At 47.1% G+C, this 115,343-nt stretch carries 102 protein-coding genes, 1 tRNA gene and 1 other annotated feature (1 of these 104 running past the window's edge); of the genes, 18 read left to right on the top strand and 85 right to left on the bottom strand.

Features of this window, described 5'->3' with window-relative positions; all coding sequences use genetic code 11:
* The 5 genes in view from KNP91_RS11885 to KNP91_RS11865 are tightly spaced (at most 27 nt apart) and all read right to left on the bottom strand, a layout consistent with a single transcriptional unit that may run on beyond the window.
* Positions 1-903, bottom strand: the 5' portion of a protein-coding gene (locus tag KNP91_RS11885) for a type II secretion system F family protein (RefSeq protein ID WP_214850204.1). Its footprint begins 315 nt before the window's first position; only the first 903 of its 1,218 coding nucleotides appear in the window; its start codon is at positions 901-903; its stop codon lies off the left edge, out of view.
* Positions 904-907: 4 nt separating this feature from the next.
* Entirely contained in the window at positions 908-1,951 is a 1,044-nt protein-coding gene (locus KNP91_RS11880) for a type IV pilus twitching motility protein PilT (RefSeq protein WP_214763503.1), read from the bottom strand.
* Positions 1,948-3,612 carry a GspE/PulE family protein gene (locus KNP91_RS11875; protein ID WP_214763497.1) on the bottom strand — a complete coding sequence of 555 codons (1,665 nt, stop codon included), beginning with the start codon at positions 3,610-3,612 and terminating at the stop codon, positions 1,948-1,950. Before KNP91_RS11875 ends, KNP91_RS11880 begins: the two co-directional genes overlap by 4 nt.
* 8 nt (positions 3,613-3,620) lie before the next feature.
* Positions 3,621-3,935, bottom strand: a complete 315-nt coding sequence (locus KNP91_RS11870) for a hypothetical protein (protein WP_214763494.1) — start codon at positions 3,933-3,935, stop codon at positions 3,621-3,623.
* A gap of 27 nt (positions 3,936-3,962) precedes the next feature.
* Positions 3,963-5,324, bottom strand: a complete 1,362-nt coding sequence (locus KNP91_RS11865) for a G5 domain-containing protein (protein ID WP_214850202.1) — start codon at positions 5,322-5,324, stop codon at positions 3,963-3,965.
* 176 nt (positions 5,325-5,500) lie between these two features.
* Here KNP91_RS11865 and KNP91_RS11860 point away from each other — a divergent pair, with 176 nt between their 5' ends.
* The 3 genes from KNP91_RS11860 to KNP91_RS11850 are packed head-to-tail and all read left to right on the top strand — an operon-like array spanning position 5,501 to position 8,179.
* Positions 5,501-6,025 (top strand): prepilin-type N-terminal cleavage/methylation domain-containing protein, encoded by a 525-nt coding sequence (locus KNP91_RS11860; protein WP_214850200.1) that lies wholly within the window; start codon positions 5,501-5,503, stop codon positions 6,023-6,025.
* Positions 5,988-6,593 (top strand): PilW family protein, encoded by a 606-nt coding sequence (locus KNP91_RS11855; RefSeq protein WP_214763481.1) that lies wholly within the window; start codon positions 5,988-5,990, stop codon positions 6,591-6,593. The genes KNP91_RS11860 and KNP91_RS11855 overlap by 38 nt, the downstream gene beginning before the upstream one ends.
* Before the next feature lie 17 nt (positions 6,594-6,610).
* Positions 6,611-8,179, top strand: coding sequence for a type II secretion system protein (locus KNP91_RS11850; protein ID WP_214850199.1), 1,569 nt, complete (start codon positions 6,611-6,613; stop codon positions 8,177-8,179).
* Positions 8,180-8,226: 47 nt separating this feature from the next.
* On the opposite strand, the gene KNP91_RS11845 is transcribed toward KNP91_RS11850, so the two are convergent.
* From KNP91_RS11845 to KNP91_RS11700, 30 genes are all read right to left on the bottom strand, one after another.
* Positions 8,227-8,916: an ankyrin repeat domain-containing protein gene (locus tag KNP91_RS11845; RefSeq protein WP_214850197.1), complete on the bottom strand. Its 690-nt coding sequence runs from the start codon at positions 8,914-8,916 to the stop codon at positions 8,227-8,229.
* Positions 8,917-8,931: 15 nt separating this feature from the next.
* Positions 8,932-12,501 (bottom strand): GEVED domain-containing protein, encoded by a 3,570-nt coding sequence (locus KNP91_RS11840; protein WP_214850195.1) that lies wholly within the window; start codon positions 12,499-12,501, stop codon positions 8,932-8,934.
* A 72-nt stretch (positions 12,502-12,573) separates the two neighbouring features.
* Positions 12,574-13,824, bottom strand: coding sequence for a bifunctional folylpolyglutamate synthase/dihydrofolate synthase (locus KNP91_RS11835; protein WP_214850193.1), 1,251 nt, complete (start codon positions 13,822-13,824; stop codon positions 12,574-12,576).
* A 56-nt stretch (positions 13,825-13,880) separates the two neighbouring features.
* Positions 13,881-16,523, bottom strand: a complete 2,643-nt coding sequence (locus KNP91_RS11830) for a valine--tRNA ligase (RefSeq protein ID WP_214764728.1) — start codon at positions 16,521-16,523, stop codon at positions 13,881-13,883.
* Between the two features lie 42 nt (positions 16,524-16,565).
* Positions 16,566-16,795 (bottom strand) — a binding site (T-box leader).
* 55 nt (positions 16,796-16,850) lie between these two features.
* Positions 16,851-18,161, bottom strand: a complete 1,311-nt coding sequence (gene hemL, locus KNP91_RS11825) for a glutamate-1-semialdehyde 2,1-aminomutase (RefSeq protein ID WP_214850191.1) — start codon at positions 18,159-18,161, stop codon at positions 16,851-16,853.
* Positions 18,158-19,147 (bottom strand): porphobilinogen synthase, encoded by a 990-nt coding sequence (gene hemB / locus KNP91_RS11820; RefSeq protein ID WP_012371004.1) that lies wholly within the window; start codon positions 19,145-19,147, stop codon positions 18,158-18,160. Before hemB ends, hemL begins: the two co-directional genes overlap by 4 nt.
* Positions 19,144-19,854 (bottom strand): uroporphyrinogen-III synthase, encoded by a 711-nt coding sequence (locus KNP91_RS11815; RefSeq protein WP_353048618.1) that lies wholly within the window; start codon positions 19,852-19,854, stop codon positions 19,144-19,146. Before KNP91_RS11815 ends, hemB begins: the two co-directional genes overlap by 4 nt.
* Positions 19,820-20,746 (bottom strand): hydroxymethylbilane synthase, encoded by a 927-nt coding sequence (gene hemC, locus KNP91_RS11810; protein ID WP_214763459.1) that lies wholly within the window; start codon positions 20,744-20,746, stop codon positions 19,820-19,822. Before hemC ends, KNP91_RS11815 begins: the two co-directional genes overlap by 35 nt.
* A gap of 82 nt (positions 20,747-20,828) precedes the next feature.
* Positions 20,829-22,169 (bottom strand): glutamyl-tRNA reductase, encoded by a 1,341-nt coding sequence (gene hemA / locus KNP91_RS11805; RefSeq protein ID WP_214850188.1) that lies wholly within the window; start codon positions 22,167-22,169, stop codon positions 20,829-20,831.
* A 202-nt stretch (positions 22,170-22,371) separates the two neighbouring features.
* A complete protein-coding gene (locus KNP91_RS11800; RefSeq protein WP_214850186.1) occupies positions 22,372-23,520 on the bottom strand; it encodes an AI-2E family transporter in 1,149 nt (382 codons plus the stop codon).
* A gap of 25 nt (positions 23,521-23,545) precedes the next feature.
* Complete coding sequence (locus tag KNP91_RS11795; protein ID WP_214763446.1) at positions 23,546-24,994, bottom strand: glycosyltransferase family 2 protein; 1,449 nt, start codon at positions 24,992-24,994, stop codon at positions 23,546-23,548.
* Entirely contained in the window at positions 24,981-26,003 is a 1,023-nt protein-coding gene (locus tag KNP91_RS11790) for a HEAT repeat domain-containing protein (RefSeq protein ID WP_214763441.1), read from the bottom strand. Before KNP91_RS11790 ends, KNP91_RS11795 begins: the two co-directional genes overlap by 14 nt.
* Positions 26,000-26,752 carry a response regulator gene (locus KNP91_RS11785; RefSeq protein ID WP_214763437.1) on the bottom strand — a complete coding sequence of 251 codons (753 nt, stop codon included), beginning with the start codon at positions 26,750-26,752 and terminating at the stop codon, positions 26,000-26,002. The genes KNP91_RS11790 and KNP91_RS11785 overlap by 4 nt, the downstream gene beginning before the upstream one ends.
* Positions 26,753-29,800: a hypothetical protein gene (locus KNP91_RS11780; protein WP_214850184.1), complete on the bottom strand. Its 3,048-nt coding sequence runs from the start codon at positions 29,798-29,800 to the stop codon at positions 26,753-26,755. It abuts the gene before it with no gap.
* A gap of 150 nt (positions 29,801-29,950) precedes the next feature.
* Positions 29,951-30,532 carry a ribosome biogenesis GTP-binding protein YihA/YsxC gene (gene yihA, locus KNP91_RS11775; RefSeq protein WP_214850179.1) on the bottom strand — a complete coding sequence of 194 codons (582 nt, stop codon included), beginning with the start codon at positions 30,530-30,532 and terminating at the stop codon, positions 29,951-29,953.
* 1 nt (position 30,533) lies between these two features.
* Positions 30,534-32,843: an endopeptidase La gene (gene lon, locus KNP91_RS11770; RefSeq protein WP_214850178.1), complete on the bottom strand. Its 2,310-nt coding sequence runs from the start codon at positions 32,841-32,843 to the stop codon at positions 30,534-30,536.
* Positions 32,844-32,914: 71 nt separating this feature from the next.
* Positions 32,915-34,180, bottom strand: a complete 1,266-nt coding sequence (gene clpX, locus KNP91_RS11765; protein WP_012371015.1) for an ATP-dependent protease ATP-binding subunit ClpX — start codon at positions 34,178-34,180, stop codon at positions 32,915-32,917.
* A 233-nt stretch (positions 34,181-34,413) separates the two neighbouring features.
* Complete coding sequence (tig, locus tag KNP91_RS11760) at positions 34,414-35,706, bottom strand: trigger factor (RefSeq protein WP_012371016.1); 1,293 nt, start codon at positions 35,704-35,706, stop codon at positions 34,414-34,416.
* Positions 35,707-35,814: 108 nt separating this feature from the next.
* On the bottom strand, positions 35,815-36,837 hold the full coding sequence (locus KNP91_RS11755; protein ID WP_214850177.1) for a hypothetical protein: 1,023 nt from the start codon (positions 36,835-36,837) through the stop codon (positions 35,815-35,817).
* 29 nt (positions 36,838-36,866) lie between these two features.
* Positions 36,867-37,379 (bottom strand): hypothetical protein, encoded by a 513-nt coding sequence (locus KNP91_RS11750; protein WP_234944532.1) that lies wholly within the window; start codon positions 37,377-37,379, stop codon positions 36,867-36,869.
* Positions 37,380-37,493: 114 nt separating this feature from the next.
* Positions 37,494-37,567: transfer RNA gene (locus tag KNP91_RS11745), tRNA-Arg, on the bottom strand.
* 66 nt (positions 37,568-37,633) lie between these two features.
* Positions 37,634-38,140 (bottom strand): metallophosphoesterase family protein, encoded by a 507-nt coding sequence (locus KNP91_RS11740; protein ID WP_012371019.1) that lies wholly within the window; start codon positions 38,138-38,140, stop codon positions 37,634-37,636.
* 6 nt (positions 38,141-38,146) lie between these two features.
* Positions 38,147-38,743: an XTP/dITP diphosphatase gene (locus tag KNP91_RS11735; RefSeq protein WP_012371020.1), complete on the bottom strand. Its 597-nt coding sequence runs from the start codon at positions 38,741-38,743 to the stop codon at positions 38,147-38,149.
* Complete coding sequence (gene rph / locus KNP91_RS11730; protein ID WP_012371021.1) at positions 38,740-39,492, bottom strand: ribonuclease PH; 753 nt, start codon at positions 39,490-39,492, stop codon at positions 38,740-38,742. Before rph ends, KNP91_RS11735 begins: the two co-directional genes overlap by 4 nt.
* Entirely contained in the window at positions 39,483-40,298 is an 816-nt protein-coding gene (gene racE / locus KNP91_RS11725; RefSeq protein WP_214763419.1) for a glutamate racemase, read from the bottom strand. The genes rph and racE overlap by 10 nt, the downstream gene beginning before the upstream one ends.
* An 87-nt stretch (positions 40,299-40,385) precedes the next feature.
* A complete protein-coding gene (locus KNP91_RS11720; RefSeq protein WP_012371023.1) occupies positions 40,386-40,649 on the bottom strand; it encodes a phosphocarrier protein HPr in 264 nt (87 codons plus the stop codon).
* 65 nt (positions 40,650-40,714) lie between these two features.
* Entirely contained in the window at positions 40,715-41,176 is a 462-nt protein-coding gene (locus tag KNP91_RS11715; RefSeq protein WP_051525124.1) for an acyl-CoA thioesterase, read from the bottom strand.
* 60 nt (positions 41,177-41,236) lie between these two features.
* On the bottom strand, positions 41,237-42,043 hold the full coding sequence (sdhB, locus tag KNP91_RS11710) for a succinate dehydrogenase iron-sulfur subunit (RefSeq protein ID WP_012371025.1): 807 nt from the start codon (positions 42,041-42,043) through the stop codon (positions 41,237-41,239).
* Positions 42,043-43,806 (bottom strand): succinate dehydrogenase flavoprotein subunit, encoded by a 1,764-nt coding sequence (sdhA, locus tag KNP91_RS11705; RefSeq protein WP_012371026.1) that lies wholly within the window; start codon positions 43,804-43,806, stop codon positions 42,043-42,045. Before sdhA ends, sdhB begins: the two co-directional genes overlap by 1 nt.
* Positions 43,807-43,825: 19 nt before the next feature.
* Entirely contained in the window at positions 43,826-44,443 is a 618-nt protein-coding gene (locus KNP91_RS11700; RefSeq protein WP_012371027.1) for a succinate dehydrogenase cytochrome b558 subunit, read from the bottom strand.
* A 224-nt stretch (positions 44,444-44,667) separates the two neighbouring features.
* Between KNP91_RS11700 and KNP91_RS11695 the strand changes: the two genes are divergently transcribed.
* Positions 44,668-45,087: a YslB family protein gene (locus KNP91_RS11695; RefSeq protein WP_214763416.1), complete on the top strand. Its 420-nt coding sequence runs from the start codon at positions 44,668-44,670 to the stop codon at positions 45,085-45,087.
* Positions 45,088-45,196: 109 nt separating this feature from the next.
* Positions 45,197-45,811 (top strand): PH domain-containing protein, encoded by a 615-nt coding sequence (locus KNP91_RS11690; RefSeq protein WP_026832382.1) that lies wholly within the window; start codon positions 45,197-45,199, stop codon positions 45,809-45,811.
* 331 nt (positions 45,812-46,142) lie between these two features.
* On the opposite strand, the gene uvrC is transcribed toward KNP91_RS11690, so the two are convergent.
* A complete protein-coding gene (gene uvrC / locus KNP91_RS11685; RefSeq protein WP_214763412.1) occupies positions 46,143-47,927 on the bottom strand; it encodes an excinuclease ABC subunit UvrC in 1,785 nt (594 codons plus the stop codon).
* Between the two features lie 82 nt (positions 47,928-48,009).
* On the opposite strand from uvrC, the gene KNP91_RS11680 reads away from it, so the two are divergent.
* A complete protein-coding gene (locus KNP91_RS11680) occupies positions 48,010-49,332 on the top strand; it encodes a dihydrolipoyl dehydrogenase family protein (protein ID WP_214850176.1) in 1,323 nt (440 codons plus the stop codon).
* 22 nt (positions 49,333-49,354) lie between these two features.
* Positions 49,355-49,732 (top strand): VOC family protein, encoded by a 378-nt coding sequence (locus KNP91_RS11675; protein WP_214850175.1) that lies wholly within the window; start codon positions 49,355-49,357, stop codon positions 49,730-49,732.
* 59 nt (positions 49,733-49,791) lie between these two features.
* Here KNP91_RS11675 and trxA read toward each other — a convergent pair whose 3' ends face one another.
* From trxA to zapA, 11 genes are all read right to left on the bottom strand, one after another.
* Complete coding sequence (trxA, locus tag KNP91_RS11670; protein ID WP_012371033.1) at positions 49,792-50,103, bottom strand: thioredoxin; 312 nt, start codon at positions 50,101-50,103, stop codon at positions 49,792-49,794.
* A gap of 166 nt (positions 50,104-50,269) precedes the next feature.
* On the bottom strand, positions 50,270-51,232 hold the full coding sequence (locus KNP91_RS11665) for an electron transfer flavoprotein subunit alpha/FixB family protein (RefSeq protein ID WP_214850174.1): 963 nt from the start codon (positions 51,230-51,232) through the stop codon (positions 50,270-50,272).
* A 15-nt stretch (positions 51,233-51,247) separates the two neighbouring features.
* Positions 51,248-52,021, bottom strand: a complete 774-nt coding sequence (locus KNP91_RS11660) for an electron transfer flavoprotein subunit beta/FixA family protein (RefSeq protein ID WP_012371035.1) — start codon at positions 52,019-52,021, stop codon at positions 51,248-51,250.
* Between the two features lie 81 nt (positions 52,022-52,102).
* Complete coding sequence (locus KNP91_RS11655; protein ID WP_214763401.1) at positions 52,103-52,681, bottom strand: fatty acid metabolism transcriptional regulator FadR; 579 nt, start codon at positions 52,679-52,681, stop codon at positions 52,103-52,105.
* 71 nt (positions 52,682-52,752) lie between these two features.
* On the bottom strand, positions 52,753-54,426 hold the full coding sequence (locus tag KNP91_RS11650; RefSeq protein ID WP_214850170.1) for an AMP-binding protein: 1,674 nt from the start codon (positions 54,424-54,426) through the stop codon (positions 52,753-52,755).
* Between the two features lie 169 nt (positions 54,427-54,595).
* Positions 54,596-55,489 (bottom strand): YitT family protein, encoded by an 894-nt coding sequence (locus tag KNP91_RS11645; protein WP_114595280.1) that lies wholly within the window; start codon positions 55,487-55,489, stop codon positions 54,596-54,598.
* A gap of 184 nt (positions 55,490-55,673) precedes the next feature.
* Entirely contained in the window at positions 55,674-56,081 is a 408-nt protein-coding gene (locus KNP91_RS11640) for a DUF350 domain-containing protein (protein ID WP_012371039.1), read from the bottom strand.
* Positions 56,082-56,092: 11 nt separating this feature from the next.
* Complete coding sequence (locus tag KNP91_RS11635) at positions 56,093-58,459, bottom strand: endonuclease MutS2 (protein WP_214763397.1); 2,367 nt, start codon at positions 58,457-58,459, stop codon at positions 56,093-56,095.
* The gene (polX, locus tag KNP91_RS11630) at positions 58,460-60,175 is read right to left on the bottom strand and encodes a DNA polymerase/3'-5' exonuclease PolX (RefSeq protein WP_214850167.1); all 1,716 of its coding nucleotides are present in this window, start codon (positions 60,173-60,175) and stop codon (positions 58,460-58,462) included.
* Positions 60,176-60,220: 45 nt separating this feature from the next.
* Complete coding sequence (locus KNP91_RS11625) at positions 60,221-60,769, bottom strand: CvpA family protein (RefSeq protein WP_214763391.1); 549 nt, start codon at positions 60,767-60,769, stop codon at positions 60,221-60,223.
* A 2-nt stretch (positions 60,770-60,771) separates the two neighbouring features.
* A complete protein-coding gene (zapA, locus tag KNP91_RS11620) occupies positions 60,772-61,008 on the bottom strand; it encodes a cell division protein ZapA (RefSeq protein WP_012371043.1) in 237 nt (78 codons plus the stop codon).
* Positions 61,009-61,127: 119 nt separating this feature from the next.
* Here zapA and rnhC point away from each other — a divergent pair, with 119 nt between their 5' ends.
* Positions 61,128-62,048: a ribonuclease HIII gene (gene rnhC / locus KNP91_RS11615; RefSeq protein ID WP_214850165.1), complete on the top strand. Its 921-nt coding sequence runs from the start codon at positions 61,128-61,130 to the stop codon at positions 62,046-62,048.
* An 18-nt stretch (positions 62,049-62,066) separates the two neighbouring features.
* Here rnhC and KNP91_RS11610 read toward each other — a convergent pair whose 3' ends face one another.
* Positions 62,067-63,536, bottom strand: a complete 1,470-nt coding sequence (locus tag KNP91_RS11610; protein ID WP_214850164.1) for a UDP-N-acetylmuramoyl-L-alanyl-D-glutamate--2,6-diaminopimelate ligase — start codon at positions 63,534-63,536, stop codon at positions 62,067-62,069.
* A 276-nt stretch (positions 63,537-63,812) separates the two neighbouring features.
* Here KNP91_RS11610 and KNP91_RS11605 point away from each other — a divergent pair, with 276 nt between their 5' ends.
* The 4 genes from KNP91_RS11605 to KNP91_RS11590 all read left to right on the top strand — a co-directional run bounded on the left by KNP91_RS11605 (position 63,813) and on the right by KNP91_RS11590 (position 67,549).
* A complete protein-coding gene (locus KNP91_RS11605; RefSeq protein ID WP_012371046.1) occupies positions 63,813-64,475 on the top strand; it encodes a response regulator transcription factor in 663 nt (220 codons plus the stop codon).
* On the top strand, positions 64,459-65,862 hold the full coding sequence (locus KNP91_RS11600) for a HAMP domain-containing sensor histidine kinase (protein WP_214850163.1): 1,404 nt from the start codon (positions 64,459-64,461) through the stop codon (positions 65,860-65,862). Before KNP91_RS11605 ends, KNP91_RS11600 begins: the two co-directional genes overlap by 17 nt.
* 68 nt (positions 65,863-65,930) lie before the next feature.
* On the top strand, positions 65,931-66,368 hold the full coding sequence (locus tag KNP91_RS11595) for a MarR family winged helix-turn-helix transcriptional regulator (protein ID WP_012371048.1): 438 nt from the start codon (positions 65,931-65,933) through the stop codon (positions 66,366-66,368).
* Positions 66,365-67,549 (top strand): MFS transporter, encoded by a 1,185-nt coding sequence (locus KNP91_RS11590; RefSeq protein ID WP_214763386.1) that lies wholly within the window; start codon positions 66,365-66,367, stop codon positions 67,547-67,549. The genes KNP91_RS11595 and KNP91_RS11590 overlap by 4 nt, the downstream gene beginning before the upstream one ends.
* Before the next feature lie 171 nt (positions 67,550-67,720).
* Here the strand turns inward: KNP91_RS11590 and KNP91_RS11585 are convergent, their stop codons facing one another.
* The 10 genes from KNP91_RS11585 to infC form a co-directional block, all read right to left on the bottom strand.
* Positions 67,721-68,413, bottom strand: coding sequence for an ABC transporter ATP-binding protein (locus tag KNP91_RS11585; protein WP_012371050.1), 693 nt, complete (start codon positions 68,411-68,413; stop codon positions 67,721-67,723).
* 4 nt (positions 68,414-68,417) lie between these two features.
* Complete coding sequence (locus KNP91_RS11580) at positions 68,418-69,845, bottom strand: ABC transporter permease (protein WP_012371051.1); 1,428 nt, start codon at positions 69,843-69,845, stop codon at positions 68,418-68,420.
* A 183-nt stretch (positions 69,846-70,028) separates the two neighbouring features.
* Positions 70,029-72,425, bottom strand: a complete 2,397-nt coding sequence (pheT, locus tag KNP91_RS11575; protein WP_214850162.1) for a phenylalanine--tRNA ligase subunit beta — start codon at positions 72,423-72,425, stop codon at positions 70,029-70,031.
* Positions 72,426-72,437: 12 nt separating this feature from the next.
* Entirely contained in the window at positions 72,438-73,460 is a 1,023-nt protein-coding gene (pheS, locus tag KNP91_RS11570; RefSeq protein ID WP_012371053.1) for a phenylalanine--tRNA ligase subunit alpha, read from the bottom strand.
* A gap of 308 nt (positions 73,461-73,768) precedes the next feature.
* Positions 73,769-74,524, bottom strand: a complete 756-nt coding sequence (locus KNP91_RS11565) for a TrmH family RNA methyltransferase (RefSeq protein WP_012371054.1) — start codon at positions 74,522-74,524, stop codon at positions 73,769-73,771.
* Positions 74,525-74,527: 3 nt separating this feature from the next.
* Positions 74,528-75,610 carry a M42 family metallopeptidase gene (locus KNP91_RS11560; RefSeq protein ID WP_214850161.1) on the bottom strand — a complete coding sequence of 361 codons (1,083 nt, stop codon included), beginning with the start codon at positions 75,608-75,610 and terminating at the stop codon, positions 74,528-74,530.
* Between the two features lie 12 nt (positions 75,611-75,622).
* Positions 75,623-76,105, bottom strand: coding sequence for a dUTP diphosphatase (locus tag KNP91_RS11555; protein ID WP_012371056.1), 483 nt, complete (start codon positions 76,103-76,105; stop codon positions 75,623-75,625).
* Between the two features lie 117 nt (positions 76,106-76,222).
* Positions 76,223-76,582, bottom strand: coding sequence for a 50S ribosomal protein L20 (gene rplT / locus KNP91_RS11550; protein WP_012371057.1), 360 nt, complete (start codon positions 76,580-76,582; stop codon positions 76,223-76,225).
* A gap of 37 nt (positions 76,583-76,619) precedes the next feature.
* A complete protein-coding gene (rpmI, locus tag KNP91_RS11545; RefSeq protein WP_012371058.1) occupies positions 76,620-76,814 on the bottom strand; it encodes a 50S ribosomal protein L35 in 195 nt (64 codons plus the stop codon).
* Positions 76,815-76,841: 27 nt separating this feature from the next.
* A complete protein-coding gene (gene infC / locus KNP91_RS11540) occupies positions 76,842-77,372 on the bottom strand; it encodes a translation initiation factor IF-3 (protein ID WP_012371059.1) in 531 nt (176 codons plus the stop codon).
* A gap of 433 nt (positions 77,373-77,805) precedes the next feature.
* Between infC and KNP91_RS11535 the strand changes: the two genes are divergently transcribed.
* Positions 77,806-79,275, top strand: coding sequence for a catalase (locus KNP91_RS11535; RefSeq protein WP_214763377.1), 1,470 nt, complete (start codon positions 77,806-77,808; stop codon positions 79,273-79,275).
* 45 nt (positions 79,276-79,320) lie between these two features.
* Here KNP91_RS11535 and KNP91_RS11530 read toward each other — a convergent pair whose 3' ends face one another.
* From KNP91_RS11530 to KNP91_RS11470, 13 genes are all read right to left on the bottom strand, one after another.
* On the bottom strand, positions 79,321-80,517 hold the full coding sequence (locus KNP91_RS11530; protein ID WP_012371061.1) for a glycoside hydrolase family protein: 1,197 nt from the start codon (positions 80,515-80,517) through the stop codon (positions 79,321-79,323).
* A gap of 110 nt (positions 80,518-80,627) precedes the next feature.
* A complete protein-coding gene (thrS, locus tag KNP91_RS11525; RefSeq protein WP_012371062.1) occupies positions 80,628-82,568 on the bottom strand; it encodes a threonine--tRNA ligase in 1,941 nt (646 codons plus the stop codon).
* A 321-nt stretch (positions 82,569-82,889) separates the two neighbouring features.
* Positions 82,890-83,807 (bottom strand): primosomal protein DnaI, encoded by a 918-nt coding sequence (dnaI, locus tag KNP91_RS11520; protein WP_012371063.1) that lies wholly within the window; start codon positions 83,805-83,807, stop codon positions 82,890-82,892.
* A 12-nt stretch (positions 83,808-83,819) separates the two neighbouring features.
* Positions 83,820-85,175, bottom strand: coding sequence for a replication initiation and membrane attachment family protein (locus tag KNP91_RS11515; RefSeq protein WP_012371064.1), 1,356 nt, complete (start codon positions 85,173-85,175; stop codon positions 83,820-83,822).
* Between the two features lie 67 nt (positions 85,176-85,242).
* Positions 85,243-85,725: a transcriptional regulator NrdR gene (gene nrdR / locus KNP91_RS11510; RefSeq protein WP_114595266.1), complete on the bottom strand. Its 483-nt coding sequence runs from the start codon at positions 85,723-85,725 to the stop codon at positions 85,243-85,245.
* A gap of 13 nt (positions 85,726-85,738) precedes the next feature.
* On the bottom strand, positions 85,739-86,107 hold the full coding sequence (locus KNP91_RS11505; RefSeq protein ID WP_214763375.1) for a hypothetical protein: 369 nt from the start codon (positions 86,105-86,107) through the stop codon (positions 85,739-85,741).
* 106 nt (positions 86,108-86,213) lie between these two features.
* On the bottom strand, positions 86,214-86,600 hold the full coding sequence (gene speD, locus KNP91_RS11500; protein ID WP_012371067.1) for an adenosylmethionine decarboxylase: 387 nt from the start codon (positions 86,598-86,600) through the stop codon (positions 86,214-86,216).
* A gap of 258 nt (positions 86,601-86,858) precedes the next feature.
* Positions 86,859-87,902 carry a glyceraldehyde-3-phosphate dehydrogenase gene (locus KNP91_RS11495; RefSeq protein WP_012371068.1) on the bottom strand — a complete coding sequence of 348 codons (1,044 nt, stop codon included), beginning with the start codon at positions 87,900-87,902 and terminating at the stop codon, positions 86,859-86,861.
* A 175-nt stretch (positions 87,903-88,077) separates the two neighbouring features.
* Entirely contained in the window at positions 88,078-88,665 is a 588-nt protein-coding gene (coaE, locus tag KNP91_RS11490; RefSeq protein WP_214763332.1) for a dephospho-CoA kinase, read from the bottom strand.
* The gene (gene mutM, locus KNP91_RS11485) at positions 88,662-89,492 is read right to left on the bottom strand and encodes a DNA-formamidopyrimidine glycosylase (RefSeq protein ID WP_214850158.1); all 831 of its coding nucleotides are present in this window, start codon (positions 89,490-89,492) and stop codon (positions 88,662-88,664) included. The genes coaE and mutM overlap by 4 nt, the downstream gene beginning before the upstream one ends.
* Positions 89,493-89,516: 24 nt before the next feature.
* Positions 89,517-92,114 carry a DNA polymerase I gene (polA, locus tag KNP91_RS11480; RefSeq protein WP_214850155.1) on the bottom strand — a complete coding sequence of 866 codons (2,598 nt, stop codon included), beginning with the start codon at positions 92,112-92,114 and terminating at the stop codon, positions 89,517-89,519.
* A gap of 201 nt (positions 92,115-92,315) precedes the next feature.
* The gene (gene pnpS / locus KNP91_RS11475; RefSeq protein WP_012371072.1) at positions 92,316-94,049 is read right to left on the bottom strand and encodes a two-component system histidine kinase PnpS; all 1,734 of its coding nucleotides are present in this window, start codon (positions 94,047-94,049) and stop codon (positions 92,316-92,318) included.
* Positions 94,046-94,753, bottom strand: a complete 708-nt coding sequence (locus KNP91_RS11470; RefSeq protein ID WP_012371073.1) for a response regulator transcription factor — start codon at positions 94,751-94,753, stop codon at positions 94,046-94,048. Before KNP91_RS11470 ends, pnpS begins: the two co-directional genes overlap by 4 nt.
* Before the next feature lie 215 nt (positions 94,754-94,968).
* Here KNP91_RS11470 and KNP91_RS11465 point away from each other — a divergent pair, with 215 nt between their 5' ends.
* A complete protein-coding gene (locus KNP91_RS11465; RefSeq protein WP_369835016.1) occupies positions 94,969-95,400 on the top strand; it encodes a divergent PAP2 family protein in 432 nt (143 codons plus the stop codon).
* An 86-nt stretch (positions 95,401-95,486) separates the two neighbouring features.
* On the opposite strand, the gene KNP91_RS11460 is transcribed toward KNP91_RS11465, so the two are convergent.
* From KNP91_RS11460 to dnaE, 11 genes are all read right to left on the bottom strand, one after another.
* Positions 95,487-96,626, bottom strand: a complete 1,140-nt coding sequence (locus tag KNP91_RS11460; protein ID WP_012371075.1) for a zinc-dependent alcohol dehydrogenase — start codon at positions 96,624-96,626, stop codon at positions 95,487-95,489.
* Positions 96,627-96,789: 163 nt separating this feature from the next.
* Complete coding sequence (gene mdh / locus KNP91_RS11455; protein WP_114595258.1) at positions 96,790-97,722, bottom strand: malate dehydrogenase; 933 nt, start codon at positions 97,720-97,722, stop codon at positions 96,790-96,792.
* A gap of 22 nt (positions 97,723-97,744) precedes the next feature.
* A complete protein-coding gene (gene icd, locus KNP91_RS11450) occupies positions 97,745-99,019 on the bottom strand; it encodes an NADP-dependent isocitrate dehydrogenase (RefSeq protein WP_012371077.1) in 1,275 nt (424 codons plus the stop codon).
* 69 nt (positions 99,020-99,088) lie between these two features.
* Entirely contained in the window at positions 99,089-100,201 is a 1,113-nt protein-coding gene (gene citZ, locus KNP91_RS11445; RefSeq protein WP_214763320.1) for a citrate synthase, read from the bottom strand.
* Positions 100,202-100,418: 217 nt separating this feature from the next.
* Entirely contained in the window at positions 100,419-100,889 is a 471-nt protein-coding gene (locus KNP91_RS11440; RefSeq protein WP_012371079.1) for a DUF441 domain-containing protein, read from the bottom strand.
* Between the two features lie 57 nt (positions 100,890-100,946).
* Entirely contained in the window at positions 100,947-102,695 is a 1,749-nt protein-coding gene (gene pyk, locus KNP91_RS11435; protein ID WP_214763313.1) for a pyruvate kinase, read from the bottom strand.
* Positions 102,696-102,777: 82 nt separating this feature from the next.
* Complete coding sequence (pfkA, locus tag KNP91_RS11430) at positions 102,778-103,740, bottom strand: 6-phosphofructokinase (protein ID WP_285801107.1); 963 nt, start codon at positions 103,738-103,740, stop codon at positions 102,778-102,780.
* A gap of 153 nt (positions 103,741-103,893) precedes the next feature.
* Positions 103,894-104,829 carry an acetyl-CoA carboxylase carboxyltransferase subunit alpha gene (locus KNP91_RS11425; RefSeq protein WP_012371082.1) on the bottom strand — a complete coding sequence of 312 codons (936 nt, stop codon included), beginning with the start codon at positions 104,827-104,829 and terminating at the stop codon, positions 103,894-103,896.
* The gene (gene accD, locus KNP91_RS11420; RefSeq protein WP_012371083.1) at positions 104,816-105,676 is read right to left on the bottom strand and encodes an acetyl-CoA carboxylase, carboxyltransferase subunit beta; all 861 of its coding nucleotides are present in this window, start codon (positions 105,674-105,676) and stop codon (positions 104,816-104,818) included. Before accD ends, KNP91_RS11425 begins: the two co-directional genes overlap by 14 nt.
* Before the next feature lie 21 nt (positions 105,677-105,697).
* The gene (locus tag KNP91_RS11415) at positions 105,698-106,216 is read right to left on the bottom strand and encodes a FadR/GntR family transcriptional regulator (RefSeq protein WP_214763301.1); all 519 of its coding nucleotides are present in this window, start codon (positions 106,214-106,216) and stop codon (positions 105,698-105,700) included.
* A 102-nt stretch (positions 106,217-106,318) separates the two neighbouring features.
* Positions 106,319-109,486, bottom strand: a complete 3,168-nt coding sequence (gene dnaE, locus KNP91_RS11410) for a DNA polymerase III subunit alpha (RefSeq protein WP_214763299.1) — start codon at positions 109,484-109,486, stop codon at positions 106,319-106,321.
* Between the two features lie 154 nt (positions 109,487-109,640).
* On the opposite strand from dnaE, the gene KNP91_RS11405 reads away from it, so the two are divergent.
* Complete coding sequence (locus tag KNP91_RS11405) at positions 109,641-109,835, top strand: YtzJ family protein (protein WP_114595250.1); 195 nt, start codon at positions 109,641-109,643, stop codon at positions 109,833-109,835.
* A 57-nt stretch (positions 109,836-109,892) separates the two neighbouring features.
* Here KNP91_RS11405 and KNP91_RS11400 read toward each other — a convergent pair whose 3' ends face one another.
* Entirely contained in the window at positions 109,893-110,831 is a 939-nt protein-coding gene (locus KNP91_RS11400; RefSeq protein WP_214763297.1) for a DHH family phosphoesterase, read from the bottom strand.
* A 66-nt stretch (positions 110,832-110,897) separates the two neighbouring features.
* Between KNP91_RS11400 and KNP91_RS11395 the strand changes: the two genes are divergently transcribed.
* Positions 110,898-111,215 carry a YtpI family protein gene (locus KNP91_RS11395; protein ID WP_012371088.1) on the top strand — a complete coding sequence of 106 codons (318 nt, stop codon included), beginning with the start codon at positions 110,898-110,900 and terminating at the stop codon, positions 111,213-111,215.
* 40 nt (positions 111,216-111,255) lie between these two features.
* On the opposite strand, the gene KNP91_RS11390 is transcribed toward KNP91_RS11395, so the two are convergent.
* Entirely contained in the window at positions 111,256-112,566 is a 1,311-nt protein-coding gene (locus KNP91_RS11390; protein ID WP_012371089.1) for a DRTGG domain-containing protein, read from the bottom strand.
* A gap of 156 nt (positions 112,567-112,722) precedes the next feature.
* Between KNP91_RS11390 and KNP91_RS11385 the strand changes: the two genes are divergently transcribed.
* On the top strand, positions 112,723-113,826 hold the full coding sequence (locus tag KNP91_RS11385; RefSeq protein WP_214763295.1) for a M24 family metallopeptidase: 1,104 nt from the start codon (positions 112,723-112,725) through the stop codon (positions 113,824-113,826).
* 59 nt (positions 113,827-113,885) lie between these two features.
* On the opposite strand, the gene KNP91_RS11380 is transcribed toward KNP91_RS11385, so the two are convergent.
* Positions 113,886-114,611 (bottom strand): SDR family oxidoreductase, encoded by a 726-nt coding sequence (locus KNP91_RS11380; protein ID WP_214763293.1) that lies wholly within the window; start codon positions 114,609-114,611, stop codon positions 113,886-113,888.
* Positions 114,612-114,763: 152 nt separating this feature from the next.
* Here KNP91_RS11380 and KNP91_RS11375 point away from each other — a divergent pair, with 152 nt between their 5' ends.
* Positions 114,764-115,201: a universal stress protein gene (locus tag KNP91_RS11375; RefSeq protein WP_026827730.1), complete on the top strand. Its 438-nt coding sequence runs from the start codon at positions 114,764-114,766 to the stop codon at positions 115,199-115,201.
* Positions 115,202-115,343 lie beyond the last annotated feature (142 nt).

Here is a 115,343-nt window from a genome sequence, read left to right as displayed (position 1 = left end):
GACCCGGTTCGTGACAATCCGTTCCGTGATATCGAGTGACGCGAGAATTGGGACGGATGCATTCAGCAGGACAGCCAATCCCCGTGTCATCAACGCAATTTGTGACTTTTGTATCAATGGACCAAAAACCGGAATCATCAATAACAACCGGTCGAAGACAACCCGTTGCCGTTCGTTCTTCAAGTTAAAATACAATAATCCGAGTAAACCAAACACAATTAAGAGTAAGACCCACCAATAGGCAACAAAAAAGTCAGAGACCGCCACGACGATTTTGGTAATCAACGGCAGCTCACTGCCGAGCTGATCGAAAATCGAGGCGAATGTCGGGACGACGTTCAGCATTAAAAAAACGACAACACCAACTGCGACGATTGAAACGACCGCCGGATAAATCAGCGCCGAGATGACTTTGCGTTTGATTTCATATTGTTTCTGTAACTGGGTGACGATATTATCCAGTGCTTCTTCTAAATTTCCGCTGGCTTCCCCTGCCATCGCCATACTGACGAAAAACGTATCGAAGACACGAGGATGTTTTTCAATCGCTTGCGAGAATTGAATTCCGCTCCGTAAATCATCTTCGACCTCGACAAGTGCCCGCTCAAGCGGTTTTGAATCGGTCTGCTTCCGTAAGATTTCCGTTGCTTTGACAATTGAAACACCGGACCGGACGAGTGTCGCGAACTGCCGGGCGTACATGACCAAATGCTCGATTTTCGGTTTCGCGGTTAAAAATGTGATCTCCGTATTTAATCCTTTAGACTCTTGTTTCTCAAGTAACGTCACGGCAATTTGATCAGTCCGTAAACGTTCTGCTGCTTCCCGTTTCGTCAGTGCTGTAATCTTGCCTTTTTTCCGTTTACCGGTCATCGTGCGACCTTCATATTTGAAGACTGTCATTAATTCACCCCGATATGTAAGGTGTCGCGGCTGATGCTGGAATCAAACCTCGACTCACTAAGTCTTGTAATGCCATCTGCATCGTCTGCATCCCGTACTGTTTCCCTGTCTGCAGGACAGATTGAATCTGATATTCCTTTCCGGTCCGGATCAAGTTTGAGACGGCCGGTGTCTCAACCATGATTTCCAGCGCCGCCACCCGACCGGTCCCATCCGTTCGTGGCATCAGTCGTTGCGAAACGACTCCGGCCAGGACGTTTGCGAGTTGCGCCCGAATTTGATCTTGTTGCTCCGACGGAAAAACATCGATAATCCGGCTAACCGTCGAGGCCGCCGTCGACGTATGGACGGTTGCAAAAACTAAATGACCGGTTTCTGCAGCTGTCACGGCCGTCGAAATTGTTTCAAGATCCCGCATCTCCCCTAACAAAATAACATCAGGATCCTGCCGGAGAGCAGACCGTAAGCCGGTCGCAAACCGCGGGGCATCAATCCCGATTTCCCGCTGGTCAATTAGACTTTTCTGATGACTATGCAAATATTCAATCGGATCTTCGAGGGTGATGATCCGCTTATACATCGTCTGATTGATTTCATTGATCATCGCAGCTAAGGTTGTCGATTTCCCGGAACCGGTCGGACCGGTCACGAGAATCAAACCGTGCGGCTTCGTCAGGAAACGTTTTAAGACCGGCGGCAATGACAATTGGTCGAGCGTCGGAACTTCAGTCGGAATCGTCCGAAAGGCCATCGACAATGCGCCGCGTTGATAAAAACAATTGACGCGGTAACGCGCCACTCCCGTCACACCAAACGAAAAATCGATGTCCCGGTCTTGTTTTAGCTGTAAAAACATTTCCTCGGTAATCAGCGAGCGAACGAATCCTTCGATGACAATCGGTTTCATTTTTTCTGTCCCGAACGGGGTTAACATCCCGTTGATTCGAAAGACCGGCGGTGAGCCGGCCGTCAGATGGACATCGGATGCTTCTTTTTCTTTCGACGATCGTAAAATATCTTCAATTTGGGCGCGCTCCATCGTACTCATTCGGAAATCACCGTCCGGAGAATTTCTTCGGTCGTCGTGATGCCTTGTGCGACTTTGGACAGTCCATCGGCCAACAGTAACCGTTGTCCTTGTGATTTTACATACATCGTGATTTCACTCTCCGTTGATTGATTCATGATCATCCGTCGTAAGCTTTCATCGACCATGACCACTTCTTGGATTGCCAGACGTCCGCGATAACCGGTCATGTTACACGATGAACAGCCGCGTCCCCGCATGACGGTCGTCGCTGTGATGCCTTCTTGCGCAAATAATTCTTCTTCCCGCTTCGACAACGGCTGGACTTCACCACAGTCACGGCAAACGCGCCGGACGAGACGCTGCGCAATCAATCCGGTAACCGAAGCTGCAACAAGGAACGGTTCAACGCCCATGTCAATCAATCGGGTGATCGAACTGACAGCGGAATTCGTGTGCAACGTCGAGAGGACGAGGTGACCGGTCAATGAAGCCCGGATTGAAATCTCGGCTGTCTCGATATCCCGAATTTCCCCGACCATGACGACGTTCGGATCCTGTCGTAAAATCGAACGGAGTCCGCTCGCAAACGTCAAGCCGATTTTTGAGTTGACCTGGACCTGATTGATGCCGTCGACTTGATACTCGACCGGATCTTCAACTGTAATGATATTCCGTGTCTCATCGTTCAATTCATTTAAAGCGGCGTATAAGGTCGAGGATTTTCCGGATCCGGTTGGTCCGGTGATCAAAATGATACCGTTCGGTCGTTTCAACATGTCACGGAATTGTTGCTCGTTTCGTTCGCTGAATCCGATTTTTGCAATCGAGATGTTGGAGTTCGAGCTGTCGAGAATCCGAATGACGACTTTTTCACCGTAAACGGTTGGTAACGTCGAAACACGGAAATCATAGGCCACTCCGTTATGGAGATACTTAATTCGCCCGTCCTGCGGCAGACGGGATTCCGTAATGTCCAGTTCGCTCATGACTTTGATCCGGGTCGTCAAAATATTTTGAATCTGTTTCGGGTAATTATTTTCAGTCCGTAATTCACCGTCAATCCGAATCCGGATCGACAGGGACGTTTCCTGAGGATCCATGTGAATATCGGACGCCCGTTGGGAAATTCCGTTCTCGAGGATTTGATTGACCAGACGGATGATCGGCGCATCTTCACGTGTCACCGTATCACGTGATGTATCGGAAATCGTCATCTCGTCCGACTCGAGTAATTCGCGTAAGGATGAATCGATATCGTAATACTTTAGGATCGTCCGCCGGATTTCGTCGCGTGTCGCAAGTCCCACCTCAATCATCAATCCGGTCTGCAACCGTAAATCATCAATCGCAATCAAATCCATCGGATCGGCCATCGCGATGAACAACCGGTTCCCTTCTCGATAGACCGGTACAAGCGTATGCCGCTGCGCCAGTTCTTTGGAGATCAATTTCGTTACCGCGACATCGACCGGATAGTTATACAGTTGAATGACAGGGATTTTTAATTGATGATGCAATGCTTCAATCAGCTGTTGTTCCGTTAAGTGACCGAGCCGCAACAACGTATCCCCGAGTTTTTCCGATGTTCGTTTGACGGATAAGGCTTCTTCGATCTGTGCTTCCGTCACCACGCTTTCTTCTAACAGCATTTCACCTAATCGTTTTCGTTTCATCGCCATTTACATTGTCATCCTTCCGCGTGCCATGTTTCTTCCTCATCCAGTGGTGTCAGTTTTTGTTTTTTTTCATCAATGACACTCGTAATCGCCGTCACAACAAGAATTGATACGATGTAACCGGCAATGATCAAAGGATTGGAAATCCAGTCAAACTTAACGAGTAAGTAGAGCGAAGTAACCAAGACAAGTGCCGTCAATGAAAGAATCACTTTTGCTGCGGTAGTCGTGATGAAAGGAATTTGAATTGCAAACATCAATCCACAAATGATGGTCGCAAGACCGATAATGATACCGAGTTCAATTGCTAAGTCCGTCCAGTTCATATTCATCCTCTTTTCTTTTTAGCAGAATCAGCCGACAGCGCCTTCTGTCGAATCGTCCTCGACCGGAGAGGCCGGGTCTCCTGTCGTCGGTGTGTCCGGAGTATTTGGTGTCGTCGGTTGGTCCGGTGTCACAGGTTCTTCCGGTGTTGTCGTTCCGTCTGTTGTTCCATCCGTTGAGTCAGTTGTTGAGTTATCCGTCGAATCATTGGTTGTTTCATCATTCGTCGTATCGTCCGTCGAGTCCGTTGTCGGTTCGTCAGCCGGCGGTGTCACGACAGGCGGTAACTCCTCTTGACTGCTTTTCGTTACAACGGCTGGAGTCGCCGCATAAAAATCAAGGGCCAGCAATCGTTTAACTTCTCCTTGATTGGACTTTGTCACACGATACAATTCGATTGATTTCCCTTCGACTCCGGACTGTGTATCACTGCTCGTTCCGGCAGACAGTGTTGCCGAATACCGTGTGATTGTCCGGTACGGAATCGTTTTTTCCGCTTCAAGGACGGCCGTGACGGTTTCTTTGAATGGTTTCCCGCGTAGTTCCAACGTGACATCGCTTCCATTCTTCGTCGCGACGACCTGATAATTGACAGCTTGTGTGTTGCGAACGGCAAAATCTGTTTTTTCATCAATTTTGACGTCATAACCAAGCGTGATATCATCCGGTAACTGTGCATGCGGCATCCGTTCGACGATCTCAAATGGCGTTTTCGCAAATAATTCATATAGTTTACTGCCGATAAAAGAAGCAGCCATCGGATCCATTCCGTACGTTTTCACATTCATCAATTGACCGGCCTTAATATCGACTTGTGCCATTGCGTCAATCATCTGTTCCTCTGCTGCTGAACGTGTCGTAAACGTGACACTCGAGACGACTTCTCCTGCCGGATCAATGGCCGCTGCCGTTTCCGACGGATCAAAGTTTCCTTCTTCCAGCTTTTTGCTAGTTTTCATCAACCAGGCATTAAATGTCTTGACCTGTTCTTCCGTATATGTAATCGGTTGTGAGGCAAGGTAGGCTTCCATCGCTTCTTGATCGACGGTCACTTGTAAAGCCCCGCCCTTTTTTAAAGAAGCCTGTTTGATGGATTCTTCAATCTTAAATGTTACGAGTTCAGTCGGGATCGGTAACGTTTCTTCTCCTGTCCCGACCGTCAGTGGTGTTTTTTTAGACCAGGACGTGACAGCTTCCTGCACTTTCGGCTTTGCTTCTTTTCGTGTCAATCCGCTGACCGGAACGGAGCCGATTCGGGCAGTATCGGAAAAATTTTCAATAACAGTTGCTTTGCCCGTAAAGGAAATCAAGGCAAACGAAGGAACATAGATAAGTGCGATCAAGGCGACCAATAACAGCGTATGCACAGCAAAACGTTTTAAATTTATCATTATCTGTTTCCTTTCCGTATGAAATAACCATTTCAGGTGTCTAGTATTTCCATTATAATGAATATTATGATGAAACATAAGTCCTACCTGACAAATACTTTCTCTATGTGTGAATACATACCTTTTTTCAATTTTCAGGTCCAAATATCCTATTGATTTAACCATGAGGTGAGTCTATGTCAAACCAGCAAGATGGGTTCTCGTTAATCGAGGTACTCGTCAGTATTACGATCCTATCCATCATATCTGTATCATTGATCAGTATTTTTTCACAGTCTCTGTCCGCTTCGAGAGATAGTACAAAACTAACTTTTGCGAATTACTTAGCCAAAAATGCCGCCTCCTACATCGGGCGGGAAGCACTGGAAACTGAATCCGGTCCATTTGTTTTCAGTGACCTGAAAGACAAAGCGCAACAAACAACTTATCAAAACGGAGCTTTTGCAATCCCGACGCCGAGCACGCCGTCATGTGGTGTATCGGCTATTTGTGACTCAATCTTCAATGATGCGGAAATAAATAATTTACCGTTTGATGTGAAGTTCAGCGTCACCCCCCATAAGATAAACGGTACAAACGATCCGAATCTACTCGATCTTTATATTTATGTCTATCCGGATGGACAACCGGAGCCGATTACGTCTTTGAAAGGATCGATCACCAATGCGACGCTTAATCAAAGTTTTTCCTCAACGAAATGATGGATTTTCGCTCGTCGAGCTGCTCGTCGCCATCGTCATTGCCGCCATTTTCAGTGCTGTCATCTTGACCGTATTTATTTCGGGAACTAAAAGTTTTCAAGCAACCGGTATCATTAGTGAATTGCGAAGCGAAGCCGACAGTTCAGTCGGTTTAATATTAAACGAAATCACCGGATTTGATGCTATCCGGATCGACCAAACGAATACATTATCATTTTATAAAAAAACATTGCCGAATATCAGTCGGACAACCGGTTTATTGGAGCGGTCCGAAGGTTTCATCCCCTACAATGCAAATCAGAACGATGTCATTGATCCGGTTGCCTATTCTTTTGTCGAAAAACGAATGGAAAATACGACGATGATTTATTCGGGGGCACCGGAGATTATTGATGAACAGACCAGCCTCAAAAAAACCTTTACCTTATCCAGTCCAGAAACGGTCACAATCAAGACCGGTGAGTTCCCTGGAGTTTATGTCATCCATGGAATTTTGACAATCACCTTGACCATTCAGTCCACCAATCAAGAAGAAACACAAACACTCACAAGTACGATTGGTTTTTAAGACAGAAAGGAGGACTCATGCGAAAATCCGAAGAAGGTTATACTTTATTATTTGTATTAGTAACTCTGACGGTGCTATCCGTCTTAGCGGTTGCAACGATTGGTATCAGTCTTCAATCTACGCGGCTGACAGAAATTCGCGGAACAAATATTGAAGTGGAGTCAGCAACACAAAGTGAGTTGAATCAAGCGATTGCTGCTTTACAGCAAATCGTCGCAACGACAGCAGGAACCAGCCCGACCAGTTCTTCGAAGGAATTATTCAGTGATCCGACCAATCAAATCATTGCAAAACTTGCGACTGCTGCGCCTAATGTCGAAGTCAAGTTGAATGAAGGTGCTTCAAATGTCCGGGTCAAGGCATTTGATTTAACAGCACAAGTGGCAGAAACGAAAGGCGATCAGCCGACCGTCCAAAAAACATATTCGCAACGCGTTTATCTGTCTGCGATTCCAAGCTTTTTATATTACATTCTCGGCTCCGACAATCAGGTTATTTTAAACGGTGCTCCTCGAATTCAAGGCAATGTCTTTTCCCGGCAAGCACTGAAGGTTTCCGCATCACCGAACTTCATCTATAATGGCGCGACCGGCGCCTACACGGATAAAACAGCCCGTTCTTACATCGATGGTCAGGTTAAAATTTTTCAGCCAAAGGATCAACCTTTACTGAGCTGTCGTGACTTCATTACTTGTGATACGAGTGTATTTGACCCAACTGTAAAGACGGATCTGGTCGCAACAAAGGAAGCTTTGGTTCCGTTCGATTTCGAGTTTGCTTTAAACGATTTTTTAAATATTCCAAGTACGACTTCCCTTTCGGCATTACCGGGCTATTTGCGTGCCCAACCAATCAAACAAGCGATTTTAACAGGTCCTTTCCTAAACGAACTCAGTACAGAAAAACAGTTGATTCGACCCGCACCTGCGGAAAATAACACTGTGACAATCACTGACGATATCGTCAAGGAATCAAAGGAACCGCTCATTATCGACGGCAATTTAACCATTTCCTCTTTAAATCCTGTGAATCAACCGCTTGAAATTAAACGTCCGATGATTGTCTTAGGTAATCTATTGATTCGAGGAAATGTCAGCTTTGCGACGACGATATTTTCAACGGGTTCGAGTCGACTGGATGATGCAAACATTCAAGGAATCGCCAGTTCATCAAGTCAAAATACGTTGATTCTTCTCAGTAAAGGAAGCCTGACGATTAACCGTGTCAACAAGTTTTCAACTCCACAGACATCAAAACCGGACATGAGTGCCTTTTTATACAGTGATGATTCTGCCTTGAACCGAATCTATTCCGTCGGTTCTACGATGAATCTTCACGGAGGTATTTTCACGAAAGGTCAGCTTGAAATCAACGCCTACCGTGGAACGCTGGATTTACCGGAAAACAGCTTCCCGCAAGATGTGCTCGCCCTTCAAACATTGATGACAGCCAAACAATCGACGGATGCTGAAAAATCACGCCTTCGTTTAACCTATGACGCCAGTGTTCTCGAAAACCCGACGGCAATGCTTCCGCTCAGCCGAGCCGTTCAACTTTATGTTGAGACACCGAAACGCCTTCCATAATATACAAAAACACGACATCCTTCAGCTGAAGGATGTCGTGTTTTCAGTTACTTAAAAGATGCTGCACCATAAGTTTTAGCCAATCGTTTGACTTGTTTACGTGTCGGCGATGCCCCGTTTTTTTGTAATAATTGATACAGATCCTTCCGATTTTGTTTAACGGTCTCATAAATCGGTAGATCTGTTCCTTTATCCGGTGTAGCACCTGCTGCGAGCAACAATTCCATCGCTTCTTGATTTTGATCCACTGTCGCATAATACAGTGGGGTGTGACCAAATCGATCCAATTGATTCAACTGACTTTTTGAAGCTTGTTTAACGAGTAACGCATAGGCATCGACTGAACGATTAACGCTTGTTGAAACATGTAAGACGTTTTGTTTATTCGAATTCACTTGTTTAATTGAAGCTCCAGCTGCTAACCATTGTTTGACAACATCGGTCGAGGCAAATTGTGCGACATAGAACCAGTTTTGTTGATTTCCGGCACTTGCTCGATCAAGCAAAACAAGTGCTTTTTCATACTCAAGTGTTTCTTGAAATTTCCGGATGTACCGGTTTCGTTCTTTTGTTGATAAATCAACTGCTTCTACTGCCTGTTGCAACTCAGTTACATCACTCGCCTTGAGACTCGCTTCAAACGTTTGTTGGTTTCGATAATCGATTAACAGATAGGTCGTTCCTCCGATTCCAATCAAGAACAGAAGAAAGACGATCATGATTTTTTTTCGTGTCACGTTGCTTGCTCCTCTTTAATACACATCCGTATCGCTTGCTCCTGCCGATCCCTCAGATGAAATCGTGACTTTAAACGTCGTCGTCAACGGCTGCTTCTCTTTTTCCCCGTCTTTTAATACTTCAAAAACACTCTTGTCTTCTTTTAAAGCAGTCACCTTGATTCGTGCGACACCCGGTCGAAGTGCTTTCAGCGTTTGGGCAGTCGCATCCGTCTTGACGTATTCTTTACCTTGCAGGACTTCGAGGCGATAAAAACGTTCCGTTGTCGTAACCGGGTACCAATTCAGAATTGGACGTTTTTGATCGTCTTCTACCGTCATCGTCAAGTCATTCGCCGTTAATTTCACTGGGTTTTCACGGACATTAATTTTAGTTAGAGCGCGGGTATCCGGGAAGTCACTTAGTTGTAATACCGCATCAACCGAACCGCTTGGTGTTCCGGTCAATCCTTTGACGGTGTAACCGGTACTGGTCGCTGTCAGCTGAATTGCATCACTGACTTTTGAAAGAACAAACGGTAGGCGGATATCCGGTGAGAACGTTGCGGTTACATCTTGTGTTGTCCCAGCCCATAGTTCCAAGTTACTCGGATTGACGGTCAATTCCGGCACTTTGACTTCTATCGTATAAATCTGTGATTGTGCCAAGTAAGTCGTTGTTCCGATTGCCGCCGGTACAACAGCTTGCACGGTCAGCGTTCCGGGTTTAACGCCCGTTAAGCTCAACGTATCAGTGTCTTTTCCTTTTGATTCAACAGACCCTGGATTCGTCACAATCCATTTGATCGGGGCGTCCGTTCCGGAGAGCATGATGGCATCTCCGGTCATTGCCTTCGTTTGCCCGACATACAATACACTCGGAACATCACGGACAATCAGCCCGCCAAATACATCATTAATAGTCAATTTGGAAGTTGCAACCAGTTCTTTTCCATTTGCAACAGGGACAATCAAATTAATCTCCGTCGTGCCGATTTTTTTCGGTACAATGATCCCTTCTTGATTGATGGTTGCAATGTCCGTGTCTGCAATCGACCATTTCAACGTCCCGTATTGACTACCTGCCGGACTGATCTCTGGCAAAACTTTATAAGACGGTGTATTGAGATCGATACGAACCGAAGGAATTTTAGCTTCTGTTGCATACGATTTTGATAACGCATATCCTAGGACCTGGAAAGACTGTGTGTCATTCGCAACACTTGTGAATCGATCTCCGGTTGAATTGGAGCGATAGACGTTTTTATTTGATGTTAAAGTATTATCTTTTTTATCAAGTACATACGTTCCAGCATCTTCCTTTGCCCGAACAGTTACTTTAAACGTAATCTCCGATTGGCTCGAAATCCACTTACCTGAACCTATGTCTTCCCGGTATTCTATTCCTTTAAATGCTCCCACTACTGTTTGATTGGTCACAACTGCATCTTCTATACCGGTTGTCGATAAAATTTCAAGATTATTAGGAAGCAATTCTTTGAACTTAATGTCCTCCATTTTAACGACGTACGCTTCGTTATTTGAAACATTATCTCCGATTGCATATGTTCGTGAAATCGGCTCTGGTTTAATAGTATATGTGATGGTTGCCATTTCGCCCTGAGGAATTGTTGTAGGATTAATTGACCGCTGTAACGTAAAGGGCGAAGAAGATGACGGCTTAACCACTTGAACCGTTCGGGTTTCAATAGTTTTTGCGCCACGTTCATCTTCTGCCTCAATTCGAATAATCGCAGAAGTTTTCCCAACCAATTTAGCATCAAATGTTTGACTGACAAATGAGTTATTCTGAAGTTTATTGTTTTCGTATACTTTTTCGTTATCAATATAGATTCGTGTTTTTAGTACCCGATCGCGTAAGTCATAATCATTTACTTTATACGAAATCGTGAGTGGTTCATTGTTCAAATAACTTGCTTGATTGTTAGGCAAGATGTTTTTAATCAATGGTTTATGGTTTGCGCCAATGAATGCCCGGTACATCGTGTTCGAAAACAATTCTTTTTCCTGCTGTTGACTGAATGTCGAGGTATGTCCCGCACCTGAATAGGTAATGTTCCCTTTCGTATACATATAATAATGATTTCGGGCATCACCAATCGTTCGACCGGCATCCTGGTTCGAGGCGGCAACACTATTTTCGCGAATGTTATACCATGGAATTAAATCTGGTTGCTCCAAGTCCAGTCCAAAGTACTGGTTATGTGTCGTTGCAATTAAGACACTGCTTCCTAACGTGAAGGGATAGGATGTCATGACACCATCATTTTGCTTGACCGCTTGTCCTGAAGTACGCGGCGCCGCGTATCCCATGTTCGTAAAATTCTTTTGCCCTGCTAAATCAGCAAATTTCTTTTCCCAAAACAGCTCGGGAACCGTCGATTGATTTGGGCGGAAAATCGTGTCATGAGACAACATCAGTCCTTGCCCCGTGTTTGTAAATCCAAGGATCGCGTTTGATGCAGCATCACTCAAAGAAGCCGCTCCATAAGAATCCTGAAAGCCAAAAATCAACATATCGTAAGCTGTGTTTAAATTCTTAGTCGAATAGGTTTGATTAAATGTGTCTGCAGTGATCACTTCGACATTAAAATCATAAAATCCATCCTGCTTCAGTAAAGTTCCAGTATTCATGAAACCGTTAATCGATCCAGTCGTTCCACTCCGAGTCACTTGAAGAATTTTTGCTTCCGCGATCTGATCTTTCATCAAAAAACTACCGGTTTTATAATCTGTCAACCCGTCACTACTAGAAACGCGTATCATCCAGTTTCGTGGACCGGTATAGCTCGGAGCATCAAAATTATAGCTCAGCGTACCTGTTTTTCCAGCAGGCTTTTCATCCACTTTTTCCGACTCGTCAAATTGATCATTGCTGTCAAAATCAATGTAGAGTTGCGCTAGTTGGTTCGTATTTTTAACACTGGTCGTATAGGTAAAATCAATCGGTACGTTTGGAGCAGCCGTCGTACTTTTATCAACGCCTGCCAAGGCTGTACCCTGTTGTTGCGCAGAGGCGCTCTCAAGACGAGGACGAACGATTTTCTGTACTTTTAATTTTGTAATTATCGTCGCCATGTCGGTATAAACAGGTACATCTTTAAAAATCAAATTAAAATTGCTAGATGTTTGTGCTAAAACATCTTGATGCAAAAAGACTGGTAATCCTTTTTTAATGTATGCATTGTTGATTTCATTTGCTTTCAGCTTTGTAATATCGTTTTCGATTTTATTTGTATTATGATTTTTTTTCGTATCTGACACAGTCATCGAATAGCGATCTGTACCCGAAAATGCAGACGAATCAAAGACAATCGCATCAAATGCTCCGTCAAGTGGAAAACGAGAGGCATTCAGTTCCTTAACGGTCATCATCTTAATCTCATATTTAGTCGTATCCAGTCCCGGCAACATCGATGTGATGGTGGTATTCGGATCAATTCGATTTGTTGCTGACCAAGCATCACGGATTTCTAAAATCTTAAGCTTCTCTCCAGTTGCGGCCTTTGTATGTGGTGGTTGTATATACGTAATACTGGTAAAAATCAACAGACTAACTAAAAACAGACGTACCCAACGTTGCATCTCCATCGTCTCCTCGTCGTAAGATCATAAAATCTAGGACTATATTACCCCAATCTTAGTATACAAGGACTTTTACTGTTTTCCCTTTTTTGTAAAAGACTGCGCCTTTAGTAATGTGCGGACTGTGCTGATGAAGTAGAGGGATCCGGTGACAATAAGCGTCTCTCCTGCCGTATCCACTTCTTTGAAAAAACGATTGAGTTCCACCGCGTTTGCTCCGTCCGTCTTCAATTCTTCAAGCGTCCGTGCCCGCGGAAAATCAAACGTCGTCTCATAAATCTCTGACGTTACTTCCCGTAACTGCGTAAGCATCGCTTCCCGGTCCTTGTCGCGTAAGATCGAACACAGGACGACGACCGGTTTTGACTCTTCCTTCAAGCGTTCGACAAGTGCCGTCACCCCTTCCGGATTATGGGCACCGTCTAAAATGATCCGCGGTTTGCGGGAAATGATTTCAAAGCGTCCCGGATGTGTGGCGTTACGCAATCCACGCCGGATCGCGGTCTTTGACCACCCGAGCTGTTTCGCACAGACGACAGCATTGGCCGCATTATGGACTTGATGGATGCCTTCGAGTCCAAGACGTGTCTCGGGAATGCCTTCGTACGTCGCCCACGTCCCGGTCTCACTCAGCCGGTAATGGCGGATCACTTCCTGACTCCAAGACAGACTCGCCTGCCGATCGCCACAATAGGCCATCAGCGGTACCGTCAATTCTTCCTGCAGTTTCCCGGCAATGACTCGTGTACCCTGTTTGATGATCCCGAACTTCTGTAAGGCAATCTCTTGGAGCGTATCTCCGAGAATCGCTTGATGATCGTGACCAATCGATGTAATAATCGCGGCTTTCGGCTGCTTCAGGATATTTGTTGAATCATATAAACCACCGAGTCCGACTTCGTAAATGACAAAGTCAGGACGGATTTGATTGAAGTGATAAAAGGCAAGTGCCGTCAACGCTTCGAATTCCGTTACGGTACCGATTGCCGATTCTATGTTCATAATTGCTTTCTGTACATTATTTGCCGCCTCAACCAGGTCCGGTTCACTGATCGGCACACTGTTCAGCATGATACGTTCCTCAAACTGAATGATGTACGGTGAGGTGAACGTTCCGATTTGCAGCCCTTGCGCCATCCCCATCTCCCGTAAAAAAGCAACCGTCGAGCCTTTCCCATTTGTTCCCGCAACATGAATCGTCGGAATCGTATCCGGATCAATCATAAGTTCCGCCAGTAACGCTTCCATCCGGCTCAGTCCCGGTTTGATGCCAAAGGCCAGTAACGCCGATAACCATTCGAGTACATCTTCTCGTGTTCTCACGCTTGCTTCACTCCTTCAAAAAAAGTGACTCAAGAAAACTTGAGCCACTGTTAAGATTATTTTGCGAGTTCGCTGATCCGGACTTCGACTGCTGCCCGTTTCTCTTTGTAGTCTTGTGCTTTTGCTTGTTCTTCTTCAATGACATGTGCCGGTGCTTTCCCGACGAAGCCCGGGTTGTTGAGTTTTTTCTCGACCCGTTCGACTTCTTTTGTATACTTGACGAGTTCTTTGTTCAGACGGGCGATCTCTTCTTCGATGTTGATCAAGTCAGCGAGCGGAATGAACAATTCTGCTCCCGTCACGATGGCACTCATCGCCTTTTCCGGTGCTGTCATATTGCGTTCAACGAGCAATTCTGACGCATTCGTGAACTTTTTCAAGTACGACAGATTTGTTTCTAAATCATGCTGGACTTGATCGTCACTCGTTGAAATCATCAACTGAATTTGTTTCGACATCGGTGCGTTGACTTCAGCCCGGATGTTTCGAACTGAACGGATGACGTTCTGAACGGCTTCAAATGCCGGAACAGATTTTGGGAAATCCAGTGAATCGTTCCGTGTCGGCCAAGCGGCACGTGTAACTGTTTCGCCTTCGTGCGGTAAGTGCTGCCAGATTTCTTCCGTGATGAACGGCATGAACGGATGCATCAGACGCATGATTTGATCAAGCGTATAGGCAAGAATCGAACGTGTCGTCAATTTCGCTGCTTCGTCCTCACCGTTTAACGGCAACTTCGCCATCTCGATGTACCAGTTACAGAAGTCTTCCCAGATGAAGTGATACAGAACGCGACCGGCTTCACCAAACTCATATTTGTCTGACAGACGCGTCACATCATCAATCGTCGTGTTCAGACGTGTCAGAATCCATTGATCGGCAAGTGATTTCTCACCGGACAGATCAATTTGCTCATGCGTCAGTCCATCCATGTTCATCAAGGCAAAGCGGCTCGCGTTCCACAATTTGTTCGAGAAGTTCCATGTCGCTTCGATTTTCTCCCAGTAGAAACGTAAATCGTTTCCTGGTGTTGAACCGGTCGTTAAGAACCAGCGCAGCGAATCCGCACCGTATTTCTCGATGACATCCATCGGATCAATCCCGTTACCAAGTGATTTCGACATTTTCCGTCCCTCGGAGTCACGGATCAAGCCGTGAATCAAGACATCGTTGAATGGACGTTCGCCTGTGAATTCATACGATTGGAAGATCATCCGTGAGACCCAGAAAGCGATGATATCGTAACCCGTTACGAGTGTTGACGTCGGGAAGTACTTCTGATAATCAGCTGCACCTTCGTTTGGCCAGCCCATCGTCGAGAACGGCCAAAGGGCGGATGAGAACCATGTATCCAGCACATCATTGTCCTGTTCCCAGTTTTCGAGATCAGCCGGAGCTTCTTTGCCGACGTAGACTTCGCCCGTTTCTTTGTGGTACCAGGCCGGAATCCGGTGACCCCACCAAAGCTGACGGCTGACACACCAGTCACGGATGTTTTCCATCCAGCGGACATATGTGTTTTCGAAACGTTGCGGAATAAAGTTGATTTTGTCTTCCCCTTGTTGCTCTTGTAATGCTTTTTCAGCGAGCGGTTCCATTTTAACAAACCATTGGAGCGACAAGTACGGCTCGACAATCGCGTCCGACCGTTCCGAGTGACCAACGGAATGCAGATGCGGTTCGACTTTGATCAGGACACCTGATTCTTTCAGATCTTCGACAATCTGCTTACGGCATTCGAAACGATCCATACCTTCATATTTGCCGGCATTTTCGTTCATCGTGCCGTCTTCGTTCATGACGAGGACACGCGGTAAATCATGACGGTTTCCAACTTCAAAGTCGTTCGGGTCGTGGGCCGGCGTGATTTTAACGACACCTGTCCCAAACTCCATATCAACGTACTCATCGGCAACAATCGGGATTTCCCGGCCGACGATTGGTAAAGTGATTGTTTTTCCGACGAGGTGTGCATAACGCTCATCTTTCGGATTGACGGCAATCGCTGTATCGCCGAGCATCGTTTCCGGACGCGTCGTCGCCAGTTCGACGTGACCGCTTCCGTCCGTCAACGGATAACTGAAGTGATAGAAAGCACCTTCGATGTCTTTATAAATGACCTCGATATCCGAGATGGCTGTTTTCGTCGCCGGATCCCAGTTAACGATGTATTCACCACGGTAGATCAAGCCTTTTTCATACAATTTAACGAACACTTCTTGAACCGCTTCCGACAAACCTTCATCGAGTGTAAACCGTTCCCGTGAATAATCGAGTCCGAGTCCGAGTTTCGACCATTGCTCGCGGATTGTTGAAGCATATTCTTCTTTCCATGCCCATGATTGTTCAAGGAACTTCTCACGTCCCATTTCAAGACGTGACTTTCCTTCCGCCCGGAGCTTCTGTTCGACTTTGGCTTGCGTCGCGATTCCGGCGTGGTCCATTCCCGGCAGGTACAAGACGTCGAAACCTTGCATCCGTTTCATCCGTGTCAGCATATCCTGAAGTGTTGTATCCCAGGCATGACCGAGGTGTAATTTCCCGGTGACGTTCGGTGGCGGGATGACGATCGTATACGGTGCTTTTTCCGGATCCTGATCGGCTTTGAAGTATTCCCCTTTCATCCAAAAGTCGTACCATTTTTCTTCCGTTGCCTGCGGATCATATTTTGTTGGCATTGATAATTCCTGCATCTGAATCGCTCCTTTAATCCATAATAAAAACGGCTTCTCTCGTCCTCATCTAAGGACGAAAGAAGCCGTTGCTCTTCCGCGGTACCACCTTAGTTCACTCTTTGCAGAGTGCCCTCTAGCCCGCGTAACGTGCGGCAATCCGGATTCTGCTTGCTGTCGCTTACAGAACCAGCTCGTGGGGTGACCTTCGTCAGCACTTCCTGTCACATCTCTCAGCCAGTGGATGTGTTCTCTCATACAGTCCGGTTGTTGACTACTCTTCCCGTCATCGCTGTTTTCCAAATTATTCTTTCTTTATTTTATCCGAGACCTCTACGGCTCGTCAAGAACTGCTTAACGATTAAATTCGAGTTGTAATTCTTTGAATGTCAGCTCGACTGCTGCAATCGTCTGCTCGATATCGTCGTCCGTATGAACGGTCGACAGGAAGAGTCCTTCAAATTGTGACGGTGGTAAGAAGATACCACGTGCCGCCATTTTTTGATAATATGAGCGGAACATATCGAGGTTCGATGATTTTGCCTGTTCGAAGTTCGTCACCGGCTGATCCGTGAAGAAGACACCGAACATCGCACCGGCGCGGTTCGTCGTCAATGGAATATTGTATTTCGCAGCTGCTGCGAGATACCCTTCCGACAAACGGTTGGCTTTCCGGTCAAACTCTTCGTAGTGTTCCGGTTTCAGTTGCGTTAATGTCGCAAGTCCTGCCGCCATGGCAAGCGGATTACCTGATAATGTACCGGCTTGATAAATCGGACCTTGCGGCGCGATTTGTTCCATGATATCGCGACGTCCGCCGTAAGCACCGACCGGCATACCGCCACCGATGACCTTACCGAGACATGTGATATCCGGTGTGACACCGAAATGTCCTTGGGCACAATTGAAGCCGACGCGGAAACCGGTCATGACTTCATCAAAGATCAACAGTGTGCCGTGCTGTTCCGTGATTTCGCGCAGTCCTTCGAGGAAGCCCGGTTGTGGTGGCACGAAGCCCATGTTTCCGGCTGCAGGTTCGACGATGACACCGGCGATATCGTCGCCGTGTTTTTCAAATGCAATCCGAACCGCATCCATGTCATTATACGGCACTGTCAATGTCATACTGGCAATTTGTGCCGGTACACCCGGTGAATCCGGCAGTCCGAGTGTCGCAACGCCTGATCCGGCTTTAATCAACAGTGAATCGCCGTGACCGTGATAACAGCCTTCGAATTTCAGGATTTTTGTTTTTCCTGTATATCCGCGTGCGAGACGAAGCGCAGCCATCGTCGCTTCCGTTCCGGAGTTGACCATCCGGACGACTTCAACCGACGGGACACGGCTGATGACGACTTCCGCCATCGCCGACTCGATTTCGGTTGGTGTGCCGTAGCTCCATCCACGTGTCGCCTGCTCTTGAATGGCAGCCGTCACGATCGGATCAGCATGACCAAGAATCATCGGTCCCCATGATAAAACATAGTCGATGTATTCTTTTCCGTCGATATCGTACAGACGTGATCCTTGCGCACGTTCTGCAAAAATCGGTGTCATGCCGACTGATTTATACGCGCGAACCGGGCTGTTGACACCGCCCGGCATGAGCGGTAAGGCCCGCTCAAACGCGGCTTTTGATTTTGAGTTTTGATTCGTTAAGCTCATTTCGACCCCTCCAAGTAACGGCAAATGTCTTTCGCGAAATAGGTGATGATTAAATCGGCTCCGGCCCGTTTAAAGCCGAGCATCGTTTCCATGACAATACGTTCTTCGTCAATCCAGCCGTTTAACGCAGCAGCCTTGACCATCGCATATTCACCCGATACGTTATACGCGACGATTGGTAAGTCTACCCGTTCCCGGACATCCCGAATGATATCCATAAAGGCGAGAGCCGGTTTGACGATCATGAAGTCGGCACCCTGCTCGACATCTGCTGTCGCTTCACGGAATGCTTCCCGACGGTTAGCCGGATCCATTTGATACCCTTTGCGGTCCCCTTCACCAGGTGCCGAGTTTGCCGCATCACGGAACGGTCCGTAATAAGCGGAAGCATACTTGACGCCGTAACTCATGACCGGGATATGGCTGAATCCATTCTCATCGAGTCCTTGGCGGATCGCCGCGACAAATCCGTCCATCATGGAAGATGGTGCGATGATGTCGGCACCGGCACGCGCTTGAGACACTGCTGTTTGGACGTGCAACGGAAGTGACGCATCGTTATCGACCGTTCCGTCGGCGACGATGCCGCAGTGTCCGGTTGACGTATATTCGCATAGACATGTATCCGCGATGACCGTCAGTTGCGGTGCGACTTTTTTAACGAGTCGCGTCGCTTCTTGAACGATTCCGTGATCGTGAAACGCGCCGGTCCCTTGTTCATCTTTTAAGTGATCGTGCGGAACACCAAACAGGATGACCGATTCAATACCAAGTGAAACGACTTCCTTGATTTCTGCTTCAAGATGGTCGAGTGAAAGGTTGAATACGCCGGGCATCGAGCTGACTTCCCGTTTGATGTCTTCTCCTTCTGCGACAAACAACGGATAAATCAAATCCGTTTTGTGAAGATGATTTTCCCGGACGAGTGAGCGCAATGATGCTGTATTCCGCAAGCGGCGATGACGTGCGAATTCTAATGTATTCATAACAGTTCCTCCTCTAAAATACAGTCAATCAGTCCGTCGAGTGTATAAACGGCAGCGACCAAAAGTGGTGTCAAACCGAAACGTCGAGCGGCTTGCTCGGTAATCGGTCCGATGGTCACGTAAGTCGCCGTCGTCTCTTGACGCAATGGAGCAATCGCTTCGACAGCTGAAGGACTTTGTAAACCAATATACGCAGTCTGTTGCAACAGATCAGGTGGAATCACCCGCAACTTTGTTTCGTACGTGATGACTTCCAACACTTCAGCCGCAATGGCATTCTTTAATCGTTCGAGCGGTTCTTGACGTGACCGGTTCCCGCGGGCAAAACAGATGCGTTGTCCTGTCCGGAGAAGCGGCCGTAATTCTTCAACCAGTACATCCCCTGTAAAAGCGGACGGGATGAAATCAGGTGTTCGTCCCTGCTTGATTAACGCCGCCGCCGTTTTTGATCCGACGACTGCAATCTTCGTATATTGCAAGGACGGAAGCTCTGACTGGATGCGTTCGACGCCAGTCGGACTCGTCACAATCAGCCAATCGAGTTCCGTCGGCAATTGAAAATCGACCGGAATCGTTTCGATGACCGGATGATGGACGACTTCAATCCGCTGTGCTGTCAAACGCTCCACCTGCTCCGCAGTCGGTCGACGGCTTCCCGTCAAAACCAGTCGTTTACAGGTCATCCGGTAAAGATGCGAGAATTTCACGACCCCCTGCATCAAGAAGACGCGTCGCAACCGTTTGACCGAGTTGCATCGGATCAAGTGACGTTTCCCGTTCAAGCAGGATTTGCTGTCCGTCTACTGAACCGAGGAATCCGACGAGTGTCGTCGACAAATCTTCGTTGATGGTCGCAAATCCACCGACAGGTACATGACAGCTTCCTTCGATGGCTGCCAAAAACGCGCGCTCAGCGAAAGCGACTTTCTCTGTCATCTGGTCATGAATCAAATTCAACAAGTCGCGGACTTCCTGATCGTCTGCCCGGCATTCAATCGCTAAGATTCCTTGACCGACTGCAGGAATCATGTCATCCGTTGAAATGTATTCCGACACGATTTCATCCGACCAACCCATCCGTTGCAGACCGGCAGCCGCAAGCAGAATGCCGTCAAACGGACCAGTCTTCAGCTTTTCAAGGCGTGTATCGATGTTTCCGCGGATTGATTCGATTTTTAGATCCGGGCGTAATTTGAGTAATTGTGAGCCACGGCGTAAGCTGCTTGTCCCAACGACTGCGCCTTCCGGAAGCGAGTCCAGTCCACCGCCTGTTTTCGTAATCAAAGCATCACGCGCATCGACCCGTGCAGGTGTCGCCCCAATGATGAGTCCTGTCGGCAACTCAGACGGAAGATCTTTCATGCTATGCACTGCAAAATCAATATCTTCGTCAATCATCTGTTGTTCGATTTCTTTAACGAACAATCCTTTACCACCGACTTTAGATAGTGTCACGTCAAGGATGCGGTCACCCTTCGTGATGATATTCTTGATTTCGAATTCGTATGGTGCACCTGCCTGTTTCAATTGTTCGATGACCCACTTCGTTTGTGTCATCGCAAGTTTTGAACTTCGTGAACCTACTATGATTTTTCGCATGCTGAAATCCCCCTGTACAATAATAAAGGGGCGGCACAAGTCCGCCCCATGCTTTTCTATTGTAACACAATTCGGTCTATGTTCACCGATTCACAGCTTTACGTTCTGCTGCTGTTTCTTCTTGTAATACGATTTCTTCAGTCACACCATCAAACAGTTCTTCGTCTAATGCAAACGTATCCATGAACTGAGCAATTCGTTGCTCGGCATCCGGTTTTGCTGCCGCATCTTTGATGTACGACAACGGTTCGCGCAACAGCTGGTTGATGATCGATTTCATGTGTTTCCCGATCACGGTTTTTTCCCGATTTGTCATGTTCGGCAGTTTCCGTTCTAAGCTCTGCATCGTCTCTTGCTGGATTTTAAGCGACTGATCTCGGAGTTCCGTAATGATCGGAACGACACCAAGTGTCGTCATCCATCCTTCGAACTCGGCAATTGCAGCTTCAATCCGCTGTTCGATTTTTGCTGCTTCCTTCAATCGTTCTGCCATGTTTTGCTGAACGATTGACGTTAAATCATCAACATCATACAGATGGACACCCGGCAAGTCACCCGCTGTCGGCTCGATATCACGGGGAACCGCGATGTCGATCAACAGGAACGGACGGTCACTCCGGAACAGTTGGGCTGCAGCAATGTCTTCACGTTTGATGATTGCTCGTTTTGCTCCGGTCGAAGAAATAACGATGTCAGCCCGAAGCAGACCGCATTGCATTTCATTAATCGAATGTGCAGATCCTTCGAAACGATTCGCCACTTCTTCCGCTTTTGCCAGCGTCCGGTTGAAAACAGTGATATCACGGGCACCTGCTTCGTATAAGTTCAGGGTCGTCAATTCTCCTGTTTCGCCGGCACCGATGACAACAATCGATTTGTCTTCGAGTGATCCAAGTAATTGTTCCGCTAACGTGACGGCAGCTGCGCTGACTGAAACCGCATTTTCACCGATTCCTGTTTCCGCATGTGCCCGTTTTGCAAGCGTCACGGCTTCTTTAAATAATTTATTGAAAACTGTTCCTGTCGTCTCGAGTTTTTGTGCCGTAAAGAAACTCGTTTTCACTTGCCCGAGAATCTGTGTTTCACCGACAATCATCGAGTCGAGTCCGCTTGTCACCCGGAAAAGATGCTTCATTGCGTCAAATCCCTCGTGGATGAACAAATACGGCTCCAGTTCTTCCATCGTCAAACCAAACCAGTTCGCCAAAAAACGTTTTGTATAATAACGCCCTGTATGCGGCTGATCCGTAACGACATATAATTCCGTCCGGTTGCATGTCGAAACGATGACGCTCTCGAAAATACTTTTTTCGTCACGTAGCGCAACGACCGCTCCCTTCATCTCATGTTCCCCAAATGAGACTTGTTCGCGGATTGATACAGGCGCCGTCTTATTATTTAAACCGACAACTACGATATGCATGCGCTCTACCCCTTACGTCCAAAGATTTCATTCTCATCTATCTTTCGTTCTCTACTCTACATTATAACCATTATAAAAAAGATTCCAATCAATTTATAAACTAAAATGAGTCGAAGTTGTGAAACTTATCTTCTTACCATATCCCTCTCAGCGACAAAGTACAAACCCTCTGCTTTCATCGTCAGCAGAGGGTTTGTCTTTCTTATTTCGTCGAATCGGTAATGATCCGTGACTCATCGATCTGGACATCCAACTTTTGTTGGCGCAAACGATAAATCCGGGCAATGTTTTGAACAACAACTTTCGTTACGGCATAGGTCGGGACCGCTAGGATGACACCGATGATCCCGGCAATTTTTCCGGCAACGAGCAAGACGATGATGATCGTTAACGGATGGACTTTCAACGTCTTCCCTTGAACATACGGTGAAATCAGATTCGATTCAATCTGTTGGGCGACGACAATCGTAATGATGGCGTAGAGTGCTTTGATCGGATCGTCGATGAATCCGACGATGACGGCCGGAACAGCCCCGATGTATGGTCCAAGATACGGGATGATATTCGTGACCGTACAGAACAGTGCCAGCAGCAATGCATATTGAATATCCGAGATGAAGAATCCAATCAACGACATCAGACCGACACACAACGAGACGATGACTTGACCATTCACGTAATGTTTAACCGTCACATGCATATCGTGAAGAATTTTCCGGGTTTCCGTTTCATAGCTTTTCGGTAACAGTTTGACGACGGAGGTCGGAAACTTATAGCCGTCGAGTAACATGTAGACCAAAATGAACGGCACAAGCACGATGATCAAGACGGTCGAAGAGATGACCCCGAAGATCGTCCCGACAGAGGTCGACACCGACTTGAATAACGTGCCGATATAAGATGTCGCTTCATTTGTCCATGAATCAAACATGGCGGTATTTTCATGCACCCAGTTGGAGATGAACCGGTTGTTCATCAACTGGTCCCGGAGATTCAGCGTCTGGTCCCGCAGTTCGACGACCAGGTTCGGAATGCTTGTCACGAAATCCGACACTTGCTCGACCAAAATCGGACCGATCGAAGCGACGGCAATCGTGATGACACCGAGAAATCCGAGCAGGACGATCAGAACCGCGAGTCCCCGTTTCTTGACGCGCTTTTGCAGCGTGTCGACAATCCCGAGAGTGAAGTAATAAAAGATACCGGCGATAATCAACGGTGGGAAAATCAATGCTAACATCACTTTGATCGGTTGGAATAAAAATGAGATTTTTGTTCCGACCCAGATGACCAAGAAAATCGTCAAAATCCAAAGTAAGGCTTTAAACCATTTGTTTCGAAGTAAATCCACGAACAGTCCTCCTACGCGTTTACAATCAACTTGTTTTTTCTTTTGCGTCTTCCGTCACGACTTCATCCAGTCGTTGTCGTTCCATTTTACCCCATTGACCGCGGCCCGTCATGAACTGAATTAATCCACCCAGCTTAAAGAAGACCAGGATCGGGCGGTACCAAAACGATTCTGTCAGTGACCACAGGTACAATCGGATTAATTCCATGACGTTTTTAAATCGGTGCATCGTCCATTCCTCAAGCAGAACGGCTCCAGCGGATAACAAGGAACCGTAAAGCAAAGCCACCGTCAACAGGACAACACCGAACTCAAAATTAAGTGTTCCGACCAGCAGGTTAAGCGGAATGATGAAGTACCCGATCAATTCGACAATCGGTCCCAGCAATTCGATTAAAAAGAAGTATAGCATCGAGACGCTTCCGACGAAACCGTAGCGTGGATTCCCAATCATCCGTTTATGCGTCCATAACGTTTCTGCCAGTCCACGGTGCCAACGGCTCCGTTGCGAGCGTAAGACTTCCATCGTCTCCGGCGCCTGCGTCCAACAGACCGGTGACGGAACATATTCAATTCGTTTGTCGATGTCATTTTCTTTCATGTAACGATGCAGCCGGACGACTAGCTCCATGTCCTCACCGACAAGCCCCTCTTTGTATCCACCCGCCTGAACGACGATTGCTTTTTGGAATAATCCGAAGGCACCGGACACAATCAATAACATATTAAAACGGCTGAGTCCAAGACGTCCGAACAAGAAGGCACGGAAGTACTCAATCATCTGCATCAATACGATCCGTTGTTTCGGCGTTCGAATCTCAACGATTTCGCCACCTTCGATCGTACAACCGTTGACGAGGAAAATCGACCCGCATGTCGCAATGACGTCTTCATCGGACTCTACAATCGGTTTCATGACTTTCAGGAGAGCATCCCGTTCAAGAATCGAGTCGGCATCAAGCGAACAGAAATACGGATAACTGGAGTAGTCGATTCCGGCATTCAAGGCATCCGCCTTCCCGCCGTTCTCTTTATCAATGACAATCAAACGGGCATCGATTCGGGAACGGTAAACGTGTTTGACGGGTTGCGACCCAATCAGAATCCTGGGAAAACGTAACTCCTTTTCCAATTCGTACGTCTTAAACAGCTCATCCATCGTCCCGTCACTCGATCCATCATTGATGACAATGACTTCATGTTCCGGGTAGTCGAGTGCAAGCAGCGCCTGAACACTGGTGACGATTGTATACTCTTCATTGTAAGCCGGAACAAGAACACTGACCGGCCGCGTATAAAGAGAACGCATTAATGGCAAATAAGAACTTTCCTTTCGTCGGAACCGTTGTTTTCGGACCATTTGTGCCGAAATCAGATACAACGTTGAATAAAAAATGATGACGAGAATCATATAAATCAGAACAGTCCAGGATAAAACGTTAATGATATTTTGAATCGTTTCAGATGACAACATGTTGTTTCATCTCCTTTGCTAACCGTTCCGTCGCTTTTTGTTTGGCATAACGGTCAGGATGATCTTTTGCGACGAGCGCCAGCTGTTCGAGACCACCACAGGCAAGCAGGGCATCAAAGGCTGCGGTCCGTACCCACCAGGAACGGCTGCCGACGAACGGCAGGATGTAGTCGACGGAATCCTTTGGTGTCACATTTTCTAAAAAGCGCAACGCTAACATCTGCTCGACCCAACTCGTCTCATCCTCGAGATAAGGCGTATAGAGTTGCCAGTCTTCTTCGAGCCCGACACGCGTCAACGCGCGGAGTGCCCGTTTTCGGATTTCCGGGTTGGCATCTGCCGTCTTTGTTCGTGCCAAATCTGCATACCGCGTTTCGTCACGATCATAAATCAACTGGAGAATCGCCATCTGAAAGGGTTCTGTCAAATCCTCAAACGCCTGAATCCACAACGTTAAGTCTTTGCTGCGTCCGACTGCGAGAACAGCTCCAAAGAAACTGATGTCGCTTTTTAATTTCGCTTCTTCAATCGCCAGTTCCGGAGCAATCGAGACCAGCGTCCGGATGATGACATCTTCTTCTTCCGGCGATAAAGATTTATGCAGTTTTTGATGCAGTTCAGTCGCAACCGGCTTTAAGTGGAATTGCGCAATCGCTTCGTACGCATTCAAACGACGGTCAATCCGCCGGTGCCGGATCTGTTTATGATAGTATGGCAACAGCTTCGCCTCGACGTATTGGTAGATACGCTCTTGATGGGCAACCGTCGCTGTCAGATTCGTAAAGGCAAACAGCTCAAGCTCAACCAGATCTTCGTTTCCGGATACGATTTTTGGCATATCCTGTTGTTCTCCCGTCGCAAAATCATACAATTCGTCCCGGAAGTTCAATTGCCATGTCAAACGATTTTCTTCCTGTTTCGCGCGTTTGTTTTTTTGAAGGACCAGGTAAACGAGTGCTCCGATTTGCAGGACGACCAGAAGGAAGATGAAACCCAAAATCCACTTCATCCGCGGACCCCCTCTAGTCTGCTGACCCAGGCCCGAAACTCTTCGACTTTAAGCGGTAAAGTCATGATACCGTCGACTCCGCGCTCAATCGCGAGTACATGATCTCTTTCCCGGTTGTACATCGAAATCATGATGGCATGAAACGGAACGATGGTTTCCTGCTTCGCACGTAATAATAACTCCAGTCCGTCAGCTCGCGGGAGTGCGGATGAAAAGACCAACAGATACGGGCGTGTCGCCACATGCTGCTCTAAAAATACTTCTGCCCGTTCATACAGGGAGAGGGTTTCAAAGCTTTTCGTCAATTCGCGTTCCAGCAATCGTCTGAGATGCGGATCGTCTGTGACGATTACCGCATCGACGACACGCTGAACACGTTTATACCGGACAATTCGATCCAACAAGACATCCTTAGCCAGATCAGCTGGTACGATTTCCCGGGCATTCTCCAGTAAATAGAACGAGGCATCGTTCATATCCGGATTCAGGTAAACGACAGGAATCCGTTCCTCCTCTACCGGTCGACTGGCGAGAATGACATCCGCATAAGACAAATCCGTTCTTGCACAACGCCCTTCTTCAATCAAGTCATTGACCGTTTCCGGCATGACACCAATTGTATGAACAAAAATGACTCCCGATGTTGATTCGTTCACATCCTGTTCGGACAAGATATGTGATGAGCTTGTTTCTGTATCAATCGGTTCGATTGTTGCATTGATTAATTTCCACATCTCTTCCCGACGCATTTATCTCACTCCTTCTTTAAACGCCTGTTGCATCGTTTGATACACCGGCTTTAGCGCCTCGCGCTGTTGCGGATTCGTCCATTCCGACCAATTATAAAAACCGCGGTCTTTTTCCGGAATCCGCGTTGTTCCAATCTGGCCGGTCACTTCAATCCCTTCCGTGATCATCTTCGCCTCAAGCCCATCTTTCCAAAAATCTCCGATGATTTCATGTTTGCTCGGGTCCCGCATATTTAATAACATCCATGGAATCCGAAGTTCGATCTGCTTTTGCTTGATGTCAGAGATATCGGTCAAAATACTTTCCGGCGGTCCTTCATGCAGAATACCTGTGTCCCACTTCACGGCCGGCTTGATGATTTTTTTAGTGACCGGATCTCTTCTTGCATAATCGAGCATTTGGTAGATCGGGTTAAAGTTTCCACTGTTTTGTTTATCTGACGGCGGCTTGACCATCTCAAACGGTTTTTTCAACCCGTAATGGTAGCGGAAGATGTCATACCGTTCATCGACATCCAGGCGCGCTTGATCGCCGATTGTCAAACGATACTCGGCACCTTCGTCCAATTTTAACGGTCCGACTTGCAGATTACCGTCATTCGGCTTCGTCGACAAGGCGAGTGTCGTCGGTTCGGCTTTTTTCCGGTCGATCCGGACATACAGATAAGCTTCATCCGATGTCATGTAAATCGCTTGACCGTCCGTTTCCGCTACCGGTGCATAGCCTTTCCAGTCATCCATCTTACCGTCAATCGTAATATCGGCTCTTAAGAAACCAAGCATCCCGAAATGCTGCTCGCTCGTTTGGACATTTGACCAGCGCGGACGTGTGTTAGCGTCATCATAGTCCATCGTATTCCACGTCCGTTTGAACCATTCGTCCTGCCAGATAAAGACCAGTCCGCCGGCCATCTTCGTTTCGACGATGTCTTGATATAACTTGGCTACGAGTTTTCCTTGATTTTCTTCACTGACATGCCCTTGATCAAATCCATTCGGACCCAGATGGGTTTTCCCACGCGAACTCGGAATGCCGAATTCGGAAACGAGTAACGGCATATCATGATAGTCTTTCATCCGCTTCAGATAACGGCTGTACGACTCTGATCCGGTATCCGCTTTGCGTCCAAACTCTTCCTTGATGAACGATGGATAGTACGGGTAAATATGATACGAGGCAAAGACGCCGCCGGCAAAGTCTTTTGTGGCCTGGATATGGTTGAAATCAATCGATACCAGGTCCTGTTCTTCTTCCACTTCCTTCGGATGCGCAAGCGGATCCGTCGTCGGCCAGTTCGTCGCTGCGATGGGCCGGGTCGTTTTGTAGGTATCGAGCTCATGCTGTGTCGCACTGTCCATCCGGCCGGCTAACCATGATTCAAATGGCGAGGCGTCTTTTGTCGTCGTCACGTATTTGCCGTCGTACCGAAGCCCCTTGTTCTTCTTATTCGTTCCGATGACGGCGTCCGGTAACCATTCGATCCCGAACACAAATGCAGAGACGTACTGTGAAACGTCAGACGTATACGTACCGGAAGCATGACCGACAACTTCCTTGACGACAGCATTCCCGTGTATGACATCGACCATCCGTTTGGCTTCCGTATCCGTCATCTTTAAAAATTCCGGTTCGAAGGCATTTTTTAATTCTTCAAACGGTTTTTCTTCAACCCACATGCCTTGCATTAAGTAAATCGGTGTTTTTGCCGTTTCATTGTACGCTTTTAACGCATCATAAAAAGCGGGAGGATGAAGTGTATAAATCCGGATCGTATTGACGCCCATCTCACCCATCTGCTTCAGCCAGCGGTCGTATTCATTACGGCTGATGGCGTGTTCTCCCGGAAAAGCACCCGGGCGGCCCAGTCCGACGTTCACTCCTTTGACGAAATATGGTTTCCATTTCCCGTCTTGATACATCTCAAGCGTATCTTGACCCGAGCGCGCCCGCGTCCGGACCGTTTGGTTGTTGATTTTTGTTTGTGCCAGCGGTTTAACCTGCGCCGCCTGCTGTTTCACGACTTTCGTTTCCTTTAAGATACGGCTGATGGTCGGTGCATAAACCTTCCAAAAGAATGCCGTTTCGCTGTCTGCACTGTCGAGAATGAATTGTTTACGGAACCAATCGAGTCCGGCATAACGATAGTAGCGCGGAATATCAGCGACATCTGTGAAATCACCTGCAAAATAATGGCCGCTTCCTTGTGTAACATAGGCGGGGAATTCAAGAGGCAATTGCCGCTCGCGTAACATGGCTTGTGTTTTTTTGGAGGGTTTCCAGGAAAAATGGGCCTGTTGTTCGCCCCCGTCGAGTTCCAATACTTCAAACCAATAGTTGTACCGGACTTCGTCCTTTGCCGATCCCTGATTTTTATCCCATTTGTACAAAAGAGGTGTCTCATCATTGACGAAAAAGACTTCTTCCGTTGAGTCATTGATGAAAACATATCCGGGTCCGGATAATTTAAACGTTTTATCTTTTGCCTGAATCTTTAATTTATCAATGACGGTTTGATCGAGACCTTGTAATTTCGTCAAGTCCGGGAAAAAGCGTCCGATCCAACCCGTCCATGCCGTTCCGAATAATTGCCGAAACGCATTCGAACGGTCGGATGGCGTTGGACTGGCTGCTGTATTGAACTCTGCGACTACTGTCTTCCCTTTTGAAATCGCGTCTGTCGCAAGTGCCACATCCTCAGCTGTCAGTCCGCCACGGTGTTGCTGTTTCCCGTCGACCGTGTAGGATTTTCCATATGTATCCGTAAACAGCAATACATCGGCCTTGGAAGCTTGTTTCAACATCGCTTCACCTTGTGTCCCGTCATACCGGTTGATGTAATCCGTGTATGTATAATTCTTTCCTTCATCCTTCGTGATTTTCAAATGATTCAACAACCAGGTCGTTCCTGCATGTTCCCGTTGTTGTTTTCCCACCGTGTAATCAAACAGGATTACGTTTAATGTCCGTTCCTTTTGTATGAACCAAATCAATAGCGGTGTCAGCATCAGAAGGACTACGATCGCGGCAATCCATTTATATCGCTTCATCTTTACACGTCCCTTTCCGTCACTTTTGTTTTTACCATTGTAACGTGAAAACAATCTACCGCATATATGGGAAGCGTTTATTTCTGAAAGGGATATTTTGGATAAAAAAAGAAGCAACTGCCTTCCGGCGGTTGCTTCTTTTTATCTGAATCATAAATGACGATAGATGGCTTCCCATGCTGCGTCGACACCTTCACCTGTTTCCGAAGAAAACGGAATGAATGTGTCTTGGCCGTCAAACTGTAATTTCCGTTTAATCGCCGCAATCTGTTTATCGCGTTGACCACGCTTGATTTTATCCAGTTTCGTCGCTACGACGATGACCGATAAATCATAATACTTCAAGAAGTCATACATGATGACATCATCCGCTGAAGGTTCATGACGGATATCGACAAGCAGGACGACTCCTTTTAGTATTTCACGTGTCGTGAAATACTTTTCCATCATCTTGCCCCATACCTCACGCTCGGTTTTTGAAACTTTCGCATAACCATAACCCGGTACATCAACAAACATGACTTCATCATTGATGTTAAAGAAGTTTAACGTTTGTGTTTTACCCGGTTTTGAGGATGTGCGGGCGAGTGCTTTTCGCTGAACAAGTTTGTTGATGAACGACGACTTTCCGACGTTCGAACGTCCGGCGAGTGCCACCTCAGGAAGGAGCGGTTCCGGATAATGTTCCGGATTGACACCACTCGTAATAAAATCTGCTTTATAAATTTTCATGTTACTCTCCTTTTAATGCATGTTCGAGCACTTGATCCATTGTCGCGACCGGTATGAAGCGAATGCCATCCCGAACCGTTTCCGGAATGTCATCGATATCACGTGTATTGTCTTGCGGCATCAAAATCGTCGTCAAACCCGCACGATGGGCTGCCAATGACTTCTCTTTCAGACCGCCGATCGGCAAGACCCGTCCCCGTAACGTAATTTCTCCGGTCATACCGACATCTCGCCGTACCGGACGTTTCGTCAACGCGGAAATCAATGCTGTCGCGATCGTAATCCCCGCCGAAGGACCGTCTTTTGGCACGGCGCCTTCCGGAACGTGAATGTGGATATCTTGTGTCTCATAGAAATTCGGATCGATTTTAAACGCTTCTGCATTCGCCCGAACGAAGCTGTGTGCCGTTTGAGCGGATTCCTGCATGACGTCTCCTAATTTCCCCGTTAACTGCAGTTTTCCTTTACCTGGAGCGAGACTCACTTCAATCGTCAGTGTATCGCCCCCAAATGCAGTATACGCTAAACCAGTCACCGCGCCAATCATATCTTCAAGTTCACTTTGACCATAACGGTAAATCGGTTTACCTAAGAAGTCCGGTAAATTACGTTTCGTGACCGTAACCCGTTTCTTTTCACCCATAGCGATTTGTTTCGCCGCTTTCCGGCACAACGCACCGATGACGCGCTCGAGACTCCGGACACCCGCTTCCCGCGTATACCGGCGAACCACTTCTTGTAAGGCATCCGGTTTGACCGTCAGCTGACTTTTCTTCAGTCCGTGCTCTTTTAGTTGTTTCGACAATAAGTGCCGGATTGCAATTTCTGTTTTTTCCTGTTCTGTATAGCCGCCGATTTGAATCAGTTCCATCCGGTCAAGCAAGGGTCCCGGAATATTTGAGACATCGTTGGCCGTCGCAATGAATAAGACATTTGATAAATCAAACGGCTCTTCGATGTAGTGATCGGAAAAACTGTTGTTTTGTTCCGGATCAAGTACTTCAAGCATCGCGGAAGACGGATCGCCCCGGAAATCATTTGCCATCTTGTCGATTTCATCGAGCAGGAATACCGGGTTGTTTGTTCCGGCCTGTTTCAATCCGCGAATGATCCGGCCGGGCATCGCTCCGATATAAGTCCGACGGTGTCCTCGGATTTCTGCTTCGTCACGCACGCCACCGAGCGAAACACGAACGAATTTGCGTTCAAGCGCCGTCGCAATCGACCGGGCGAGTGACGTTTTCCCGACTCCCGGAGGACCTGCCAGGCATAAAATCGGACCGCGTAACGAGTCCGTCAGTTGTCTGACCGCTAAGTACTCAAGAATCCGTTCCTTTACTTTCTCGAGACCGTAATGATCTTCATCCAACTGTTCCGATGCGGCTTCGACGTTCAAGAAGTCGTCCGTCGCTTCGTTCCATGGAAGGGAAAAGAACCATTCGAGATAGTTCCGGATTACACCGTGTTCCGGACTCGTTGCCGGCACGACGGAAAGACGATTGATTTCTTTTTCGATATTGATGACTGCCGTTTCTGACAAATCAAGCAGTGCCAGTTTTTCTTTATACTTCACGGCGTCACTTTCTGCCGAGACTGCTTCTCCGCCAAGTTCCTGTTGAATCGTCTTCAGTTGTTCACGAAGATAGTATTCACGTTGCGACTGTTCAATCGTCTTTTTCGTCCGTTCGCGCATTTCGCGTTCGAGTTCGACGACTTCATATTCATGTTTCATGACATCAAGCAGCATGACCCCGCGTTCAACCGGATCATTTTCTTCGAGGAATTCCTGTTTTTTCGCGATGTCGATCGGCAATTTCGACGCGATGTAATCCGTCAATGAATCGAGTCGTTCGTATGTCTCAAAACGACGTCGTTCGTCGGTTCCAATCCCTTTGATGCGTGACACCAATTGTCCGAACTGTTCCTTGATCAAACGGACGAGCGCTTCCTGCTTCGCTCCCTTGATGTCTGCTTTTTCAATCGGTTCGATACTCGCTTGATAACCTTCATCTGTTTCCGTCACCTGATCAATCCGGACACGTTCTTTACCAATGACCCGGACACGAACCGTATCGTTGCCCAGTTCACTCATTTTCGCAATCTGGACGAGTGTCCCGATGGTATGCAGGCCATCCACGGACGGTTCCGCTTCCGGATCACGTTGCGTGACGACAACCAAATCAATTTCATGCTCTTTCGACGCCAGCAATGCTTTGAGCGAGACGGGACGCCCGACATCAATCGTCAGACCGATTAAAGGGTAGGCGACGACACCACGTAATGGCAATAATGGATATTGTTTTGTCTTCATCAAAAATCTCCTCCTAAACAAAAAGACTCGGAAAGGCGTACAAGTAGCCTCCGAGCCGATTTGTCACGGTGTTACGCCGTTTCTTTTTCTTTACCATGTTCAATTGTGCCATCCTTCAACTCAAGCGTTGGACCGCGTTTTCCAGTCAACGTTTCTGCTGTGATGATGACTTTCGCAATATCTTCACGTGATGGAATTTCAAACATGATATCGAGCATCGTTTCTTCGATGATTGAACGAAGACCACGTGCTCCTGTTTTCCGTTCGATCGCAAGTTTTGCAATCTCAACGAGTGCGTCTTCTGTGAAGTCGAGTTCGACATCATCCAGTTGAAGCATTTTTTTGTACTGTTTGACGAGTGCATTTTTCGGTTTTGTCAAGATTTGGACGAGTGCTTCTTCGTCAAGCGGCTCAAGTGTCGCCATGACTGGTAAACGTCCGATGAATTCCGGAATCAATCCGAACTTCTGTAAATCTTCCGGTAAAGCAGCCGCAAGGATTTCTTTTTGCGTCAGGTTGCGGTTCTCTGAATCATTTCCGAATCCGATGACCTTTTTACCAAGACGACGTTTGATCGATTGGTCGATCCCGTCAAAGGCACCACCGACGATGAACAAGATGTTCGTCGTATCGATCTGAATGAATTCTTGATGCGGATGTTTCCGACCGCCTTGTGGCGGAACGCTCGCAACAGTACCTTCTAAGATTTTCAGAAGTGCTTGTTGTACCCCTTCACCTGAAACGTCACGTGTAATCGACGGGTTCTCAGATTTACGGGCAATTTTATCGATTTCATCGATGTAGATGATACCTTTTTCTGCTTTTTCGACATCATAGTCAGCAGCTTGAATGAGTTTTAAGAGAATGTTCTCAACATCTTCCCCGACATATCCGGCTTCCGTCAGACTTGTTGCATCCGCGATTGCGAACGGAACATTCAGAATACGGGCCATCGTTTGTGCGAGGAGTGTTTTACCACTACCAGTCGGTCCAATCATGACGATGTTTGATTTAGACAATTCCACGTCGTCGGCACGTCCACCGGCATTGATCCGTTTATAATGATTGTACATCGCGACAGATAATGACTTCTTCGCTTTTTCCTGTCCGATGACGTAGTCATTTAAAGTCGCACGGATTTCATGCGGTTTCGGTACGTTTTTCAGTTCGACTTCTTCTTCTGTACCAAGCTCTTCTTCGACGATCTCATTACAGAGTTCGATACATTCATCGCAAATGTAAACGCCAGGTCCAGCAACAAGTTTGCGCACTTGCTCTTGTGTCTTTCCGCAGAAAGAACATTTTAGCTGACCTTTTTCTTCGTTAAATTTAAACATAAAGGTCCACCCCTTTAACGTGGAATTTGTATAGATCCGTTTCGCATCTATTCTCACGTTTTACTATTTATGATTGTAGCATGAACAAGGAAACTCTTTCAAATCTTGGATGAGCGTTTTACAGTTTGATTTGAAAAATATATTTTTGTTTGTCCTTGTTTGACCTATCGTACAAAAAAATCGACTCCAAGACCAGAAATTGGTCTTGAAGTCGATCCTGTTCGGTTGTTTGCTTATTTTGCTTTTGCGTTGTCAACGAGAACGTCGATCGCTTTACGGAACTGAAGATCACCTTTAAGTGTATCAAGTCCGCCTTGTGGTGCAAGCATCGTTTCAAGCTGATCTGCAGGAATGTTGTAGAGTTCAGACATCGATTGAAGTTCAGCTTGCGCTTCTTCTTCAGTAACTTCGATTTTTTCGTCTGCAACGATTTGTTTAAGAACGAGACGAGCTTTAACGCGCTCTTCTGCTTGTTCTTTCATTTCAGTACGCATTGCCTCTTCAGTCGTTCCAGTTAACTGGAAGTACATGTTAAGGTCAATTCCTTGTGACTGAATGCGTTGTGTGAATTCCTGGACCATACGTTCAACTTCGTTTTCAACCATAACTTCTGGAAGATCAACTGTTGCGTTTTTAGTCGCAGCTTCAACCAACTCATCACGCATTGAAGCATCAGCTTCTTGTTTACGTGTGTTTTCAAGACGTGTACGGATTTTTGTTTTCAACTCATCAAGAGAAGAAACTTCTTCGTCCATTTCTTTAGCGAACTCATCTGTCAATTCAGGAAGTTCTTGTGCTTTGATTTCGTGGATTGTTACTTTGAATACGACTGGTTTTCCAGCGAGTGATGCTTCATGGTACTCTTCTGGGAACGTGACGTCGATATCTTTTTGCTCGCCTGATTTAAGACCAACCATCTGCTCTTCAAATCCTGGAATGAAGTTTCCAGATCCGATGACGAGTGAGTAGTTTTCTGCAGTACCACCGTCGAATTGGTTTTCACCATCGAAACCTGCGAAGTCGAATACGACTGTATCGCCATTTTCGATCGCGCCGTCTTCTTTAACGACGAGCTCTGCACCGCGCTCTTGCATTGTTTTGAGTTCAGCATCGACATCTTCGTCTGTAACGTCTGTTTCGACTGCTGTGTACTCAAGACCTTTGTACTCACCGAGTGTTGCGTCCGGCTCAATCACGAATGTGATTTTGAACTCAACTGGTTTTCCTTTTTCGAGTGTTTCGACGTCGATGTTATCAAGCGCGATTGGCTCGATTCCTGATTCGACGACAGCACCTTCGATTGTGTCTTGATATAAGATATCAAGTGCATCTTGGTAAAGTGCTTCTTCGCCGTACATTTTGTTAAACATTGCGCGTGGCATTTTTCCTTTACGGAAACCTGGTGTGTTCAATGTCTTAACGACTTTTTTGAACGCTTGGTCTACCGCTTTATCAAATGCTTCAGCAGGCGCTTCATACGTGAGAACGCCGAGGCTACCTGATTGTTTTTCCCATTTTGCAGTCATGCTGAGTCCCTCCAAAAATGTCAATTAGCGTACGTGTGTGTACAACAAGTCACATTATAGCACAATCGTTCCGAGGATTACCACTGTTGAACGAGCCATTCCCTTGAATTAAAGAAGCAAGGCCTGCTCGTACTGTTTTCCTTCCGGTAACAGGAAATGGACAGCCTGATAAATCTTTTGCGCTTGTCCGCTCAAGTCAGGTGGCGGAGTTTCCGAGGCAAAGTCGGATTCCGCCAATTCTTCGACCGCATCCACCCATTCCTGCCATCTGTCTCCCTGTTCCAGCACTTCGGTCGGAAAGACGATTTGATACCAGTTCATGAACAACAGCGCCTTAAATGGATCCATGCGCTTCAGCCTGAAGGTTTCGTTATTGAAAGACTGCAGTTCAAGCGCCTGTCTCGTCACATGTCTCTCGAGTTGCTCCGGACTTTCAAATTCATGATCCACCCGGATCGATGGAATCCGGATCCGGACGGGGAAAAGTGCACGATCCGCCGGAAGTTGCGGAAGCAATGTCTGGATGACGAGAGCACTCTGTTTGTTAACATCTTCTCCCGTGAAATAATCCTCGATGAGATAACGGACGAATGAAGGATCTGCCTGTAAATCGAATTGCCCGATCAAACGAAACTGTTCGTCCATCGTCCCGAGCCGGTAACGATCGACCCGATCCCCTGGTACTAGCCGTAAATGGGATTGTTCCCGTACCTTCACATATGAGGAATCATCCGTCTGCCCGATGTTACCTTTCTTACGTGAAAGCGACTGGGTCATTTCGTCTAATTTCAAGGCGAGACCGTAAGGAAGATAGGGAGAGGCTGTCCGCAGGGCCAGATCAAAGGAATACCTCTCTCCCTTCTCGTACATGAAGAGTGCGATCAGTTGCTCGACACCGTCCACTTCAAGGAAAGGGTTCACCACTTGCAGATAGGCTTCCACCTCTTGATCGTTTGTCAAAAAAGCTTCCTGAATTGTATAGAGCACATAAAGAATATCCTCTTCTGTTTCTAAACTTTTCAGTCGTTCCAGCTCAGTTGCCAATTCGTCCTGACTCAATCTTGCGAGCCGCTTCCGCTCATCTGACAACGGTTGTTCCATCCAACGTGATTGCGACTGCTTCACGGTCATCCCACCTTCTTCATATCTGTCTTACTTCCTTACTTCGTGAACGGATCCAGTAAAGACGTCCAGTTCGTAATCGCTTCCTGTAACTGTCCTGCCTGTTCGATTCCCATTTTATTCAATGTGTCCAGGGAAACATCGGTTTCCAGCAACCGTGTGATATCTTCCGATTGATTCACGTACTGCTCCAATTTTTCACTCAAGTTCTTCAGTTCCGCCGGCGGAGTGTCTAAATTAGCAAGCCGTTCGTCAATTTTGTTTAATTCTTCGTTCAACTGTTGAACTGTTCCGTCAGTCTGGAGTTTTTCAATTTGCTGATCAAGAGCCTGTTCCGGATTTGCGGCATCCCGCGCTTCAGTCGCTGCTTGATCGAGTTTCGTCGACAATTCAGATGTCACCTTGGACGTGTCCTGGGCAATATCTTGCAACTGACCTGCATAATCAACGCTGTTTTTTACGTCCGTCACTTGCTGTTTCGCCTGATCGACTGTATCTGTAACCTCGCTGCATCCGGCTAAAGCCACGGTCAGTACGAGGATTCCACTCATTTTCTTTAACACCTTCATCATCCCTTTCAAGTTCATAATACCTTAAGTATACTCGAAAAAACGGATAAAAAAAAGAGACCTCCCTCATAAGGGAAGTCTCTATTTTAATTATAGTGTCCCAAGAGGGATTCGAACCCCCGACCGACGCCTTAGAAGGGCGTTGCTCTATCCAGCTGAGCTATTGAGACGTGTCAACACGAATAAACTATACTAAAACAATTCTTTCGTGTCAATCACATTTGGTAAAACTCTTTTTAAAGTGTACCGTCGAGGTACAAAGCATTGATTTTTTCACCTGTCAGATCATAAAAATCGACTGTGAATTGATCATTTTCAACCGTCAACAACGCATACGTCTTTTCCGGGCGATGGCGCGGCATCCGGATCGAGCCCGGATTGATGAACAGTTTCCCGTCCCGTTGCTCGGCTTTTGCAACATGCGAATGACCGTACAGAACGATTGCTGCCGCTTTTTGATCGGCATGGTGCACCAGCTGGTCGAGGCTGTACTTGACGTCTTGCCGGTGTCCATGGACACATAAGACACGAAACGATCCAAGTTCCTCGATGACTTCATCCGGGAAGTCATTCCCGTAATCACAGTTCCCTTTGACAACACGATAGGGATATAACGATTCAGTCGTTCCTGTCAGTTGGGAGTCCCCGCAATGAAAGGCGAAATCTGCTTCTTGGTGGCGGTTGAATATCGTCAATAGTTCCTGATCGAGACCATGGCTGTCACTTACGATTAACGCTTTCATCTAAAATCACTCTCCCAAAAAAGTAGTTAATGCCGCTTCAAGTTTTTTCAAAGCCTGCCCACGATGACTGATGGCTGCCTTTTCACTTTTTGTCAATTCAGCTGCCGTCTGATTCAACGATGGAATCAGGAATAACGGATCGTAACCGAAACCGTTTGTCCCTTTCTGCTCAAATCCGATTTGACCTTCCATTGTTCCCCGAACGGTCAATGTTTCCCCGGACGGTTTTGCCAGTGACAAGGCACAGACAAAACGGGCTGTCCGTCGATCAGCCGGTGTGTCCGCTAATTTTTCCAACAACAATGCGTTATTGGCAGCATCTGATTTATCCTCTCCGGCAAACCGGGCAGAGTAGACGCCCGGTGCGCCGTCCAGTGCATCGACTTCAAGTCCGGAGTCGTCCGACAAGACGGCGTGGCCAAAATAAGCTGCCGCTTCTTTCGATTTCAGTTCCGCATTTTCTTCAAAGGTTGATCCAGTCTCTTCCGTTTCCGGTGCCGTGTCGTAATCGAGTAACGATTCGACATCGTATCCGAGTCGTCCAAGCATCGCTTGAAACTCACCGACTTTACCAGCATTTCTTGTCGCTACGATGATTTTCATTTGTGCTCCACCTCTTCTCCGACATACCACCACGAAGCCCCTAACGATTGTTCAGCCGCGTGAAGGAGTTCTTCAATACCCTTTTCCCCAAGTTCAAGCATATCGAGCATCTCTTTGCGAGAAAAGGTTGCTTCTTCCCCTGTCGCTTGCAGTTCGACGATTTTTCCGGATGAGGTCATGACAAGATTTAAATCGACATCGGCTGCTGCGTCTTCTTCATAACAAAGATCAAGCAATAACTCCGTCCCGACTTTCCCGACCGATACTGCTGCAATTCCTTCTTTGATGGGGGTATCCGTCAGCTTACCGCTTTGAATCAATCCGTCGACTGCCAAGACAAGTGCCAGGAAACCGCCTGTAATAGCCGCTGTACGCGTCCCGCCATCTGCTTGCAGCACATCACAATCAATCCAAACCGTCCGTTCACCCAATTTTTCGAGATTGACGACGGACCGTAACGCCCGGCTGATCAATCGTTGAATTTCCATCGTTCGTCCCGTCTGCTTTCCCCGGACGGCTTCCCGTCCCGTCCGTTGTGCTGTCGCCCGCGGCAACATCGCATATTCGGCATTGATCCATCCGTGACGTTTCCCCCGTAAAAACGGCGGCACTTTTTCTTCCACCGTCGCGGTGCATAAGACACGTGTATCCCCGACCGATATCAGTACCGATCCTTCTGCATGCTTATTGACATCGGTCTCGAGCTGAATTTTCCGCATGTCCGATTGTGCCCGTTGATCTAAACGCATTTTTCTTCCTCCGTTCCTAACACTAACCGTTTCGCTTGGACCGGATGATGTAACCAGTCACTGGCGATTCGTTCAAAAGAGCGTGTATCGCCGGTCGCATGATAGACATGTTCCGGAATACGATCAAGATCTGCCGTGATGCCGTTATAATCAAGCAAGGCACTGACTTCAAGCGCCGTCTCGTCTCCTGAAGAAATCAGCTGGACGTTTGGTCCGATGACTCGTCCAATGACTTCTGCCAGTAACGGATAATGTGTACATCCTAAAATCAATGTATCCATATCATAGGAAAGCAACGGCTTTAACGTGTTGGCGACGACACGTTCAACATATGGTCCACTTGTCTGAGACGATTCAACGAGCGGAACAAACGGTGGACAGGCAAGCGACTCAACGACGACCTGCCCTTCGACGTGACGCAAGGCTTTCTCATACGAATTGCTTTCAATCGTCATTTTCGTACCAATGACGCCGATCCGTTTCGAGCGTGTAACCTTGACTGCCGCCCGTGCTCCAGGATCGATGACACCGATGACGGGAATCGACAGTTTTTGTCGGGCTTCTTTTAGGACAACTGCCGTCGCCGTATTACAGGCGATGACAATCAATTTCACACCTTGAGCGACCAGAAAATCAATCATCTCCCATGTAAATTGACGAATTTCTTCTTCCGGCCGGGGACCGTACGGACACCGTAACGTATCTCCGACATATATGATTTGTTCATGGGGCAGCTGACGCATCAATTCACGCGCGACAGTCAATCCACCAACCCCAGAATCTAATACTCCAATTGATCTATTCACGATTTCCCCTCACTTTCCTCTCATCTCATATGGTAACAAAAAAGGACGACGGTGCAAGACCGGCGTCCAAGAATGTACGATAAAGGATTACTGAGCAAGACCTTCGCTTGTCAGCATATCTGAAAGAGTCGTGATAGCTTCAGAAGCATCGTCACCGTTTGCAACGATTTTGATGTCTGAGTCTTTTGCGATTCCGAGTGAAAGAACACCCATGATCGACTTGAGGTTTACAGTCTTTCCGTTGTATTCCAAGTTGATGTCTGATTGGAATTTAGAAGCTGTGTTGACGAGTTGTGTTGCCGGACGAGCATGAATGCCTGAATCCGCGATGACTTTGAATGTTTTTTCCATGATTAAGAAATCTCCCTCCACTAATAACGTACTAGTGAGTCGTTTTCGAATATGTGAACTCATTATCAAATGATAACGGATTCGAATCGATTCTGCAAGGAATTTTTATAGGCTTCATTCCACGGAAACGCATTTCCGGAACGATCGATTTGGACCATCGAGGTCCGACCTGTAAACATCAATTCCTCTTGTTCGCTGAACGCCGCGTAATGGACATCACACGAAGCCGTTCCGACCTGAACCGGATACGCATAGACGGCAAGACGGGCCCGCGGATAGACTTGGCGGATGTAGTTACACTGCGCATCTGCTACGACGACGATTCCGTCGTCAGCAAGCGAATAACCTGTTTCTTCGAGCATCAGCGTCCGGACATCTTCAAAATAAACGAACGGAACTCGATTATTCATGTGACCGTAAGCATCGGTTTCAGCGAAGCGGACCGCGACATCCAGCCGCGTGCCGTGCTTCATCTGTTCCAACCACTGGTCTAAATCATTGATATAACTGGGTACACGCACAACCATTGCCTCCTTAAAATATAAAAAGAAGGAGCATCGCCCCTTCTTTAATTTTACGTTTTCGTCTTAACGACTGACTGCTTCTCCCGTACGTCCTTCGTCACTGCCGAAGAATTTCTTGAAGGAATGCAATGTCGTCTGACGGTTCATCGCTGCGATGGATGTTGTCAATGGAATGCCTTTCGGACATACTTCCACACAGTTTTGTGCGTTTCCGCACTGCATGATTCCACCGTCTTCCATCAAGGCTTCAAGACGCTCTTCCTTGTGGAACGCACCGGTCGGATGCGAATTGAAGAGACGGACTTGCGAAATCGATGCCGGTCCGATGAAGTTCGACCGGTCGTTGACGTTCGGACATGCTTCGAGACAGACACCGCATGTCATACATTTTGAAAGCTCGTATGCCCATTGGCGTTTGTTTTCCGGCATCCGCGGTCCCGGACCTAAGTCGTACGTACCATCGATCGGTACCCAGGCTTTGACTTTTTTCAAGGCGTCAAACATGCGTTGACGGTCCACTTGAAGGTCACGGACAATCGGGAACGTTTGCATCGGTTGCAGACGAATCGGTTGCTCGAGCTTGTCGACAAGTGCCGTACACGACTGACGGGGTGTTCCGTTGATGACCATTGAACACGCCCCGCAGACTTCCTCGAGACATCCCATGTCCCAGTTGATCGGCGTCGTTTTTTCTCCGGCTGCATTGACCGGGTTACGACGAATCTCCATCAAGGCCGAGATGACGTTCATATTCGGGCGGTAAGGGACTTCAAATGCTTCATCATAGGCTTTACCGTCCGGTCCATCCTGACGTTGCACGATGAACTGAACCGGTTTTTGATTCGTTTTCTGTTCGAGTGGTGTCGCCATTATGCCTTCACCTCTTTCTTCGACTTCTTGCTGTAGTCGCGCTTACGCGGTGGAATCAATGATGTATCGACTTCTTCGTAATAGATTTCCGGATGACCGTTCGTATAGCGGGCCATCGTTGTTTTCAAGAATCGTTCGTCATCACGTTCCGGGAAGTCCGGTTTGTAATGGGCGCCACGGCTCTCGTCGCGTTTCAAGGCTCCAAGTGTGATCGCTTCCGCAAGATCCAGCATATGATCGAGCTGACGGATGAATGATGCACCCTGGTTGCTCCAACGCGCTGTGTCCGTCGCTGAAATGCGTGTGAAGCGGTCGCGGAGTTCCTTGATTTTCTCAAGCGTCTGCTCGAGTTTATCGTTATAACGAACGACTGTGACGTTATCCGTCATGACTTCACCGAGTTCGCGGTGGATTTGATACGCATTTTCCGTACCTTCCATTGCGAGGATGTCGTTGAAACGGTTGATCTCAGCAATTTTGTGTGCTTCCACGACTTCTTCCGGCATCTCATGAACGGATTGATCGAGATCGTTCATGTAGGCGATTGCTGCCGGTCCTGCGACCATTCCGCCGTAGACGGCAGACAGCAACGAGTTCGCTCCCAGACGGTTCCCGCCGTGCATCGAGTAGTCACATTCGCCGGATGCAAATAATCCCGGGATATTCGTCATTTGATCATAATCAACCCATAGTCCACCCATTGAGTAATGAACTGCCGGGAAGATTTTCATCGGTACTTTTCGTGGATCGTCTCCGACGAATTTCTCGTAAATTTCAAGAATACCGCCAAGTTTGACGTCCAGTTCTTTCGCATCTTTGTGAGAAAGGTCAAGATAGACCATGTTTTCCCCGTTGACACCAAGCTTCTGATTGACACAAACATCAAAGATTTCGCGCGTCGCGATATCACGTGGCACAAGATTTCCGTAAGCCGGATATTTTTCTTCGAGGAAGTACCATGGTTTACCGTCTTTATACGTCCAGACACGTCCACCTTCACCGCGGGCCGATTCACTCATGAGACGGAGTTTATCGTCTCCCGGAATCGCTGTCGGGTGAATCTGAATGAACTCCCCGTTCGCGTAAATAGCACCTTGGCGGTAAACCGCTGCTGCTGCCTGTCCTGTGTTGATGACCGAGTTGGTTGATTTTCCGAAAATAACACCCGGACCGCCTGTTGCTAAAATGACTGAGTCAGCTGCAAACGCTTCGATTTCCATCGAACGTAAGTTTTGACATACCGCACCACGACAAATCCCTTCTTCATCAATGATCGCACGAAGGAATTCCCATCCTTCATATTTTTCTACCAAACCTTGCGCTTCAAATTTACGGACCTGTTCATCAAGTGCATACAACAATTGTTGTCCTGTCGTTGCACCGGCATAAGCCGTCCGGTGATGCAATGTTCCTCCGAAACGACGGAAATCAAGTAATCCTTCCGGTGTCCGGTTAAACATGACGCCCATCCGGTCGAACATGTGGATGATTTTCGGTGCCGCTTCCGTCATTTTTTGAACCGGTGGCTGGTTGGCTAAGAAATCACCGCCGTACACCGTATCGTCCAAATGCTGGTAAGGTGAGTCACCTTCTCCTTTTGTATTGACGGCCCCGTTGATTCCTCCTTGTGCACAAACGGAGTGTGAACGTTTGACTGGCACGAGAGAAAATAATTTGACGGGTACACCTTGTTCTGCTGCTTTTATCGTAGCCATCAAACCAGCAAGTCCTCCGCCGATGATGACAAGATTCTTATTCGCCATGTTGTTAGTTCCCCTTTCCTTACAACACGCCTGCAAACGTCAAGATCGAGCGTACGCCTACAAACGATAATCCGATGAATACGAGGGCTGCCACATAAGACATCGCTTTTTGAGAAGCGGGTGACTGTGTGATTCCCCATGTGATGCAGAACGTCCAAAGTCCGTTTGCCAAGTGGAACGTCGTCGCCAGGATCCCGACGATGTAGAAGGCAAGCATGAATCCGTTATCGACGATATTTTGCATCATGCTCGCATCAACTTCCGTACCCATTGCTGCGGCAATCCGTGTTTCCCAAACGTGCCATGTGATGAACACGACAAGGAAAATACCTGAGAAGCGTTGTAGCACATACATCCAGTTCCGGAAGTATGTATAACGACCTGTGTTCGCGGAACCTGTAAACGCGATGTAAACACCGTAGATACCGTGTAGGATGATTGGAATGAAGATGACAAACACTTCCAAGAACAACCGATACGGAACGCTCCCCACGACTTCCGCAGCCTTATTAAAGTCTTCCTCCCCACGAACGATGAAATAGTTCGTCGTAAAATGAGAAAGTAAAAATAACCCGATTGGAATGACGCCGAGCAGTGAGTGTATTTTACGCCCCACGAAATCACGATGATTCGCCATCCAAATCCCCCCTTTTGTTTGCCAATCAAACGTTGGCGCATTTTGGTAGAAAAGCGCTTTCATAAGGAAATTCGTCTTTTCATCACTTATTCTACTCCTGTCCTTTTTATAAGACAACCCGAGCTGTTGCATTTAACTGCAAATAACTGCAAATTTTTTTAGGAAAACAATGACCGAGGAGAATTACCCCGCTATAATAGTTTCAGAGATAGGAGTGATTGTTGATGGATTCAGTACCAACCCCCTCTTCCACATTCGGAATCGAACTGATTCGTGACTATGTGCTGATGGATTTATTAGGAACAGATTACCGCCATGTCATCTATTGGGCTGGAAAGCGACTGGCACGTGAATTTCCGGTCTTGAGTGCCGAAGAAGCACCTCCCTTTTTCCAAGAAGCTGGTTGGGGACATCTCGAACTAAAAAAACAAAAAGGGAACTCTTTGAGTTTTTTGTTAACCCCTCCTGAATCAACGCGTCTCGACCGACCGGCAGGCTACTTCCAGTTGGAAGCCGGGTTTTTGGCGGAACAATTCTCCCGACTGAACGGCTGCGTCGCTGAAGGATATGCTGAATTAAACAAAACTCACGTACATATCTTGATTGAGATCGATCCAAAAGACCCGATTGAACGCTCACTTTGAAATCCGGACAGGAGTTTGAAGTCGGACCGCGAATTCTTGAAACATGAAACCTTTTTCGTTTGATCGCCGTATCAATACTCAGTCGCATCTACCAAAGGAGGAATTTTTTATGTTCAAGAAACTCGCAGCCGATTTAACAGGATTCAGTGATATTGGGCAAGTGATTCACCCGGACGATTTTGACAAGGCCGCCGCGGACGACTACGTGTTACACGAAGACGGCGAAAAAATTTATTTTTTAATCAAATCGAAAACAGATGAGTACTGCTTTACGAATCTGGCGCTCGTTCACCTGGACGGCGAAAGTGCGGTCAGTTCAAAACGTGTTCTCTACCGTTATCCATATGCACATTATCCGATTCGTCATGTCATGTTTGAAACAGCCGGTACCGTCGATCTTGATGTCGAAATCAAGTTCGAAATCGGCGGAAAACATTATTCGATTGATGTCGATAAAAAACAGCTCGAACATGTGAAAGATCTCTACAAAGCGCTTCTCGCCATTGCCGAAAAGCAATACGAAGGACAAAAGATGCTTGAGTTCGCGAACAATTCCCTGAATCATTCCGTGACGATTCTCGGTGGTTTACGCCAAGGCGATATGAACGTACCGCAAACGTTCAAAGATTTGTCCCAGGAGTCATTCGACTGGTTACAAGGCCATTATTACAAGTGGAATCAAAAAGACTTTGGTTCGTTCTACGAAAAATATATCAATAACTGAACAATTTAAATCAGGTACACCGAATTTTCGGTGTACCTGATTGTGTATAGGGACTGGAGGTAAATAATGAGCTTTTGGACATGGTTCGCGATTGCCGTTGTTTTGATCACCAGCGTGTCAGTAGCAACTTCTCAGAAAAAGGCCACCAAAAAGCACTCTGCCTTTTTGATTGTCTTTGTAACCGCTGCTATATTATTTCTGATCTGGTGGTTCACAAAATAATTACATACGGCTTGGATTGTACAGCTTTCTTCCGGTTACAAAAAAGAGGCGAACCCGCTATTGAGTGATAGCCGGGTTCGCCTCTTTGTCTGCTTCTTCAATTCTAAGTTTATTCCTCATTCGTCTGACTGAGATATTCCGCTACGGTTTCTGCCAATTTGACCGGTAAACCGGCCTCCGTCAGCTGTTCGATGTTCGCTTTTTTTAAGCTCCGCATCGATCCGAAATGACGGATCAGTTGTTGACGACGTTTCGGTCCCACTCCAGGAATGTCGTCAAGCAACGAGCGGGTCATTCCTTTTGAGCGCAGTGAACGGTGGAACGTGATGGCAAACCGGTGGACCTCGTCCTGCATACGTTGCAGCAAATAAAATGCACTCGAACGCGGATGGAGCTCAATCAACTGCCCGCCTTCCCCGAATAAGAGTTGACTTGTCCGGTGTTTATCGTCTTTTTTCAGTGAACCGACCGGCAGGGATAACCCTAATTCATCTTGAATGACTTCAAGTGCCGCATTTAATTGACCGAGCCCGCCGTCAATCAGGACAAGATCCGGCAACCGTGCGCCTTCGAGCAATAAACGCCGGTAGCGCCGTCTGACGATTTCCCGCATCGATTCATAGTCGTCCGGCCCTTTGACGGTTTTGATTTTAAATTTCCGGTATTCTTTTTTGAGCGGTTTCCCGTCTTCAAACACGACAAGGGCCGAGACGGCATCCGCTCCTTGAATGTTCGCATTATCAATGATTTCGATCCGCGATAGCGGATGGACGTCAATCGCATCAGCGAGTTCCTGAACGGCTTGAACGGTTTTCTTTTCATCCCGGGCGATCAATTCGAACCGTTCCCCGATTGCATTTTCGGCATTTTTCGTCGCAAGATCGAGCAATTTGCGTTTTGATCCGCGTACCGGCACATGGACACGTACATTAAGCGCCTCTTTGAGCAGCATCTGATTGACGAGGGGCGGGACATAAATCTCGCTTGGCTTGATATTTTTTTCATAGAACTGGACGATAAAACTTTCAAGTTCTTCCGCCGGTGTCCCGTAAATCGGAAACAGCGAGACATCACGCTCAATCATTTTTCCGCCGCGCAGGAAAAAGACCTGCACACACATCCATCCCTTGTCGACATAAATTCCGAAGACATCCCGCGAGGTCAGATCTGCCGTAATCATATTCTGTTTGTTCATGATCGATTCAATCGCCCGAATTTGATCGCGCAGTTCTCCAGCCCGTTCGAATTCCATTGCTTCCGCTGCACCGCTCATCTTGTGTTGCAACGACTGGACCAATTCTTTTGTTTCTCCCGATAAGAAACGGCGGATTTCCGAGACGATCTCTTTTTGATCCCCTTCGAGATTAGGGATTTCACAAGGTCCGAGACACTGACCGATGTGGTAATACAAACATAGTTTCTTCGGCATCGGCTGGCACTTACGGAGCGGATACAGCCGGTCGAGCAGGCGTTTAGTTTCATTGGCGGCATAAGCGTTCGGATAAGGACCAAAGTAATGTCCGCCGTCTTTTTTTAATTTCCGTGTCGTAATCAGACGCGGGTACGTCTCATTCGTAATTTTGAGATACGGATAGGATTTGTCATCCTTGAGCATGATGTTATATTTCGGATCGTATTTTTTAATCAGTGTCATCTCAAGAAGCAGTGCTTCGAGCTCACTTCCGGTGATGATGTATTCGAAGTCCCGAATATCGGCGACAAGTCGTTCTGTCTTTAAATCGTGTGCACCGGTAAAATAAGACCGGACACGATTCTTTAAATTTTTAGCTTTTCCGACATAAATGACCTCGCCAAATTGATTTTTATGCAGATAACAACCTGGTTCGTCAGGTAAAAGGGATAATTTCGCCTTAATATGTTCTTGATGACTCACAAAAATGTCTCCTTCCACCGTTTCTAGTTTTACGTTATAGGGTAAATATCATACATTGATTATGACACATGGGGGATAAAAAATGCGTACATACGATTGCATTGTAATAGGTACAGGGTCAGCCGGTAACCAAGCGGCTTATAAATTTGCTGAAAAAGGACTAAACGTTGCCATTATTGAAAACTTCACGCCGGGCGGAACATGCGCTCAGCGCGGTTGTGATGCTAAAAAGATTCTTTTAACCGGCAGTGAAGCAAAGGACGCCGTGGAACGTTTACTCGGTTACGGCCTGAAAGGGCTTGTCTCCATCGACTGGCGTCAACTGATGGAACGGAAAAATGAATACACACGCGCCATCCCGGAACAAACCCGAAATCAGTACGATGAGTTGGGGATTGACTATTACCACGGGGAACCCCGTTTCCTGTCGAATAAAAAACTTGTGGTCGATGACATCGAGCTGGAAGCCGAACAATTTTTGATTGCGACAGGACTCCGACCACGCGAGTTATCCGTTCCCGGAAGCGAACGTTTCCTCAACAGCAATGAGTTTTTGGAATTGCGTGATGTCCCCCGTCGTCTGGTCTGTATCGGTGGAGGCTACATTTCGTTTGAATTCGCTCACCTGGCACGAATCGCCGGTTCTGAAGTGACGATTCTGCTTCGTTCCAGTGCCCTGAAACAATTTGAGCAGGAATTGGTTTCTGTCTTGCTTGAAGCGACACAAGCACTCGGCATTCAAATTCTTCATGAAACAGAAGCGGTTTCTTACTCGGATACAACATTGACGCTTTCTGACGGAACACGTCTGGAAGCCGATGTCGTCTTGAATGCGACAGGCCGTATCGCAAGCATCAAGCATTTGCAATTGGAAAAAGCCGGTGTCATCTATGAAGAAAAAGGCATACATGTGAACGATTACCTCCAGTCTTCCGCTTCGAACATCTATGCAGCAGGTGACGTAGCAGTCAGCGGAAATCCTGCCTTGACTCCTTTTGCAGGAACGGAAGGACGGCTTGCTGCCTGTAATGTGCTCGAAGGCAATACGCGCCGACTGGAATTACTTCCTGTGCCGAGCATCGTCTTCACTACGCCAAATCTTGCAAAAGTCGGACAGACGGAAGCCAGTCTAAAACAAAACAATACAAGATACCGCGGAAAATTAATTGATACCTCGAGTTGGCAAACAAATGTCCGGATCAAAGATCCGTTCGCCCGGGCAAAAGTATTGATTGGGGAAGACGATCAGATTCTGGGTGCTCACTTCATCGGTGTGCATGCCGCCGAACTGGCTAACTATTTTTCGTTTGCCATGCAGCACCGGATTCCGAGCTCTGCTCTTCAGAAAACGAGTTTTGCTTATCCGACACCCGCATCTGATATTGCATCATTACTGGAAGACTGACAACTGAAAGCGAGGAGTTGACATGGTTGATTACGGCTATACGATTCTTTACATTACGGACCCCGTAAAAACACGTCTGTTCTACCACGGTCTGCTTGGTCTGCCGATTAAAGCGGAGCACGGAAGTTATACGGAGTTTGATACCGGATCGACAATTCTTGCCTTCAACACAAAAGAAGACGTCCGTTCCATGATTCCCTATGAAATCCCGGACAAAACCGGTCAACAATCGATCGAGCTCGGTTTTGTGACGGAAGATGTCGCTCATGTGTATGAGCAGATCAAGAATGCAGGTCACCAAACCGTGTTACCTCCGACTGAAAAACCGTGGGGGCAAACAGTCGCCTATGTGCTTGACCCGGACGATCATCTGATTGAACTTTGTTCACCGATAGGTTGATTCAATACAAAAAAGGCATTCCGTCGATTGACGGAATGCCTTTTGAATAGCGTTTAGAATTAGTTAGATGTTTCAACGAATTCTTTTAAAGCATCTTTAGGCATGAAGCCCATTGTTTTGTTGACCGGTTGACCGTCTTTGAATAAGACGAGCGTCGGAATACTTTGGACTTGGAAAGCTCCAGCGACTTCCGGGTTAGCGTCAACGTCGACTTTAACAATTTTAACGTTTTCCATGTCTGCATCAAGTTCTTCGAGAACCGGAGCAAGCATGCGACAAGGTCCGCACCATGTTGCCCAGAAATCAACGAGAACGAGACCTTCTTGTGTATCTTCTTTAAACGATTGGCTAGTTGCGTGTACGATTGCCATTGAGAAAAACCTCCTATTTTTAGACGGGATCGACTTGTGAATCCAACCCATCTTTTTACTGACTTGAGTATAGCACAGCCCTACCTTACAGCAAACGAAACTGCTCAGACAAGTTATACGCAAAAAAAGAAGCAAAGAAGTTGCTCTTTGCTTCTTCCCCCGCTTCTTAATGAACAAGCATTTTTTTGAATTCTGCCGTTAGTAACGGCACGACATCAAACAAATCGCCGACGATTCCGTAATCTGCGACCGAGAAGATATTCGCTTCCGGATCTTTGTTGATGGCGACGATGACTTTCGCATTCGACATCCCGGCTAAATGTTGAATCGCACCGGAAATACCGCAAGCGATGTATAAGTCCGGTGTGACCACTTTCCCCGTCTGACCGATTTGCAACGCGTAATCGCAATAGTCTGCGTCACACGCTCCACGTGATGCACCGACTGCACCACCGAGCAAATCCGCCAACTCTTGAAGGGGTGCAAAACCGTCTGAACTCTTGACACCACGACCGCCTGCGACAATGACTTTCGCTTCCGACAGATCGACACCACCCGTTGCTTTTCGGACGACTTCTGAAACGATAGTACGCAGATCCTTCAACTCAACGGTTACGGATTCAACCGTTCCTTCTGAAGTTCCTTCCGCCAACGGCTCGATATTGTTCGGGCGGACGGTGAAGAGCGTTTTTCCTTCTGAAACTCTTACTTTTTCAAAGGCTTTTCCGGAATAGATCGGTCGGATGAAAGAAGCATCTGCTCCGCTGCCTTCGATCGACGTCACATCACTGATTAATCCTGCCTGCAGTTTCGCTGCGATTTTCGGTGACAGATCTTTACCAAGTGAGGTATGACCAAAGACGATGACGTCCGGCGCAACACGTTCCAACAACTGCATGAAGACTTGTCCGTACCCGTCCGGTGTATAATGCTGCAAGCGTTCGTCTTCAACGACGAGAACCTGATGTGCCCCCCGTGTCGCGAGTTGCGCGGCATCTGCCGCCACATTTTGTCCGATTAAGGCAACTACGACTTCATCTGCAACGAGATTTGCCGCTGCGATCGCTTCAAATGACACATTCCGTAAATTCCCGTCCCGTGATTCTGCAAGTACAAGTGCTTTTGACATATCGTTTCTTCCCCCTTAAACAACTTTTGCTTCGTTGCGTAATAATGAAGCGAGTTCCTGGACTTGTGTCGACAAATCACCTTCTAGAATTTTACCGGCTGCTTTATTTGGCGGCAAAAAGCGTTCAATCGTCTCAAGACGCGGTGCCAACTCATCCTCGTCTAATTCCAGATCCGATAATTCAAGTTCCTCGAGCGGTTTCTTTTTCGCCTTCATGATACCCGGCAGGCTTGGATAACGAGGTTCATTTAATCCTTGTTGGGCTGTGACGAGCAACGGCAACGATGTTTTAATGACTTCCGTATCCCCTTCCGAGTCACGTGTCACGACGGCATCCGTTCCGTTCAACTCAAGCTTCGTGATTGTTGTGACGTACGGAATATCAAGCAGTTCTGCGACACGCGGAGCGACTTGTCCGCTTCCGCCGTCAACGGCGACGTTTCCGGCGATGATTAAATCGACTGTCTGTTCCTTGAGATACCCGGCCAATACTTCTGAAATCGAATAATGATCGGCTTCCTCAATATCGTCTTCAATTGAGATTCGGACTGCTTGATCGGCTCCCATCGCGAGCGCTGTCCGGAGTTCTTTGTCTGCATCTTCCGGTCCGACCGTTACGACCGTCACGGTTCCAGATTGGGCATCCCGTACACGGATCGCTTCTTCGACTGCATATTCATCATAAGGATTGATGATGAATTCTGCACCATCCTCTTCGATTTGACCATTTTCAAGCTGAATTGCTTCTTCCGTATCAAATGTTCGTTTTAACAAGACGTAGATTTCCATTCTTCGTTCCCCCTCGTATCAACTTCTATTGACCACCATCATTTTTGTATCCGCTTACAAAAAGTTTTTCATGAAAAGGGCTTAACTCAGCCCTTTAATTAGCATGCGATGAATACCGTGACGTGTCTCGAGCAACTCGTATTTAAATCCGCTCGCCATCCAGCTGGTCACGACTTCGTCAATCGTTCCGAATACCATTTGCCGCGCCAAACGATAATCCAGCTCGTTTGAGAACTCTCCCGATTCCATCCCGTTTCGAATCACACGATCAATCAGATGGAGATACGGTTTTAAAACCGTTGCGATATTATGCCGCATCTCTTGATTCGATTGGCGTAACTCGATTTGCGTGACGACGGCCAAATCATAATCAACCGATAACTGTTCAAGGTGCGCTTCGATGAGCCCTGCCAGTTGTTGTGTCGCTGACTGATGATGTGCGATCTGTGCTTCCGAATACTCGATGAAACTGCCCATCTTGGCTTGGAACAAAGAAATTAATAAGTGCTCCTTGTTCTTAAAGTAAAGATAAATCGTTCCATCCGCTACGCCTGCTTCTTTTGCGATAGCTGTCACTTTGGCACCGTGGTAGCCGTTTTTCGCAATCACCTTTACTGCCGCATCAATGATGCGATCACTCTTAGACATCGTTCTTTTCATAAGGCTATCTCCTAACACATAAAATGAATGATGGTTCATTCATATTTATTCTAACATGTCATTTTGAGCTGTCAACTGCTTTCTTCCAGTTGTTTTGTCCGTTCTTCCTCGACTAAGACACGACGCAGGATTTTCCCGACAAACGTTTTCGGCAACTCTTGTCTGAACTCATATTGTTTCGGCACTTTGAATGATGCTAAACTTTTCCGGCAAAACTGATCCAGTTCCTCTTCCGTCGTCTGCACGTCATCTTTCAGAACGATGAAGGCTTTGACGGTTTCACCCCGGTAAGCATCCGGTACACCGATGACGACCGCTTCTTTGACCGCCGGATGTTCGTACAAAATCTCTTCGACTTCCCGTGGATAGATATTGAATCCTGATGCGATAATTAAATCTTTTTTCCGATCGACAATCCGGAAATAATGATCCTCGCCGACATATCCAAGATCTCCCGTATGCAACCATCCGTCACGCAGAACAGCCTGTGTATCTTCAGGACGTTTCCAATATCCTTTCATAACTTGCGGGCCACGGACAAGAATCTCTCCGATCTCTCCAGGTGCAGCAGGCGTCTCTCCGTCCGGTTGAACGATTTTAGCGATTGTATCCGGAACCGGAATTCCGACTGTTCCGGGAACACGTTTATCCCAGATACAGTTCGTATGCGTCACGGGACTTGTTTCCGACAAGCCGTACCCTTCGACGATCCGTCCGCCTGTCACCTGTTCAAACTTCTCTTGTACTTCGACCGGAAGCGGTGCTGATCCGGAAATACATGCTTCGATCGAGGATAAATCATATTTCTTTAGTTTCGGATGATTTAACAGTCCGACATACATCGTCGGAGCGCCGGGAAACAGACTCGGTTTTTCTTTATCAATCGTCTTCAGGACCTGTTCCAAGTCGAATTTCGGCAAAATGATTTGTTCGTACGCATTGAACATACCGAAGTTCAGGTTACACGTCATTCCGTAGACATGGAAGTATGGGACGACTGCCAACAATTTCCGCCCGTCTCCCCGAGAATATTTATAGAACCAATGACTGATCTGCTCGACATTGGCACTGAGATTAAAGTGCGTCAACATAACACCTTTAGGCGCACCGGTCGTTCCACCTGTATATTGTAACACTGCGATATCTTCTTTTGGGTTGATGTTCACCGGTTCAATCATCGTACTTCCGCGATGAGACAGAAACGGAATGGATCCCGTCGTATCAATGATGATGTTATTGTCTTTACGGGACTTGATCGGATACAGTTTATTTTTAGGAAATGAAAGGTAGTCAGCAATGCTTGTCGTGACAACGGTTTTTAAAGACGTCTTTGCTTTGACACGCGATGCTTTCGGATACAGCAAATCGAGTGTGACGAGCATCTTCGCCCCTGAATCGTCCAAAATCTGTTCCAGTTCGCGGTCGGTATACAACGGATTGACCTGAACGACGATTCCACCAGCGTACAACACCGCGTAGTAACTGATCATATACTGTGGACAGTTCGGCAACATCAAACCGATCCGGTCGCCCTTCTCAAGACCGGCATCCTGCAGGACTTTTGCAAAGCTCCGCGCTTCATGGCGCACTTCCTGGAACGTCATTCGTTTCCCGAGAAAACTAAGCGCTCTCCGCTCCGGAAATTCATTTGCCGCCTCCTCGAGTGCTTGATAAAGCGGTACTTCACAATAGTTGATCGATGCAGGTACTTGTTCCGGATAATCCTTTAACCATGCTGAATCCATTCCATTCCCTCCCTGTAACTGAATTACTATTCATTTTTATTATACGTGTATTTCAGCTAACACGGCTAGTCTTCTATTAAAATAAATTTCATTTTTTCCAAATAATAGATATTTGAAACTCATCAAAAAGACCACTTGCGCTGTTTCACAAGTGGTCTTTTGAATCGGTTTAACGGGATGGATAGGTAAACCCTTCCCCGATGACTTCCCGTACTTTATGAATGACGACAAAGGCACGCGGATCCGCCGCTTCGACGATTTGTTTCAATGGCGCGAGCTGGCGCTTGTCGACAATCATATATAACATATCGTTTTTCTGTTTTGTGAAATGACCGTGGCTGTGGATGACGGTCGCACTGCGTCCGAGTGTTTCGGTCAAAATCGTCGCGATTTCTTCCTGGCGGTGACTGATGATCGTCACGGCTTCACGGACATTCAATCCTTCGCTGACCAAATCAATTAAATACGAACCAATGATGATTGCAATCAGCGTATAAAGCATCGTTTCTTCTCCAAACAAAAATCCGGAGGCTCCGACGACTGTCACGTCGATGATGAACATCGACACGGCAATCCCTAAGTTTAGGTATTTGTTCATTAACCGGGCGATGATGACACCACCGCCGGTCGTCCCGCCTGCCCGGATGACAAGACCGATTCCAAGACCGATCAAGATTCCGGCATACACCGTCCCGATCAGCCGGCTGTCGGAGCTCGTCGCGAGCGACGCTGTCGACGACAGGACAAAGGATGTCGTTGCGACGGAAATGACGGAATAGATCATCGTTTTCCGACTTAAGAAACGGTAACCGACGACAAACAACAGTGCATTGGCAATTAACGAGACTAAGCCGGTATCCCATCCGTACAGGTAGTAGAAGATGACCGTAATCCCGATCAATCCTCCTTCTGACAAATCATTCGGAATCGTAAAGTAGTTGATGCCGAACGCCAAGATAGCTGAGCCGATGATCACCCAAAAAATATCTTTCCAGGAAATCAGTTGCATCGCTTCAAAGGCGCGGCGCCGTATTTCATTGGTATTGGTTTTTTTGACGTTCATAGTCGTCTCCTCCTTCATTTTTTTGTGTCCTGCCAATAAAAATTCCGTACTGAATCGATCTCAGTACGGAATAATCACTTAGCAGAGCCAGTTCTTTTAATTCATAAAAACCCACAGCAGACCGACGACCAAAAAGGCAATCGATACGCCAAACATGATTTTCGCTAATCGTTCTAACACCTGTTCACCCCACTAACGCTGAACCGATCACATAAGACATCCCGATCGATAACGAACAGGAGATGATGCCGACAGCGATATTTCCTTTTTCGATCTCCCGGTCGACCGGAAGATTCGGAGTTAAGAATTCAAAAATCCAATAGGTCGAAATCAACAGTAAAAATCCGAAGGCACTTTCTAAAAAAATCGCCCCGACACGCTGTTCACTTTGGACGGCAAAATGGACGATATTTGCCAAACCGATGATTTTCCCGCCGGTCGCGAGAGCAACAGCAATGTTTCCACTCTTGATATGTTCCCAGTTCCGGTACCGGGTTGTCAACTCAAAAAGTGCCAACCCCATGATGATTAACAGTCCCGCAACCGAATATAAAGCTGTCGTGTAGACATAGACGTTTTCAAAAATATTCACCTAACCGCGCCTCATTTCAATTCGATGATTGTCACACCATGTCCACCTTCACCCTGACCGCCTAAGCGATGGGTTTTGACATGACGGTTTCCACGAAGGTATTCTTGTACTCCTTGACGCATCGCTCCTGTTCCAAGACCATGGATGACACGAATCTGTTCGTAGTTGGACAGCAGTGCCTGATCCATGAACCGATCGAGTTTTGCCAGTCCTTCCTCGACCCGGACACCGCGTAAATCCAACTCGGCTGAAGCAGCAGACTGCTTCGTGATACTTGTTCCGCCAGATCGTTTTTTGGTTTTCGAAGCCGATTTGACTTCCCCGACCTTGGCTAAATCACTCGGCTTGACGTTTACTTTCATGATTCCGACCTGTACTGTATATTCACCATTTGAATTTTGATTGATGATATATCCTTTTTGGTTAAAGGTCGTTACTTTTACTTCTTCGCCTTTGGCAAAGACCGGAGCCTGATTGGTTTTTGCTTTGACCTTGGCAATCCGTTGATCTTGTAACGAAGGTTTCGCTTGCTCGAGCTGTTTCCGGGCTTCAATCAGTTCGTGCTCTTTGACAGCTCCCGCGTCCCGTAATTCTTTCAGGCGCTTAATGACAGCTTCTGCTTCTTTTTGTGCCCGTTCGACGGCACGCGTTGCTTTTTCTTCTGCTTTGGCGAGAATTTCATTTTTCTCTTGATGAATCTCCGCCTGTTCCCGCTCGAACTCTTCCCGTTCTTCCACCAATCGTTGTTGTTCCTGCAGCAATTCCCGTTCCAAGGATTCAGCACGTTGTTTCGCTTCTTCCAGCCGTCCGATCATCGTTTCAACGGACTGCGCATCCGTTCCAACTTGATCACGGGCCGCATCGATGACACGGTCCTCTAGCCCAAGCCGTTTCGAAATTTCAAAGGCATTGGAACGTCCAGGTACACCAATCAGTAACCGGTACGTTGGACTAAGCGACTCGACATCAAACTCCATCGAGGCGTTCACGACACCTTCCCGGTTGTAACCGTATGCTTTCAGCTCCGAATAGTGAGTCGTCGCAGCGACACGCGCCCCGCGTCGTTTCACTTCATCCAAGATGGCAATCGCAAGCGCCGCCCCTTCTGTCGGATCCGTTCCCGCACCGAGTTCATCAAACAGGACAAGACTCATGAAATCAATTTTCCCCATCATTGAAACGATGTTCGTCATATGAGAACTAAACGTCGACAAGTTTTGTTCAATGGACTGTTCATCTCCGATGTCGGCATAAATCGCATCAAAGACACTCAACTCCGTCTCGTCCGCTGCCGGAACGTATAAACCGGATTGAACCATCAATTGCAGTAGTCCAATCGTTTTCAACGTGACGGTTTTCCCGCCGGTGTTCGGTCCGGTGATGACGAGTGAGGTGAATTCCCCGCCAAGCGACACGGTAATCGGAACGACCTCATCATCCGGAATGAACGGATGACGCGCTTCTTTCAGGACGATGTGGCGATTTTCATTTAAACGTGGTTCGACGGCACGAATCGTGTGTCCGTATAACGCTTTTGCCATGATGAAATCGAGCTCCGCCAGGACGTCGACGTTGATGCGAAGCGAATCGCCGACTGAGCCGACAAGCGCTGAAAGTTGAGCTAAAATCCGTTCGATTTCTGCCCGCTCTTTGAGGCGTGCTTCCTGGATTTCATTGTTGGCCGCAACGACGGCTTGCGGTTCGATGAACAGTGTCGCACCGGATGCCGATTGGTCATGGACGATTCCGCCAAAGGCTTGACGGTACTCCTGCTTGACCGGCACACAGTAACGGTCATTTCGCATCGTGACGATGGCATCGGACAACATCTTCGACTTACTGCGTAAGACGCCGTCGATTTTCGACCGGACTTGACCTTCGAGTGAGCGAAGCTGACTCCGTAAAGCCCGAAGTTTGTCGCTTGCCGAGTCTTGAACCGTTCCCTGGTCATCAATCGCATGACGAATACCCTGTTCGATTTCCACCAGCTTTGTAATCTGCTCAATCCGGCTGTCAAGCGCCGGTAAGCGGAGATCCGGATGATCTTCATGCAGACGTTCCTGGAAAGCCTTGACTTGACGTCCGGAATAGACGACGTCTGCCACTGCAAGTAACTCACTGGTTGAGAGGACAGATCCGATTTCCGCCCGCTTGACTTCACTGCGGACATCCGTCAGTCCGCCAAATGGATAACGGTCGCGCAATCGGTAAACGGTCGTCGCTTCTGTCGTCAAAGCGAGTAACGCTTTCACCTGCTCAAAATCTTCCGCCGGCTCCATTTTCCGCACGAACTGAGCCCCCAGTGAACTGGCGGTTTGTTTGGCGAGTAGTTCTTTTAATTTATCGTATTCTAATACACGTAGTGCATTGGCATTCATTTACTTCACTCCTAAACGTTTTCGGTCAAAAAAGGCACGTGCTTCTTTGGCAGTCCACGTATTGATGACATCAGATGGTTCCAAATATGCTTTACGTGCATGAAGGACCCCAAGTTTCATATCTTCCAACATTTCCGGACGATGGGTATCGGTGTTGATCATCAGTTTGACTCCAGCTGCCTTCGCTTTCGCCAGTGACGAGGCGGTTAAATCAAACCGTCCGGGATTCGCATTCATTTCCAGTGCCGTCCCGGTTTCAGCCGCCAGTTCGACCAGTCGATCGATGTTGACTGCATATCCATCCCGGCGTCCGATAATGCGTCCGGTCGGATGGGCAATCAAAGAGACATACGGATTGCGGCAGGCATTTTCAAGACGTTGCATGATTTCCTCTTCCGTCTGATCAAACTTCGAATGGATCGAAGCGATGACGTAATCCATTTCTTTTAAGAAGTCATCCTCATAATCGAGTGATCCGTCCGGTAGAATATCCATCTCAACACCGCATAAAATCGTCATCTCCGGATGTTTCTTTCGTGCCGCTTCAATTTCGACGCGCTGTTTCCGCAATCGTTCTTCCGTCAATCCATTGACGAACTTCATATATTTACTGTGATCGGTAATGGCCATCCAGGAGTATCCCCGTGCCGCACAGGCATCAACCAGTTCATCAACGGATAACGTACCGTCCGACCACGTTGTATGCATATGGACATCTGCTTGAATGTCCTTTTCCTGAATCAACATATTTAAATCCGCTTCGAACTCCTGACGTCCTACCCGCAGTTCCGGCGGGATGAACGGCAGGTCATAACGGGCAAACAGTTCCTGTTCCGTTTTCGGTTGGAACAGTCCGTCTTTCGTTTCGACTCCGTATTCCGAGATACTTTCACCGCGTTCTTTCGCCAGTTGCCGCATCCGGACATTATGATCTTTTGATCCCGTAAAGTGATGTAACGTCGAAGCAAATGCCAAGTCGTCCACTAATCGGAAATCAACTGCGATGTAAGCATCATCCCGCTTCAAAACGATTGAGACTTTGGTGTCCCCGGCAGCAATGATTTCATCGATTTGTTCAATTTCAAGTAATTGCGCCTTCACTTCTTTTGGATGGTCCGTCGAGATGATGAAATCGAGATCCTTACACGTCTCTTCCGCGCGCCGGAAACTGCCCCCGACTTCAAAACGGATGATTTGATCGATCCCGGCTAACGTCCGCTCCAGCTCACTGACACTCTTTCGCATGACACCGTACGGTAACCGTTCCGGCCGTATCTCAAATGTTTCCAGTGCCTTACTGTATTTTTCCACGGTCTTTTTCCCGAAGCCCGGCATTGCTTCCACTGTACCATCTGCCAGTTTCTCAGCGAAGGAATCTGCATCAATGACACCGACTTCATGCAGTTTCGCGAGTTTCTTTCCACCAAGTCCCGGAATCTTCAGTAAGGCAATCAATCCTTCCGGGACCTGTTGCTCAAGTTCCGTCAATGCGGTACTCGTTCCGGTTTCACGGAATTCCTCAAGGACCGTTGCCGTTCCTTTTCCGATTCCTTTCATCGCTGTAAAGTCTTCGATCGCCATGAAATCAAGTTCCGCTGCTTCGAGCAGACTTGCTGCCTTTCGAAACGCATTGATCTTAAACGGGTTTTCACCTTTTACTTCGAGATAAACTGAAATTCGTTCCAAATGTCGAATCGCATCTTGTGTCGTCCGCATGTTCAATTCTCCCCTCAAAAAAAGCTCCCATTCAACGGGAGCACGTTATTTTATCAAACCGACTTTTTGCATTAACCAATCTGCGAGGACCGGTGTATGTTGAATCATAAATGACGCTAAACTTGAATCTGCAATGGCATCTTGAATGGACTGAACCGGTGCAAAGGCTGCCAGGAACAAAACCAGGAAGATGAAGATATACATCTCGATGAATCCGAAGATACCTCCCAAGAGACCTTTGACCTGCTTGAGAACTGGAATGTTCGTCAGTGAATCAAACATTGCGATGATAATCGATAACACGATTTTCGTCGCAAAAAACAAGACGATGAACCAAAAGGCTTTATAAAATACTTCATCCAAACCAACCGAACTCGGGATGGAGAACATCGTTAAATCAATTCCGGCATCATCCAGCGTTGATGGGTAAGGAATCCATAACTTGAACTTCTCGGCCAACTCATCGTAAAACGACAAAGCGACAATAAACGAGATGATCAGGCTTAATAAATGACCTGCCTGTAACACAACACCCCGACGGACACCCGTCATCGTGCCTAAAGCTAAAAACAGTAAGATAACAAGAGAAATCATGTTTAAAGTTCACCCAAATTCTTTTTGATTTTGACATAGTCACTACCGATATTGAGAGCTGCTAGAACAGCAATTTGTCGCACGTCGAGTTGTGGTGCCTGGTCTCTGATTTCACGAATTTTTGTATCCACGAGGAGACCCACTTCGCGAACATGTTCAGGTGACTCCGTTCCGACAATCGTATAATCATTTCCTGCAATATGAATCGTCGTCCGGTTCAACCCTTCTGAATCAGCCATTTTCCTGTCCTCCTCATACTTTGCTTCTTTCATATAGTACCATCATTTTTGAAATAGGAAAAGAAGTCCACCATCCGACTTAAGGATGGTATGCTTATTTTCGAAAGGGTGATCATGTCATGGGAACAGTCGTTTTAAAGCTAACAAAAGAAAAACAGGAAACCGTCATTTCCAATTTCACGCGTCATCAAGTTTCGCCTCCGCCTTATGCACGATTCGCCGCACGAACGGCCGGATGTATCGTGACCGTCTATAACTCGGGAAAAGTCATGTTTCAAGGACAGGAAGCTGAAACTGTCGCTGTACGTTACGGTTCGCCGATAGCAAAAAAAACCGTTTCTCCGGCAAGCGGCTCTTTACCAGAAGGATTTGCCAACTGGTCGGTCGTCGGCAGTGACGAAGTTGGAAAAGGTGACTTTTTTGGTCCTTTAGTCGTCGTTGCCGCTTACGTTGACAAAACGAAAATCGAACTGGTCCGGGAGCTCGGAGTCCGCGACTCTAAAAACGTCTCCGATCCGGAAATCCGAACGATTGCTCGTGATCTGCATGCTGTGATTCCTTATGAATACCGGATCCTGCACAATCCGGATTACAATCGAATGCAACGGACGATGACACAGGGCAAGATGACCGCCCTGCTTCATAATTCCGCGCTCAATGGATTACTCACTCGACTGGATGAACCGCCGCAAGCCATCCTGATTGATCAATTCGCTGAAAAAGCTGTCTACTACAAACATCTTTCCGGAGAGACGAACCAGGTCAAGGACAACGTCTACTTTTCGACGAAGGCGGAAGGAATCCACGTCGCCGTCGCCGCCGCCTCAATTTTGGCACGGGCCATCTTCTTAAAAGAGATGGATCAGTTGAGCCGCCAGACCGGGACGGAGATCCCGAAAGGTGCCGGTGCAAAAGTCGATCAGGTCGCTGCTTCGCTCTTAATAAGATACGGTCCTGAACGTTTACAGGAATGGACAAAATATCATTTCGCCAATACTAAAAAAGCGGAAGCTTTAGCTAAGAAAAGAAACCGACCATAATGAAAAATGGTCGGTTTTTTACATGGCCGTCTCCTGACCGGATAACCGAATCAGTTCATCGGTTAAAATCTTGACTTCATCGAACGGCACGTGCTCCGTCCCAATCTGTTCGAACCGTTCATGCCCTTTCCCGACAATGACCATCCGCTTCCCGGTCAATGCAACCTTTGCTGCAATCTGGAGTGCTTCTTTTCGCGACTCATGACAGGTGATGATTTTTCGAGGCGGTATCTCTACCAGAAGCTCTTTAATGATTTGTTGCGGCTGTTCCCGCCTCGGATCATGTACCGTCACGATGATTCCCTCGCAATACTGACCGGCAATCCGTCCCATCACCGCTCGTTTGGAACGATCTCGTTCCCCTGCTGCACTCAGCACCATATATAAAGGTTCGCCCGGAACAGACAATGCTTTCAAACACTTCTCCAATCCGTCCGGTGTGTGCGCATAATCAATGTATACTTCGCACCCTTCAAACGGAATCTGTTCCAAACGTCCTTTCGGAAGACGAAGTTCCGGTATATGGCGGATCAGCTGATACATATTAACGTTACCTGCCTGCATCAGTCCGATGGCCGCCGCAAGATTCGCAGCATTGAAATCGCCGAGAAGAAAGACAGAAACTTCCGTCACTGTCCCGTCAATCCGGACACTGACAGTCTCCTCTTTCCACTCCACTGTGATTGGTGCTTCAGACAGCGCTTTTGTTGCGTACCAGATGACAGGCAAGCCTTCTGCCGCTTTTTCCATGACTCGACTCTTCGGATCAGCCTCATTTAGAATGACCGCTTGCCCTCCGCTCGTTGCAACTTGTTTGAACAACAAGGCTTTTGCCTGCGCGTATTCCTCCATCGAGGCATGGTAATCAAGGTGATCGTGTGTCAGGTTCGTAAACGCTGCGGCATGAAACTTTACCCCTTCCACGCGACCTTCCATTAAAGCGTGCGAAGAAACCTCGAGTACACAATCGGTGACCCCCTGCTCGACCATTTGGTATAACAGACGATGCAAAATGATAGCTTCCGGTGTTGTATTCGGTGTATCGATCATTTCTCCGTCAATCATCGCTCCGATTGTGCTGATCATCCCTGCCTTCTGTCCGGCAGCACGAAATAAATCGTATGTCAGTTTGGTCGTCGTCGTTTTCCCGTTCGTACCCGTTATTCCATAAACCTTCAACTTGTGACTCGGATGATCGTAAAATAAATCCGCCACTTTTCCGGCAGCATGTTTTGTATCCTGTAATAGGACGACGGGAACTTCCACTCCGTCGATGGGTTCTTCCGCTAAAATCGCAACGGCTCCGTTTGCAACGGCCTCTTCAGCGTACTGGTGTCCATCAACGGTATAGCCGCGGACACAAATAAACAGACAGCCTTTTGTCACTTCACGCGAGTCTGTTGCGATGCCCGTGATGGAAGGATTTACTTCGCATGTGAGATGAAATGGCGCAATTAATTCGGACAGGTGTTTATCTAAACGATTCATGATGTATGTTCTCTCCTCCTGAGTTTAAACGAACAGCGACAGTATTCTGACGGGCTTTACCGGTGAACTACTCACCACTTATTTGCTTCGCAAATTGAAGTTTCCTTTTGATTCGTTACACTGATTGTATCCAACAATCTCAGTCTTGAAAAACAGGGCGATTCATCTCCCACCTATGCTGGGCTTCGCCCTGAGACGCTTAGAGGTGGGAGAATTCTCGCTAAATTCAGTTAAACTTCAGATAATGATGGTACAACTAAGTATGAGGTGAAAAAAATGACACATATTTTAATTGCGGAAGATGAATTTGATATCCGCGAACTCTTAACTGAACTGCTTGAATCGAGCGGCTATCATGTCACAAGTGCCGCTAACGGAATGGAGGCACTTAAGCTGCATCAGTCAGCGACATTCGATTTGATGATACTGGATATCATGATGCCTTATCTGGACGGTTTTGAAGTCGCGCAACAGGTTCGAAAAACGTCTCAAACGCCGATTATCTTTTTGACCGCTTTACAAGATGAAGACAATCAAGTAAAAGGGTTTGACCTTGGGATCGATGACTATATTGCCAAACCCTTTTCCTTACGCATTTTATTGCGCAGAATCGAAGCCGTCATTCGACGAATCCGGACGAATGACGAAGAACAGCTCTCTTTCCGTGAAATTACCCTATTTCCGGCAAGCTATAACGTTTTAATTTCTGGTAACGCTGTTATTTTGACGTTAAAAGAGTTTCAAATCCTTCATTTATTGTTGGAAAATCCAGGTCGAGTACTGGAACGAGAACAACTGATTCAACAATTATGGGGATTTGACGCTTTTGGGGATACACGTTTTTTAGATACACACATTAAAAACCTTCGCAAAAAAATCAACGTTCCCTACATTCAGACCGTAAAAGGAGTCGGATATAAACTTGAAGCGACTAATTAAACGCCATCGGATAACGTGGAAGTTGTTTTCATTAACGGTTAGTTTGCTGATGATTGCCGTCCTGTCGACTGTCGGCTTTCTATATGCAACATTACCGTCTTATTATCAAAGCTACCGGGAAGATCAGTTTCATACAACGATGTTAACGATCCAACAGACCGCTCAAAAAAAATCCAGTGCCCAATTGATTACGGAGCTCGACCGTCTATCGGATCAAGGAATTCGTTTTTCTCTTTGGACGGAAACCAATCAGTTGTATTATGCACCCGGCTTTGAACGGAGTCCTCTCCGGCAAGCGCGTCCTGTTTCTGACAATGCGCCAAAAGGTATGATTCAAGAATCCTTGACGCTCGACTTGACTGACCAGACTTTGATTTTAGAGGCCAATCAAATGATTCAACCGATTGATGAAGTGAAAAGTGTGATTTTGAATCTTGCCCCCTATATCGTTCTTCCGTTGCTGTTACTTGCTGCATTAGCCGCTTTTTTGTATTCTCGAACCATTTCACGCCCTTTACTGACGATCAATCAAGCTACAAAAGAACTCGCCCACTTGAATTTTTCGATACGGACACACCATACCTCGTCCGATGAATTAGGCGATTTATCAGAAAACATCAATCGTCTGGCAACAAAACTGGAATCGACGATGCAGTCGCTGCATACTTCGAACGAACGCTTGCGTCTCGAATCTGAAAAAGATCGGCAACGTGATGCGGAACGGCGTAATTTATTTTTAGCCATCTCACATGAGCTGAAGACACCGTTAACAATCATAAAAGGACAGGTTGAAGGGATGTCACTCAATCTAGGAGCTTACCGGGATCGCGATTATTATTTGGAACGCGCCGGACAAGTCATTGAAAATATGGAGCGATTGGTTGCAGAACTTCTTGAAGTCGCCCGCGTCGAACAAATAGAAGTCAAAAAACATGATATCTCTCTGCATGAAATCCTACAGCAACAACTACGACCACTTGAGAACCTGATTACGGAGCGTCGACTGGACGTCACAGTAACCGGAAATGATGCTTGGATTCAGAGTGATCCTTCTTTGTTGGGTCGTGCCCTTCATAATGTCCTCATGAACGCCGTCTCTTACACCGCTGTCACGGGAAACATCCAAATTTCGACAGACACAACGGATACAGCTGTCGTCTTGACGATTACCAATGAACCAACCGTTCAAGATACAAGTGAAACCGCAAACTGGTTTGATCCTCTCGTTCGTTCGGAGCAATCCAGAAATCGGATTCATGGCGGGAGCGGTTTGGGTCTGTTCCTCGTTCGTCAAATCATGGACCGGCTCGAAATCATTACTCAAATCAACGGCTCAATCAATCAGGTCACGTTTCAAGCCGTCTTTCCGCTTCCTTCCGAAAAATAACTTGTCATCGTGTTACCGATTCGGTATACTCCTTTAAGTTAACTAGTTAACTTAAAGGAGTTTTTTATATGACCACGTTTCAAGAAGATCTGTTAGGACAGTTATCCAAAGTAGCACGCCTCGCAAAACGTGACATCGATGCGGCGCTTCTGCCTTTTTCGTTGCACACCGGACAATGGGGGTTAATCAAAGCGGTCGCCATTCTCGAACCCGTCTCGCAAGTTGCCTTATCCAAATACTTAGTCATTGAAAAACCCGCCGTCACCAAGACGGTTGCACGTCTTGAAGAGTTAGGCTACATCACGCGAACGGGTTCTGGACGTAAACGTCTGATTACTTTAACGCCTTCCGCCCGTCACGCTTATCGTGAAATCGATCAGGCCGTCCAGTCGGCTCATCATGCATTTCTGCAATCTGTATCATTCGACGATCAAAGCATCATTGCGGCAGTCATGACACAGTTACTCGCAACACACCGTCCAGATGAACAGGAGGATTCACTTTGAAAAACCGTTTATTTCATCGTCATTACGTACTGACTTTATTGATCAATCTGTTGTTATTCATTACGTTTTATTTACTCAATGCTTCACTTCCTTTACTTGCCGCTAAACAATTTGATGTTTCACAGGCTGCACTGGGTTGGGTCGTCACCAGCTTTATTTTAGCAACCGTTTGTTCCCGACCCTTGATTGGTCATTGGCTTGATCGCCACGATGTCAAACGGATGCTGTTGATTTCTGCATCATTGTTTACAATGATGAGTGTTTTGTATCTGTTGGTTCTTCCCTTGAATTCTTTTTTGTATCTCATCATCGTCCGTATTTTTCATGGTTTTAGCTTCGGAATGTTGTCTTCATCCATCAGCTTGGCCGTAACGACACTTATTCCGAAAACCCGTCAAGGTGAAGGGATGGGGTATTTTGTTTTATCCATGAATCTTGCCTCTGTTCTCGGACCGGTCATCGGACTTAGTTTGATTCAGCATGATGCCTTTTTCCTTTATTTCATCACGGTCGCATCGCTCGCATTCGTTTCATTCGTTCTGATGATTCGCTTACCGTTAACGAGTCAACATGTACCGAATACGCGTGTCTTCCGGCTTCATCAATCACTTTTCTTATCCCGTCCGTTATTATTGTTTGCCACTGTTTTAGCCGGTGTCGCCATCTCCAGTACAGCGGCTTTCATTTCATTGTATACGGATTCAATTGGTCACATTTCCTACGCGTCTTACTTTTATGCCCTCGTCGCACTTGGCATGGTAGCAATCCGTCCGCTTGCCGGCAGATGGTTTGACCAAAAAGGACCGGGTTTCGTTTTATTTCCTTCTTTCCTGCTGTATAGTCTAGGTTTTATTCTCTTAGGCGTTTTCCCTTCGTTACCCGGGTTACTTTTGGCTGCACTCATCATCGGAATCGGATCTGCTTCGATTTTCCCCGGACTCCAGACGGTCATGCTGACCTACGCTGCACCACATCAAAAAGGAAAAGCCATTTCTACCTTTTTCTTGGCTTATGACAGCGGATTTGGTCTTGGCGCATTATTACTGTCGGGCCTTGCTGCCAAAATCGGTTACTCGAACATGTTTTTGTTTTGCAGTATCATCGTTCTTACAAGTGGTTTCATCTACTTCATTTTCAATCGTCGAAACGAACCACCGCATGAGCAGGAACTTGCTTCATGATGTTTAGATTTTATCCGGAAAGAAGATCGGTGGTTCACCTCCCACTTTCTTTTCGTTTAGAATCGGCAGTCCTCTCACCTAATTGGGGTAGATACAAAAAAGCACCGGCTGCCTTCCTGTTCTGTCAAGAACAAGAAGATGGCCGGTGTATTCTGTCTCCCGGAATAATGGTCATACCGTCTGAGGCTCGGCATTTGTTCTGATTCGGAAGTGTTGTTGTTTCAATTCGATGATATGATCTGCTGCACGGGCAACTTCCGCTGAATGTGTCACGGTAATAATACAACGATTCGATTCATGTGCAAGTCGTTTAAACAGTTCAATGATATCGGCAGCTGTTTTTTCATCCAGAGCACCGGTCGGCTCATCTGCCAAAATGATCGGCGCCTCCGTTGCCAGTGCACGGGCAATAGCTACACGTTGCTGTTGACCGCCACTTAGTTGAAGCACTTTTTTCTCGGCATGTGTTTCATCTAGTCCGACTTGAGCGAGCAGATCTAAAGCGTGACTTCTTTTCGATTTGACCTTTCTCCCACTCAATTCCAGCGCCACGATAATATTGTCAATCGCATTCAGATATGTCAGTAAATTAAAGGCTTGAAATACGGTTGCAGCATGACGTGAGCGGTATCTTGTTAAACCAATTTTTCGCAAGTCTCGTCCATCATACTCAATTTGTCCTTCGGTAGGTGAATCGAGACCACTCAGCAAACTGAGTGCAGTCGTTTTCCCAGATCCCGATTCGCCAAGAACAGCGTAAAAGTGACCGGCTTTAAATTCAATCGATACATTTTTTAAGATATGTTGAATCTTACTTCCCGATGTATAGGCATACGAGACATCATTCATTTTTAAGATAGTCATTGGATTAATCCTCCCGTAACAAAATTTCTTTTGGATTCATACGCAGTAAGGCGACTGATGGGAACAGAACGGACAAGAAGACGATCAAGCTTCCGATCTCCATTACCTGAATTAGTGTCACCCAGTCGATATTAGTCGTCATTTCGGTGATTTGCGGAATACTGTTCAGCATTTGTTGTCCGGGACCGCCCGGACCTCCAAATCCGGTTTGTGTCGCAACCGTACTTGTTGCTTCCGTCACTTCTCGGCTGAGCAGTTGATCTGTCATAAACTGAGAGGTCATGCCGCCTGTTGCATATGTGATCAGGAAAGCAACCGTTGCAACCGCAAACGTCTCAATCAACAATTGTCCCATCAATTTGGAACGTTTTTCACCCATCGCAAGTAAAATCCCCATTTCTTTCCGGCGTTCACGAACAGACAATAAAATCAACAACGCTAAAATCAATCCCCCTGCAATGCTGACGAGATATACAACCGATTTAGAAAACGAAGCAACCTGTTCGATTGGTCCGACCATCTTTTGATAAGCCGCATCATTAGCATCAAGCATATACGTATCCCAGTCCAAATCACTTGCTGCAAGTTGCGCTTCTTTTTTAAAGGTCGCAATCGTTGCCGGATCTTTTAATGTATACACAACACTCGATACACTGACTTCTCCATCTTCTGTCGCAAAATCAGCTAACGTATCATTCGAGACATACATCTGGTTCATCGGATCCATGAAACCGGCGGCCTGGAAACCAGCATCGGATGTCGCTTCCGTCGATGACGACAGACCGATAATCGTCAATTTTTGAGATTGTTTTGTAGTCGTTGCTTTTAATTTAATCGTATCCCCGACCTTTAAATCGTTTTCTGATGCTAAGTTTTCATCAATGACGACACTGTTTTCAGGTGAATCGGTGGTCAACGCTTCCCCCTCGACTACTGTTAAGGTCCCTTCCGTGTAGGCATTTATCAGTTCCATACTCGTGACACCGTTCAGGGAAAAGTCAGGTGTTGTCATCCCTTCCGGCATCTCCATCGTACCAGGACCTTTTTGTTCGGAATCAGACGTTTCCGTCGATTCACTGGTTACTGGATCGACACTACTGGAAGTGGCGGTTGCTTGTGATAAGTAATTGACAGATTTGACTTCGCTGAGATTAGCAACCGCTTCAATCTCTTTCAGACTAATCGCCTGTTGTTCAGGTCGTCCCCGTTCTCCGGATGCTTGTCGTTCCTGCATCTGTTTTTGTCGGTCGACTTGAAGGGTGACGGTCGCTCCGAGTTCTTTTCGTGCTTCTTCCCCTGCATTTTTTGCAGCTTCCTGGATGGCAAATCCGGATAGCACAAGTGACCCAATCACTGTCAAGATGATCAGCATGATCAGCGTCTTTCCTTTTCGTGCAATAATACTTTTTCCTGCCCGTTTTAAAAAATTCATATATAAGCCTCCCTTTTTCTTCTGACTTCATCTTATCGAGCGGACCTGTAGCCAACCTGTAGTCCGACTGTATCTCAAGCGAAGAAAAAAATAGTTTATAGACATATCAAAAAGGGAGCTGGATTTTGATTCATCCAGCTCCCTTTTCCGGGTAATTAATCACTTTTAAAAAGGTATAAACGATTAAGAACGCAATTCGGCTTTAAACGATGATTGAAGGGCTTCAATGACTTGTTGATGAGCTGTCGTGACCTCTTCATCGACGAGTGTCCGTTCTTTATTTTGATAACGGAGCGAGAAGGCAAACGACTTCTGATCCGCTCCAACATTATCACCGGTATAGACATCAAACAGTTCCACTTGCTTCAATAATGGTCCTGCAGCTTGCATGATGACGGCTTCGACTTCGCACGCAGATACAGAACGGTCGAGAACAATCGCGACGTCACGCGTCATTGACGGGAAACGTGAAATTTCCTGATAGACACGGGCTACTTTAGAGTGCAGTGCCATCGCATCGAGTTCGAAGACATAGACTTCCTTCAGACCGTATTCTTCTTTCGATAAGCCGGGGTGAACTTGTCCGACAAATCCAATCGCTTCCCCGTCAAGGAGAATTCGTGCCGTCCGGCCCGGGTGCATCGACTGCATTGCTGCCGCTTCATACGTTAACGGCACATCAAGCGCCTCAGCCAGCGTCTCGACGATTCCTTTTATGACAAAGAAGTCCGTTTTGACGTGCGTTCCGTGAACACGATGTTGCTCTGCCAGACCGACCATGATGCCTGCGAGCATTTCCTGTTCAAGCGGTAATGTCTCAAGTGAGGCATCACGTTGCAGATAAACACTTCCGAGTTCGTAGTAGGCAAGATCAGCATGTTGTCGTGCCACATTATGTTGTGCGACTTCCAGCAGTCCCGGAATCAAGGATGTCCGAAGCGTGGAACGGGCTTCACTGATCGGCATCGACAATTTAACCGGATGCAAATCTTGCTGTTCATTGAATTGCATTGCACGTTGCTCACTTGTCAACGAGTACGTGATGGCTTGTGAAAGACCAGCACCTTGAAGAAGCTGACGCATCTTACGACGGTGTTGGTTACGTTTTGGTAAGAAACCGCGGCTTGCTTCGCGCGGCAGGCTCGACGTCAGCGCATCATATCCGTAAAGACGGGCAACCTCTTCCGCTAAATCGGCCGGAATCATCAAGTCTTGACGACGTGTCGGGACACTGACTGTCAATGCATCTGCCGACAATTCGACTTCAAGACCAAGACGCTCGAGCAGATCCTTCATGACCGTTCCTTCGATTTCCATACCAAGGCGGTGATTGATGTACGAAACACTGCCTTCAATCAGATGATCCTCCAGTTGAAGCGTACCGGCTTCAGCCGTTCCGGATAATACTGTACCTCCTGCCAGTTCAGCAATCAGCATCGCGGCCCGGTCCAGCGCTAACACGACACGACGCGGATCGACACCTTTTTCAAAACGTGAGCTCGAATCTGATCGAAGACCGAGAACACGGCTTGTTTTCCGAACCGATGTCGGTGCAAAATAGGCAGACTCAAGGACGATGGACGTCGTCGCAGAATCCACTTCCGTATTCGCGCCCCCCATGACACCGGCAAGCGCCACTGGACGTTCACCGTCTGTGATGACGAGCATCGACGGATCAAGTGTCCGTTCGACTTCATCAAGAGTTTGGAACGTTTCACCGGCTTTTGCCTGGCGAACGACGATTTGTTGCCCCAGTTTGTTGGCATCAAACGCATGCAACGGCTGTCCCGTCTCCAGCAAAACGAAGTTCGTGATGTCGACGACGTTGTTGATCGGGCGGATTCCGTTCGCGATTAGACGATTTTTTAACCAGAGCGGCGATTCCCCGATTGTAATATCGCGAATTTCACGGGCCGCATAAAACGTACAGGCTTCCGAATCCAGTTGAACAGTTACTGCAGTCGACGATGCTGCTTCCGGTACTTCGACAGACGGAAAAACAGGTGTAGTGTTCAAGATGCCGGCTACTTCATGCGCTACACCATACATGCTCAAACAATCAGAACGGTTTGGCGTCAACCCGAGTTCCAGTACTTCATCGTGGAGTCCAAGCAATTCGAGGACATCTTGCCCGGGTGTGACCGGTTGACGGAACGTATGAATGCCGTCCTGTTCATCTTCCCGGATGTACTTCTTCTCGAAACCGAGTTCTTCAAGGGAACAAATCATTCCTTCCGAAACAACACCACGCAGTTTGGCACGCTTGATTTTAATGCCCGGCAGACGGGCTCCGACGCGGGCAACGATGACATCTTGTCCGGCATCGACATTCGGTGCACCGCAAACGATTTGAACCGGCTCTTCTTGTCCGATATCGACTGTCGTGACATTTAATTTATCCGCTTCCGGATGTTTTTCTTTCGTCAGGACACGACCGACGACGATATTGTTCAAGTCAGCGTCCCGAACCTCGACACCTTCGACTTCAATCCCGCTTTTTGTAATCAAGTCAGCCAATTCCTGACCTGTCTTATGACGAACATCAACAAATTCCTGCAACCATTGTTTTGAGACTAACATCTGTTTTCCCCCTTAAAACTGTTCGCTGAAGCGAACGTCATTCGTATAGAAGTGGCGAATATCATCAACACCATATTTCAACATGGCGATTCGTTCAATCCCCATTCCGAAGGCGAAACCAGACATTTTCGTACTGTCATATTCCGCCATTTCAAGCACGTGAGGGTGAACCATTCCTGCGCCCAAGATTTCAATCCAACCTGTCTGTTTACAGATGTTGCATCCTTTACCGCCACATTTGAAGCACGATACATCGACTTCGACCGATGGTTCCGTGAACGGGAAGAAGCTCGGACGTAACCGGATTTCGCGTGCTTCACCGAACATTTGTTTAACGAATGCTTCAAGTGTTCCTTTTAAGTCTGCCATTGAAATCTCTTCACCGACGACCAGTCCTTCCACCTGCATGAATTGGTGCGAGTGTGTCGCATCATCTTCGTCTCGGCGGTACACTTTTCCGGGACAAAGAATCCGGATCGGTTCACCTTTTGAAGCGAGCATCGTCCGGGCTTGTACCGGTGAAGTATGCGTCCGCATCAAAATCTCATCCGTGATGTAAAACGAATCCTGCATATCGCGGGCCGGGTGATCTTTCGGTAAGTTCAACATTTCGAAGTTGAACAGATCCTGTTCGACTTCCGGACCTTCGGCAATCGTATAACCGAGACCGACAAAGATATCTTCGATTTCATCTGTCACTTGTTGCAGTAAATGGGCTTGACCGACCTGTTTCGGACGACCGGGAAGGGTCACATCAATCGCTTCAAGTGCTAATTTTGCGTCCATTTCCTGTTGTTTGACATCAACAAGACGCTGTTCGAGTTCAGTTTGAATGACACTGCGGACGGCATTCGCAATTTCTCCGACGACTGGTCGTTCTTCAGCTGAAAGTTTTCCCATTCCCCGAAGCACTTCTGTAATCGGTCCCTTTTTCCCAAGGTATTTTACCCGGACATCGTTTAATTCTTTTTGTGTACTTGCTTGATTAACGAGTTGCAACGCTTCATCACGTAAAGCTTCTAATTGTTCCCGCATGTTCCTCACTCCTTTTCCAAATAAAAAAATCGTCCCTCCGGCAAATGCCGAAGGGACGATTTAATATAATCGTGGTACCACCCTTGTTCAACTTGAAATTCTCAAGTCCTCAAGCGGCGCGGTAACGGGCGCCTCCCGTCACGATTTCTCGTGCGACTCCGGAGTGAATTCAGCTAGCAGATTCGTAAAAAAGCTCTCAGTCTAAGGCTTTTTCTCCCTGATCGAATCGTTTTCTAACCTACTCTGTTCCATCGTTGTCTAGTTAAATATGATGCTGTAACTCACTTTAGCACGAACGTTCCTTGGATTCAATCAGCCGGAGCAAAATGATACAGTAAAATTCCGGCAGCAACTGCCGCATTTAAAGATTCTGCTTTTCCGCGAATCGGGATGTATGCCCGACCATCACATTGGTCGAGTAACTCTGGAGCAACACCTTGTGCTTCATTTCCGATAATCAGACCGATTGCCCCAAGGTTCTCAACGTCTGTGTACGGTTGAGCGCCACGTAAGGCAGTCCCTAAAATGAAGACTCCAAGCTCATGTAAGTCTTGAATGGCTTCTTCAAGTGACATCATGATGACAGGTAAGTGGAAAATCGAACCTTGTGTCGCCCGAAGGACTTTACTGTTATAGACATCCACTGTCCCATGACCAATGATGACACCGTCAAAACCGGCAGCATCCGCTGTCCGAATCATCGTTCCGACATTTCCCGGATCCTGGAGACGATCGAGTAAAAGATAACGCCCGCGTTCCAAACGTTCTGTCTGCTGTTTCATTTCACAGACAGCAAAAATACCTTGTGTCGTTTCTGTCTCAGAAAGTACTTTTGCGACGGATTCATCAATCGTGATCAAATCAGCGGCATTCTTTTTCCAAGAACCCGGTACTTGAACGTCCTCGCGCACGATCAATTCTTTAATGATTCCGGCACGAACGGCTTCTTCCACTAAATGTTCCCCTTCAATCAGGAAACGTTTTGTTTGCAAGCGTCCTTTTTTAGTCAGTAATTTCTTCCATTGTTTAACGATTTCGTTTTTTGGAGATGAAATGTGTTTCATGGTTTACCCCTCGTAAATCGCTTGGACCGTCTCTGCATCTAAACGTTTTGTCACCGCGACAATCAAGTCGACGGCAGCTTCGAAATCTGCTTTATGCATGATTGAAACGTTTGTATGCAGGTAGCGGATCGGAACAGTCAAGGCAAGTGAAGGAACACCCGTATGAGACAGGTGGAACTTCGCTGCATCTGTTCCGCCACCCGGTGTCAGATCCAATTGATATTTAATGTTTTCTTCTTTAGCAACCGTTGTTACAAAATCAATCAATCCGCGATGCGCAATCATCGTCGCATCAAACAGGATGACTTGAACGCCTTCTCCAAGTTTGGATAAGGCTTCACGATCCGTCATACCTGGTGTATCACCCGGAATTCCTGTATCGACTGCAAAAGCAATCGTCGGGCGAAGCAGATTTGCAATCGTCTGCGCTCCGCGTAAACCGACTTCTTCCTGTACCGTAGCACCGGCAAAAATCGTATTCGGGTGACCCTCTTCTTTTAATCGTTTGATCGCTTCGATTGCAATGGCGCAACCGATACGGTTATCCCACGCTTTTGCCATCAGGAAATTATCATTTTTCATCACAGTAAATTCGCAATGCGGAACAACCGTATCTCCCGGTCGGATTCCCCACCCTTCCACTTCTTCTTTCGAAGTGGCACCGATATCGATGAACATCTCTTTGATATCGACTGGTTTATTGCGCGCTTCCGGTGGTAAAACATGAGGCGGTTTCGCACCGATGACACCTGGAATGACTTCACCAGATGATGTGACAATATTCATACGCTGTGCAAGGAGAACCTGTCCCCACCATCCACCGAGTGGCTGGAAGCGAAGGAATCCTTTCTCATCAATCTTCGTGACCATGAATCCGACCTCGTCCATATGCCCGGCAATCAAAATCCGTGGTGCATCTTCTCCCGCTCCTTGACGTTCGGCAAATAAACTGCCTAATCCATCTTGATGGAAGTTTTCTGCATGAGGTTCAAGATATTCGCGCATTAATTGACGTACTTCTTTCTCATTTCCGGGAACACCCGTTGCGTCCGTAAGACGTTTCAGCATATGTAATTGTTCATTCATCTGATTTCCTCCTCAGTAACCGTTGTCTTGGCGAACGTGATTCGCCTCGTTTTTTGCGACATAAGCTTTGAAAATCATTTCTTGTGTAAAACCAAGTGTAGCACCTAATGCGAGATAAGCACCAATTAGAACGTCATAACTTTGTTCGGTCCGCGAAATCGCAAACACGTTTGTCTTATTATAGACATCCAAAAACGCATCTGTCGCTGTCAGATAGTAATCCCCTTCGACAAAGTCGTTTTTACGATAGTCTAAAGAAAGTCCTAAAGAAAGTAGAAAATGGACACCGTCGACGTACTCTTCGAGAATCGTAACTTGAGCCGATGGTCCTTTTGTCGACCAGAATTTAAAACAACGCGTTTCGTTCGCAAGTTCACCAAGCTCCACTAATAGCGCCAGCAAACGTTCATCAAATTGATTTCCCGTCAAATTATGTTCTGACTGAATCCGTTTATCCAATTGTTCCTGCATTTCAAAAAGTGTCAACCAGTCCATCTTAATTCTCCTTTTAATCTAAAAAAATTGCCCCAGCCCATAAAAATGCGCTTTTTTATTTTACCATGAATCCAAAAAAAACGTCGGAGAATTAAATTCCCCGACGAATTGTAGAACTTAAGCGTTCAATTTTGCTTTTGCTGTATCAGCAAGTGAAGCAAATGCAGTTGCATCTGTAACTGCGAGGTCAGCGAGCATCTTACGGTTAACGTCGATACCTGCTAATTTAAGACCATGCATCATGCGGCTGTAAGAAAGACCGTTGATACGTGCAGCCGCATTGATCCGAGTGATCCAGAGGCGACGGAAGTCACGTTTCTTTTGACGACGGTCACGGTAAGCATACATGAGAGATTTCATGACCTGCTGTTTTGCAACCTTGAAGAGTGTATGTTTCGAGCCGTAGTAGCCCTTAGCTAATTTGAGTTGTTTTTTACGACGTTGACGAGTCGTATATCCGCCTTTTACGCGTGGCATATAAATTCCCTCCTAAATCTGTGTACGATTGGGTAAATTACTTAGCGATCATGTGACGGATACGTTTAAAGTCACCCGATGATACCATGCTAGCTTTACGTAATTTACGTTTTGCTTTAGTTGATTTGTTACCGAATAAGTGGCTTGTGTAAGCACGACCACGTTTCAATTTACCAGAAGCAGTACGTTTGAAACGCTTAGAAGCACCGCGGTGCGATTTCATTTTAGGCATGAGAGATTCCCTCCTACTTCGATTCGATTAGTCTTCTTTCTTTGGAGCAAGCACTAGGAACATGCTGCGTCCTTCCATCTTCGGTCTCTGTTCAATGACACCGAACTCGCTTAATTCTGTAGCGAGACGTTCGAGGACACGTCTACCGATTTCTGAGTGAGTGATGGCACGTCCGCGGAAACGAATACTCGCTTTCACTTTGTTGCCGTTCTCCAAGAATTTCTTCGCATTACGGAATTTCGTTTGAAAGTCATTCTCCTCGATCGTCGGGCTGAGACGGACTTCTTTCATCTGAATCACTTTCTGATTCTTCCGAGTTTCTTTGTCCTTTTTTTGCAACTCAAAACGGTATTTACCGTAGTCCATGATTTTACATACAGGCGGTGTCGCTTGTGGTGCGACCATGACGAGGTCAAGGTCAGCTTCCTCAGCAAGACGTAACGCTTCCGTACGTGATTGGACTCCAAGTTGAGCGCCATCCGCTCCGATAAGACGAACTTCTCGAGCGCGAATGCCTTCATTGATTAACAGATCTTTGCTAATGGTTAGCACCTCCATCGTGCAGAGCACGAAAAATGAATGATATAAAACGCTATAAAAAAAGCGTCGGCAGTTTTTCCCGCCCACACTCATAAAGTATACAATAGTCAGAGAACACTCTACTATCACATATCATCATGATGGACCAGCATAGCTTGCTATACGTGGTGAGAAGCGGGATGCTTCTGCTTTGTTGTCATTTCACTTTGCTATCATAGCACTTGTTTTCCCTCGATGTCAAGCCGCTATATCTGTTCGGTTAGAACGTTGCTCAGATACTTGATTATAATAGCAATCCTCTGTCCGTTTAGCAAGAAGTTTCTAAGTTTGTTCGTCTGGATAAATAAAAAAAGTCAAAACAAGTTTTCAGAATTTGCAGAGCATTATTCTTTATTTAGAATAATTATTGTTTTATAATCAATGTAATCTTATACATAAGGGGGAGTTATTAATGAGTAAAAAACGATTAACCACAAACCAGGGTGTCCCGATTGGTGACAATCAGAATTCACGTACGGCCGGTCGTCGCGGTCCAACACTGCTTGAAGACTATCAACTGATTGAGAAAATGGCCCATTTCGACCGGGAACGTGTTCCTGAGCGTGTTGTACACGCCCGTGGTTTTGGTGCACACGGCGTCTTCACGGTAAAAAATTCGATGAAGAAATATACAAAAGCGGCATTCCTTCAAAACGAAGGGACCGAGGTTCCTGTATTCGCCCGTTTCTCAACCGTTATTCACGGTACACATTCTCCTGAAACGTTACGTGATCCACGTGGCTTCTCGGTTAAGTTCTATACAGAAGAAGGAAACTGGGATTTCGTCGGAAACAACTTACCGGTCTTCTTTATTCGCGATTCGATGAAGTTCCCGGATATGGTCCACTCGCTGAAACCGGATCCACGCACGAATATTCAAGACCCTGACCGCTACTGGGACTTCATGACATTACGCCCGGAATCGACAAATATGTTGATGCACCTCTTTACGGATGAGGGAATTCCGGCAAGCTACCGTAAAATGCGCGGTTCGTCCGTCCATGCTTTTAAATGGGTGAACGCTCACGGCAATACGGTTTATGTCAAGTTACGTTGGGTGCCAAAAGTCGGTGTTCATAACCTGTCAGCAGATGAAGCGACAGAGATTCAAGGAAAAGACTTTAACCATGCATCAAACGACACGTATCAGGCGATTGAAGACGGAGAATTCCCGGAGTGGGATCTGTTCGTCCAAGTTCTTGATCCGGCTGATGTCGACAACTTCGACTTCGATCCACTCGATGCAACAAAAGATTGGTTTGAAGATGTCATCCCGTTCCAACACGTCGGAACGATGGTATTAAACAAAAACGTCGACAACTACTTTGCTGAAACGGAATCGGTCGGCTTTAACCCGGGTGTACTGATCCCAGGCATGTTGCCGTCAGAAGATAAATTGCTCCAAGGGCGTCTCTTCTCGTATTCCGATACACAGCGTTACCGTATCGGAACGAACTATCAACAGTTGCCGATTAACTGCCCGTTCGCTCAGGTCAACAACTATCAACGTGACGGTGCAATGCCGGTCGGACAACAAACAAGCCCGGTCAACTACGAACCAAACCGTTACCAGGACGAGCCGAAACAAACGCCGGAATACACGGAAGAAAACCAGCCGTTGTATGATGACATTCACGGTCGTCTTGAAATCGAAAAAACAAATAACTTCGGTCAAGCCGGTGAAGTGTACCGTCGTATGACAGAAGAAGAACAAACGGCACTCCTGAACAATTTAGTGGATGACTTAAAACAAGTCCGCCATGAAAACACTGTCTTGCTTGCCATCTGTAACTTCTACCGTGCGGACGAATCGCTCGGCAAGAAATTATCAGAAGCGTTACAAGTCGATATCCAACCGTTCTTGCAACAGATGCAAAAATAATCTTTTCTATAAAAAAAGTCTATTCCGCAAAGGAATAGGCTTTTTTTAAGGAATAAAATTAAAGCGTTCTGATGTTTCCGCCGAGTAGACACCTAGCTTGGAAAACAATACGACTTGATTTACCGTTGCTTGATTCACTTCATTCTGACGGAAGCTCAGTTTTTCTTTATCTGTGAATCGATTGTAGAGCGGCTTGAATCCATAGTTGACGTGAGGCTGGAATTGAATTGCCCGGTCGACCTTTTCCAGTCGATTATGTTTAATGCTCCCACCGACTACTCCACGTCCTAAAATAGCAATCGCTTTCCCGTCTGCCCGATGTACGTTTCGAATCGTATTGTATTGAATGACGGGTTGGTTCCAGTTCATCATTGAAATCGCATAGTCTTTTGTCCCGTCAATTACATTATTCAAAATGCGCACAGCCGTATGCGGACGATCTTGAGAGTATTGATGTGTTCCGATTGCGACATTGATATTAGTGAAGTCATTGTTTCGAATCGTAATATCATGGTTTGGTGTCCGGTCTTGGGCTGACCATTTCCACTGGAATCCCTTTGTGACCGGATCCGGCGTATCAAGGTTAATCGATTCATTTGGTCCTGTCCCAGCAATCATCTTGGCATCGACAAAATGCATGTTTTCAATGAGAGCTGTTTTGGTCGCATCCAGTTCAATCGCATGTGATCCTTGCTGATGACGAATCGTAATTCCTCCAAGATACAGATTTTCATTATGTGCGATGGCGAAAGCCGAACCACGCGGAAAATAATTTAAATCGATTTGAGCATTTCCCTGCCCGATGATTTTAATATTTTTGGACCCGCTGTATGTCCCGACTGTTTTATTCAATCGTAAAACGGATGGCGGTACCAAATCAAAGATACTCGTCGTCGCTTGAAGTTTTGGTGTGCCGGTCTCATTCGTCTTTTTGATGATGACGCCATCCTCTAAAATGATGGTTGTATTGGAAGGAACGCCGACACGTAACGGAGATTGATACATCCCTTTCGACAAGACCAATGTTCCTCCGCCTTCCGCTTCAATTTTTTCAAGATATGACCGGAGTGTGTAATGATTTCTAGTTTGGGCATTATATGTGGAGTAAGCGCGAAGTACAGGATCGATCGGTTCTGTCTGCGGCGTAATCCGGTAACTTTTCATACTGACTGCATGTTCCGTATCAGGCAGGAGCAGAAAAGCAACAATCAGACATACTGCAAGCATCATTCTTGTTTTCATTCTTTCGTCTCCCTTCTCTGTTCCTATTATCGGTACTTCCATACAAAATCTGTAGAAGACACAAAAAGAGGATGGCTGTCAGCCATCCTCTTTTTACTGGTAAGACATGCTTATTTTGAACGGTTCGCGATTTCTTGTTCCAAATCGCTGACGAACTGTTCGAGTGATGCGTTACTTGAATCTTTTGAACCGTAACGGCGGATATTGACTTCGCGCGCTTCAATTTCTTTGTCGCCGAGGACCAACATGACCGGTACTTTATTGACTTGTGCTTCACGGATCCGGTAACCGAGTTTTTCATCACGGAAGTCCGTTTCGACACGAATTCCTTTTTTCAAAAGCATCGTTTTGATTTCACGTGCGTAGTCTTCATGTACGCTTGAAACCGGAATCAACTTGACTTGAACCGGTGCGAGCCACGTCGGGAACGCTCCTTTGTACTCTTCGATCAAGTAAGCGACAAATCGTTCCATTGTCGAGACGACACCACGGTGCAAGACGACAGGACGGTGATCTTGTCCGTCGTTTCCTTTGTATGTCAGCTCAAAGCGTTCAGGCAAGAGGAAGTCGAGTTGAACGGTCGACAGCGTTTCATCTTTACCAAGCGCTGTGCGGACTTGTACGTCAAGCTTTGGTCCGTAGAATGCAGCTTCGCCTTCCGCTTCAAAGTACGGCAGCTCGAGCTCATCCATTGTCTCTTTCAACTCACGTTGCGCCATTTCCCAAATCGCATCGTTGTCGAAGTATTTTTCTTTATCCGCCGGATCACGATACGAAAGACGGAATTTATAGTCCGTGATACCAAAGTCGGCATACACTTCTTGAATCAAGTGAACGATGGCTTTAAATTCTTCCTTCATCTGATCTGGACGAACAAACGTATGACCGTCGTTTAAGACCATGTAACGGACACGCTGAAGACCTGTTAACGCACCCGACATCTCATACCGGTGCATACCACCGAGTTCTGCGACGCGGAGCGGTAAGTCACGGTACGACCGCGGTTCATTTTTATAAATCATCATATGGTGCGGACAGTTCATCGGACGGAGAACCAACTCTTCATTGTCCATTTCCATTTTCGGGAACATATCATCTTGATAGTGATCCCAGTGTCCTGATGTTTTGTACAGTTCAACAGAACCAAGAACCGGCGTATAGACGTGCTCGTATCCGAGTTCAAGTTCTTTATCGACGATATAACGCTCGACCGTCCGGCGGATGGCCGCTCCTTTTGGTAACCACATCGGCAGACCTTGTCCGACATCTTGGGATGTGAAGAACAAGTCGAGTTCTTTCCCGAGTTTCCGGTGATCGCGCTCTTTGGCTTCCGCCAAGAAGTGCAGGTGTTGTTTTAACTGATCTTTGTTTGCCCATGCTGTTCCGTAAATCCGTTGCAACATCTTGTTTTTTGAATCACCGCGCCAGTAAGCACCGGCGATGCTCATCAGTTTAAAGACTTGGAGTTTCGCTGTCGCCGGTACGTGCGGTCCGCGGCATAAGTCGAAGAACTCGCCTTGACGGTAGAACGTTAAATCCTGATCGGCAGGAATCGATTCAATCAATTCGATTTTGAGCGGATCGTTTAATTCCTGATAAACAGCTAATGCTTCATCGCGTGAAACGACTTCCCGTTCGATCGGTAAGTTTTCACCGGCAATCTTATTCATCATCTTTTCGATTTCCGGCAGGTCTTCCTCTGTCAGACGACGCTCCATATCAATGTCGTAGTAAAACCCGTTTTCGATCGTCGGTCCGATTCCGAGATGAATCGTCTCGTCCGGGTACAGACGTTTAATCGCTTGTGCCATCAAGTGGGCAGATGAGTGACGGATTAAATCCAGTCCTTCTTCCGAATCCGGCATGACGAGTTCAATTGAACCGTCTTCCTCAATTGGACGACGATAATCGATGACTTGACCGTTTAATTTTGCGGCAAACGCTTTTTTCCGTAATCCCGGGCTGATTGAAGCGGCGACTTCTTCAGCTGTCGTTCCGGCTGTAAATTCTTTTACTGCACCATCTGGAAATGTAAGAGCAATGTTTGACATGACTGCTTCCCCCTATAAATTAAAATAAAAAAGACCCATCCCTCAAAAAGGGACGAGTCTCAATCTCGTGGTACCACCCTCGTTCCCGAACATGTTTCCATGCACCGGCTCGAACACGCGCTAACGGGCGTGACGCGCAAGCGGATTATCCCCGCCTGAGCTATGAGGGAGTAAAGAAATGACGGATTCCATGAGAAGCTTTCACCATCCTTCTCTCGCTTGTTTGGTCCCTGTTCATTTTTCATATCCTCAATCGTAGCTGACATCTATACAGATTGTGTCCTTAGTATAGCCAAAGTCGAACTTCTTTGACAAGAGAAATTAATACCGGCGTCGGTTTTCGCCTAAAAACTCAACCGGATTCGTCGTCGTCCGGATCCGCTCCATCAGACGCATGGCTTTCAGTTTGTCTCCCTGGTCATTCGTAATCCCGAAATGCAGCTCCAGTTCGTCGTACGACAGGTTGGAACTGAACAGGGTCGGCAAACGATGCATCATCCGGTACTGCAGGATGATGCCGAATAATTCGTCACGGACCCATGGACTGATCGACTCTGCTCCGATGTCGTCAATCAACAAAACCGGGACGGTCTGAAAACTTTCCAAAAACGTATCGAAACTATCCGACCGGATCCGCCGCTTCGCTTCCGAGACGAAACCGGGTGCGTGAACCAAAATCGTCGCAACCCGTTCCTTTTTCAACGCATTACCGATCGCTGCGAGCAGATACGTTTTCCCGACACCAAAACTGCCGTGCAGGTACAATCCTTTGACTTGTTGTTTGGAACGGACTGTATTTAAAAACTGTGAAGCGGCACGTAAAGCGAGCTTTCGGTCCGTCGTCGTTAAATCAAAGTCACTGAAGTTCGCATCCCGGACTTCATCCGGTAAGAAGAGACTTTTAAATTTCTTTTCGAGAGCCCGCTCGTTCTCACGGTCCCGTAACGCTTGGGTTTTTTCATAAGCGACCATGATCTGGCCTTTTTCTAAGTGCAGGACAGGCTGATAACCTTCGATGACGGCTTTCTTTTCAATGATTTGATTTCCGTTCATCTGTTCCGCATACTCGTTTAGTTTCAGCATGCCGCGTTCAATCATCCGTTGATCGATTTCAGGATGTGTCCGCAAAAACATGATGACTCCCGGGTGTGACAAGACACGCTGATGAATGGCCCGAACTGATTCTGCCACGTCCGGCCGGTTTAAAATCTTTTCAATCGATGATTGGATATGTTCCATCTCACTACTCCTTTATTTGCCTTTGAGTTCCCGCAGAATCCGTTCCATTTCTTCATCATCCGGCACCTCAGCTTCAAAATCGGCTTTTTTTGTCGCTTCATATTGCTGCTGTTTTTCTTTTTCTTCCTGCAACCATTTCGGATTTGGTCCGGTCGCATTGGAACGGCCTCTTCGTCCTCCGACGGTCTGCCGCGAACGTTCCTGTTTTTGATCCTGTTTTTTTGAAATCAGTTCGTCTTGCTCTTTCGTTTTGGCCAACGCTTCGGCTGCCGTTACGTATCCTTTTTGTTTCCAGTCATCGACGATCGACAACAGGAAGTTTTTACTGAAACGGTTATCCTTTTTAATGACCAACGCATAATAATAAGCGGCGTTGACGATTCCGGACGACATTTCATAGTCGATAATCAATTGCTGAATCAACTCTTCATCACGTTCCGACAACGCTTTAACTTTTCTTAACTTCGCGACGTAATGCTTCGGATGGGTTCCTTCCATCGTCTCGGTTTCACTGAGTTCCCCGACTTCCACCTCTTCGAGAACCGCAACTTTGGCTTTCTTTTCCCGACTGAGCTTTTGCTTCGCCGATAACATCATCTGTTTACATCGTTCCTGCTTTTCACTGTCTGTCATCGGCAGATAGGCTTCATGACGGAAACGGGCGTTCAGGAGTTCTGCCATGAGTGCTTCATTTGATTGTGTGACGTAAGCGAGTTTCAACAGCAGATGATCAATCGATTTCGTATAAAAGCTCCGCGGCAGGAAGCGATCGGTTTGACGTTTCATTTCTTCAAGGTCAAACGAATAATCAAATTCATAAGCTGCCCGTTCTTGTTTCGCATATGATTTCGGCTGATGGGCGGAGGCGAGTCCCGCCTTGACGTCAAATACTTGATCAAACCGGACGGTCCGGTCGACGACGTTTTTCGGTAACGGGTCGGTCCGGAACCGATTCTGTAAAGCCCGGAAACGAATCTCCCCGACGCGGTAGAAGAGTAAGCTCGACAACACCCCGTCATTTAAAAATGTATTCGGTGCTAACGGTACACGGATTTGATAGACATAGCGGTAAGCGGCCTGTTTTGCTTCAAACGTCCGAATCAAACCGATTCCTTCGAGCTTAAACAGTTCTTCTTTAAATTCATCGACTGAAAATCCGAGCAGCGTTCCGAGTTCTGCATGCGAGATGTATTGTGATTTCGTCTTCCCCGGAATCATCTCACTCCAAAACGTTTGATACAGCCCAAGGGCCTTTACACCGATGATTGGTTGATACAGATAATAAAGCGATTGATACGCTTCCCGGTCGACGACACCATTACTCATGATCAAGCAGAGATCGGTCCCTGACAATTCACGTTCCATCATTTGCTTCATCCCTTCTTTCGTGAGAAAAAGAGAGGGCGCTCTGAACAGTCAGACGACCTCTCCTTCATTAGGTTTGATTTTCCCGTTCGGTGTCTTGATGACGTTCCATCAATTCGGATAATTCTTGGAAAAAGACATTGATGTCTTTAAATTGTTTGTAGACACTGGCGAACCGGACATATGCCACTTCATCGACAGACGCCAGTTCATTCAGCACGAGCCGTCCGACCTGTTCGCTCGGAATTTCATGTTGCGCCGTCGCCCGCAATGTTTTTTCGACCCGGCTGACGACTGTTTCCAATTGTTCGATGGAAATCGGGCGTTTTTCACATGCCCGGACTAATCCGCGCAAGATTTTGTCCCGATTGAATTCATCACGGGTCCCATCTTTTTTGACGATGATGAGCGGGGTTTGTTCGACCATCTCAAATGTCGTAAACCGGTAGCCGCATGATTCACATTCCCGACGTCTGCGAATCGAACCAAAATCTTGCACGGGTCTCGAATCTAATACTTTTGTCCCGTTATAGTTGCAGGCTGGACAACGCATGTCGTACCTCCATTCACGTAATTTCTTTAGTGCCGATCATTTTTAAACGGTAGGTCGAATCAAGATCCTGATAAATCAATTCAATCCATTTTTCTAAGTCCGGACCGAGCAGACCGGACCGGTGCAGGAACAGATCCACCGCCGTGCGACCGGATCCGACCATGATGACCGTCGCAAGACCGTCTAATCCGGGTGCTGTAAAGGCCAGTTCTCCGCGCCCCTGATCAATACGTTTGACCGTTCCCTGCTGTTTCGTGACCGTCGCCTCTAATCCCGTAAACAGCATCTCTACCGTTGCTGCATAGTAATGGGTCCGTAACTTTTCATTTTTATGTGTATCCGACGTTTCCATTTGCTTTTGTAATCGTTCTTTCAGTCCCATTCCGTCATCACCTTTTTCTGTTTTCTTCTACTATTAAGAATAACAGACGTCAGACATATTAAAAAGCCCTCGCCATAAGACGAGAGCTTGTTCATTCGTGTTTTTGTCAGTTAACGTGCTGAACCGTAGCAGCTGGAACTTCAACAGGTCCCATACCACGTGGAATTTCGACATTTTCACGGATTTTCGCATCGAGTCCGTCAGCGATATAATGCGCTGCGATGGCTGGATCGATTCGATCGCCACATGTAAATACATCAACCGATGCATAACCATGCTCTGGGAAACTGTGAATCGTTAAGTGCGATTCAGAAATAATGACGACGCCGCTGACGCCGTGTGGAGCAAACTTGTGGAATGCGACTTCGCGTACTTCCGCACCTGCTTGAAGTGCTGCATCAACAAAAAGTCGTTCTACGTATTCCATGTCGTTCAATTTTTCAGGATTACAATCCCAAAGTTCTGCAATAATGTGTCTTCCCATAGTATCCATTTGTGGATCCCCCCTACATTCAATGGTCTTCAAAGTAGTTGATCACTTACTTTGCGCCTGAGTCGTTCGCACCCACGGGGGAAAGTTAGTCCAGAGAGGTCCTAACCCTTTAAGCTGCGATTGCCAGACCGATTGAAGTTCACGATTTGAATTATAGCGAGTATCAAAAAGATACACAAGGATAAATTTCGAATTTTATTATATTTTCTCGAAGAAAACGCTCTACACGTTGATGTAGAGCGTTTCTTTAACATTATTTTATTTTAACTCCAGTTGTTTCGCTTCGTTTCCAGTCGCTTCAATGTGTGCTCCGACGAGATGAACAAGATCGACGACACGGCAGGAGTAGCCCCACTCGTTATCGTACCAGGCGAGGACTTTGACTTGCCGTCCTCCCATGACCATCGTCGATAGGCCATCGACAACAGTCGACTTCTCTTCCCCGTTAAAATCAATCGAGACGAGCGGTTCCATCGTTAAGCCGAGGATACCGTCAAGCGCTCCGTCCGCTGCCTTAACGAACGCTTCATTAACTTCAGCAACCGTCGTATCACGACTGACCTCGACGACGAGATCGACCAGTGAGACGTTTGGTGTCGGAACACGAAGTGCCAGTCCATTGAGTTTTCCTTCGAGATGCGGCAAGACGAGTGAAATCGCTTTGGCTGCTCCGGTCGAAGTCGGAATGATGGACGATCCGCATGCCCGCGCCCGTCGTAAATCCTTATGCGGATTATCGATATTGTTCTGGTCATTCGTAAAAGCATGAATCGTCGTCACAAGACCTGACTCAATTCCGAATGCCCGGTCGATGACCTGGACGACAGGTGCGAGACAGTTCGTCGTACATGAAGCGTTCGAGACAATCGCATCCGTCTCATGGTCATACATCTCGTCATTGACCCCCATGACGATTGTACGTAAATCCCCTTTTGCCGGAGCTGTAATGACGACTTTTTTTGCACCGGCCGTCAAGTGTTTTTCAGCACCCGTTTTCGAATTAAATTTCCCCGTTGCTTCGACGACGATATCAATCCCCAGTTGTCCCCACGGCAACTGTTCCGGATCACGTTCGCTGACGATTTGAATTTGTCGTCCATTCACCATCAATGCCCCGTCAATGATGTCGACTGGATATGCAAATTTCCCGTGAACCGTGTCATATTTGATGAGGTGTGCCAATGTTTCCACCGGATAACTTGCATTAATCGCGACGACCTCACTTTTCCCTTCAGCGATCAGACGCCGAAATACCATTCGACCAATTCGACCAAACCCGTTAACTGCCACCTTGACTCCCATTTGCGGATCCCCCTTCAATGTGACGGATAATGCTCCGTTTACAGATAGAACTATATCATGAAATGTAAGCGATTTCATTACGTAATCTAAAAAAAGTGAGAGAAGTTGGTAACTTTCTCCCACTTTGAGTCCGAAAACACTTTTGCCGACAGAAAACGGTCACAAGAAAACGGTGTTAGACAGAACGAAGCGTTTTTAACCAGCTATCAATTTGCCGGTATAATGCTTCCCGTGTACTTTCATTGGTCAGAACGTAATCGGCCAATTGCTTTTTCTGTTCGATATCGAGCTGCGAATCCATCCGAGCCTGCGCCTCTTCCGCGGTGAGATGATTTCGTTCCATCAGACGCTGCTTTTGCAATTCGGCAGGACAATAGACGACTACGACTTGATCGACAAGTTGTTTCCAGTCCCCTTCTAGCAATAAAGGGATATCAAAAACGATGATCGATTGTCCGGCCTGTTCCTGTCGATTTGCCATTTCTAACATCTGTTGCCGAATTTTCGGATGCATCAATTCATTCAGGATAGTCCGCTTTTCATTATCGTAAAAAATGATATCGCCAAGCTTTGACCGGACGAGCTCACCGTCGGAAAAAGCAGTCGGAAAAGCCGCTTTGACTTCCTCGTATGCCAATCCACCCGGTTCGATGACCTGCCGGGCGACCAAATCCGCATCGATGACGTCAATCCCTTGTTGGTGTAAATAGGCGGATACCGTACTTTTTCCGGTTGCAATCCCTCCGGTCAGTCCGATTCTCATAAAGCCACCTGTTGACAGGTCGGGCAAAAGTGCGTTCCTCGTCCGCCGACTTTAATTTTTTCGATTGCCGTCCCGCATCTCGGGCAAGGTGCACCGGTTTGACCGTATACAGCAAGCTGTAATTGGAACTCCCCTTTTCCGGTCGGAGACACATAACTGCGAATCGTACTTCCGCCGCTTTCAACGGCTTTGGCGAGTACATCCACACCTGCCGCATGAATCCGGGAGATATCATCAAGCGTCAGTGCCCCGGCTTTCGTTAACGGATGGACCCGGGCGGCAAACAATGTCTCATCGACATAAATATTCCCCAACCCTAAAAAAATCGATTGATCAAGCAGAGCCGTTTTGATTGGACTGCGCTTTTTCCGGATCAGGTTCTCTGCCAAGACTTCAGCCGTAAACGTCGGATCAAACGGCTCACGTTCAAGCTGGGCCAGTGGCGGAACCGACATCGCCGTCTCTTTTTCACGCAACTCCATCGTCCCGAATTTCCGGACATCGTTGTAATGCAGTTCCGAGCCATCTGTAAATCGGAAGATGACATGGGTGTGTTTATCTTTCTCGATTGCCTGCGGATAAGGGAAATACTTCCCTTCCATCCGCAAATGACTGACGAGATAAAATCGATCAAATGTGAACAATAAAAATTTCCCCCGACGCTCCACTCGTTCAATCCGCTCCTGTTTCAAGGCGTCAACAAATGGTGCGACTTCCATTCCCCGAATCATCTTCGGATGAAATACTTTAACGGAAGAAATCGTTTTTCCAGAGACCGTCCGTTCCAAGCTTCGTCTGACGGTCTCGACTTCAGGTAATTCAGGCAACTGTTTTCCTCCTCTGACAACTTGTTATTTGGTTTCATACCATGAATGACCGGCATCGCCGTCGACACGAAGCGGAACGGATAATTGAACCGTCTGTTCCATCGCTTGTTTGACCAGCGTCTTGAGGGCATCCAGTTCTTCATCCGGCGCTTCGAAAATCAGTTCATCGTGTACTTGGAGCAACAGGCGGGCGCGCAACGGTGATTGTTCAAGCGCCGCATGGACATCAAGCATGGCTTTTTTGATGATGTCAGCTGCCGAGCCTTGGATCGGTGTATTGATGGCCGTCCGTTCTGCAAAACCACGCAAGTTAAAGTTTTTCGAATTGATGTCCGGGATGTTCCGGCGACGGTTCATCAACGTCTCGACAAAACCGTTCATCCGCGCCTTCTCGATGGCAGCGTCCATGAACAACTTGATTTGCGGGAACAATTCAAAGTAACGGTCAATGAAGTCCTGTGCCTCTTTGCGGGAGATATTTAAGTTCTGTGACAAACCGTAATCACTGATGCCGTAAATGATTCCGAAGTTGACCGCTTTGGCCTGACGGCGCATATTGCCGGTCACATCATTTGGTGCGACACCAAACACGCTGCTGGCTGTCTGCGTGTGGATATCGGCATCATCCAAGAACGCCTGGACAAGCGTCTTATCTTCCGACATATGGGCCATGACCCGCAATTCGATTTGTGAATAATCGGCAGCGTATAACGACCAGCCCGGTTCGCTCGGAACAAATGCTTTCCGGATTTTTCGTCCTTCCTCGATCCGGACCGGAATGTTTTGCAAGTTCGGGTTAACGGAACTGAGCCGGCCTGTCTGGGCAATGGTCTGCGCAAATCGGGTATGGATTTTTCCGTCTTCTTTAATGACCTTCTGCAAGCCTTCAACATACGTGGATTGCAGTTTTTGAAGCTCCCGGTACAACATGATATGGTCGATGACCGGATGCAGCGGACGGAGTTTTTCCAATACGTCGGCAGCGGTCGAATAACCGGTCTTCGTTTTCTTAAAGGCAGGCAGTTCCATTTTCTCGAACAGAATGACCCCCAGCTGTTTCGGTGAGTTGATATTGAATTCCTCGCCGACTTCCCCGTAAATCAATTGTTCCAAATCGTGCAGACGTCCGGCTAAATCATGTTGCATCTCCTGGAGCGTTCCGACATCGACGCGGATGCCGGTCCATTCCATTTCAGCGAGAACACCCGACAACGGCCGTTCCAGCGTTTCATATAGTTCAAACTGTTGGTTGGCCTTCAGTTCTTCTTTGACTTTCGGGAACAACAGCTCAATCATCCGGGCTTTTTCCGCCAGATATGGATGCAGCACGTCGTCTGCCGGAGCAAGACGTTTCGCCCCCTTCCCTAAGACGGCTTCTTCGTTTGGTGCCATTAGCATATAATGGCCGGCAATCGATGCGAGCGTCGTCCCGCCGCTCAGATTCAATAAATAACCGGCGAGCAGTAAATCATCGAATGCCGTTAATTTCAAACCGTGTTTCCGTAAGGCAAACGCGGCTTGTTTCGCATCCAGACAGATTTTTTGATGATCCGATTCGATCCAGTCACGAAATGCCGGATCATCGACGAGTTCAGCTGAAGCGACGTAAATTTGATCCGGTGTCGCGATACCGAATCCGATGATGTCTTCTTCCATGTAATCTTCACGAAGTTGTTCCACGACGAGAACGGCATCGGTCACATCCTCCGGAAGCGAAGTAATCGTTTGGACATTCAACTGTTCTTTATCCGCTTCTTCGACGACCGGCGCAAACCGGTTCGTCAAAGATTTAAAACCAAGCGACTGGAATAACGAATACGGAACTTGTGTATCGACGTCGCTGATCTGTAAGTCGTCGAGCGTGACATCAAGCGGGACATCGAGTTTGATGGTCGCCAGTTCCTTTGATAACCGTGCCAATTCTTCATTCGCGATCACTTTTTCTTTTTGTTTCCCTTTTAAGTCTTCGACATGCTCATACAAACCTTCGACAGACCCGTAAGCAGAAATCAATTTGATGGCTGTTTTTTCACCGATTCCCGGAACGCCTGGAATGTTATCGGATTTATCCCCCATCAATCCTTTGAGGTCGATCATTTGAATCGGTTTTAATCCGCCGTACGTCTCGGCAAACAGTTCTTCTGTCATACAGAGAACATCGGTGATGCCGCGTTTTGTAATCAACACTTCGACCTGATTCGTCACGAGTTGAAGTAAATCCTTATCTCCCGTCACGATCCGGATTCGATCAGCCGGCATCGTTTGTGCCAATGTACCGATCAGATCATCCGCTTCATAACGGTGCAGTTCCATCATTTGAATGCCTAACGCTTCACAGATGTCCCGCACAATCGGAAACTGTTCCCGAAGCTCAGAAGGCGTCTTTTCCCGACTGCCTTTATATTCCTGATACACGTCATGCCGGAACGTTTCGCTCGAGGCATCAAATGCGACGAGCATGTGTGTCGGCTGTTCCTCTTCAAGTAATTTCAACAGCATCATCGTGAAACCGTAAGCTGCGTTCGTATTGCGTCCCTGCGCATCCGTCATTGGTGGTAACGCAAAAAAAGCACGATACGTCAGTGAGTTTCCATCAATCAATAAAAGTTTGTTTTCCATCATCTACGCCCCTTTGGAAGATTTTCTGTTCTTATTGTATCACTCTACACACATTTGTTCGCTAAAAAAGCAGACAAAAAAGACGACCGGCTAAAAAGCCAGTCGTCCCTGTGTATCCCGACATGGGAGCTGAACCAGTCGAGGCACAGATGATGAAGAAGGTACTTTAAGCATACGATTCTTCTGTAAAGGAAATATGAAGTCTTATCCCTTTTTCGGTAAACGTATCGTAAAAGTCGTTCCTTGATTTTCTTCGGATTCCACGTCAATCGTTCCGTGATGCAGATCGATGATATGTTTGACGATTGCGAGACCAAGACCTGTCCCGCCCGAGTTCCGGCTCCGGGCTTTGTCGACCCGGTAAAAACGTTCAAAAATCCGTTGCATCTCTTTCGGATGGATTCCGATTCCGTCATCTTTAATCCGCAGCATGACAGCCTCTTCTCCGTCCTCAAGACTAATCCAGACATTTCCGCCGTTCGGAGTATAATTCAACGCGTTCGCCACCAGATTGACGACGACTTGCTTCAGACGATTTAAATCTGCCCGGATGAAGACTTCCTCTTCCGTTTCAAGGTGAATCGTCATCTGTTTTTCAGTTGCTTTTCGCTGGAGCAGCGTGGCTGTTTCGTGGAGTAAACTCGTGACATCGACAATTGTCGTTTCCAGTTGGTAATTATCCTGTTCAAGACGGGATAATTCGAGTAAATCTTCGACCAGCGTCTGCATCCGCTCGGATTCATCATGAATGATGTTCAGGAACTGCTCCCTGATTTCCGGGACGTCCTGGGCACCATCGAGCAGCGTTTCGGCAAATCCTTTGATTGACGTCAGCGGTGTCTTCAGCTCATGGCTGACATTGGCGACGAAGTCCTTCCGCATCTGTTCAAGCTTTTTGATTTCCGTAATATCGTTAAATACGACTGTCGTCCCCTGAACGCGTCCGTTTTTCCCAAAAATCGGTGCCGCACTGACCATGAAAGTCCGACTGTTCAATCCAAACCTGACACTCGATTGTTTCCGGTTCGGTTTTTCCGTCAGATAGACATCTTCGATGACCTGACTCATCTTTTCATTCGGTAAAACCCGGTAGTACAATTGTCCATTCGACTGACCGTAGATATTAAACATTTCCCGGTATGTCCGATTAACCAGAAGAACATACCCTTTCTCATCGATCAGCATCAAGCCGGCTCCCATGTATTCAATCAGTGACTCGAGTCGCGCCCGCTGCATCGCTTCGCCGGAAGACGCATTCTCTAAATTCCGGGCTAACAGATTAATGGATTTCCCGAGATCTCTTGATTCATCCGGTGCCGTCAATTCATAAACCCGGGATTTGTAGTTCCCATGTGACAATTCGTGTAAGACTTCTGTTGCTTCCGCAATCGGACGCAGGAAACGCTTTGTCGAACTGTAGACAGCAAAGAAAATGATACAAAACGATGTCAACAGCGATAAAATGATGACGGTCCAAATCCGTGAATAAATCATATTTAAATCTTTTGTATAGCGGATGAAACTGATATAGACTTCCCCCCCGTCAGCAGTCAGGACGGGTTTCGTATATTGCAGACTCGTCTCATCGACTTTCGATTCGAAGGTCCCATCATTCGGAATGGCAGAAAAATTGATAGCCCGAACGTTCAACTTCGTGACATCGATCGGGGTTCCGGCAATGATTTCCCCGCGACCGTTAAATAAAATCATGTCGAAATTCGATTCAGCATACATCTTATCAACGTAAGCTGCCATATCCGGCACTGTCCGCTCCCGTAAAATGGATTCCACCAGTGAAGTCTCATCCACTAATTTTTCTTTTTCATTATTGATATAAAAATCTTTAAATGATTGTCCAAGCAAAAAGCCCAGTGCGATTAAGACCAGGCTGATGAAAGACAACATTTTCAGAATGAATCGTTTGCGGTATTTACTCATTCCGCTTTCGGCTCCTCCATCTTGTAACCTAATCCGCGAATCGTTTTAATGTAGATCGGCTTTTTCGTATTCGGTTCAATCTTTTCCCGGACATGACTGATATGGACGTCGACGATTCGTGTATCCCCAACGAAGTCATAATTCCAGATGGCGGACAATAATTGGTCCCGTGTCAAGACACGTCCCTTGTTTTTTGCGAGATACACTAACAGCTCAAATTCCTTTGGTGTTAATTCAAGTCGCTCTTCCGCCTTGAACGCTTCGTAGTTGTCCGGTACGATTTTGACGTCTCCAATCAGAATCGTTCCATCCGTCACTTCCTCCGCGACAGTTTGCTGGTTCATCCGGCGCAGGATCGCTTTGACACGGGCGACGACTTCACGCGGACTGAACGGCTTCGTCAAATAATCATCTGCTCCGAGTTCCAGTCCGAGCACTTTATCGAACTCATCATCTTTTGCCGTCAGCATTAAGATCGGGGTATTGATTTTTTGTTGGCGTAGTCGCTTGCAGACTTCCAGTCCATCCAGTTCCGGTAACATGAGATCCAGGACAATTAACGCCGCATCCTGTTTCTCCGCTAACTTCAACCCTGTCATGCCATCATGGGCCGTTTCAACAACAAATCCGGCTTGCTCTAAATTAAATTTCAAAAGTGTGGCAATCGAGAGTTCATCATCAACAACGATTATTTTATCTTTCAAGACAGTTAGCCTCCTCAGCACATTTCATCTTTGAATGAGGAATTCCGTGGAATCCGCTTCTTCTGTCTTCATCTTAACGACTTTCGCTACTAAACCACAAATCTTTCTGGTCTTTCTTTACATAATCTTTAAGGTCGGACACTTTCTTCCAGTAGTTTCCCGTGTTGAAATGGCGGAATTGGGGAAACAGTTACATATCGTGATCATGTGGAGGAATGAATATGGAATGGAATCACCCGCTGTTTGCAGCAATTACGGCCTGGTTTATCGCACAAGCCGCTAAACTCGTCACCGGTTTAATCAAAACAAAAAAATTTGACCTTGAAATCATGTTTGCTTCAGGGGGCATGCCGAGTTCACATAGTTCGACTGTCGTCGCACTGGCTGTCGTGATTGGTTTTCAAGAAGGCTTTAGTTCTTCCCTGTTTGCACTTGCCGCCATTTTCGCTGTCATCATCATGTATGATGCGACCGGCGTTCGCCAAGCCGTCGGGTTACAGGCCAAGCTGTTAAATGATTATTTCAAAGGAATCCGGCACAAGACACCTTTGCTCAATGAACTGGTCGGACACACCGAGTTCCAGGTCTTCGTGGGTCTTCTGCTTGGTCTTGCCGTAGGTTTCCTATGGCCCGTCTTGTTCTTCTGATCGTAACGCCCACCCGGTACATCGGATATAATTTTTTCACATAAAAGACCGCTTCGGATATCGAAGCGGTCTTTTTGCTGATTGCGTTATGGTTTTAAAATGACTTTAATGCACCCGTCCTCATGATCGTTAAACGTTTGATAGGCATGGGCTGCCTGTTCCAAATCGATTTTGTGCGTAATGATATCGGTTGGATCAAACTCCTGATTGATGATTTTTTGGAACAATTCGGGCATCAGATGAACGACCGGAGCCTGTCCCATCTTGAGCGTGATGTTCCGCGTAAAGAAATCTCCGAGCGGGAACTGATTGTATTTTTTGGCATAGACACCCGTCAATTGGACGGTTCCAAATTTCCGAACAGCATCTTTCGCGATATTGATGGCACTCAACGTTCCGCCTTGCAAACCGACTTTTTGTTCCACTTTTTCAACAGCCGACATCTTACCGTCCAGTCCGACACAATCAATGACGACATCTGCGCCGCCCTGAGTCAGTTCCTTCAGATATTGACCGGTCTCTTTGTGATCCTGCAAATTGACTGTTTCGACGCGGTTCGTCATCTTGGCATGATTTAACCGGTATACCTGCTGATCCACGGCAATGACCCGTTTTGCTCCTTGCATCCAGGCAAATTTCTGTGTCATCAATCCGACCGGCCCCGATCCGAGAATGACGACCGTATCCCCTTTTTTGACTCCCGAATTGATGACGCTCCAGTATGCTGTCGGAATGACGTCTGATAAAAACAACAACGCTTCGTCTTCCAGTTCACATGATTCAGGAACAACGAGCGGCATGAAGTTTCCAAACGGGACTTTTAAGTACTCTGCCTGACCGCCCGGATGCCCGCCGAATTCTTCCGTAAATCCGAAATACCCGCCTGTATCAACATGAGGGTTTCCATTAGAGTTATCGCACTGACTCTCCATATCGTGTTCACAAAAGAAACAATGTCCACACGCGACGTTGAACGGCAGGACAACTCGGTCTCCCCGCTTGACCTTCGTCACATCCGGACCAACTTCTTCAACAATCCCCATCGGTTCATGTCCAATGACATAATCTTTTTTCGCCGGCATGTTTCCTTGATAGATATGCAAATCTGACCCACAGATGGCAGTAGACGTAATCTTGACGATGATATCATCGTTCTTCTCAATCGACGGATCCTGGACATCTTTCACTTCGACATTTTTTGTACCTTGATACGTAACGGCGCGCATGAAATTTCCCCCTTTAAAGTTTTTAAAAAAAGGTCTACTGTAAAGGTTTACCCTAAAAACCAGGCATTTATGTTACATGTTTCTTACAAAAAGAAGATTTTTTAATCCAATACAAAAAGACACCCAATCTATTGATTGGATGCCTTGTTTACTAAAATTGAAGTCAGAGCATTTCCAACACAGAACGGACCGTTGAAACAGATCGATCCAGCCCTTGCTTTTCTTCTGACGTCAAGTCCAACTCAAGTACCTGTTCTACGCCGTTCCCACCAAGAATGGTCGGAACACCGAGATACAAGTCCTCATACCCGTATTCTCCTTCGAGATAGGCAATCGCCGGCAAAATGCGCCGCTGATCTTTTAGAATCGCTTCCACCATCTCGACGATGGCCGCTGCCGGTGCGTAATAGGCCGAACCATTCCCGAGTAACTGAACGATTTCACCGCCGCCTTTGCGTGTCCGTTCGACGATGGCAGCTAATCGTTCCGGTGTCAGCAGTTTCTCCAGCGGAATTCCGCCCGCGTAGGAATAACGTAACAACGGTACCATATCGTCGCCATGCCCACCGAGCACGAATCCGGAGATATCCTTAACGGAGACATTCAGTTCCATTGCGACGAACGTCCGGAAACGTGCTGTATCGAGCACACCGGACTGACCGATGACGCGTTCTTTCGGAAAACCGGATGCTTGAAAGACGGTATACGTCATCGCATCGACAGGGTTCGTCAACACGATGATGATCGATTCCGGTGCATGGGTCACGATTTCTTTCGTGACGGCTTTCATGACGTTTGCATTCGTGCTGACAAGATCTTCACGACTCATCCCCGGTTTTCTGGCAATCCCCGCCGTAATGACGACGATGTCAGAACCTTGAATGTCTTGATAATCAGATGTCCCGTTGATCCAGGCGTCAAAACCTTGAATCGGTGCTGTTTCCTGCATATCAAGTGCTTTTCCTTTGGTTGCGTTTTCCTGTTGCGGCATATCGACGAGCACGATATCCCCTAACTCTTTTTGAGCGAGATACAGTGCCGTCGTCGCTCCAGTAAATCCGCTACCAATCACCGAAATCTTTTTCCGTCGATTCATTGTCCCGTCCCCCTATGCAAGATTACATATTCTTGATGAGTTCATCTGCGAATTCAGAACATTTCACTTCTGTTGCGCCATCCATGAGACGTGCGAAATCATATGTGACGACTTTGCCTTCAATTGATTTTTCCATTGACTGAATGATTAAGTCTGCGACTTCATTCCATCCGAGGTGACGGAACATCATTTCTCCTGAAAGAATGACAGAAGATGGGTTTACTTTATCAAGTCCTGCATACTTCGGTGCTGTACCGTGAGTCGCTTCAAAGATTGCGTGGCCCGTCATGTAGTTGATGTTGGCACCCGGTGCAATCCCGATTCCGCCGACTTGTGCTGCAAGCGCATCTGAAATGTAGTCTCCGTTTAAGTTCATTGTTGCAACGACATCGAATTCTTTTGGACGCGTCAAGATTTGTTGTAAGAAGATATCAGCAATCGAGTCTTTAACGATCAATTTGCCGGCTGCTTCTGCTTCAGACTGTGCTTTGTTCGCTGCATCAGCACCTTCTTCATCTTTGATACGGTCATATTGGTTCCATGTGAAGACGTGTTCTGCATATTCACGTTCTGCGAGTTCATAACCCCAGTTTTTGAATGCGCCTTCCGTGAACTTCATGATGTTTCCTTTGTGGACGAGCGTCAATGAAGCGCGTTTGTTTTCAAGTGCATATTCGATTGCTGCACGGACAAGACGTTCTGTTCCTTCTTTTGAAATCGGCTTGATTCCGAGACCAGATGTTTCAGGGAAACGGATCTTGTTGACACCCATCTCTGTTTGCAGGAAGTTAAGTAATTTTTGTGCTTCTTCGCTGCCTGATGCGTACTCGATTCCAGCATAGATATCTTCTGTGTTTTCGCGGAAGATGACCATATCTGTATCTTCTGGACGTTTAACCGGTGAAGGAACGCCTGTGAAGTAACGGACCGGACGAAGACATGTATATAAATCAAGTTCTTGACGAAGCGCAACGTTTAACGACCGGATTCCGCCGCCGACTGGTGTCGTGAGTGGTCCTTTGATTGCGATGATATGTTCACGAATCAGATCAAGTGTTTCTTCAGGAAGCCAGTTGCCTGTTTTGTTGAAGGCTTTTTCTCCGGCGTAGACTTCTTTCCACTCAATTTTCTTCTCGCCGTTATATGCTTTTTCGACAGCAGCGTCGAAGACACGAACTGCAGCATTCCAGATATCAGGTCCAGTGCCATCACCGATGATGAATGGAATGATTGGTGAATTCGGTACATTAAGTGTTCCGTCTGTTACTGTGATGTTTTCGCCTTGAATTGTAGCCATTTGTAAAATCCCCCTTGAATATGATTGATGTCATCAAAAAGCAGGAGAGGATTTCTCCTCTCCGCCTTTTTAACGTTCGTTCATGGACACGTATGTCCGGTGTGTTTCACCAATATAATCGGCGCGTGGACGAATGAGGCGGTTGTCGCTATACTGCTCTAAAATGTGCGCTAACCAACCTGACATACGACTAACGGCAAAGATTGGTGTAAACAATTCCGTATCAAGTCCAAGTGCATGGTACGTCGAAGCCGAATAGAAATCAACATTTGGTTTCAATCCTTTTTCCGATTGGACGATTTCGTCAATCTTCACTGACATCTCATACCATTTCGGTTCTCCGATTTGTGCTGTCAATTGACGGCTCATCTCTTGGAGATGCTTCGCACGCGGGTCGCCGTCCTTATAGACACGGTGACCGAAGCCCATGATTTTTTCCTTGTTCTTAAACTTATTATGAACATACTCGTCAACCTTTTCAACTGAATCAATTTCAACCAACATCTTCATGACAGCTTCGTTCGCTCCACCGTGAAGCGGACCTTTCAAAGCACCCATGGCAGCCGTGACACCTGAATAGATGTCAGACAACGTCGCGACACAGACACGCGCCGTAAATGTTGAAGCGTTCAGCTCATGATCCGCATGCAGGACAAGCGCCTGGTTAAAGGCTTTTTCTGCTACTTCTGTCGGCTCTTCGCCTGTCAGCATGTAGAGGAAATTCGCTGCATATGAAAGTCCAGCTTTCGGTGCAACCGGCTCTTGACCTTTTTTGATTCGTGCATATGCAGTCACGAGTGTCGCAATCTGCGCTTGGAGTTTGATGGCTTTAGCGTAATTCGCCTCTGTCGACATATCTTCCGCCGATTCATCATATAATGCAAGTTGTGACAAAGCCGTTCGGATGGCTGACATCGCGTTAGCGGTTTTTGGCGCCACTTTTAATGTCTCAAGGACTGCCGGTGCAACCGTCGCTTCAGAAATCAAAGCTTCTGACAATTGCTTCAGTTCGTCTTCTTTTGGTAAGCGGTCATTCCAAAGTAAAAAGACCACTTCTTCAAATGAGGCGTGCTCCGCCAAATCATCAATTGTATACCCACCATACGTCAACTGACCATCGATGATCGAACTGATCTTCGATGATGTTGCGACGATTCCTTCTAAACCTTTTGTTTGTGTCATACAAAAATCCCCCTTTTTTTCCCCCAGAAATTTAAAACGCTTTCATTTCCGTATTGAAAAAAAGACGTCTAAGCAAGAGTCGTTCCCCACATCGAACCGTTTGCTCCTGAATAGACCATCTTGTTTCTGTTCTTAGTATAAACAAAATTAACCAAAAAGTGAACGAACTTGCATACTATTATCAAAAAATTAATTCTGTTCCCTATTACAACATCCCTTAGCCGCTGATTGCTTTGACGATGATGTCCCACATCCCGATGACAAGAGCGGCGATTCCAGCGCCGATTAAAGGACCGACCGGCACACCCCGAAACAATCCGACTGCAAGAATCGTTCCGGCAAGCAACGCTGTCGTGACGAGGGGATCTTCCTTCATCAGACCCACACCGTGGGCCGCAATGATTGCGACAAAAATTCCCGCTAAAAACGAAATGATACCGATATGTCCCCGTACGCTGTTGAGCAGTTCCCTGAATCCGATGTCTCCCGTAGCAATCGGTACCAGGATGGCCGCTGTGATTAACGTGACTCCCCAGGTGATGCCTTTCGCCTGTAAAGACGGAAACAGACGTCCGTCGAGACCAATCGCCTTAATGATCAGCAAAAAAGCAGCTGCAATGATCAATGATTTGTTTTGAGCGATGACACCGATCAACACGAGACCGATCAAAAACAGATAGGCTTCCATGTTAAAACCCCCGATTTGAAAAAACGGATATGGCTTTCGCCACATCCGTTTCAGTGATTATGCGTTGTACAATTTACCTGTTAACGGATCGATTGAAATACGTTGACCATCCGTGAAGATTGTCATGGCGTTTTCAACACCGACGATAACCGGTTTACCGAGTGAAGGACCAACGATTCCAGCATGGCTAGTCAATCCGCCGTCTACTGTGACCATTGCTGCAGCCATCTCGATTGCAGGCATCATGTCGCGATCCGTTGAGTTCGTGACAAGAATCATGCCTGGTTTTGCTTTTGCGTTTGCTTCTTCAGCTGTATGCGCGATGACGACTTCGCCAACGACACCACGTTCACCGATTCCGCGACCGTTTGTGATTTCTTTACCGACGATGTGAATTTTCAACATGTTTGTTGTACCTGCTGTAAGAGCCGGGATACCTGCAGAGATGACGACGAGGTCACCGTCTGTGACGAATCCTGCTTCTTTTGCTGTATCAGCAGCAAGTGTCAACATGTCATCCGTGTTGTCTGAGAGGTGATCGACAACGATCGGGTAAACACCCCAAACGATGTTGAGTTGACGTGCAACACGCGCGCTCGGTGTGACGGCAACGATATTTGGCTCTGGACGGTATTTTGAAATCCGGGCAGCTGTGTAACCAGACTGTGTCGGTGTCAAGATTGCTTTTGCGTCCAGGTTGATGGCTGTATGCGTAACCGCTTGAGCGATCGCATCCGTCACAGTGTGCTCACTGCGTGTTTGACGATCTTTCAAGAGCATTTTGTAGTCGAGCATTTTCTCCGTACGCTTCGCAATCGTGTGCATCATTTGAACAGATTCAATCGGGTAGTCCCCGGCTGCTGTTTCACCTGAAAGCATGATGGCATCTGTTCCATCAAGAATTGCGTTGGCGACGTCTGATGCTTCCGCACGTGTCGGACGCGGGAAACGTTGCATCGAGTCAAGCATCTGCGTTGCTGTGATGACCGGTTTACCGTAATCATTACAGATTTTGATGAGATCTTTTTGTGTCGGCGTGACTTCTTCAGTCGGAATTTCGATCCCGAGATCACCACGTGCGACCATCAAACCGTCAGAAATCGCGATGATTTCTTCGATGTTGTCGACACCTTCCTGGTTTTCGATTTTCGGGAAGATTTTGATGTGGCTGGCATTGTGTTTTTCGAGCAATTGACGAATCGCAACAACGTCAGACGCACGACGTACGAATGAAGCAGCGATCAAATCGATGTCGCTCTTAATTCCGAACTCGATGTCTGCGATGTCTTTGTCTGTCAAAGCAGGCAAGTTAACTTTTACATTTGGTAAGTTAACCCCTTTTTTCGTTTTAATGATTCCTTCGTTTTCGATGTCGCAAAGAAGTTCACGGTTGTCGAGTTTTTCTGCGACACGGAGTCCGATTAACCCGTCATCAAGCATAATCATTGAACCGACTTCGACATCATCGTATAAACCGTCGTATGTGACAGAGAACTTGTCAGCTGTACCTACGATTTCGTTTGCGTCACCGCTGACGACGATGACTTGTTTGCCGCGTGCGAGGAGGGCTTTACCTTCTTCAAACGTATGCGTGCGGATTTCCGGACCTTTTGTATCTAAAAGAATCGTAACTAATTTGTTTGCTTCTTCTGCTGCACGACGGATATCCGTGATGCGGGCACCATGTTCTTCATAGTCACCGTGTGAGAAGTTAAGACGAGCAACGTTCATACCCGCTTCAATCATTTCTGGAAGACGTTTTTCTGACGCCGGTCCAATCGTACATACAATTTTAGTTCTGCGCATATTCCATAAACCTCCTAGAATGTTTGGCTGTTCGATCACAATGCCAATAAACCTATACCAATACGACGAATGTCAGTCTACCTTAGATGGATAGTTGTTTTGACAACTCTAAGATTTCGAGATCCAGTTCGTGTTTGTTTTCATCCAATGCTTCGTCGATATCAAGATCGACCATCTTACCGCCGCGTACACCTACGACACGTCCTTGCTTACCTTCAAGCAGGATGTCAATCGCATAGGCACCCATCCGGCTTGCCAGTACACGGTCAGCAGCTGTCGGCGCACCGCCGCGTTGAACATGACCTAATACCGTGACACGTGTATCAAGTCCTGTTTCCTTGGCAATCTCGTCTCCAACATCCTGCGCACGTCCGGCACCTTCCGCTACGATAACGATCGAGTGTTTCTTACCACGATTGACACCGCTTTGAATCCGGTTCAAGACTTCTTTTAAATCTTCCGGACGTTCCGGAACCAGGATTGATTCCGCTCCGCCGGCTAATCCAGCATATAGTGCGATATCCCCTGCGTCGCGTCCCATGACTTCGATGACATATGTCCGCTCATGTGACGACGCCGTGTCACGGATCTTATCGATGGCTTCGAGTGCCGTATTGAGGGCTGTATCGAAACCAATCGTGTAATCCGTACCCGGGATGTCGTTATCAATCGTTCCCGGAAGACCGATCGTCGGGAAACCGAGTCCCGTCAATTTTTGAGCACCACGATAAGACCCGTCACCACCAACGACGACGAGTGCATCGATTTCGAATTTCTTCAGATTGACGACAGCTTTCGCGCGTCCTTCTTCAGTCCGGAATTCCGGGCAACGTGCAGAACGCAGGAACGTTCCACCCCGTTGGATGATGTCACCGACTGAACCAAGGTTCAATTGGACGAGATCTCCGTTAATCAGACCTTGGTATCCGTTGTAGACACCAAACACTTCCAGTCCATGAAAAATCGCCTTACGTGTTACAGCACGCACTGCGGCATTCATGCCGGGTGCATCGCCACCACTTGTTAAAACAGCAATCCGTTTCAAACTCACGTTAATCACCTCTCTATTAATCTTAGTCTAAAATAGCACGTAGTTTTGTTGTTTTACAACAGGGCAGACTGCATAAACTTTCTACAGCAGTTTGTTCATCCTCTCACGAAATAAGGACTGCCAATCATGATAGCGATTACATGCAGGTTATGTGCCAATTTGGTGATATTTTTCTGTACGCTTCTCGATTAACTGTTCTGGTGTCAAACGGGTCAGTTGGGCAAGCTTTTGTTCTAGAACAGATTTTAGTTTGTCCGCCTGTAATGAAACATCTAAATGCGCTCCACCGATGACTTCTGAGATGATGCCGTCCGCAATCCCGAGTCGCAGTAAATCAGGCGCCGTGATTTGCATCGATTCCGCCGCTTTCTCCGCGAGACTGGCGTCTTTCCAAAGAAGGGCAGCTGCACCTTCAGGTGAAATGACGGAGTACGTGGAGTTCTCCAACATCAACAGCTGATCGCAGACACCGATTCCGAGTGCTCCGCCCGATCCGCCTTCGCCGATGACGATCGAAATAATCGGGACCGGCATTCCGGCCATTTCAAACAGGTTTTTCGCAATGGCTTCACTTTGTCCGCGCTCTTCCGCTGCACGGCCGGGATATGCGCCTTTTGTATCAATGAATGTAATGATGGGACGATTGAACTTCACTGCTTGTTGCATCAACCGTAAAGCTTTCCGGTACCCTTCAGGATGCGGCATACCAAAGTTACGGCGGATATTTTCCTTCGTATCTTTCCCCCGCTGATGACCAATCACCGTTACGGCTTGTCCATTCAGCATTGCAATACCTCCGACGATGGCTGCATCGTCATATCCATGCCGATCACCATGCAATTCAATGAAGTCGTCACAAATCAAGCGCACATAATCGAGTGTCGTCGGACGTTCCGGGTGCCGTGCCAGTTGCACACGGTTCCACGCTTTCATATTCCCGTAAATATCGAGTTCTAACCGACGCAGCCGCTCTTCCAATAAATTCAGTTCTTCTTTGAAATCAAGGCCTTGCGTCTCTGCCATATCGTGCAGTTCTAATATTTTTTTGCGCAATGCGATTACTGGTTGATCAAATGGTTGCATGATTGGTTTCCTCCGAGTGCATCATCAGAATTCGTGTGTAGTAGGTTTTCAAGTCGTGTCGCGATACGACATCGTCGAGTTGTCCCGCCTGCAGTAAGAACTCTGACGTTTGGAAGTCTTCCGGTAATTTTTCACGAATCGTCTGTTCAATGATCCGCCGGCCGGCAAAGCCGATCAAAGCGCCGGGTTCTGCGATATTAAAATCGCCTAACATGGCAAAACTTGCCGATACTCCACCTGTCGTCGGATGCGTCATACATGAAACGTACAGCAATCCGGCATCAGAATGCTGTTTCAGGAATAAGCTCGATTTCGCCATCTGCATCAGGCTGACCATTCCTTCCTGCATCCGTGCTCCACCTGAAGCTGAAAAAATCGTTACGGGTAATCTTTCTTTTGTCGCGTAACGGATTGCTTCCGAAATCGCTGCTCCGACTGCTGCTCCCATTGAGCCCATCCGGAAACGGGCGTCCATGACACAGGCGACGAGCGGATATCCATTGACTTGACCGACACCGCAGACAATCGCTTCTTCAAGTCCTGTCCGCACTTGATCACCTTTCAGCTTTTCAGGGTAATCCTGAAAATCGAGTGGATCGGCCTTGACTGCCGGTAAATCAAAATACGTAATCGTTCCCGCATCAAATAATTGTTCAAATCGTTCAGTCGCTGTTAACGGATGATGGTATCCACAGACACAGACTTTTAAGTTCGCTTCGAGTTGTTTCGTATATTGGATCAGTTTGCACTTCGGACATTTTGTCATTAAACCAACCGGTACATCGACCCGCTGTTCCTTTGACGTCAGAGTGACAAATTTTTTAGGTTTTCGAAAAAATGCTTGCACGTTAGTTCCCCCTTGTGGTTCCTACGAGCGTTTTAGAAAAGCTTCCCGTTCCGCTCGCGTATAGAGCTCCCCTTGACCAAAACTTTGATAGAAGGCATTCACTTGCCGCCAGATCCGCTCAAACAAATCATTGTCGATTGTAGCGATCAGCGTTTCCCGAAATGCCGCATCGGAATCGACGTGCGCTTCTAGAATGGACGCGTCCGCGAGTTGAACAAACGCTGCCTGTTCAAGCAAACGAAGTGTTCCTGCCAAATCTTCAAATTTTGAATCGCCGGTCACTAAAAATTGTGCGATGATCTGAATGTAGGTATGGTCATCCCGGTTTAAAAGAAAACTGCCTCCCCCGTGCCTTGTCTCGATGATTCCGAGATAAGCGAGCGTCCGAAGTGCTTCCCGCACCGAAGGACGGCTGATCGACAGTCGTTCTGCCAATTCACGTTCTGATGGAATTCGATCTCCCGGCACAAAGCCATCCTTTTCGATCATCGTTTTGATTGCTGAAATATTCGTTTCAAAAGCATTCCGCTTTTTCTCCATTTTGTACAGCACCACCTTCCTGACGCATGCGTCATTTCCTTATTCCGGCGGTCATTGGTCAGACCAATTACCCCTTATTATAACAAATCTTATTACCTACTACTAGTTCGAACGCGGCACATTTTTCAGGATGATATTCGCTTCCCCGAAGCGAATCCGGAGTTGCGCCATCAATTCCTCTTCCTGTTGAACGGCATAAATTCCCGGCAGCGGCTTGGTTTCATTCGTATCGGCATAACGAACGACGACCGGAATGTCACCCGGGGCCGATTCGAGCATCCGTTCCAGAACAGCGAGATCATTTTTAGACGGCAGTTTGACGAATAGGACGTCCTGCCCCAAAGGACGCAAGCGCTCGAGGACGAATTGACGATCTCCCTCACGTTCCTGCACCTTCACTTCAATTAACAGCACGTTTCCGATATACAACGAACGTTTGAACGCGGCATACTGTTGCGGAAAGACAACGACTTCCTCCGTCGTATACCCGTCGACGGCATGAATGACTGCCATTGTCTGGGCACGCTTCGTTTTGAATTCACGGATTTGCTCGATATAACAAACCAGATAGTTAGTTTGATTCCCTTCAAGGGAGATGGTTTGGAAATGTGTCGTCTCAACAGGCGGCTTCATCGCGGTCATCAATGGAGAATAGGTCAGCCAAAATCCAAGTGACTCGCGCTCAAGACGTGCCCAATCGGTCGCTGTCCGGTTCGTTTGTGTTGTTGTTTTTCTCCGTCCAAGGCTTGCGAGTTCGTCCGGAAGCAGCGTATTTGAAGCCATCGTAAAGTAGTCGAGGACCTCCTGCTCTGCAAGCCCCCGGTCTCCATGAGTCGAACGATCGAATGCCCCGCTGTACAACAACAGCTCAATCTTCGCCCGTTCCTTTTTCCCCCACCCGACTGCCGACAATAACTGTGTGATCGTCTGCGAGGTTTTCGCGGCTTCACGTAACGTATGAAAGTCTTTTTCCGTAATTCCCCGAAGCGTCTGAATTCCGAGCCGGATTCCTTTGCCTTCTAATGTCGAACGGAAATCCGACATCCAAATATCGGGCGGCAATACCGGAAGCCGTTTTTCCCGCATGACGCGGACGAGACGTTCCGGTTGATCAATCGATACCAATGAAAAGATTTGCGGATAATGAGCTTTCATATATCCGAGTGCATAACTGATTTTGGTATAGGCAACAGCATGACTGCGGTTAAATCCATAACCGGCAAACCGTTCGATTTGATCGTACAACGTTTCGGCAACCGTTAAATCAAAACCGTTTTGCAATGCCCCTTCGATAAAACGTTTCTTTTCCGCTTCTACAGACTGACTGCTTTTTTTCGAAATCGCCCGCCGCAGCAAATCGGCTTGAGCCAGCGTAAATCCGGCAACCCGGCGTGTAATCTCCATGATTTGTTCCTGATAGACAATGACGCCGTAGGTCGCGGTTAAAATTTCTTCTAAAATCGGATGAACCATTTGATAAGGTTGACCGGCTTTTCGTTTCGCATAGAGATCGATGAACTTCATCGGTCCCGGACGGAACAGTGACATCGTCGCGACTAAATCCTCAAACCGGTTCGGCTTGACTTCGCGCAGCGTCTGTTTCATCCCTGCCGATTCAAATTGGAAGATTTGATCCGTCTCTCCTTTGGCAAACAACCGTAACGTCGCTTTGTCCTCGTCCGGTATCCGTTCGACCGAGAAATCAGGGTACGCATGCTGAATCAACTGCTCCATCTGCCGTAACCGTGTTAAATTACGTAATCCGAGCAAGTCGATCTTCAGCAAACCTTGTTGTTCGATTGCTTTCATTAAATATTGTGTGACGAACCGTCCACTTGCATGTAAGTCAACCGGTGTCGTCTCGATCAGTTCCTCTGAACCGATGATGACGCCGGCAGCATGAATCGAACGTTGTCTCGGTAATCCTTCGATCGCTTGAGCTAACTGTAACAATTGACGTCGTTTTTCACTGCCCGAGAACCAACGGTAAATGGATGCTTGTTGCTCGAGCCCTTGCAGCGTCGTCACTTTTCCCAATTGTTTTGCCGCCGCGTCGGTTTCATCTTTCGAAAATTCCAATGCCCGTGCCACATCACGCAGGGCGGCTTTCGCTCCAAGAGTCGATAACGTTCCGATTTGACCGACATGTTGCTTGCCGTACCGCTCGACCAGGTACTCAAGCACTTCCTCCCGCCGCGCATCTTCAATGTCAATATCGATATCAGGCATCGTGATCCGTTCCGGATTCAGGAACCGTTCAAATAACAAACCGTACTTCAGCGGATCGACAGTCGTAATCCCGAGGGCATAACTGACGAGTGATCCGGCAGCCGATCCACGTCCCGGGCCGACACGGATTCCTTCACTTTTCGCGTGGCGAACCAAATCTTCAACAATCAGAAAATAGTCCGCAAATCCTGTTTTTTCAATAACTTCGAGTTCATACTGCAGCCGTTTCGTCGCTTCTTCCCCGACATGTCCATGTGCAAGTAAACCATCGTGCGCCAACCGGTTCAGGGCGTGATTCGAATCATCCGTCACCTGTGGAAGAGGACGCGATTGAAACGGTAACGTCAGCGTCTCCTGCGACTCCGCCCACCGTGTTAACAACCGCAATTCCCGGTCCGTAAACTGATCCTGTAATTCTTCCGTCAGTTTAAGATGAGCCGATCGGCTGACCTTTTGTTCAGCGAACATCGTACCTTCGTCAATGGCACGCAGGGCTTGAAACGCATCTGCCTCTTCGCGAAAGAGATAACGGACGGGATCAATCGGAATCGTTTCAATTCCCAGGGCATTTGCCGCTTGACGGTATCGTTCCCTGCTGTCGCGTTCAACAGTCGAACGGACTGCCTTGACACCAAGTAAAATCGTGGCTTTGTGTGCTGATCCCATCCACTGGGCGACGAGACGCCGCAAGCGCGCTTCATCTTCCGGTGCCTGACGTTTCGGTTCGAGGACGGCAATCAGCTCCGAGTAATCTTCAACCGGCATTTCACTGGCCAGCCGGTAAAGTACTTTTAATCCAAGGCTTGTTTTCGCATACCATAGAATCGTAAGTTCATCCGGTTCTATGACTTGTTCGAATCCGACGATCGGAATCAGTTCCCGTTGCTTACAGCCTGCCATAAATGCCGGGACGCCTGTCAAAGAAGTCTCACAAATCGCTGCAGCCGAAAAGCCGCGTCGCTTCACTTCATCGAGATAACGATCCATCCGAATCGTACTTTGCAAAGGACTGTATGCTGTACGGACATTTAGTTGGACCATCCTGTCTCCTCCATCCTCACTTGATTATATTTCGCCTGTAAATGAAACGTTTTCAGAAGTTTCATATCTATGTGTTTCTCAGTCTCGCCATCCCTATCATTTTTCGCTACAATAAAAAGAGAACATCATGACTTGCACGGAAGGAGAGTTTGCCATGATTTTAAACCGTAGCCAAATCGCTCGTGAAAAAGTGGAACAACTGAAATTAGGGGTCACCGCTTTTACCGAGACTGAAGAAATCGCTGAAAAAATTCGTAAGTCCGTCAAAGAACTTGAATTGAATGTCATTGAAGATCATACAGAACGGGGAACTTGGTTCATCCCCCAGGAAGAGGCTTCCACTCATTGATGCAAAAAAGGCTGTTCGCCATGTATCCGAAACAGGATGATGGCGAGCAGCCCTTTTTTATTCGAAAGTAAAGGCTTCTGCCACTTCATTTAAACGGGATACGACCTTATCAACTTCCGTTAAATCCTTGATTGTTGCACCTGATGCCATCGGATGTCCGCCCCCATTGAATTCTTTAGCCACCTCATTGATGACGGGCCCTTTCGAGCGCAGACGGACACGCACTTCCTTATCTGTTTCGAGGAACAAGGCCCATGCTTTTAAGCCTTTCAAGCCTGCAAAACTGTTGACAAGAAGAGAGGCCTGTTCAACGGTCGCATCGAACGTCGCCAACGTATCTTGCGTCAACACGACGTAACCGACGCCTGCTTCCGTCAACTGGATGTGTTGCAACACGTAACCTTGTAACTGTAAAGCGACTAGTTCCGTCTGATACATATTTCGATAGAGCCAATCCGTATCAATCCCTGTATCCAGCAGTTGCGCCGCGACGGAAAACGTCCGGCTTGTCGTCCCTCTGAATTGGAAACGACCTGTATCTCCAACGATTCCTGCATAAAATTGAATCGCTGCAGCGGCCGGGATATCGTACTCCCATTCATTTAAAAGATGGACCAACAGCTCCGACGTAGAACTGACGGTTGTATCGACAATCTGAACGTCTGCGTAAGGATCTTCATCCGGATGGTGATCGATTTTAATCGTCTGTTGCCCGTTCAAGGCTTCCGCTCCATCAATCCGACCTTGATTGGCTGTATCCAGTACAATGACAAGCGCCTGTTGATATTCTGTTGCGTCCACCGAATCAAGTTCTCCCATGAAGGAAAGTGAAGCCGCCATTTCACCCACGGCCTTTATTTTTTTATCGGGAAATCGATTTTGTAAAACCCGTTGCAATCCAAACTGACTGCCTAACGCATCCGGATCCGGACGTTCATGGCGGTGAATGATGATCGTGGATGCTTGTTCAATCAATTGTCTGATTTGTTCTTTCACAGTGCACAGCTCCTCTAAATATTGATATGATACAAATAGATACAGAAAGAAAAGGAGGTCATCCATATGCAGTTTGTTCTCATTCTGTTAATCGTTTTGTCACTCGGCGGATATCTGCTTGCCAAACGACGTGCGTTTCATACGAAAAGCACGAACCGAAAATTTTTATTTAATACGCAAGCGAGCATCTGGCTCAGCTTGTTCGTCATCTTGTTTGCCGTCAACCAATTCGTCTCCGGTGACGGATTGACGACGACGATCGGAAAAGTCGTCTGTTCGATTTTGATCGTCATCGGTGTCGCTTCGTTCATCGCCGGCTTCATCCGCTATAAAAAAATCTATCCGTATGTCGTCCGTGAAATGGAACAGACGGAACAGTCCTAAAAAAGACGGTAGATACCGTCTTTTTTTGTGTCCTGTTACGTTATCGATCAATCAGTTGTGAGGTCACGAGAGCTTTCGCAACGATTTGTGTGCCTTGATACATTTCGACATCCACTTTTCCAAACTTTCGCCCGACATCAAAGACATTTGCCCGGATCGTAATCGTACTCTCGATTTGGACGGGTTTGATGAAATAGATACTGACGTTTTCGATAACGAGATCGCCCTTTTTCATATGACGCAACATCCGGGTCGCCCCTTCGACGAGCAGAGTCGTCAACACACCACTTGAAGCTGTTCCCATGAAGTTCGTCATTTGCGGCGAGACTTCCAGTGAAAGGTAAGGTCCTCTCGCATCTTCCGCCGCCTTGATTTGTCCGGTGATCAAATCATCAAACGTTTCACCGACTTGCGGCTGGCGGTTCGCAAGTTGCAGGGCTTTCAGTACATCCTGTCGGCTGATGATCCCGAGCAACCGACCGTATTGATCGATGACCGGTAACATCTCAATTCCTTCCCACACCATCTGATGCGCGGAATTCGTCACACTCGTCCGGATTCCGACCGTGATCGGATGACGGGTCATGACTTTTTCGACGGGCCAATCGTGCGGACGGTCAATGATATCCTTCGCCGTCACGACACCGACAACCTTCATCTGTTCATCAATGACCGGATAACGATTATGTTTCGTCTGTTCATTGAGTTCATGCCATCTGGAAATCGGATCGTTCGTTTGTAAATAAAACGTATCGTGTAAAGGAATCAAGATATCGGAGACAAGCAGGATTTCTTTTTTGATCAATCGGTCGTAAATCGCCCGGTTGATCATCGTCGCGACAGTGAACGTGTCGTAAGACGTTGAAATGATCGGCAGCTCCATTTCGTCCGCCAACCGTTTTGCGTCTTCCGTCGTATCAAACCCGCCGGTGATCAGGACCGCTGCTCCTGCATCGAGGACCAGTTCATGTGCTTTTTCCCGGTTTCCGATAATGACGAGACTGTCGACATCGATGTAACGCATCATCGCCTCCAGCTTCATGGCGCCGATGACGAATTTCGTCAACGTCTTATGCAGTCCGTCACGTCCTCCGAGAACTTGTCCGTCGACGATATTGACGACTTCCGCAAACGTCAGCTTTTCAATATTTTCTTTTTGTTTCTTTTTAATGCGGATCGTTCCGACGCGTTCAATCGTTGAGACGAACCCTAAATTTTCCGCTTCTTTAATGGCACGGTAGGCCGTACCTTCGGATACCGTTAAGTCCTTTGCGATTTGCCGGACGGATATTTTGGCGCCCACATCGAGATCCTCAATGTGCCGGATGATCTGTTCATGTTTTGTAGGCATGCTGTATCCCTTCTTTTTCCTATATTCTACTCTTCTGTCATTATACTGTACTACTCCAATGAATGAAAAGTGTACTAGTCCCGATTTACGAGAAATGTTTTCCATTTCCAACGATGGTATACTGAATCATGAAACGAACAGAGAGGTGGAAACGATATGTTAGAACGGACAAACCAGATTAGTCGTGTATTACAAGAATCAGGAATTGACGTTGCCTTAATTACGTCAAAAGCGAGTGTCTTTTATTTTTCAGGTGTCTATGCGGAACCCCATGAACGCGTAATGGCCGTCATCGTTGATGCAAACGGGAAACGCGCTCTTTTCTGCCCTGCGCTCGAAGCAAACATCGTTGCCGCAAGTCCATGGGACGGTGAAGTCATTACGTATGCAGACCATGAACATCCCTTTGATAAAATCAGCGAAGCCCTTAAAACATTTTCGATTTCCAATAACCGAATCGGGATCGAGGGTGAACATATGACGTTCAGCCGGTTCAAAGAGTTGGAAGCCCGCCAGGAAAATGCGGCCATCCTTGATATTGGTCAACCTGTACAAGCATTACGCCTTAAAAAAGATGCTCAAGAAATTGAAATTCTCCGCGAAGCGGCCGCACTCGCGGACGAAGCAATCGAAATCGGCAAACAGGCGATTCGTCCAGGTGTCTCGGAAATGGAAGTCATTTCAACAATCGAGTTCGAAATGAAAAAGAAAGGTGTCCGCGAGATGTCGTTCGACACACTCGTTCTATTCGGAGCGAACAGCGCTGATCCGCACGGCGTCCCAGGTGACCGCGTCATTCAAGAAGGCGATTTCGTCCTGTTCGACCTCGGTGTCGTATGGAAAGGATATTGTTCAGACATCACCCGGACTTTTGTTTACGGAGAGGCCAGTGAAGAACAACAAACCATCTATCAAACCGTTCTCCAGGCACTTGAAGCTGCAACAGAAGCCAGCCAGGTCGGCGTGACCCTCGGCACATTGGATCAAGCAGCCCGGAACGTGATTGATCAAGCCGGTTACGGAGACTACTTCACGCATCGTGTCGGACACGGTCTCGGCATCGACGTGCATGAATTCCCGTCACTCGCATCAAACAATTTGCTGACAGCAGAAGCCGGCATCGTCTATACGCTCGAACCGGGTATCTATGTTCCAAACGTCGGCGGGGTACGAATCGAAGACGATATTCATCTGACAGAAAACGGTCCTGAAGCTTTGACACACTATCCGAAACATCTTCAGTCCATCCCGTCCCACTAAAAAGAGAGATCAATTCCGGAATCAGTCGGAATTGATCTCTTTTTTTGCCTTCCTCTTCTTCAAGGACGTGATTGATGGACGACATTGACGCCGCCGGTCACATCTAAAACTGCGCCTGTAATCAGACCGGACTCTTCCGCCAGTAAAAACGAAATGGCCCGGGCGATATCTTCTCCGACACCCGTTCGTCCGACAGGTGTCTGATCATCCGCTGCCGCTTCTTCAATCCGCTTCGATTTATTGTCCCCTACAATATTGCCGGGATTGACCATATTTACTGTGATGCCGTGTTCGGCCTCTTCCAGGGCAACACTTTTCGTCAGACTGACCATACCGCTTTTCGCAGCGGCGAAGGCAGCCCGTTCCACCCACCCGGGTGCAGAAGCGCTCTCCGGAAAACCGTATGTAACGATACGTCCGTATTGTTGGTCGCGCATGATTGGAAGGATTTTTCTTAACAACCAAAAACTAGCTGTCAGGTTACCGGTTACTACTTCATTCCATTCTTCATCCGAATAGTCGACGAGCGATTTCCGTTCGAAGATATACGGCCCCGCATTTAAAATCAACGCGTCAATCCGACCGTGGACAGCCATCGTCTGTTCGACCGCATCCATCAACTGATCTTGATTTGTCACGTCTGCTTGAATCAAATGGAGCCGTTCATAGGAAAATGTCGGTTCCGAGCGATGTAGTGCCGTAACGTGCCAACCTTCTTCAAGCAAACGGCGGGTCACCATCTCACCTAATCCTTTTGTTCCTGCTGTAATTAATGCGTGCCTCATCTTGGCATCGCCTCCTTTCATCTCTTTCCATCTTACGGGTTCCGCTGTCGAAGAACAATTTTAAAATCTCCTTAAATGTTCCTCACCTTCTATTTAAGGGAATGGTATAATAAGGGTGTAAAATCAGACGAACACGAAGGGATGGATACATGATGGCAATCGTATATCACAACATTTTAGTAGCAGTCGACGGATCAAAAGAGGCAGAACGTGCTTTTGAAACGGCGATTGACGTCTCACTTCGAAACAATGCCAAACTCGTCATTGCTCACGTCATTGATACGCGGACTTTCGCGACTGTCGAAGCGTACGATCGGACGATCACCGAACGTGCCGAATCCTATGCGAAAGAACTGCTTGATGATTACGTCAAGACGGCTCAAGAACGTGGTGTCAAAGATGTTGAAGTTGCTATTGAATACGGTTCTCCTAAAGTAACCATCGCCAAAAAGCTTGCACCGAATCATAACGTCGATTTGATCATCTGTGGTGCAACCGGTTTAAATGCTGTCGAACGTTTCTTCATTGGTAGTGTCTCTGAAAGTATTACCCGTTATGCGAAATGTGATGTCTTAATCGTCCGCCTTTAATTGAACTTATTTTCAGCACTCCCTCTAAAAAGAGGGGGGTGCTTTTTTAAGACGACGGTTTGTCAAATTAAGTGCAACACTTCTTCCGTGAAGACCTCGTATGCAGTTTTCCAGTTAAGACATTTTCGTGGTCTCCCATTAA

It is taken from the genome of Exiguobacterium sp. s138, from assembly GCF_018618775.1.
Classification (GTDB): Bacteria; Bacillota; Bacilli; order Exiguobacteriales; family Exiguobacteriaceae; genus Exiguobacterium_A; species Exiguobacterium_A artemiae.
This window is presented reverse-complemented; position numbering and strand designations above follow the sequence as displayed.

Coding starts and splice junctions, on each gene's coding strand:
- KNP91_RS11880 (WP_214763503.1), bottom strand. CDS start 1,951: ATGAGTACGATGGAGCGCGCCCAAATTGAAGATATTTTACGATCGTCG.
- KNP91_RS11875 (WP_214763497.1), bottom strand. CDS start 3,612: ATGGCGATGAAACGAAAACGATTAGGTGAAATGCTGTTAGAAGAAAGC.
- KNP91_RS11870 (WP_214763494.1), bottom strand. CDS start 3,935: ATGAACTGGACGGACTTAGCAATTGAACTCGGTATCATTATCGGTCTT.
- KNP91_RS11865 (WP_214850202.1), bottom strand. CDS start 5,324: ATGATAAATTTAAAACGTTTTGCTGTGCATACGCTGTTATTGGTCGCC.
- KNP91_RS11860 (WP_214850200.1), top strand. CDS start 5,501: ATGTCAAACCAGCAAGATGGGTTCTCGTTAATCGAGGTACTCGTCAGT.
- KNP91_RS11855 (WP_214763481.1), top strand. CDS start 5,988: ATGCGACGCTTAATCAAAGTTTTTCCTCAACGAAATGATGGATTTTCG.
- KNP91_RS11850 (WP_214850199.1), top strand. CDS start 6,611: ATGCGAAAATCCGAAGAAGGTTATACTTTATTATTTGTATTAGTAACT.
- KNP91_RS11840 (WP_214850195.1), bottom strand. CDS start 12,501: ATGCAACGTTGGGTACGTCTGTTTTTAGTTAGTCTGTTGATTTTTACC.
- hemL (WP_214850191.1), bottom strand. CDS start 18,161: ATGAGCTTAACGAATCAAAACTCAAAATCAAAAGCCGCGTTTGAGCGG.
- hemB (WP_012371004.1), bottom strand. CDS start 19,147: ATGAATACATTAGAATTCGCACGTCATCGCCGCTTGCGGAATACAGCA.
- hemC (WP_214763459.1), bottom strand. CDS start 20,746: ATGCGAAAAATCATAGTAGGTTCACGAAGTTCAAAACTTGCGATGACA.
- hemA (WP_214850188.1), bottom strand. CDS start 22,169: ATGCATATCGTAGTTGTCGGTTTAAATAATAAGACGGCGCCTGTATCA.
- KNP91_RS11795 (WP_214763446.1), bottom strand. CDS start 24,994: ATGTTGTCATCTGAAACGATTCAAAATATCATTAACGTTTTATCCTGG.
- KNP91_RS11790 (WP_214763441.1), bottom strand. CDS start 26,003: ATGAAGTGGATTTTGGGTTTCATCTTCCTTCTGGTCGTCCTGCAAATC.
- KNP91_RS11785 (WP_214763437.1), bottom strand. CDS start 26,752: ATGCGTCGGGAAGAGATGTGGAAATTAATCAATGCAACAATCGAACCG.
- KNP91_RS11780 (WP_214850184.1), bottom strand. CDS start 29,800: ATGAAGCGATATAAATGGATTGCCGCGATCGTAGTCCTTCTGATGCTG.
- yihA (WP_214850179.1), bottom strand. CDS start 30,532: ATGAAAATTTATAAAGCAGATTTTATTACGAGTGGTGTCAATCCGGAA.
- lon (WP_214850178.1), bottom strand. CDS start 32,843: ATGAAGACAAAACAATATCCATTATTGCCATTACGTGGTGTCGTCGCC.
- clpX (WP_012371015.1), bottom strand. CDS start 34,180: ATGTTTAAATTTAACGAAGAAAAAGGTCAGCTAAAATGTTCTTTCTGC.
- tig (WP_012371016.1), bottom strand. CDS start 35,706: ATGACTGCAAAATGGGAAAAACAATCAGGTAGCCTCGGCGTTCTCACG.
- KNP91_RS11755 (WP_214850177.1), bottom strand. CDS start 36,837: ATGACCGTGAAGCAGTCGCAATCACGTTGGATGGAACAACCGTTGTCA.
- KNP91_RS11750 (WP_234944532.1), bottom strand. CDS start 37,379: ATGAGTGGAATCCTCGTACTGACCGTGGCTTTAGCCGGATGCAGCGAG.
- KNP91_RS11740 (WP_012371019.1), bottom strand. CDS start 38,140: ATGAAAGCGTTAATCGTAAGTGACAGCCATGGTCTCGATCAGGAACTA.
- KNP91_RS11735 (WP_012371020.1), bottom strand. CDS start 38,743: ATGAAAATCATCGTAGCGACAAGAAATGCTGGTAAAGTCGGTGAGTTT.
- rph (WP_012371021.1), bottom strand. CDS start 39,492: ATGCGTTTAGATCAACGGGCACAATCGGACATGCGGAAAATTCAGCTC.
- KNP91_RS11720 (WP_012371023.1), bottom strand. CDS start 40,649: ATGGAAAAAACATTCAAAGTCATCGCGGATTCAGGCATTCATGCTCGT.
- KNP91_RS11715 (WP_051525124.1), bottom strand. CDS start 41,176: ATGGTTGTGCGTGTACCCAGTTATATCAATGATTTAGACCAGTGGTTG.
- sdhB (WP_012371025.1), bottom strand. CDS start 42,043: ATGGCGACACCACTCGAACAGAAAACGAATCAAAAACCGGTTCAGTTC.
- sdhA (WP_012371026.1), bottom strand. CDS start 43,806: ATGGCGAATAAGAATCTTGTCATCATCGGCGGAGGACTTGCTGGTTTG.
- KNP91_RS11700 (WP_012371027.1), bottom strand. CDS start 44,443: ATGGCGAATCATCGTGATTTCGTGGGGCGTAAAATACACTCACTGCTC.
- KNP91_RS11695 (WP_214763416.1), top strand. CDS start 44,668: ATGGATTCAGTACCAACCCCCTCTTCCACATTCGGAATCGAACTGATT.
- KNP91_RS11690 (WP_026832382.1), top strand. CDS start 45,197: ATGTTCAAGAAACTCGCAGCCGATTTAACAGGATTCAGTGATATTGGG.
- KNP91_RS11680 (WP_214850176.1), top strand. CDS start 48,010: ATGCGTACATACGATTGCATTGTAATAGGTACAGGGTCAGCCGGTAAC.
- KNP91_RS11675 (WP_214850175.1), top strand. CDS start 49,355: ATGGTTGATTACGGCTATACGATTCTTTACATTACGGACCCCGTAAAA.
- trxA (WP_012371033.1), bottom strand. CDS start 50,103: ATGGCAATCGTACACGCAACTAGCCAATCGTTTAAAGAAGATACACAA.
- KNP91_RS11665 (WP_214850174.1), bottom strand. CDS start 51,232: ATGTCAAAAGCACTTGTACTTGCAGAATCACGGGACGGGAATTTACGG.
- KNP91_RS11660 (WP_012371035.1), bottom strand. CDS start 52,021: ATGGAAATCTACGTCTTGTTAAAACGAACATTTGATACGGAAGAAGCA.
- KNP91_RS11655 (WP_214763401.1), bottom strand. CDS start 52,681: ATGAAAAGAACGATGTCTAAGAGTGATCGCATCATTGATGCGGCAGTA.
- KNP91_RS11650 (WP_214850170.1), bottom strand. CDS start 54,426: ATGGATTCAGCATGGTTAAAGGATTATCCGGAACAAGTACCTGCATCG.
- KNP91_RS11645 (WP_114595280.1), bottom strand. CDS start 55,489: ATGAACGTCAAAAAAACCAATACCAATGAAATACGGCGCCGCGCCTTT.
- KNP91_RS11635 (WP_214763397.1), bottom strand. CDS start 58,459: ATGAATGCCAATGCACTACGTGTATTAGAATACGATAAATTAAAAGAA.
- polX (WP_214850167.1), bottom strand. CDS start 60,175: ATGCGGACGACACAAGATGCGATTCGACATTTGGAACGAATTTCAGTT.
- KNP91_RS11625 (WP_214763391.1), bottom strand. CDS start 60,769: ATGATTTCTCTTGTTATCTTACTGTTTTTAGCTTTAGGCACGATGACG.
- zapA (WP_012371043.1), bottom strand. CDS start 61,008: ATGGCTGATTCAGAAGGGTTGAACCGGACGACGATTCATATTGCAGGA.
- rnhC (WP_214850165.1), top strand. CDS start 61,128: ATGGGAACAGTCGTTTTAAAGCTAACAAAAGAAAAACAGGAAACCGTC.
- KNP91_RS11610 (WP_214850164.1), bottom strand. CDS start 63,536: ATGAATCGTTTAGATAAACACCTGTCCGAATTAATTGCGCCATTTCAT.
- KNP91_RS11605 (WP_012371046.1), top strand. CDS start 63,813: ATGACACATATTTTAATTGCGGAAGATGAATTTGATATCCGCGAACTC.
- KNP91_RS11595 (WP_012371048.1), top strand. CDS start 65,931: ATGACCACGTTTCAAGAAGATCTGTTAGGACAGTTATCCAAAGTAGCA.
- KNP91_RS11585 (WP_012371050.1), bottom strand. CDS start 68,413: ATGACTATCTTAAAAATGAATGATGTCTCGTATGCCTATACATCGGGA.
- KNP91_RS11580 (WP_012371051.1), bottom strand. CDS start 69,845: ATGAATTTTTTAAAACGGGCAGGAAAAAGTATTATTGCACGAAAAGGA.
- pheT (WP_214850162.1), bottom strand. CDS start 72,425: ATGTTAGTCTCAAAACAATGGTTGCAGGAATTTGTTGATGTTCGTCAT.
- pheS (WP_012371053.1), bottom strand. CDS start 73,460: ATGCGGGAACAATTAGAAGCTTTACGTGATGAAGCGTTGCAACTCGTT.
- KNP91_RS11565 (WP_012371054.1), bottom strand. CDS start 74,524: ATGAAACACATTTCATCTCCAAAAAACGAAATCGTTAAACAATGGAAG.
- KNP91_RS11560 (WP_214850161.1), bottom strand. CDS start 75,610: ATGAATGAACAATTACATATGCTGAAACGTCTTACGGACGCAACGGGT.
- KNP91_RS11555 (WP_012371056.1), bottom strand. CDS start 76,105: ATGGACTGGTTGACACTTTTTGAAATGCAGGAACAATTGGATAAACGG.
- rplT (WP_012371057.1), bottom strand. CDS start 76,582: ATGCCACGCGTAAAAGGCGGATATACGACTCGTCAACGTCGTAAAAAA.
- rpmI (WP_012371058.1), bottom strand. CDS start 76,814: ATGCCTAAAATGAAATCGCACCGCGGTGCTTCTAAGCGTTTCAAACGT.
- infC (WP_012371059.1), bottom strand. CDS start 77,372: ATGGAGGTGCTAACCATTAGCAAAGATCTGTTAATCAATGAAGGCATT.
- KNP91_RS11535 (WP_214763377.1), top strand. CDS start 77,806: ATGAGTAAAAAACGATTAACCACAAACCAGGGTGTCCCGATTGGTGAC.
- KNP91_RS11530 (WP_012371061.1), bottom strand. CDS start 80,517: ATGAAAACAAGAATGATGCTTGCAGTATGTCTGATTGTTGCTTTTCTG.
- thrS (WP_012371062.1), bottom strand. CDS start 82,568: ATGTCAAACATTGCTCTTACATTTCCAGATGGTGCAGTAAAAGAATTT.
- dnaI (WP_012371063.1), bottom strand. CDS start 83,807: ATGGAACATATCCAATCATCGATTGAAAAGATTTTAAACCGGCCGGAC.
- KNP91_RS11515 (WP_012371064.1), bottom strand. CDS start 85,175: ATGATGGAACGTGAATTGTCAGGGACCGATCTCTGCTTGATCATGAGT.
- nrdR (WP_114595266.1), bottom strand. CDS start 85,725: ATGCGTTGTCCAGCCTGCAACTATAACGGGACAAAAGTATTAGATTCG.
- KNP91_RS11505 (WP_214763375.1), bottom strand. CDS start 86,107: ATGGGACTGAAAGAACGATTACAAAAGCAAATGGAAACGTCGGATACA.
- speD (WP_012371067.1), bottom strand. CDS start 86,600: ATGGATACTATGGGAAGACACATTATTGCAGAACTTTGGGATTGTAAT.
- KNP91_RS11495 (WP_012371068.1), bottom strand. CDS start 87,902: ATGGGAGTCAAGGTGGCAGTTAACGGGTTTGGTCGAATTGGTCGAATG.
- coaE (WP_214763332.1), bottom strand. CDS start 88,665: ATGAGAATCGGACTGACCGGAGGGATTGCAACCGGAAAAAGTACGGTA.
- polA (WP_214850155.1), bottom strand. CDS start 92,114: ATGATGGAAAACAAACTTTTATTGATTGATGGAAACTCACTGACGTAT.
- pnpS (WP_012371072.1), bottom strand. CDS start 94,049: ATGAGTAAATACCGCAAACGATTCATTCTGAAAATGTTGTCTTTCATC.
- KNP91_RS11465 (WP_369835016.1), top strand. CDS start 94,969: ATGAATATGGAATGGAATCACCCGCTGTTTGCAGCAATTACGGCCTGG.
- KNP91_RS11460 (WP_012371075.1), bottom strand. CDS start 96,626: ATGCGCGCCGTTACGTATCAAGGTACAAAAAATGTCGAAGTGAAAGAT.
- mdh (WP_114595258.1), bottom strand. CDS start 97,722: ATGAATCGACGGAAAAAGATTTCGGTGATTGGTAGCGGATTTACTGGA.
- icd (WP_012371077.1), bottom strand. CDS start 99,019: ATGGCTACAATTCAAGGCGAAAACATCACAGTAACAGACGGAACACTT.
- citZ (WP_214763320.1), bottom strand. CDS start 100,201: ATGACACAAACAAAAGGTTTAGAAGGAATCGTCGCAACATCATCGAAG.
- KNP91_RS11440 (WP_012371079.1), bottom strand. CDS start 100,889: ATGGAAGCCTATCTGTTTTTGATCGGTCTCGTGTTGATCGGTGTCATC.
- pyk (WP_214763313.1), bottom strand. CDS start 102,695: ATGCGCAGAACTAAAATTGTATGTACGATTGGACCGGCGTCAGAAAAA.
- KNP91_RS11425 (WP_012371082.1), bottom strand. CDS start 104,829: ATGCAACCATTTGATCAACCAGTAATCGCATTGCGCAAAAAAATATTA.
- KNP91_RS11415 (WP_214763301.1), bottom strand. CDS start 106,216: ATGGAGAAAAAGCGGAATGCTTTTGAAACGAATATTTCAGCAATCAAA.
- dnaE (WP_214763299.1), bottom strand. CDS start 109,486: ATGGTCCAACTAAATGTCCGTACAGCATACAGTCCTTTGCAAAGTACG.
- KNP91_RS11405 (WP_114595250.1), top strand. CDS start 109,641: ATGATTTTAAACCGTAGCCAAATCGCTCGTGAAAAAGTGGAACAACTG.
- KNP91_RS11395 (WP_012371088.1), top strand. CDS start 110,898: ATGCAGTTTGTTCTCATTCTGTTAATCGTTTTGTCACTCGGCGGATAT.
- KNP91_RS11390 (WP_012371089.1), bottom strand. CDS start 112,566: ATGCCTACAAAACATGAACAGATCATCCGGCACATTGAGGATCTCGAT.
- KNP91_RS11385 (WP_214763295.1), top strand. CDS start 112,723: ATGTTAGAACGGACAAACCAGATTAGTCGTGTATTACAAGAATCAGGA.
- KNP91_RS11380 (WP_214763293.1), bottom strand. CDS start 114,611: ATGAGGCACGCATTAATTACAGCAGGAACAAAAGGATTAGGTGAGATG.
- KNP91_RS11375 (WP_026827730.1), top strand. CDS start 114,764: ATGGCAATCGTATATCACAACATTTTAGTAGCAGTCGACGGATCAAAA.